The following is a 115,343-nucleotide window of genomic DNA, read 5'->3' on the forward strand; positions in this document are numbered from 1 at the left end:
AACCTGCTGCTGAACCGACAGACGATTCAACCATAGAACCGATCTGGCACAACATGCCAGCCGCTTCAGCTGCTTTCGCCATTTGAATGGCATGAAAAATACCGGCGCATTTCATAAGTTTGATGTTAAGTACGTCAGCTGCTTCTAAACGAATAATCTCAAGTAAATCTTCCATTGATTGAATGCTTTCGTCCGCCATAATCGGAACAGCAGTTTTTGAGCGAATTTCCGCTAAGCCACGAATATCTCCCATGCGAATTGGTTGTTCGATCCAAGTGATGTTGGCTCCTTCGAGCTGCTTAATCGCTGCAACGGCAATACCTGGTGATTTCCATCCTTGGTTAACATCAACGCGAATCGGCATATCTTTTCCTACTGCTTCGCGGACAGCTAAAATTCGGTCTACATCTTCTTGTGCCTGTCCTTTTCCAACTTTAAGTTTTAACGATGCATAACCCATTTCAACCGCTTTTTTTGCTTTTTCCGCCATAATCTCAGGCGCTTCAATGCTCAACACTTTCGGATAATCCAAGTGAGCCGTTGCTTGTCCACCAATCAAATTGTAAACGGGTTGTCCAACTGCTTTCCCCATCAAGTCATAACAAGCAATGTCGACCGCTGCTTTAGATGCTGGATTTCGTGACATTAACGCATTCATTTTTGAATGAATAGCTTCAATATCAAAAGGACTCATCCCGATAATTGCCGGCAAAAATTGTTCTTTTAAAATTTCATAGGCAGCAGTGAAATATTCTCCTGTGACATGCTCATCAGGCACTGCCTCTCCATACCCAACAAGCCCAGTATCCGTTTCCAACGCGATAATTAAAGCAGGCATATCTGGATAAGTCGCGTAAGAAATGATGAACGGTTCGTTGAGTGGAAATCTCACAGCGTGCAAAGTTGCTTTAGTGATTTTCATTTGAGTGCCTCCAATGGATTTATCTTATTGTATACTTATACTATAGTGAATTTTTAGACAGATTGGTAACTTAATTTCATCCTAAGGAGTTTTGTATATGACCCGAACAAAGCAGCTTGATTTATTGTTTGAAGAGATGATTGAGATCAGAAGATATTTACATATGAATCCTGAACTATCACATCAAGAAATTGCGACTCCTGCTTTTATTGCAGACCGCTTGGAAGAAATGGGTGTGGAAGTTCGGCGCGATGTAGGTGGACGTGGTGTGGTAGGAACGATACGTGGCGGCAAACCCGGCAAAACGATTGCATTTCGCGCTGATTTTGATGCCTTGCCGATTGATGACCAAAAAGAAGTTGTTTATAAATCGACTGTTCCAGGTGTTATGCATGCGTGTGGACATGACGGTCATACAGCAGCGTTGCTTGGCTTTGCGAAAGCGATGGTCGCTATGCAAGATGACTTGCCAGGAACGATTGTGCTGATTCACCAGTTTGGCGAGGAAGTATCGCCTGGTGGTGCACAGGCCATGATTGCCGATGGTTGTTTAAATGGTGTAGATGAAGTGTATGGCGCGCATTTGCAGAGCACGATGGACATAGGTAGCGTTTATTTACGCGACGGATTTTTACAAGCTTCTGAAGATGTCGTTAAAATTGTTGTGCACGGTTCAGGAACCCATGGGGCCGAACCGCATCACGGCGTTGATCCGATTTTAGCAGCGAGCCACATTATGGTAGCTTTGCAATCGATCGTCAGCCGGAATGCAAATCCGTTAAAAGAACTTGTTGTAACGATCGGTAAGTTTCATGCAGGAGATGCGGATAACGTTATTTCGAGTAAAGCAGTGCTCGAAGGAACCATTCGTGTATTCGATCCTGAAATTCGAAAATTAGCGAGTCAGCGGCTGCGGACAATTGTGGAAAATGTGGCAATTGCCTTGGGAGCTACTGCAGAAGTTAGCATCGAAGCGGGATACGACTCGCTTTGGAATCACCCAGCCGAAACGAACATTGTTCGAGCAGCTGCAGCGAGCGTGTTAGGCGCAGATCATGTTGTGGAAATCGATCCGGTGATGCCAGTTGAAGATTTTACGTATTATACGCAAGCTAAGCCTGGTGCTTACTTTTTTGTAGGTGCGAAAATGGAAAATGATTCATTAGTTTATCCACATCACCATGAAAACTTTGATTTTAATGAGCATGCCATGTTGATAACAGCAAAAGTGTTTGCGGAGATTTATTTTAAAGCGCAAGAATCTGCCGTGGACAGTATTTCTGGTGATTTGGACAGTATTTGAGAAATTCGGACAGTATTCTACACAAATCGGACAGTATTTCGTCCAATCTCGACAGTATCGCCTTTATTTGGAAATAAAAACAAGCCAAGCGGCATGATAGTGACCGCTTGGCTTGTTTTTTTGTTTTATTAGTTGATAACGCCTAATTCTTTACCGACTTTTTCGTAAGTCGCGATGGCTTCATCTAACATTTCTTTCGTGTGAGCCGCTGTTGGCATGTTGCGTACGCGGCCAGTGCCTTTTGGAACCGTTGGGAAGACGATTGATTTTGCATATACGCCTTCTTCAAACAAACGTTTCGAGAATTCTTGTGTCAGCTTCTCATCGCCGATGATGCAAGGTGTGATTGGCGTTTCTGAATGACCAATGTCAAAGCCTAAAGCGTCTAGACCTTTTTTCAAGTAGTCGCCATTGTCCCATAACTTGTCATGCAATTCTGTTGAATCAATAATCATTTGAACAGCTGCTGTAATCGCTGCAACGTCTCCCGGAGTTACCGCTGTTGAGAATAAGAATGGACGTGAACGAACTTTCAACCAGTCGATCAAGTTTTTCTTGCCGGCTACATAACCGCCAACAACCCCGACTGCTTTAGACAACGTGCCCATTTGCATATCGATTTCTTTTTCAAGACCGAAATGTTTTACAGTTCCTTTCCCTTTCCCTGTTACGCCTGATCCGTGTGCATCATCCACATACGTAATCAAGTCAAACTCTTTTGCGATTTCAACGATTTCTGGAAGTTTGGCAATATCGCCATCCATCGAGAAGACGCCATCTGTAATGACCATTACTTTATTGTAAAGTCCTGATTCTGTTGCTTCTTTTGCTTTCATGCGAAGATCTTCCATGTCCGAATGTTTAAAAGCGATAATTTTCGCTTTTGACAAGCGGCAGCCATCAATGATTGATGCATGATTTAACTGATCCGAAAGAATCGCGTCGTTTTTATCCATTACCGCTGAAATGGCGGCCATGTTGCAGTTAAAACCTGATTGGTAAGATAATGCCGCTTCTGTTCCTTTAAATTCCGCAAGCTTTTCTTCTAACTTCACGTGTAAGTCAAGTGTACCGTTAATTGTACGAACGGCACCTGCTCCAACACCGTATTGATCGATTGCGTCTTTCGCAATTTGTTTCAAGTCTGCGTTTGTTGCTAGACCTAAATAGTTATTTGAAGAAAGGTTGATTAAGTCTTTGCCGCGCACTTTGATGATCGCGCCGTTTGGTCCTTCCACTGGGTCGATTTCGTTATAAAGACCTTGCTCTTTTAATTCTGTTAAGTTTTCATCTAAAAATGCATCTAATTTTTTTGACAATGTCCTCTTCCTTTCAAAACAAAATTCTGTCTCTATCTTACCATACGGCCATTTTTTCCAAAAGAAAAAGCGGACCGAGGTCCGCTTTCGACTTATTTTTCTGCTTTTGGATTTTTTGTTTTGTACTGCACTTCATATGTGAATTCTTTCGCTTCTCGTTGCCCTTCTTCTGCAGCATATGATGTAATCATTTTCACATTGCCTTCGCGCAGAACTTGTTGTAAATCGAGTGCTTGTTTATCTGTCACGTTATATGGATCTACATGGAAAACACGTTCTTTGCCATTTTTCTTTGTTTGGATAAATGTTGTTGTAAAGTTTACGTACTCTCCTTTTAATTGGCCCAGTGATTGGAACGGATCTGTTGATGTGCCATCCGCTGAGAAATTGCCTAGTTGAATATCTTTCAGGAACCAGCCTGTCTCATTATAACCCCAGTCCGTTAAGTTACGGAATGAAACTAAAACATCTTGCCCTGCATATGTTGATAAATCAAAGGTTTCAGTTGTCCAATCACCATTCGTGCCTGTAAATCCAGGAACGTTTTCTTTGATGGTCGGGTAACCTTCTTCAACTACGTCACTGCGTGTGTTTTCATTTTCAAGAGAAGTCCACGTATCGCCATTGTCTGTTGATACTTGAACCATCCCGTAATCCCACTGTTCTTCAATATCGTAGAAGTGATCAAACGTTAATGTTGCGTTAGTATCAGGAACCGTGGCACCAAAGATTAATGCTTGATCTGCTTCATCACCATTATTAGCATGCAAGACTTGTTCTCCAGAACCTTTAGGATCTGCTATTGTTTTCCACTGCAATGGCAGGAAGTCAACGCCGTCAAATTCTAATCCACGAACGTCTTTGCCAAAGTTAAACTCTTTAAAGTCCCCACCCCATGCCGGAACGCCTTCTTTTTCAAACGTTTTTGCTTTTTCAAAGTCTACTGTCTTTCCTCTTACTGCTCCCTCTTTGCCGACTGGTAGTTCTCTCAAGTTAATGCTATCAAAGTTGTAATCGCTGCTGACATTTGAATTATCTAATGTCAAAGCTGTCATAAAGTTTTGATACACTTCCGTAAATGTTTTGCCGGTAGCGTTATCTCTCAATACTTTTTCAACACTAACGATTCCTTGGCTGGTACCGTCTGTTGCCAATTCACGAACAAACTCTTTGCCGAACTTATCGTACATATAAAGCATAAACAAGTAGACTTGACCATAGTCTGCAATTGTTTCTGGTCCTGTTGCCGCTGTACCGTGCTCATCCCAATTTACTAGTGAATTTTCTGGGTGATCTAAATAAAAATTGATTGATCCTTCCCCGTGACCATAACCGCCAAGGTATTCAGAGAAAGTCGACATGCCTTCATTTAGCCAACTTTCTTCTGCACCGTCATTATCCGCTTGGATTAAATGTTGCAACTCATGAATCGTTGTCCCGAAGAACGTGCTTTCTAAACGTGTGTCCCACGAATTTGTATCGATTGTAACAATGTTGCGATCGATGTAGTTTTCAATGGTTTGCCAAAAGAAGCCGGCAACGAAAAATGGATAACTTGGATTATCCCAACCTTCATCTTGCACATTGTCAACAAGCATAATAATTTTGTCAGAACCCTCGTAATAATCATCAGGCAGACCAACCAGACCAGGAAGTGGCGAATTTGATCCGTCCAGTGACTCAGGTGTCCCAAAAAACTCAGTTGCTGTCGGATAAATATTGCTGTCGAATTCGTCGCGCAGTTTATCTACTTGTGCTTGTGTAACGACGTCAGCCGGTTTTGGATTGTTTGGACCGTATGACAAGTCATTCGCTACCCAAATTTCTACATTGTCCCCAATACTTCTAAGTGTGAAATCTTTAAAAGATAAGTTGCGATTCAAAAACTTTTTCGTGCCGCCATCGTATGTAAATGTACCATCGGCCTCGGCATCTGCTTCTCCGTTTCCTACTTCATCGGCTTGCGCTTTTATCTTTTTCTCCGCTTCTTTTTGGAAGTCGGCATCTTGTGACAGTTTATTCAGGTTGCCATCAATATCAATTCGTTCTCCGTACCTTTCGCTGTTCCAATCATTTATGGATGGTACGGTCTCGCTTGGTGCCGCTATTGCTGCTGGTGCCATTAAAGATAAGGTTAAAGCACTAGCTGATAAAATTGATACCCATTTGCTGTTTTTCATTGTGGTTCCCCTCTCTAAATGTCAGAATATTATTACTATTGAAATCATAACATGAGAGTTTAACCAGAAAAATGGGAAGTAAGATATATTTCGTGTAACGAAATTACTTATAGTGTAATTACATTTTTATCCATATGATTGTTTTTAATAGTTTAAATTTATTAAAAAAATAAAAAACCGCCACTTCGGCGGTTTCAACTTATTTCAATGCATGTTCAAGATCTTCAATTAAATCTTCTACATCTTCAATACCCACTGAAATACGAACTAATCCTTCTACGATTCCTAGCTCTGCGCGTCGTTCAATCGGAATAGATGCATGTGTCATTTGTGCAGGGACAGAAATCAAGCTCTCCACTGCACCTAAGCTTTCAGCTAAGGTAAAGTATTTTAGTTTGGCTAGTAATTCTCCAGCTTTTTCTTTGCTGCCCACATCAAATGAAATCATGCCGCCAAAACCAGTTGCTTGTTTTTGCATCAATTCGCGGCCCGGATGACTTTCGAGTCCTGGGTAAATAACTTTCCCAACAGCATCGTGCCCTTCGAGAAATTCCGCAATTTTTTGTGCATTGGAATTGGCTTCTTCCATGCGCAACCCCAAGGTTTTCAATCCACGAATCAGTAGCCAAGAATCTTGCGGTCCTAAAATTGCGCCAATCGAATTTTGTACAAAGTGAACTTCTTCTGCAAGCTCCGCTGAATTAACAACAACCAGTCCCGCCACAACATCACTATGTCCACCAATGTATTTTGTCGCACTATGCAAGACAATATCTGCCCCTAACTTAATTGGGTTTTGCAAATAAGGCGTCATGAATGTGTTATCTACAATCGTTAGCAAGTTTTTCGATTTCGCGAAAGCTGCAACGGCTTCGATATCTGTTACTTTTAGCAAAGGATTGGTCGGCGTTTCAATGAAAATCGCTTTTGTGTTTTCTTTTACAGCTGCTTCTACTTCCGCTAAGTTTCCAGTATCCACAAAAGTAAATTCTAAGCCAAAGCGGTTTAATACTTTGTTGATCACACGATAAGTTCCACCGTACACATCATCTGTTAACACGATATGGTCCCCTGCTGAAAACAGCATCATCACAGATGAAATGGCAGCCATTCCTGAGCCAAATGCAAATCCAGCATGCCCGAATTCCACATCTGCAATCAATTCTTCCAGTGCATGACGTGTTGGGTTTCCAGTGCGCGAATATTCGTAGCCTTTAAATTTCCCAACCGCTTCTTGCTTATACGTGCTCACTTGATAAATCGGTGTCGACACGGCTCCTGTTGCTTCGTCTCCGAATATGCCACCGTGTATTAATCTAGTTTTTGGTTTCATTGGTGTTCCTCCTCAAAACTTCTTTCGTAAATTTGTTGACTCATATAGCGTTCACTTGAATCTGCGAATACCGTTACAATATGACTGCCGGGTTTCGCCGTCTCGGCTTCACGTACCGCCGCTACAAACGCTGCTCCTGACGAACTGCCGACTAACAAGCCTTCTGTTTTCGCTAGTTCCCGAACCGCCATAAATGCTTCTTTATCGGTAATCGTATGGATCGCTTCAAAATAGCTTTTATCCATGTACTCCGGCAAAAATTCCATGCCGATGCCTTCGGTCAAATGAGGTCCTGAGGGTCCGCCGTTTAATATCGAGCCTTCAGGTTCCACAATGACCGTTTTAATTTCTTTTTGTTGAGACTTTAAATAGCGAGCGGTGCCCATGAAAGTTCCACCTGATCCTGCCCCCGCAACAAAGACGTCAATTTTTCCGTCTAATGCATTCCATAGTTCAGGGCCAAGTGTCCGGACATACGTTTCCGGATTGGCCGGGTTGGAAAATTGAGAAGGAGAAAATGCATTTTGTTCTTTCACCAATTGTTCGGCTTTTTTAATCGCGCCTTTAATCCCTTCTTCTGTCGGGGTATTAATAACTTCTGCACCTAACGCACGCATCAAACCTTGTTTTTCTTGGCTGAACTTTTCTGGTACGACAAATTTCACACGATAGCCTTTGCCGATTGCTGCGATTGCTAAACCAATGCCGGTATTGCCGGCAGTTGGTTCGATTATGGTGCCACCTGGTTTGAGGACGCCCCGTTTCTCGGCATCTTCTATAAGCGAAACGCCTAAACGGTCTTTCACACTCCCCCCAGGATTAAAATATTCAAGCTTGGCGAAGATACGGCAGCCGTTTGGAATTTCACTATGTGTTAATTCCATTAAAGGTGTATCCCCAATCAATTGTTGAATGTTCGTTACGTAATCCATCGATATTCTCCTTAGTTTGCTGTTTCCGCGAATACTTGAGTCCATTGATCTTTTTTCGCTAACATTTCACGTGCCAACTCTTTCGCGCCCTCTAAGCTATGACTCGCAGCCCAACCGCATTGCACTTCATTACACGCTGGCACTTCGTCCGCTTCGATGACGTCTTTTAATGTATTTTCTAAAATACGTAGGATTTCATCGTAATCATCAAGATTTATAACAGACAAGTAAAATCCTGTTTGGCACCCCATTGGCCCGATATCGACAATATCATCTGAATGATTGCGACTATGTTCAGCCATCATGTGTTCAAGAGAATGAAGACCTGGCATGTCCATATGCTCTTTGTTTGGTTGCTTGAATCGGATATCGTATTTGCGGATAGTATCGCCTTTAACTCCTGTTTTTTCTCCCGCTAAACGGACATACGGTGCTGCCACTTTTGTGTGATCTAAGTTAAAGCTTTCAACATTCATTTTTTTCATCTCTATCGCTCCTTATATTTTAGTTGCTTCTATCAAAAAGACGTAGTTGTTCATCTTCGACAAGTTTACGGTAAACCCTGCTTTTATGATTAACTCTTTTAATTTCGGAATCGTCGTATAGTATTCGCGGTTCAAATCTTCCACTAAATTAAAATGTCCTCTTGCTTGTTCAAAAGCAATCATTTCTTGTTTGCTTTGTTCTGTATCAAACACGGTATCCGCAAAAATCACTTTACCGCCAGATGGCAATTTTTCGGCGTAAATTTGAAACGCACGCGCTTTTTCTGCATCGGTTAGATGATGAAACGCATATGAACTTACAAAACTTTGCGCCGAAATTGGTGTTTCAAATTCCAAAAAATCTCCGTCTATGACTGTTAAATTCGGCATTTTTTGTGCAGTGACTTGTCGCATTGCTTGATTTGGTTCGATACCAACTACTTGGAAACCCTGTTCTAGTAGTTTTTCAGCTAGATTGCCAGTACCCACGCCAAATTCGATCACAGGCCCAATCGCTGCCTCTGCTACTGCTTGTAAGATTTCATTATATTTTAAGAAAACGTCTCTATACTCTTCATCATTGCCATTCACTGATTCATCATAGGTGTGGACCCACTCATCAAATATCTCTACAAATTCACGCCCCATAAAAATGCCTCCTCAGGTTTTTTATACAAAACCAATAGACTTACTAGGTTTTATTAAATCATATTGCTTTAAAGGTTTCAAGTATTGTGGGATAAGTTCCCCTTTTTCCCACAAAAAAAGCCAGGCATCTATGCCTAGCTTTACTTTTAAACTTTGAGAACGTGGGGCTGGTTTTCTTTATCGCCTATTAAAATTACGAGCAGTTTTTCAAATTGAGGTAACGACTGCTGAACGATTCGGCCAGTCAACAATGCCACAGCGATCGTCCCAATTCCAACTGGTCCTCCGAGTAACCAACCGAGCAATGCGACGCCTACTTCAATCCCTGCACGAACCACACTTATACTCAATCCCGTTTTATGAACGAGCAACATCATCAAGCTATCTCGCGGTCCCGCACCGATTTTGGGCGATACATACAGACCTACACCATACCCTGAAATGACAATACCCGCTGATAGGATTATTATTTGCCCAACTAACGTGTGAATGTCTGGAATTAAAAAATTAAAAATATCGATAAAGACCCCAACCAATAACATGTTTAAAAAAGTGCCGACTTGCGGAATTTGCCGCGTAAAGAAAGCTGTAATCGCAATGATCGTGAACCCAGCAATAACTGACCACGTACCAATCGTCAGTCCGAAATTCAGATACAAACCAACATGCAAAACATCCCATGGACCAATGCCTAGTTTGCTCCCTTTAATCGTCATCGTAAACCCAAGAGCAAGAACGATCAATCCAACAATAAAAAACAACCAGCGATAAAATAACGAACGCTTCATTCAAATCCTTCTTTCTATATGTTGATATGAAAAATCCATCCATTCACGAAAGAATGGATGGAGGCTTTATTGAATTGATGTGGTCAACTCAGCAAAATAACCTTTTGTTACAGACACAAGTTCCGTTGGGGACAATTTTAGTTGCATGCCGATTTTACCCGCAGAAACGATCAGCTGAGACAATTGCTCTGCTTCTGTAGAAACAAATGTTGGAAATGGTTTTTTCATTCCGACAGGTGAACAACCGCCACGGACATAACCTGTTAAAGACAAAATATCTTTTACAGGAATCATATCGATTTTCTTTTCACCGGCGGCTTTTGCTGCTTTTTTTAAGTCTAGTTCTTCTGCAACAGGAATCACGAAGACATAGATTTGTTTTGATACACCTGATGCGACAAGTGTTTTATAGACAAGTTCTGGTGAATAACCGATTTTGTCAGCTACAGAGACACCATCTACTTTGCCATCTTCTACTGAATAATGGAGTAGCTCATACGGAATTTTTTCCTTGTCGAGCATACGAGCCGCGTTCGTTTTTGCGATTTTTTTTGCCATGACATCTTCCCCTTGCTTTGAAAAGATTCGTTAGTCACAGCATACCATTATCTGTAAAGGGATTCTATTCGCTTTGACCTAGTAATTTTTTTAATGCCTCGGCCATTGCTGTATTTTGCGGTGCTTCGTCTTGTTGCTTCAAGTATTTATTGACGTCTTTTTTATTGGCTTTGGATTGGCCAGACTTTTTACGTTTTTCAAATGCTGACAGTTTTTCACGGTGACCGCATTTGCAAACAAAAATTTTGCCGTCTCCTTCACCTTGCAATTCCAACTTTTTATGGCAATTTGGACAGCGCGCATTGGTTTGCATTGCTACTTGCTTTTTATAACCACATTCACGGTCCTGGCAGACATTCATCTTGCCACGCTTGCCGTTGACTTCAAGAAGCGGTTTGCCGCAGTCGGGGCACATTTTGCCGGTGATGTTATCGTGTTTAAACTTCTTATCGCTCTTTTTAATATCGGAAACCGATTTTTCAGCGAATGCGATCATTTCTGTAATAAACTGTTCTTTTTTCAATTGGCCTTTCGCAATTTTCGTTAACTGCTGCTCCCAATCGGCCGTAAGTTTTGGTGATTTCAAGTCTTCTGGAACGAGTTCAAGCAATTGACGACCTTTTGACGTAATCGTTAAGTCTTTGCCTTTTTTCTCGATCAAGAACGTATTGAATAATTTATCGATAACGTCAGCTCGTGTGGCAACTGTTCCCAGTCCACCAGCTTCACCTAGTGTTTGAATGACTTCTTTTGTTTCACCGCTCATAAACTGTGCTGGATTCTCCATAGCACCCAGCAGCGTTCCTTCATTGAAAAACGCAGGTGGCTTGGTTTTGCCGTCTGTTAATGCAATGCCTTTAAGCGTCAGCTTTTGATCTTTTTCAAAAGCTGGCAACGTCGTGTCGTTGTCATCGCCTTCGTCTTTGTAAATGCGTTTCCAACCTTCGTTGCGAACGGTATTGCCTCTCGCTTGGAATATTTCTCCGCCAGCCGTTAACTTGACCGTCGTTTGGTCAAATTCGTATTGCGGATAAAATACCGCGAGGAAACGTTTAACAATCATGTCGTATAATTTATGCTCTTTGTCCGATAAATCGTGTAAAGGCGGCGTTTCTTCTGTCGGGATAATCGCGTGGTGATCGGAAACTTTCGCATCATCGATTACGCCTTTTTGCGGTGCTACTGGGTTTTTCAAAATCATCGAAGCTGCACTACGGTATGGTCCCATTTGTACGGCTTTGATGCGGTCTTTTAACGTATCCCGCATATCGCTCGTTAAATGCTTCGAATCAGTACGCGGGTATGTCACGATTTTATAGCGCTCGTACAAGTTTTGTAGCGTATTCAGCGTTTCTTTTGCTGACCAGCTATAGCGCTTGTATGCTTCTTTTTGCAGTTCCGTCAAATCGAATAAAGGCGGTGCAGGCTGACGTTTCGGCGTAATCTTAATATCCGTTACAGTACCTTCATGCGTGTTTTCGAGTTTAGCGAACAGCTTATCGATATTTTCTTTATCGAATGATTGTGTCGAGTTGCCATCTGTCCATGTAAATGTCGCTTGGTCGGTAATGGCTTGCATGCCGTAATACGCTTTCGGCTGGAAATTGCGAATTTGTTTTTCCCGTTCGGCAATCATGGCGAGCGTCGGCGTTTGCACGCGTCCTGTTGATAGTTGCGCGTTGTATTTGACCGTTAGCGCGCGTGTAGCATTAATGCCGACAACCCAATCCGCTTCTGCACGTGCTACGGCTGCTGCATATAAATTTTCGTAAGCGCGACCGTCTTTTAAGTTATTAAACCCGTCCTTGATGGCTTTGTCGGTAACCGACGAAATCCATAAACGCTTTACCGGTTTACGTGTATTGGTTTTTTCTAAAATCCACCGTGCGACAAGTTCGCCTTCGCGGCCAGCGTCTGTTGCGATGATGATATCTTTGACATCGCCTCGCTGCAATTGCGATTTTACCGCATTGAATTGTTTCATCGATTGTTTGATTGGCACTAATTTGAATGGTTTTGGAATGATTGGCAACGTGTCCATTTTCCATTCTTTAAAGTCATTATTGTATTGCTCTGGCTGCGCATGCGTCACTAAATGGCCAAGTGCCCACGTGACGATATACTGCTTGCCTTCTAAATAGCCGTTTCCTTTTTGGTCACATCCTAATACACGCGCAATGTCACGCGCAACGGATGGCTTTTCTGCTAAAACGATTGATTTCATTTATATTCACCCTCATTTCTACTGTGGTTATTGTAACATTTTCTGTTGGGACTGGCTTTTGAGAGGTGTTTTGAGCGTTCCGACAGTATTTTGGTGATTTGGACAGTATTTGACGGAATTCGGACAGTATTCTAGCTAATTTGGACAGTATTTCACCCAATCCCGACAGTACTTCCATTAACTTCAAATTCCTCTTGCACCTGACGCACATTCTAGCTATATTTAAAGTAATTTCACATAAAGGAGAGGATCGATTGATCATTAAAACACGCAACAAGCCTCCGGAAATTTTCCAACTCGAAAGTTTGCTTCAACGAATGCCCACCGTCCATCCCCAATATCCCCACTGGACTGAAAAACTTCGTCGCATCACCGCCGGTTACCACGGCGAATTGCGCGTCGACTCTTTTTGGCACGAAATCGACCTCTCGTTACCGCATTATTTTATCCACGACTTGTTCATCCAAAAAGAGAAGTCTTCCCATCAAATCGATAGCGTCCTCGTTACCAGTCGTTTTGTATTGGCATTAGAAATCAAAAGCATTTCCGGCTTGCTCCATTTTGATCCTGCTTTAAGGCAATTTTCCCGAACCAACAAAGACGGCAGCATCGATGGCATGAACAATCCCGACGATCAATTGCGCCGCCATGAAAAGTGGTTGGAGCAGTTTTTATTCAAGCAATGCATCCAGCTGCCAGTACTCGGTGCCATCGTTTTCACGTACCCATCATCTGTGGTCCAATCTCGCGCAGGCAACCGCATCATAATTCAGTCATCCGGATTGCCGCATCTCATGGAGCAATTGTTGATTCGTCACCCACGCGATGTCTTATCTAAGAAAAAAACTGAAGCACTGGCGCAAAACCTACTTATACTTCATTCAATAAAACCATTTACGTCACTTGGACTTACGGATTCACTTTCGTCTGGCGTGATATGTCCTAGCTGTCCGTACTGCTTGCTGCATTATCGCGGTGGAAAATGGCGTTGCACCGTTTGCCAGCACGTTGATCCTCTCGCGCATCTTGATGCGCTCAGGCAATACCGCAGTTTGGTCAAAACGACGATCAACAATCGAGAGTTCCGCGACTTTACAGGAATCTCTTCTCCGTCGATCGCTTCCAAGCTATTAGCGAGTACAAAAATGCCTTATCACGGCAGTTTTAAAGATCGACATTATGTGATTCCAGAGACGTTTTAGCGCTCCGACAGTATTTTGGCGATTTGGACAGTATTTGCCGGAATTCGGACAGTATTTCACCCAATTCCGACAGTATTTCACCTCATCTCGACAGTAAGTCCTATTTATGGAATAAAACCCACATCCATTTCAAATAAAAGCCAAAAAGAAGAAACCTCCCACAACCGGGAGGTTTCTTTCACTACTTAATCAATGATTATCTAATGTTTCTTTCGACAAATGCTTGCTCATTTCAGCGTATTGCACGAAAACACGCGCCAATTCGCGTAAGCGGTTGTGAACATCTTCGCTTACAATCGTATTAGTTTCGTCAAAATGACTCGTATGTGTGTACACATAGTTTGGCGTTACGAGACAACGGAAGTAATCAAGAATCGGTTTCAACTGATTTTCGATGACTAAGTGATGCTGATACGTTCCACCATTTGCCACAATCGATACTGGTTTGTAACGCATCGTGCGTGGATGAAGCATATCAAATGTATTTTTTAACACGCCAGGAATTGATCCTTGGAAAATCGGTGTTGCAATGATGTAGCCATCTGCTTCTTCAAAGCGTCGAACGATTTCTTGCATGCTGTCATTGTATTCACCAAGCGGTCGCCCATCAACAAACTGATGGTCATAATCAGCTAGCTTCAACAATTTCAATTCAATTTCCGGGTTTGTCTCATTAATATAAACTTGGATTTGTTCTAAAATGGCACCGGTTTTTCTGCCGATGATCGTGCCGTCTACTAATAAAACTTTCATACTCTCTTGTCCTCCTCAAAATACGTTCTTGCTATTAACTGCATTATTACAAGCAGCGTGTTTGTCTTCATCATAACAAACCCTGTTTAACAATACGTACCAAAATTACTTTTGAGAGAAAGATTTCATTCTTTAGTCTGAGAGCCGTTTTTCGAGCGTTTGCTTTCTAGACGTTGCTGAGTCCGTTCAGATTCAGGAGACGCTGCAGTAAAGCTGACGATGGTATCTCCAGCTTTTGGCTCGAGTTTGTTGTTTTCTGCAAAAAACTCAATTCTCCCTTGCGCAAAGTGAACAAATAACGGAATGGTATCTTCCGTCCATTTTGCTTTGAAATCTTCGTAGCTAAATTGTTCAGTGAGCTGAGTTTTCCGCATCGTGTAGCCTTCTTCTGCTTTCCACTCTAGTTCATGAATATTCCACATTTCGCCGAACAAAGTTCGTCCGCTTAACGAAGAATGAAAATCTCCGGGATCTCCTTCGTGAATCGCAGTTTGATAAAGGTTTGCACGTCCCATTTCAGGAACAAAGTTATTGACGACAAGGGCGTTATACGAATCGGTACCAGTCGCGACAACCATCGTTTCATATGGTGTTAAGTCTACTTCGTAATCTGTATGCTCAGATAAAATATCTCCCGCATATGTTTTTAATCCATTTTGACGGGCTCCTTGTAATCGTCCCCAAGAAGAATCGATGATTAAGACACCCTTGTCAAATTCTGTTAAAACTTTCCCGAGTTTTGTTGCAAATCGGCTTGCCCCAATAATGATGACCCCTGGATCTTCAGCTGCTACAAGACCGAGTTTCTTACCTACCCATCCAATGGTGAAGCCATGAACGACTACGGTAGAAAACACGAGGGCAAATGTTAAGGCTGTCAGCAGTTCTGCATCTTCAAATCCTGCTTCAAGCAAGACCCCTGCAAAATAACCTGAAACGGTTAATGCCACAATCCCACGTGGTGCTATCCAACTAACTAAGGTTTTTTCTTGTATCGTCAAATCTGTACCGATGGTAGAGAGCCAAATCGATAAGGGACGCACAATAAACAACATCGCCAATACGAATGAAATGATCTCCCAATTAAAAATCCCGATTAATACATCAAGATTTAAAGAAGCCGTCAACATAACGAAAATACTCGAAATTAGCAAAACCGAAATGTTTTCTTTGAAATGGCGCATGTCATTAATCGAAGCGATTTTCATGTTCGCCATGACCATACCCATAGCTGTTACGGCTAATAAGCCTGTTTCGTGCATGACAATATCGGAGATAACAAAAATTAGCAAAACGACACCAAAAACCATTGGTGCTTTTAGAAATTCAGGCACTTGTCCCTTTTCGAACATCATCCCCATCAAAATTCCTGCTCCTGCACCAAGAGCTACAGCAAACAAAGAAGCTAAGAAGAACAAGCCAAATGCAGCGGCCGTTACATCTCCGATGGCAAAAAGAACAAATTGGAAGGCAAACAATGCAAGCAATGCACCAAATGGGTCGACTACAATGCCTTCCCATTTCAAAATAGCGGCTGGACGTGATTTTAATTTTGCCTGACGCAGCATTGGCAAAATCACGGTCGGTCCCGTTACAATAAACAAACCACCAATAACAAAGGCAACACCTAGCGATAATCCAGCAATGTAATGTGCCGCAAACGAACCGGTAATCCACGCAATAAATGCACCAAAAGTGACGATTCGTAAAATTGGTTTTCCAAACGTGCGGATTTCCTTAAAGTTCAAATTTAAACTACCTTCAAATAAAATGATGGCAACTGCCAATGAAATAAAAGGATTAAATAATTCGCCGAAGCTGTCAGCGGGATGGATCACTTCAAAAATCGGACCGACAAGAAGTCCGGCAATCGACATTAGAACAATGGCTGGCAGCTGAAGGCGCCAGGCAATCCATTGGGAGAGTACTCCTAGAAAAATTATTAGCATTAAGTCGAACAGTAAGCTGTCGATAGCGCATCACTTCCTTTAGTTTCTTTTATGGAATTATACAGGTATTATATACTGAATGAAAATCGTAAAGCATTCAATTTTTACGTTATTGTGTTACAATGATAGAAAAATAAGGGTGATTTTGTGAACAAACAAGAATTGGAGTATGCGATTGCTGAACTGAAGATGGATTACGTGCGCCATCAAGGTGATATCGAGAAGCTAGAAACGACTGGACACGCCGGTATGGTGGAGAAAGCCGAATTGCGTTTGGAAAAAATGGAACTACAACTTGCGGAACTAAACAAAAAACTCGCGGATCTGTAACCGCGGTTTTTTTTATGATAATGGAGGAATTTATTAAATGAGTTTATTAACAGTAGAAAATTTAAGTCACACTTTCGGGGATCGGACACTTTTTAACGATGTCTCGTTCCGTTTAGTCGAAGGGGAACATGTTGGATTAGTTGGAGCTAACGGTGTCGGAAAATCGACGATGATGAATATTATCACAGGCAAAATCATTCACGATGATGGACGCGTAGAATGGCAGCCACGGACACATTATGGTTATTTAGATCAGCACACGCAGCTGCAGCCAGGACGCACCATCCGCGAGACTCTTCAAGATGCCTTCTTACCACTATATAAAAAAGAAGCCGAATTGAATGATATCGCAATGCAAATGGGCGATGCAGATCCTGATCGCTTGGAAGAATTACTAGAGCAAATGGCTGAAGCACAAGATGCTTTAGACGCTGGAGATTTTTACACATTAGACGGCAAAGTTGAAGAAATTGCGCGCGGCTTAGGTCTTGATGCAATTGGACTTGAACGTAATGTAGAAGCTCTTTCGGGTGGACAACGTACGAAGCTCTTACTAGCGAAGTTACTTTTGGAAAAACCAAAAGTTTTACTACTAGATGAGCCGACCAACTATCTTGATGAAGAGCATATTCAATGGCTCGTCAATTACTTGAAAAACTATCCACACGCGTTCTTATTGATTTCGCATGATACAGAATTTATGAGCAGTGTCACTGACGTTATTTTCCACTTGGAATTTTCACGTCTCACACGCTATACAGCAACGTATGAAAAATTCATCGAACTTGCTGAATTGAGCAAAAAGCAACATTTAGAAGCTTATGAAAAACAAGAAGACATGATTAAAAAAACTGAAACGTTTATCGCGAAAAACAAAGCGCGTGCTTCTACTACTGGCCGTGCTAAGTCTCGCCAAAAACAATTAGACCGTATGGATCGCATTGAAAAACCGGAAATTGCAGCAAAACCGCAATTTGCTTTTAAAGAAACACGTAGCCCGAGCCGTTATGTTGTAGAAGCAGAAGCTCTTTCAATTGGTTACGACAAGCCTCTTTTACCTCCATTAACGTTTATGATTGAACGTGGTGAAAAAATTGCGCTTGTGGGCATGAACGGTGTTGGTAAATCGACACTTCTTAAAACCATGCTTGGCAAAATCAAACCACTAGATGGCGATGTTCTTCGCGGAGAATATTTGACGCCTAGCTATTTCGAACAAGAAGTAAAAGCACCAACGCATACACCACTTGATGAAATTTGGTCCGCTTACCCGAGTATGGACCAAGGACAAGTTCGCGGAGCACTGGCTCGCACAGGGTTGAAAAACGAGCATATTTCTCGTCCAATGACACACTTAAGTGGTGGCGAACAAGCGAAAGTTCGTCTTTGCAAATTGATGATGGAAGAAAGCAATTGGTTGATTTTTGATGAGCCGACAAACCACTTGGACATCAATGCAAAAGCTGAACTTAAACGCGCAATGCAAGCTTACAAAGGTACCATTGTTTTAGTAAGTCACGAACCTGATTTTTACGAAGGACTGGCAACAAAAGTCTGGAATGTAGAAGAATGGATTGCAGCTGGAAAGCCAGAAGAAGCTTAAAAGCAAAAAAGGGCTATTCCCGAAGGTCATGAAAATGACGTTCGGGAATAGCCCTTTCTCTTTTTAGTATGTCGTCAATTTGAATAGTTTTTGGAAGCCATAAATTCCGCGCTGCCAAAATGTGAAGTCATCTTGGTATTCTTCCACATCTAATGTGTAAAGCGCATCTTCATTATTCCACAGTCGATCAAAATAAGTCGTCATCTCTCCCGTCAATTCACTATCGTTCGGAGCTAAAATACGAATCGTACTTTCCATATTGTAATCATTAAATGCTCGTTCTGTATAGTTCGTGGATCCACCCATAATCACCGTTTCATCTGATGTTTGAATCGTGATTGATTTGGTGTGGAACTGTCCAACGATTGCGTTATACCAACGAACCTGAATACGATTTTCTGACTCTGCTAACATCTCATGAACGACTGGACGATTCGGTAATCCCGTTTTCTCCGTACCAAACGCGTTTTCATTGGCATCAAGTATTAGGCGAACCTCTACTCCACGATTGGCTGCATCCGTCAAAGCACGAACAACACTGCTTTCTGCAATATAGAACATCGCAAGATGAATGGAATCCCCTTCTGCTGTTTTTTCAATATCGGAAAGCAACGCGTCTAACACTTTGCGCTCTGTTAAGTATTGCACTTGATAGTCGCCTTGTTGCTTTGCAACGTCAATTCTGGGAAAATCCGGTCCATCCGAATAGCGAGATACCGCTTCTTCTGCTTCAAGAATATCATTGATCACAGGGCCACTCACTTTAAATGCCATATTGCCATGCAAACCGCTAGCATCGTGAGGATTGGCCGAACTGATGATGGCTTCTTTTTCGGTAATGACTACTTTTCGGTGATTGGCTTTTATGTTCATCATTTTAAGATACGAAGACAAAGTTAAATCAGGTGCATCACTCGACATGCCATTTGGTATCCACCCTTTACCTCCTGCATCAAACCACTGGAAAATCACTCGATAAAGACCAGAGTAAAGAGGTGTAGAATCACGCAACTTGTCCAAATCGGTAATGATTATCTCGATGCCTGCTTCTTCTAATGTATCTAAAAACTGACTTTCATAAGAGCCATAACCAATATTTATTGGGTCTGTAATAAAGTAAATCGGCATATTTGGATTTTCTGCTTTTTTGTCGAGCAAATGACTTGTCAACATTTCTGCTACCGCAGGAAAATCCGTATCCAAATCATTGTAGTTATCAAAAAGAAAAAGATCAATGACGATAAATTCTTCAGCTTGGTCGATCATGTCATAAATTTCATTGAATATCCGCAATTCACTTTCAGTTTCTGTACCTTCTTTGTCTTGTGCATAAGACAGATCGTAAATCATGTCTACTTGTTCAACGTTATGAAGGTCACCTTTACTTGAAACCCCTTCAGGCAAAGGCTTAAAGGTTTGCCAAACGATAACTAAGATATAAAGGAATGCAAGAATCCCAATACTTCCCATAATAACCCGCTTTTTCTTACTCCAATTTTGAAATCTTTTCTTTTTCATGATCCTGCCCCCTTCAGTTCATTATAACCAGTAGAAGAACAAAACCGTCATAAAACTTTTCACACACAAAAAAGAAAGAGGTATTGGAAAAACTCATTCCACCACCTCTTTTATCTAAGTTTTAAACCAGCCGAAAATCGTTGGCTTTTTTTACATTGCTACTACATATTCACGTGTGCGATCATCGTCCATTAGCATATCTTTTAATCGTTGTTTTCCTCGGAACAAACGGGATTTCACTGTGCCAATTGAGACTTTCATAACATCTGCAATTTCAATTAATGAATATTGATGAACATAAAAATACAAAATTGTCGTCCGGTAAATCGAGTCTAGTTCTGCAATTTTGTGGCGAATCATAACGGAGACATCTTGTGTTTCTAGTATTTCAGATACTCCCGCTGAATCAGAAGGAATTAAGTCAAGCAACGAAACATCCAAGCCTTCTGGCTGTTGAACCAAGTGCTTGCTGCGCCTTACATTTTTGCGGTAACGATCACGGAATGTATTCATACAGATTGTTGTTAACCACGCTTTAACATGATCTACTTCCGCAATAGAAGATTCATAACGTACAACTTTCAACCAGACTTCTTGCATCAAATCTTCAGCTTCTGCTTTATTGCGCGTCAGTTTCAAACATAAATGGTAGATATAGCGATTGTATTCTGTATATAAAGTTTCCATGATCGTGCCCCCGTCTAGTATATTTATCGAGCGAAGCCAATGTCGCTTCCGCTTTCTCTTATAACCTAATATTGACGGAGTTTTTCCTTTCACTCTATCGCTTCTACTTTCATTCCCCTTACAATTGTGTAATAAAGGGAACTTTTTAATATTTACCAAAAAGATGCCTGTCCGGAGACAGGCATCTTACTAAGCTAATACTTCTTCTTCTTTTTCATCTTTTTTGGTGATGGTTAAACGGACAATTCGGTTACGGTCCATTTCGTTGATTTCTACGTGAAGGTTTTCGTATGTGAACTCTTCACCTTCGTCTGGCACATGTCCTAGCTGCTGCATGACAAAGCCCGCGATGGTATCGTGGTCATTTGGTACTTCTACGTTGAACATATCATTTACATCTTCGATTTCTAGACGACCATGACAAGACAATACTTCGTCCGTCATTTCAAAAACTAGTTCATCATCTTCTTCATCTGTTTCATCTTCGATATCTTGACCAATCATTTCTTCAATAATGTCTTCATGGGTGACAATTCCGAGCGTTCCGCCATATTCGTCGAGAATAACAGCCATATGTTTTTTCTTCGCCATCATCATTTTAAAGACTTTTTCAACACTTACAGATTGCACGACGAACAATGGATTGTCATCCATTAATTCTTCTAATGTTAAGTTTGGATTCATCGACCATTCAATCAATTTCTTCGAATAAAATAACCCAACCACATTGTCCATGCTTTCTTCGTAAACAGGATAACGTGTATAAGAAGAATCCAAAATCAAGTCGCGAACTTCTTCATATGTTGAGTCGATGGCAATCCCTACTGTATCTGTACGGTGAGTGGACATAACGTCTGATACGTCTTTATGAGGGAAATCCAGAACCCCTTTAATGCGTTCAGATTCTTCTTCTTCAAACGTACCTTCTGTAGAGGCAATATCAACCATCGTCCGCAATTCTTCTTTTGTCATGGTCGCTTCTTTCACGGTACCTTTTGAAATGATGCGAATAAACACATTGGTGAATTGCGCCAATAGCCACGTTAATGGCAGTAAAATCACCACTAAAAAGCTGATGACGGGGAAAACGATATAAGCTACTTTGTCGGCAAACGTCGCAGAAATTGTTTTCGGTAACACTTCGCCAAAAATAATAAGCACCAAGGTTAATATGGCAGTAGCCACACCAACTTCCCATCCTCTCGAAATGGCAATCATCGTTACCAATGTCGGTAGCATGATGTTAGCAATATTGTTTCCGATTAAAATTGTCGTGATCATTCGGTCCGGCTTCGCAATTAACTTCTGCAGTTTCTGCGCCTTGGCATCACCCTGCTCTGCGCGAAGATGGACCTTCATCCTATTTACCGCAGTTAATGCCGTTTCGCTTCCCGATAAGAAAAACGACATGATCAAAAATATTCCTAATGCTATAAACAATTTTATTTCCTCCAGTGTCATAAACACATAATTTTACGAACTCTTTCCGTAATAAACACTATACCATAGCCAATTTCCCCTTGTCGAAAACCAAAACTTGGTATGTTATAATTTTCCCAAACATAAATATACTGAATCGAGGGATCTTGATGAACGCTCAAGCAATAGATCAATATTTTAAAAATCATCGTGAAACACATCTAGAAGAACTAAAAGCATTTTTACGCATTCCTTCAGTTAGTTCGTTATCCGAACATAAAGAAGATATGCAAAAAGGAGCAGAATGGTTAGTTACTGCTTTAGAAAATGCAGGTCTTGAAAATGCAAAAATTGATGAAACTGAAGGACACCCTGTTGTTTATGCGGACTGGCTTCATGCGGAAGGCAAACCAACCGTACTCGTGTATGGTCATTATGACGTGCAACCCGTAGATCCTCTTCACTTATGGGAGTCCGCTCCTTTTGAGCCACAAGTTCGCGACAATAAATTGTTTGCACGTGGCGCGAGTGATGATAAAGGGCAAGTCTATATGCATGTTAAAGCGATTGAAGCGTTATTGCAGGTAAATGGTGAATTGCCAGTTAACGTTAAGTTCATCATTGAAGGCGAAGAAGAGATTGGTAGTCCAAGCCTTCCAAAATATGTAGAAGAAAATCAGGAATTATTGAAAGCTGATGTCATCGTTATTTCGGATACGGGTATGCAAGGACCTGGACGACCTGCTGTATGTTATGGTTTGCGTGGCCTTGCTGGCATTCAAATTGATGTTAACGGACCAAAAGGCGATTTGCATTCTGGTTTATATGGTGGTGCCGTTCAAAATCCGTTGCACGCAATTGTAGAAATTTTGCAATCGTTCCGCGATCAAGAAGGCACCATTCAAGTAGAAGGATTTTATGACGATGTGCTTGAAGTATCCGATAAAGAGCGTAAAGAATTTGCAGCGCTTGAGTTTGACTTAGAACACGAGAAAAAAGAAATTGGGATTTCTGAAGACTTTGGCGAAAAAGGCTATTCTTTTGTCGAGCGCACGTGGATTCGTCCAACACTTGAAGTGAACGGCATTACTGGTGGTTTCTCAGGAGAAGGCATAAAAACGGTGTTACCTGCAGAAGCTAGCACCAAAATCACTTGTCGTTTAGTACCAAACCAAGACCCAGACGATATCATCGCAAAACTAAAAGCACATGTAGAATCTCATACACCAGTAGGCGTATCTGTTGAGATTACTGAGTTTGATAAAGGCAAACCTTTTTTAACTCCTTTTGATCATCCTGCGATTCAAGCAGCTGGTCGCTCTTACGAAAAAGTATACGGCGTGCCAACTGCATTTACTCGAATGGGTGGTTCAATTCCGATTGTTGCTGCATTTGATGAAATTTTAGGCTTACCTGTTGTCTTAATGGGCTTCGGATTAGCATCTGAAAACTTCCATGCGCCAAATGAACATTTTCACCTGGAGAATTTCGATAAAGGACTACGCGTCATTAGCGACTACCTTTTCGAGGTAGCCGAGTTAGACTAATTTTTTCTAAATAAGGCCTTCCCGTTATGTAGGGAAGGCCTTACCTTTGCTGTTATTTTAAAATTGGAGGCGCTTTATGATTGTTTACTGGTTAGTATCCTATTTTATCGGCAATTTATTGACAGCTTGGTGGATCGGCAAATGGAAAGGCGTCGATTTGCGCCAACAACGGAGTGGTAACCTTGGTGCACGAAATGCAGGAGCCATTCTTGGGAAATCCGCTTTTCTTTTAACGTTTCTGGGTGATGCAGGTAAAGGGGCATTCGTTGTCTGGCTTGGCTTCTTTTTTAATTTCTCTATATGGACCATTGCCGTAGCCGGTTTAGCTGTTGTTGCCGGTCATTTGTTTCCATTTTGGCTCAAATACCGTGGTGGCAAAGGAATCGCAACTTTTATTGGGGTTAGTTTTTGGTTAACACCTGACTTGTTTTTAGCCATGTTTATTTTATTTTTCGCCTTTTATCCCTGGTTAAAAAGCGCAACTTTATCGATGTTAGCAAGTTTTACTGGGTTTATCCTCATGGCGTTTATCCTTCAAGTTTGGATTGTTGTTTGGCCGCTAGTTATGGCTATTATTATTATTGTTATTAAACACAAATCAGATATCCAAGAATCATTTAATAGCCGATTTCGTTGACTTTCCAAATAAGGCGAGCCGGTCATTAAGCTCACACTACCGCTCGAATATTATCCATGGTATAGTTTTTGTATTCGAATTATTCTAACAGATAGGGGTATTTTTATGAAAAAACCAATTGCTTGGATTATTGATACGACGGGATTTGTTACAGAAGAATTTAAAGTGCATCCGGATGTGTATGTTGTTCCTTTGAACATTCATTTTGGGACAGAAGAGTTTATAGACGATGGTGTGGATTTAACAAACGAAGACCTATATAAGCGGATTAAAGCATCCACGACCTTTCCTAAAACCTCTCAGCCCTCTGCTGGGAAATTTGCCGAGCTGTATGACCAACTAAAAGAAGAGTATGAATGTGCGATTGCTGTCCATGCTTCTGCAAAACTTAGTGGCACCATAGCTTCATCTACTGCTGGTGCTGAAATGAGCGAATTCAAAGTGTATACGATCGATTCGCTAGCTTTATCTTACGGCCTGTCTGGTTTGATCGAACGTGGTCTTAAGCTTCAAGAACAAGGGCACTCTGCAGAAGAAATCGCAGAAAAACTTGCAAAAGAAACGGAAAATTTCCGAAATTATATTTTAATCGGTAATTTGACTCAACTTTACAAAGGCGGTCGTATGAGCGGTGCTCAATATTATTTAGGTAGCTTGCTTCAGATTAAGCCTATTGTTCAAATTACTTCTGAAGGCGAGCTACAGCCTATTGATAAAGTTCGTTCACATAAAAAAGCTATTCAGTATTTAATCAATCACGCAAAAAAAGATCACGTGGATTTTGGCGTAAAGCGCTTTCAAATCATGCATGGTAATGTCCTAAAAGAAGCTGAAAACCTGAAACAAGAAGTATTAAAAGAAATTCCAGAAGCAGATATTTTAATTGGTGATTTAAGTTCTTCTCTTGCCGTGCATGCCGGAGAAGGTACAATCGCATTTCTTTGGAGAAAAGAAAATTTCTAACACATACTAGAAATCAATAATATATCACTTATTTTATTTTTCAGAATTTCAGCATGAATCCAATGATCCCAACGGATATTCTCGTTTTGTTCTGATACAATAAGAAGAGAAGATTAACCGTGAGGTGGATTTAATGCAACATGTTGAACGAGAACTTACTGAATTTGTAAAACTTTGTGATGCAAAAGGCCAATTAAATCCGAATGCTATTGGATATGCAAAGCAACCATTGGTGGAAAGTAATTTGCGCGGAAACTTTATGCGGAAAAAAAAGTGGAATTATTGGTGCGTATTTGGAGATGAAATTTTGTTTTCGGCAACCATTTCCCACTTAGACTATGCCACTGTCTGTTTTGTTTATTTCTTAAATTATGAGACGCAACGTTTTTATGAAAAAACCGTTGTGCTTCCATTTGCGAGACATGTAAAACTATCCGAAAACGTATTGGATTCTTGTTACTTCCGGAGCGATACGATGACGATCGAGTCTGTCTATAACCAAGATGCGACACATTTGACTGTCAGTGTAAAAGAGTTTGATGGTGAGGACTTAGAAGCATTACTGGTTATTTCCCATCCTAAAGAATACGAATCCTTAAATGTGGTCGTTCCTTGGAATCGTCAAACCTTCCAATTTTCCGGAAAACATTCATCTCTTCCTGTTAGCGGAATGGTCAAAATCGGTAACCAGCGTTTTGAATTTGAGAAAGTCGATAGTTTTGCCGTACTAGACTATGGACGAGGTGTTTTGCCAAGAGAGACCCATTGGAATTGGGCTATGGCTTCGCAACGTTCTCTCGGGAAAGTGATTGGCTTGAACCTAGGTGGCAAATGGACTGACGGCACGGGTATGACTGAAAACGCTTTTTTTGTTAATGGCAAAATGACAAAAATTCATGAAGATGTTTTGTTTCACTACGACGCGGAAAATTATAAAAAACCGTGGTTGATTCATAGCAAATTCTCTGATGATGTCCGACTGACATTTTCTCCGTTTTTTGAACGTACATCTAAAACCGACATTCGCCTCATCAAATCAGAAGTTCATCAATTGATCGGCTACTATAATGGCTATGTTCGCTACCCAGATGGAAGAAAGCTGAAGATTACACAACTTCTTGGTTCCATCGATGATTACTATGCAAAATGGTAACAGAAAAAGACGCGTCGGAAACTATCCGACGCGTCTTTTTCATGCAAAATGTGCCAGCATTTTTTCCGGGTAATCTGTAAAGATTCCATGAACCCCTATTCTTTGTAGCTCTTCTGCATAACTTACATCATTAACCGTGTAAACATACACAATGGCGCCTTTTCGCAAAGCGTCCGTAGTCATTTTTCTGAAAGCCGAAGGTAAAGATACATGAATCCGTTTTGTTCCAATGACTCGTGCATAATCATAAACGTCGACTAACACTTCAAAAGTTAAAATCGCACTTTCTACTTGTTTGCCCTGGACGACGGATTGAATATCTTCATGATTAAAAGAGGATAGCAGTACACGGTTCCTAAAACCACGCTTTGCAGCCAAATCAATCACCTTATCAGCTAATCCATCGTATGGAAAAACATCTGATTTTATTTCGATATTTAGCCGATGATTGGTGTTTTCAAAAATATCGAATACTTCATCTAGCGTAGGAATTTTTTCCGCGCTCCATTCTTCAGAATACCAAGAACCGCAATCTAGTTGTTTTAACTCTTTTAATGTTAATTCTTTCACATAGCCTTTGCCATTGGTTGTACGGTTGACTTTTTCATCATGAATCACGACAATTTCACCATCTTTTGTTAAGTGAACGTCAATTTCTACACCTGTAATTGGCAATTCGGCCGCTGCACGAAAGGCCGCTAAAGTATTTTCAGGATATGAACCCGAGCAACCTCTATGAGCAAAAATCTTCACAAAACCCCTCCTAAATATCCGTTCGTATTTCCCACAGTTCTGGGAAGAAATATTGATCCAGCACTTTCTTCAAGTAATTCACGCCAGAAGAGCCACCTGTTCCTTGCTTAAATCCGATAATCCGTTCTACTGTTTTCATGTGACGGAAACGCCATTGCTGAAGCCAATCTTCAATGTCGACTAGCTTTTCCGCTAGCTGATATAACTCCCAATGCGTATCTACATCCCGGTAAACGATTTTCCAAGCTTCACGTACACTTTCATTAGATTCGTAAACCATGCTGACGTTTCGCTCTAAAACTTCTTTATCAATGGCAAATCCACTTCTCGCTAGTTTTTGAATCGCCGCATCATACAGTCCAGGTGCATTAAATGCTTTCTCTAATTCAGCATGAAGCGGTGCATCTTTTTCATAGATTTTCAATACATGCTTTGTTTTGTAGCCAAGTGCAAATTCAATCATTCGGTATTGATAAGACTGAAATCCACTAGCATTGCCTAAATCATCACGGAATTCCATATACTCTGCAGGTGTTAATGTCGACAACACATCCCAGCCTTGAATAATTTGTGACTGAATGCGGGATACTCTTGCCAATTGCTTGAACGCAGGTTGTAAATCGTCTTTTCCAATATGATCGATGGCCGATTGCAGCTCATGCAAAATCAATTTCATCCACAGTTCTGACACTTGGTGAATAATGATGAATAAGGTTTCATCGTGATGTCCACTAACGCCATCTTGTGCAGTTAACAGTTTATCTAGATGAAGATAATCCCCATACGTCATGCTTTCTTTAAAATCCGTCCGAATGTTTTTTTCAGATGCTGCAGCGATATTTTGACCATTTTCATAGTTGTTCATCAATGTCACTCCGTTTAGTCTCGGCTTTGCCTCTGCTAGTCTCACTTTTACCTATTCTGCATATGATTTATTTTATTTAATTATTCCTAGTTGGGTTTGATAAATCCCCTTTAGACTTCCAATAAGAAACGGTTTGCATTCGGACAAATCCAGATTTTTCGTATACGTGCAATGCTTGGTTGTCGGTTTCAACATCAAGATAAACCGAATTTAGTTTCCGTTCATACGCCAACTCTCGGCACCACTTTAGTAGTTGCTTGCCATATCCTTTACCTTGATGATTTGGATGAACTGCAAATGCTGTAATCCACAAAACCTGCTCTTCTACAACAAGCGTGGCCGTTGCAAGCACTTGTTGATCTTTTTGAAGCAGCCAAATTTCTCTTTCGGGATCGACCATATTATGTTCTAAAATCGGTAAAATCGTGTCATCAAATGAGGATGTTAATAGCTCCGATAATTCTTCAGCTTGATCTTCGAAAGGTGCGATTGTTAAATCATTTGGTCGTTCGCTTTTTGGTATTGGCGTTGCTGACAAGAGGATTTCATGAAAATCAAGCTCGTACGCTAAACTCTCCATGAAGCCTGCAATTTCCACATCATTTACAAATGCGACTAATTCACTTTCTGCCTGACGTTGTGCTAAGCCATGCGAAATGCCATCGGCTAAAGCCGTACCAAGTGACAGGCGTCTGTACTCTGGGTGAACATAAAGTGACCATTCGTAATGATGCAACCCAACCATGTCTGCCGCTGCTGCAAAACCGATTAATTCTTCTTGTTCTGTATAAGCCAGTACCACAAAACCTCGTGCATCCGCCGCTCTCCAAAGCGATGGGTGAAGCACTGTTTTACATTCAGCGGATAGCCCTTCTAGCAATGTTGCCATATCGCTAGCTGTTTGCTCATCTACTGGAAATGAACTGATTGATAAAGATAATTCCATTTCGACACCTCCTACTAATTTGATCTTGTTTAAATGTGTTGTAGCTGTTTTTTAAAATCATGCGGTATTTTTATCCTATCACACCGAACGAAAGAGTGGCGCTAGGAAAAGAAAGAAAAAGGCCTGCTCCGTGTAAGCTGGAACAGGCCACATTTTATAATTTAGCTTCAGATAACATGGTCGCGTAAATCCCATTTGCATTTAGTAATTGTTGTTGCGTACCCGATTCTACTAATTTCCCCATCTCCATCACAAGCACCAAATCAGCTTTTCGAATGGTATTCAGTCGATGCGCAATGACAAAACTCGTCCGCCCCGCCATAAGTCGTTCTAACGCTTCTTGGATTTTTAACTCTGTAACCGTGTCGATGCTACTGGTTGCTTCGTCTAACAATAAAATAACCGGATCAGCAATAAGTGCACGGGCAATCGACAGCAATTGCTTCTGACCTTGACTAATCATTGACCCATCGCCTGTTAAAATCGTCTCGTAGCCATTCGGTAGCTTTTCGATAAATTCGTGTGCATTGGCCCCTTTAGCAGCTTTGATGACTTCTTCATCTGTGGCATCTAGTTTGCCGTACCGAATATTTTCACTAACAGTCGCTTCGAATAAGAATGGATCTTGCAATACAAAAGCAATTTGTTTACGCAATGTTTCACGTGGCATAGAAGCGATTGGCAATCCATCCAACCGAATCTCCCCTTCGTTGGCGTCGTAAAAACGGGCTAATAATTGCATGATGGTTGTTTTTCCCGCTCCGGTCGCTCCGACTAATGCCGTTGTTTGACCAATGCCCACCTTGAAACTAACATCCTGAATGGTCCAGTCTTCTTCTGCCCCTTCGTATTTAAATGAAACTTGGTCGAAGACTACTTCACCCTTCAGTTCTTTTTCCACATTCAATACTAAATCATCTTTTTCTTCAGATTCGTCCATAATGGCAAAAACACGTTCGGCTCCTGCAATGGCTGACAACACCGTATTAAATTGGTTTGCCAAATCATTTAAAGGACGTGTAAACTGTCTAGAATACTCCGTAAAAATAACAATAACCCCAATAGATACAGAGCCATTCAAAGCGAGAACCCCACCAACCCCAGCAACAATTGCAAAACTTCCGTTGTTTAAAAAGTTCATGACTTTTGGAATAAATCCAGCATAGGTCCATGCCCAAAATCCAGCTTGTCGAAGGTTTTCACTTTTTTCGCGAAACTCTTCCATCACACGCGGTTCTTGTGAAAAAGCTTTGACGATTTTTTGGCCAGAAATGGTTTCTTCAACCATGCCATTCAATTCCCCAATCGCTTTTTGCTGTTCTTTATACAATTTGCTTGTACGTTTTGTAATCCATTGAATGGATACGTACATAAGCGGAATGATGATTAATGTTAATAAGGTCAATAACGGACTCAGCATCACCATGACGATGGCGGTACCTGTTAAGGTTAATATGCTTGAAAACACTTGAATAAACGAGGTATTCAACGTAGATGAGACGTTTTCAATATCATTGGTCATGCGACTCATTAACTCTCCGTGCTGCCGTTTATCGAAAAATGTCACAGGCAAACGTTGAAGATGTGAAAAAAGCCGTGTCCGCAAGCGGTAAATCACTTGTTGAGCAATTCCAACCATCCAAAAATTTTGCAAATACAAAGATACCGAATGGGCAATGTAAACCACAATCAACCAAAGGACGACTGTGCCCATGCCATTAAAGCTTTGTGGAACAATATATTCGTCAATGATAAAACCGATTAAATAAGGTCCGAGCAATGCCATTGCGGAACTGACAAATACCAATGCCAAAACCACAATCAGTAACAAGCGCTGTTCATCAACTAGCTTCCAAATTTTAAGTAGTGTCGATTTCCAATTTTGCGCACGTTCGTCTTTTTTGTCTTTCTTTTTCGTTAAATCTTCTTTAGTCAAAATGGGTTCATATCCAAATGGTCGGCGGATGGCATCAAACATATTCATCAACCTCCTCTTCTTGTTGAGACATTGCAATTTGACGATACAGTTCTGATTCATGCACGAGTTGTTCATGCGTACCATACGCAGAAATCTCACCATTTTCTAACAACAATATTCGATCGGCTCTCATCGCTGTACGAATTTTTTGGGTAACTACGAGCATGGTTGCATGTTCTTGTTCAAGTTCTTCCCACAATGCGCCTTCTGTTTTAACATCTAATGCACTGGTGCTATCATCTAAAATCAAAATAGACGGATTGCGAACTAAAGCTCGCGCAATGGATAAGCGTTGCTTTTGTCCGCCTGATAAATTCACACCTTTTTGCCCAACGCGTGTGTAATAGCCTTTCGGAAAACGTTCGACGGTTTCGTGAATTTGTGCTTTAATCGCGGCATCTGCTAGTTCGTCTTGAACGACTTCATCTTTTCCCCAAGAAAGATTATTGGAAATGGTTCCTGTGAAAAGAAGCGATTGTTGAGGAACTATACCAATCGTTTTCCGCAACTCCCGTATCGACCATTCGGTAACATCACGACCATGTAGAGATACAACGCCATCTGTCGCATCATAAAAACGCGGCAGCAATTGCAGTAAAGTCGACTTTCCGGACCCTGTGGCTCCCATAATTGCTAGTTTTTCATTTGGTTTTAGTTCGAAGGAAATGTTTTTTAAAACCGGTTTGTTTGTTTCAGGATAAATGAAGGAGACATTGTCAAAGCAGACTGCTCCTGGACGTGTTCCTTCTTTTTCTCCAACGTCTTCTTGTTCATGTCCATCTTCTGCAAGAAGCACTTCTTCTATGCGTTCAGAAGATGCTTTTGCTCGTGCAAAAATCATAATGATAAATGAAAACATCGAAAAAGCACCTGTCATGCGCATCGCGTAGTTAACGATTGCGACCAATTCACCAATTTGTGCGCCCCCTGCTCGAATTTCAAAAGCCCCGAACCACAAAACAGCAAGCAACGAAACGTTCATTCCGAATAATAAAATTGGCAAAATAATTTCCATGATGCGAAATGCCTTAACGGTATCTACTTTCAAGTCTCCAGCGACTTCTGAAAACCGATTCGCTTCATATTTCCCTCGTAAATATGCTTTGATCAAGCGTACTGCCTGAAGGTTTTCTTGAACAATTCGGTTTACACGATCGAGTCTTTTTTGAACAAATCCAAAATACGATACACCTTTTTTCACCATAATGTACAGAAATGCGAGTAAAAAAGGAAAAACAACCACTAAATACAAAGCCAATTTCGGATTGACTACAAATGCCATAATCATACTTCCCACAACAAGTAGCGGTGCACGTAACATTATCCGTAAACCCATATATAACACTTGTTGAACCAATGTGACATCACTTGTAAGGCGTGTAATTAACCCTGACGCTGGGAATTTATTGAACATTGCCAATGAAAAAGACTGGATTTTTCCATAAACAGCTTGCCGCAAATCAAAAGAAAAACTTTGAGAAGCATGAGCGGCAAAGTACGAATTGACGATTCCCGAGACAAAAGCAATTACCGATAGAGCCATCAGGACAATTCCCAATTGGATGATGACATCTTGGTCTTTTGCGACAATTCCTTTGTCGATGATATTGGCAATAACTAACGGTTGCATCAATTCTACAGTTAGCTCTAACAGCATTAAAATAAGTGCAATGACAATATAAAACTTATATGGTTTTGCATAAGAAAAAACTGTTTTCATACCCGTTCCTCCTAAATGTTTCGAAACCCGAACCTTTGTACTAAATAGTATGCCATAATTTTCAGATATCGAATAGCATTTTTACCCAATTCAAAAAACGACACCGTAATAAGATGTCGTTTTTCTTTGACTCTCTATTTTTTTAGTTGATAACCTGAGGCACTCGACTCTTTTTTTTCTTCTTTTTCGGATTTCCAGCAAGAGATAACCATGCGACAAATACTAACATTGCCAGTGCGCCTCCTAATTGAATAGGAGACAAGATGTGACCAAACCAAAACATGGAGATAACCATTGCCGTTAATGGTTCAAAAGAGGACAAAATACTTGTTTCCACAGGTGTAATAAAACGCATGCTACTAAGGAATAATACAAATGCGGCAGTTCCAAATATAATAATTCCTAAAATCGAACCACTGACTGCAGGTACTGCTAAAATCGCGAATTCATTAATAAATGTGATTGGATTGACCAACCCTATAAAAATTCCGCCAAAAAGCATGGACCATGCAACAATGAGTAACACACCCCATTCCTGCATAAGGCGTGCGGGATAGAGCGTATAAAAAGTAAAAGCTAGACCTACCAAAACTCCCCAAAACAAAGCTTCAGCGCTAATAATCAGTTGATCTGGTTTTCCATTTGTGAGTAACAAAAACAAACCAGCCAAAGTTCCCACCATCCCAATCACTTGATAGAGAGGGGGAAATTTTTTATGAGTTATGGAGACAAAAAAAATAATATAAACCGGCGCTAAAAATTGCATGAGCGTGGCTACTACAGCATTACTTGCCTCGATTGCTGCAACAAAGCTGTATTGGGCACCCAACATGCCAAACAAAGAAAAAATTAGTAATGGCCGAATCCAAAATTTATTGCGGAAAATAGCTGTAATGCGAACACCTTTCAATTTCAAGAACAAGAGTAGGAACGTGCCTGCTACCGTTAGACGCAACGTTATGATAAATGGCACTGAAACAACGTAATTATTCATTACCCATTCCATTAATGGGCCAGTGGCTCCCCACATGATAGCTCCAATCAATATCATAGAAACTCCTTTTAGACGTTCCATTTCCATACTCCTCCCTATAGAAAAACCAACCTTAAAAGATTGGTTTAGTTCTTTATTAAAATGATAGATTCATCATCAAGCCGATATAAAAGCAACAAATAAAGCCAATACTGAAAACGAGAGACAACCACGCATTTGCTTTTTTAAAAAAAGCTACTAACATGACGATCAGTAGTGAAAAACTTACGATCAATAGTAAAGTACCATTTAATGTCGCATCTAACTCAGCAGTAATAGGGATGTAAAGAGGCCCTGATAGCTTATCAACAAGCCACCCACTGCCTTCACTCCGTAGTGTATCATTCACATCATGAGGTGGGGCTTGTTTGCTCATAAAGGCCGTGAAAACAAAAACAAAAAGTAATAGCAAACTTTCAACTTTTAACCAAACTCGTTGAAATTCTTTTTGCTTGTTAAGAAATCCATTAATCATCGCCGCCAGAAGAACTGGAATAATACTAATATGCTTTAGTAGAAGTAACTGACCATAAGGCAACGCCCACGAATCTGTATAATCTGCAGGTGCCACGAAAAAAAACATAATGACAATTCCGCTAGCAATTACTCCTGCAACACAGATTATTGCAAAAGGCGTGAACCATGCTAAAAAAGGACGCCAATTTGCGCCATTTTTTGCAAACCATGCGACATGTAACAGCACGCCTGTCCACATTGACATTAAAAGAAAGTGACTCGAATGTAGAGCAAAACCAACCCATAGATCAATCGTCGAAATGTGACTATAAAATCCAACAGTCAAAAAGAGTAGTAGCACATATAGTGCTTGTATGTATCGATTTCCATTTAAGTAAATCGCAATCGCTAAAATAACACTCAGCAATAATGTAATTATCCATCCTTGGCCTATACGAAACTCTGTAATCGCTGTTCGAAAAGCTTCAATCGAACTTTGACTGTTTTGCAAAAGTATAGCCAGTTCATAAACAGGAGCAAATGATAAAAGGACTATACCAGCAATGCTCATTAATAACAAAACTTTAGAGCTTGATAACAAGGGTTTACGGTTTTCTGGAACAAATTGTAACAAAATAGAACCTGCTAAATAAGAAAAAGCAATATATAAAAGAACGTCTGCAAATGCCGTTAAGAAAATCATGTCTTCTTCACCCTCAGTTTATAAATTCCGTAAACTACTAGAACTGCAGCGAGTACTAATAGAATCGTTACTCGTACATCATTGTTTTTTTCAGTTTTGGATTCTACTAATTTTTTCTCAGTTGCGCTTGCTGTTTCACTTACCATAGGAGTATTTGCCAACTCTATTTTTTTTTCGACTTCGACTGACAAGCCGAACGCAACGTCTCCTTCAATCGGATGGCCGTCTTGTCCAATAATGTTCCATACAATACGATAAGAACCGTTTGGCAAGGTTGTACTAAAGTTCCCGGTCATCACATTTTTTTAATCACAATATCTTCAAATTCAAAAGATCCTGTTTCTCCTTCAATGCTCATCGTACTACCTTCTTGAATATTTGTATCAAAAACCAACTCTGCTTTTGTTAACTCTTCTGCAATATTTTGACCTTCACTCAGTGTAGAAAAAAGTAGAGCTGTATGAGCTTGCACCGAAAAAGGAAAAATGATCATTAAAAAAAGAAGCCGAAAATTTTTTATTCATCTATTTACCTCAATTTTCATATGATTTATGCCTATTCTCTCACGATTACTAAGGAAAGGACAGAAAAATTCCACAAATCTGAGTAGAGATTATTTTGAAAAGGATGACGATAGACCTTTTCTTCTCTATAATGAAAGTAAACTACGGTTAAGGAGCGTCAATGAATGAGCGAAATAAAAGAAAACCTAACTGACACCCTTGTTTTCAACCACATTCCCTTCCCAATTATCATACTCGATAAAGACGGCTTAGTTACATGGTGCAATCAGCACGCTGAGCACGTTTTCCAAATAGAAGCCGAATCGGTTATAGGTCAACTTTCTTCATATATGAATCCCGAAAAAGCTGCATTAAACAAGCACTCATGGGACAAGCTATTACATACTGAAGAATCTGTCAGATTTGAAAACATTGAAATAGAATTAGGTGGCGGAGTTACAACTTATACGACTGTAGTAGCTAAATCCTACACATTCGATGGTCAACAATATGTGATGACCATTTACGAAATGAACGAAGCAGATAAAGATGGCTCTTCTTCTATTGAGTTAAACCATTTACGTAATGGTTTAGATGACTCTTTTATGCTGCTATATTTTGATCAAGAATTTTTAATTACGTATGCCAACCCACTATTTTTAAAATTGAGTAAATGGACACCTAAACGAATTTTAGGAAAACCTGTATGGCATATGTTCGGAGACAGCACTGAAGACGTTCAATTTGTCGACTCAATCTTATCTACCTTACGACAAGGAGAAGTTTGGAACGGCGAAGCGAAAAAAGTCAAAAAAGATGGAGGAATTTATTGGGTCGAGTTAACGGCTATTCCGATGCAATTATCGAGTGAAGATACATATTACATTTTCCTTGAAAAAGACATCACAGCTAATAAACAAGCCCAAAAACACCTTGAAGAAATTGCATTTATCGACCCTGTAACTGGTCTAGAAAATCGACATAGATTGGAACAAATCGTCAACGAATACATAGAAGAAGGTCGTCATTTCTCCTTTGTTTTCATGGATATTGATCGTTTCTATACATTGCGCGATGTCTCAGATACAGATGTTGAAAATGAATTACTTATTGAATTTACGAAACGTCTTCGCATGTACTTTTCCGACTCGATTATTACGCGTGCCGGTTTGCATGAGTTCGCTTTAGTCACGCCATTAAGCAATTGGTTTATTGAAGGTTTCCTTCATTATTTGCAGCAGCATCCTATTTACTTACAAGGAACAGCCGTACCATTGACGGTTAGCGGAGCTATTACCAAGTATCCTGAAGATCAACATAGCTTTATGCATCTAATCAAAGCTTCCTACGCCACCATTAAAAAGGTAAAAGAACGTGGAGGTAGCGAGATATCCGCGTTGACTCCTGATGATCATGAACGATTAAGCCGGAAAGCTGCTATTGAAAAACACTTAATCTACGCTTTAGACCGCAAAAACTTACAGCTTTTATACCAGCCAATTGTTAACTTAGCAAATGGTAAAGTTGAACGTGTAGAAGCATTTGTCCGTTGGACCGATTCAGAAATTGGCGTTGTTACTCCTGATGAACTAATTCCAATTGCAGAAGAAAACGGCTTGATCAACAAAATTGGTAGTTTTGTTGTTGAAACGGCTTGTCGTCAATTAAGTGATTGGAAAGCCAAAAATATCGACCTTCAAATTAGCATTAACTCGTCAATTCATGAATTTAGAGATAAAGATATGGCGAAGATGTTACTTGAAAATTTAAAGCTGAATGACTGTCACCCAAGTTCCCTAATGATTGAAATCACCGAAAAATTTGCATTAGAAGCTGAAGCCGAACGTTCAATTATGGCTCAAATGAAGAACCTCCATCAAGAAGGAATCACGTTTGCATTGGATGACTTCGGAACTGGATATGCTTCGTTCCGCTACATGCTCTTATTGCCAATATCTTCAATAAAAATAGATCAAATGATTATCCAGTCTATTACCAAGCAAGAAAGAATACAAAAACTAATCAACGGTATGATTCAATTTGGTAAATCACTTGATTTCCAAGTAACTGCCGAAGGTGTCGAAACAAATGAACAATTTGAACTTCTACGCGCTATGGGATGCGACAGCCTACAAGGCTACATCATCGGGCACCCGATGACAGCCACAGACCTAGAAAAATGGCTGGGGTAACAAGAAAAGCGCAAGCTGCCGTGTAGATTCGACGGGCATAAGACGCTCAGGCGATGTGGCATGTTTTCAGCCACACAGCCGGAGTGGCTTATGACCCTAGAATCTGGCAGCTGGAGCTAGACAACTTAGAAAAGCGCAAGCTGCCATGTAGTCCCGACAAGCGCTGGAAGCCTTGCCGTTAATGGCGTTCTTCAGCCATTGGCGGGAAAGGCTGAAGCGACTCGAGGGACTGGCAGCTGGAGCTAGACAACTTAGAAAAGCGCAAGCTGCCGTGTAGTCCCGACAAGCGCTGGAAGCCTTGCAGTTAATGGCGTTCTTCAGCCATTGGCGGAAAGGCTGAAGCGACTCGAGGGACTGGCAGCTGAAGCTAGACATCAAGAAAAGCGCAAGCTGCCGTGGAGATTCGACGGGCATAAGACGCTCAGGCGACGTGGCATGTTTTCAACCACACAGCCGGAGTGGCTTATGACCCTAGAATCTGGCAGCTGAAGCTAGACAACTTAGAAAAGCGCAAGCTGCCTACACCCAAAACTTCAAAAAATCCTAAAAAAATGGGCCTGACAAACAAGAATTATTCTTGTGTCAGACCCATTTTTTTCTGTATTCTTTTAGCTTGCCGCTTAAAAAACAGCTGCATGATTACTTCTGCAAATACCAACCCCATCGCAACAGCTCCAGAAATCATCATTGCTTCTGAGGCAAACGCAATAGCCTCTAAATAATCATTTTCTACAATTTTGCGCATAGCGTTATATGCTTTACTTCCGGGTACTAAAGGAATAATCCCTGCAATACTAAAAATAATCATTGGCATACGAAACTTTTTAGCTAACAAATGGGCCACAATTGAAACAACAAACGCACCTGCAAAAGAAGCTTGCACCGGATCTTCGAAAGTCAGGAAAAATATGCGGTAAATAAGCCAACCACTCATACCTACTAGACCACAACTGATTAATGTACGACGTGGCGTATTAAAGATGACGCCAAATGCGCCTGCAGCCATAAAGCTGAGAAATGCTTCTAATGGCCAGTTCATCTGATCTCCTCCTTAAAATGATAAAACGACCGCAATACCTGCTCCGATTGCAAACGCTGTTAAAAATGCTTCTGCTCCTTTAGATAAACCGGACATAAAATGACCTGCCATCAAGTCGCGTACCGCGTTTGTTATAAGTAACCCGGGCACAAGCGGCATAATTGATCCAATGATCAAAGTATCTAAATCTGTTGCAAACCCTGTATAAACTACAAGCGATGCCAAAATCCCAATCACAAAAGAGCCGATAAACTCTGCAAATATCTTCACTCGCGTTTCTATTAAAATGGTTTCTACAATGATAAAGCCAGTCCCACCAAATAGAAATGCGAATGGGAGGTCTTTCCAATTTCCACCTAACAAAATAAAGAAACAGCCACTCGCTACCGCAGCAGCCAAAATTTGAATCCATATATGAAATCGATAATTGGTTTGATCGATAATTAACATTTCATCGTAAGCCTGTCGTAATGTATATTCTCCTGCTACCAATTTCCGAGAAACCGAATTAATAAGAGCCACCCGCTCAAGGTCCGTACTTCGATTATTAATACGTACAAATCGTGTAGCTAGCTCTTCACTTGGAGAAAACATGATACCTGATGGTGTCACGAAACAATGGGAATTCACCATATTTTGCGACACTGCCATTCGAATCATTGTATCTTCAACACGATACGTTTCTGCGCCACTTTCCATCATGATTCTACCAGCTAGTAGAAAACAATCCAAGGCAAGTTCACGGCTCGTTTCTCCTATTTGCGCCACTTGTTCCTCTCCTTTCACAGTCGATTTCTTTTCTTATCATAACGCAATTAAACAAAAAACTAAACGCCCCAATAAATCGGAGCGTTTGAAAGGGCTTGTTATAGGCATGTTAATAACTACGGCTTTAATACAACTTTTGTACAGTTATCTTGATGGTCATTAAAAATTTGGTAAGCATCACTTGCACTTTCCAAAGGCATAACGTGCGAAATGATTTCTCGTGGATCAAATTCGCCATTTTCAATTTTTTTGTAAAGCATAGGCATCAAGTGGATAACTGGGGCTTGTCCCATTTTCAAGGTAACATTCCGCTCAAACATATTTCCAAGTGGAAACTGATTATAAGTCAATCCATAAACACCGGTCAATTGAATGGTTCCAAATTTACTAACAGCATCTTTTGCGATGTTAATAGCACCGAGCGTACCACCTTGTAACATCAGTTTTTGCTGGACAGCCTCTGCCGGGGATTTTTTTCCGTCCATTCCTACACAATCAATTACAATACGGGCTCCTCCTTGCGTGATTTCATGAATTAAAGCCCCAGTATTATCATGCTGGCTGAAGTCAACAATCTCTACATTGTTTATTTTTTTAGCAAGTTCCATCCGATAAGGAATTTCATCCACTGCAATAACGCGGCTCGCACCTTGCATCCATGCAAATTTTTGAGCCATCAGACCAATTGGACCGCATCCGAGAACAACAACTGTATCGCCTTTTTTCACGCCTGCATGTTCTACACTCCACCACGCAGTAGGTAAAACATCCGACAAAAATAACAACGATTCATCTTCTAGTTCTGAGGACTCTGGAATTACTAAAGGAGTAAAATTCCCATAAGGTACACGCAAGTACTCTGCCTGGCCACCAGAATAATCCCCGTAACGTTCTGTTAATCCAAAATATGCGCCCGTATCAAAATGAGGGTTGCTATTTGAATTATCACATTGACTCTCCATTTCATTGCTACAATAGAAACACTGACCACAACTAATGTTAAAAGGCAGTACAATGCGATCTCCTTTTTTTACTTTAGTAACCTCTGGTCCGACTTCTTCTACAATTCCCATTGGCTCATGTCCGATGACCGTGTCTTTTGTAGTCGGCAATGCTCCTTGATAAATATGTAGATCTGTACCACAAATAGCTGTTGATGTTATTTTGACAATAATATCGTCTTTTTTCTGGATTTCAGGATCTTTCACTTCTTTCACCCTCATATCTTTTGTGCCTTGAAATGTAACTGCCTTCATTATTATCCCTCCAGTATTATTCAGAATATTCCTCATCTTCCCTTTTCCGATTATTTAAAACCTAAAAAAAGAAGCGAAATGTATTCGCTTCTTTCTTATTTATCAAATTCCAACGTAGCAATCGGTTCAAAACTTTCTAATTCATAGCTCTTTATTTCACCATTTGCTACGGTATACAGTTCGTCATCAATATAAAGAAGGCGTTGAACAAAAGTATTCCAATCTCCATACTGATTATTGGCTTGTTCGATTAAGCTTGCTGCTTGTGAAATACCGTCAGTCGTAATTGTGTAAATCAATGCTCCTTCACCTTGAAACTCTATATACTCATCAGAAGCTTCATCGTATAAGCTTACGGGGAAGCCAAAGAGATTTTTCTTTTGATGAGTAAACAAAGCTTTGTGATCGTATTGTAGCGCAGAGTAAGTTCCTGGTCCCCCGATAATCTCAGTGTCTTTTTCTAGAGGGTTTTCAAAGTCACTGACATCAAACAATGAAATCTTCATGCCCCCCGTCACAACACGCGGTTCTCCATTTTTTACAGGTACTAGCTTCGTATCATAACCAAAACCGATTAAATGATTGTCATCCAATGGGTGTAAGTAATTTGAGAAACCTGGTATTTTCAATTCACCAAGTACTTTTGGAGAAGATGGCGTCGAGACATCGATAACAAACAACGGATCTGTTTCTTTAAAAGTTACCATGTAAGCTTTATCTTTAATGAACCGTGCCGAATAAATTCGCTCACCTTTTGCCAAATCTTCTACCGATCCTACTTGATTCATCTGTTGGTCTAAAACAAATAAATGATTTTTTGAAGGAGTAGTTAAATCCCAGGCAATTCCTTCTGTCGTTACCGCTCGGAAATGGCCATCGAATTCATCCATCGAAAATTGGTTGAGCAACGCGCCTGTTATTTCTGCAGAAGCGATAAATTCAACAGTTGCGCCCGTTAACCCAAATTTAAAAACTTCCGTATTGGCTTGTTGCGGAAACCAAATATCCATTCTTCGACCATCCCGCATTTCTTCATCGTCTAAAGGCACGTATGCAGGCGCTGTTAAATACAAATGGTCTTCGTTCATATAAAGCTGTTCACTACCGCCTAAAAAACCATCTGTTGAGATATCATTGGTTTCGGGAGCCGTTAAATCCATTGCTGTAATTACGCTATAACTGCCTTCCATCGTTCCGGGCAGAATCGCAATGCTGTCATAAGGAACAGGCTGAAGTTCTCCGCCTTTTTTCGAATCGTACTGATGAGGACGAAGTTCCGGCTCATCTTGTTCTTCCAACATCCAATAGTCTGGGTAAACGTTTGTTACAAAATAAAGGATATTGTTCGTCAGCCTAGCACCATTCAAATACCCTTCGGTTCCAAACTCTCGAATCAATTGAGGAGATTGAGGGTTGCTAACATCATACAAATACACAGAAGTAACACCAATTTGTGGTGTCCAGCTATGCGGCATCCGAGCAGTCATGTTCGGATAGGCCGAATAACGGCTCCCCATAACTACAAGTGTATCTTCTGTTAAGAAAAGCTGCTCCGGGTACATGTTTTCTGTAAATGGAAGTTCCGCCGCGATTGTCATTTCCTGCGGATTTCGAACATCTGAAATCACAACTCGTGATTCGCTGATCGAATAAATGTAAGAGCCATCGGTTTTCACCAAATCTGCTTCATCTACCCCTTCCACTTGGTTGTTAGTAGTTGAATAATCACCTTCTGCTCCGCCACCATCGCTTTGACTAGCACTTGAGTCTGAGGACTCTGCTGTTTCTTCTATACCAACATCGTACCGTTGATTATTTTGATACATCTCCATCAATCGGCTAAAATAATCTCGCAATTGTTCTTCACCTGATAGTTTTTCTAATTGTTCCTGCACAACAAATGAAATTTCCGTATCCGTTAAATTTTTAAAAAATCGATTTTTTAATGCAGCTCGTTTAATATGCAAACGGTATTCTCCAGTGTTGATGCCTACTACTTCGAGTGTCTTGCCATTATCCTGGATGTACATTTCGGCTTCTACACGGTTGTTCTGTGCATCCGTAATATACACGTCACCTTTCTCCACAGCTTCTTGCTGGAGAGATGAAGAGAAATTGGCTTTCCATCCTTGTTCCGTTAAAGCGATTGGAGAAGCACTTACTGATACTTTGTTATTGATCACAACAAATACTAATCCAACTGCTAAAACGGCCATGATTGCAATAATCCAAAACTTTTTCTTCTTCATGACGCTCACGCCCTTTCAGACATCTCTTTTTCTATTAGACAGGAGAGCACTGGAAAAGTTACACATTTCACATAATTTTTTTTAATGCCGTCTGAAATGTAGATAAGAATGTTGCTGGAGATTTTGTCGTTTTGCCTCCACCTTGAGCAAATTGGACATTTCCGCCCCCTTTGCCATCGGTCAATGCAAGAAGCTGTTTTAATACTTCTCGCATATCTCCAGGTGCATCCTCACCTTTAGCACAAACAAAACGCGTGTCGCCATCTGTACTACTGATAAACAGCGCTATTGCCGATGGATGCTGGCCGATGACAAGTCGAGCAAGCTGTTGCAATTCTTTTATCGACCGGTTTTCGAATACTTCTTGTATAAGATGATTTTCTGGGATAATCGTTTTTGCTTCTAAGTTTAACAATTGCTCTTGAAGGTTTTTTATCGTTTTACTCATAGTAGCCTTATCTGCCAGCAAAGTGTCTGTCGCTTGCTTCAATTCAACAGCAGGCGCATTTAGCTGAACCACCAATTGATCGGTAGTTTCCAATAAGAAATCAAAATACTGTAATGCTCGATCGCCACACAAAAAATAAACCCTCATGCCGCCTTTGTTTTTTTCAGTTGAAATGATTTTTAGTAACCCGATTTCTGCCGTACTTTTTGGATGTGTGCCTCCACAGGCATTCAAATCAATCCCCTCAATTTCAACTAAGCGAATGTCCCCTTCTACTGCAGGTGGCTTTCTCAAATTTAATGTTTGAGCTTTTTCCGAACTTACCCAATTCGTAGAAATTGGAAGAGCTTGACCAATAAGTTCGTTAGCTCTTTTTTCAATATCAAGAAGTTGCTCTTTTGTTGCTGTATCCAAATCCAAATCGATTGTCACGCGTTCTTTTCCTAAGTGAAAACTTTGTGTTTTTAAGCCTAGCGTATCTTCAAACAAAGCGCTCAACAAATGTTGACCTGCATGCTGTTGCATATGATCCCGTCTTCTTTGTCTATCCAATTGAGCAGAAAAACGTTCTTTTGGTACCTCCATATCGGTATAATGACGAATTTCACCATTGTTCGATTGTACATCCAACACTTTTGCGGGCCCTATCTCGCCTGTATCTGCAGGCTGGCCGCCTCCTTCTGGATAAAAAAAACTTTGATCTAAAATAGCATAATAGCCAGTTTCGTCTTTTCCATTATCGATTACTTGAACTACTGCTGAAGAAATCTCTGAATCTTGATAATACAATTTCGTTGTCATATCGAACCTTCTTTCTTAACTTAATACAGTTACTTTCATACTATTGTTTACTAAATTTCTTTTAGTGGAATTACAGGAGTAAATAGACTTACAGGAGGACAGATGACATGCCTAAGTTCAATCGTTCCGTATTATTGTATAACGGCAATGCAGGACAGTCTACGGTAGACTCTGTTCTGAGACTGGCCGTTCCACACATTGCGCAAGCATCACACTCGCTTGAAATTATTCAAACGGCTTCACCAGAAGAATTTGAAAATGCTTGTCAGACTGCTGCAACAGATGCAGACATTCTTTTTATCGCAGGCGGCGATGGCACTGTCCACTCCGCAGTGCGTGCATTAGCTGACATTTCTAATCCTGCGCCAATGGCCATATTGCCGAGTGGTACAGCCAACGACTTTGCCCGCACTTTGAATATACCGTTAGACTTAGATTTAGCAGCGACAGAACTGATCAACGGTGATATTAAAGAAATTGATACCGGAAAAATTAATGGGGGATCATTTCTGAATTTCGCAGGAATTGGGGTCATTACCGATGCCTCCTCCAATATTGATCCTACATTAAAAGAACGTTACGGAAAAATTAGTTACTTTATGAGTGCTCTGCAATCGATGCGACAAGCCACTCCCTTTTCAGTCGAGTTGAAAATTGATGGCATTAGTTATACAGAAGAAGGTGTACTCGTCTTAGTCATGAACGGAAAGTCGATTGGTACACACAATTTCCCAATGGCAACTATTGATCCCACAGATGGCTTGCTCGATTTATTTGTTATTCAAACTTCCTCTTTATCAGCGATTCGTGAATGGTTTTCACTTGCTCAACCAGAAGTTGTGACAGAAGAGTTGGAACATATTACGCATTACCAAGGTCAATCCATTTCCATTACCACCGAAGAAAAGTTGGACGTTGATACAGATGGCGAAATTTATTTGAAAACACCGCTCAATATCGAAGTTCAACCTGGAAGCTTAAAGATGTTAGTCCCCAAACAACTTGAAGATATCATTTGAACAAAAAAGGGCGGCTCCTAAAGGAAGCCCCCTTTTCAATTAATATATTTCGTCAATTCTTTTATTTTTGAAAAGCTGAGCGATGAATGGTTTCTTTAATTTCGACACCACGCTTCGCCATTTCAGCGATATATTCTTCCCCCGGAACAATCATTTCGGGAGGATAGGCACCACGCTTATTAATGATTCCATTCCCGATCATTTGCGCTACTACAGAAATGGTATAAGCTGTTGCACGTGCCATCGCTGTAACCCCTGTTTCTTGGTCTTTTACCGTTACCATATTGTATTCATACGTAACTTCTTCTCCAGCCTTAACACCTGACACCGTCACTCGTAAAACGACAGCGTCTTGTTTGTCTCCTAGTTCTGTTATCGGCTCCAGTACAGCTTTTAAGACTGCCCGAAGATTGACTTCACGGTTATCAATCGTGACTGTTTTTGTTCGATCCGTTAGCCCCAACTCTACCAATAATTTAAATTTCTCCGCGTGCCCTTTATAGCGCAACGTTTTATATTCCAATGAATTAACATCGCTAAACGTCTCCGTTAAAGTGGATGTCCCTCCTGAAGTATGGAAAGCTTCTAATTCGCCAAAACCTTCAAACTGCACATGTTCAACTTCAGATAAAGATTCAACTTCGAGTAACTTCCCATCACGAATAACGTGCGACTTATCGGTGTAATGATCAAACACTCCTTCTAACGAAAAGACATGATTGTATTCTAATGGAGGTTCAGGATGAACTGGAATGCCCCCAACAAACAAGCGAATACCTGACACTTGGTCAAGTTTACTTGCACCATATCCAGTCAAAATGTTAATCATTCCGGGAGCAACACCTAAATCGGGGATGAGTGTCACACCTTTTTTCTGCGCTTCTTCGTGCATTTCAAGTACTGCATCTGTAGCGCCACCTATGTGGCCACCTAAATCGACCGAATGCACGCCACATGAAAGTGCAGTAGCCGCCACTTTTTCATTAAATGTATAAAATAATGCATTAATAACAATATCTCCTTTAGAAATTGCCGCCACCAATTCCTCATCATTACTAGCGTCCAACTCTAATACTTCTAATTTGCTATTGCCAAGTTTTTCTTTGAAAAGCAGCGCTTGATCTTTATTGCGATCGGCTAAATAAACCTTTTTCACAGCTTCATTAGAAACCAAATCTCTAGCCGCTTGTTTCCCCATTAAGCCTGCCCCTAATACGACAACTTTCATCTCCCCATCCCCTTTCTTTTATGCTTCGTTATCAATTTGCGCGCGCTGCAATTTTCCACTGTAATCAACATAAACACTCTTCCATTCAGTAAATACATCTAATGCCGCCACTCCTGAATCACGGTGACCGTTACCGGTACCTTTTGTGCCACCAAACGGCAAATGAATTTCTGCACCTGTTGTACCGGCATTAATATAGACAATCCCTGTGTCTAAATCGCGTTGCGCTTTAAATGCCCGGTTTACATCTGCTGTATAAATTGAACTGGATAATCCGTAAATCACGCCATTATTCACCTCAATCGCCTCATCTAAACTTGCTACTTCAATAATGGAAACGACTGGACCAAAAATCTCTTCCTGCGCTATGCGCATATCTGGTGTTACATCTGTGAACAGTGTCGGAGCGTAATAGTTTCCTTTATCGTATATACCACCTGTCAATATTTCTCCACCTACCAGCAGCGTCGCTCCTTCTTGCTGACCGATTTCAATATAAGAATGAATTTTTTCAATCGCTTTTCGATTGATGACTGGACCAATTTTAATGTTTTCATCGGTGCCATCTCCAATTGTCAGTAATTCCATTTTTGATAATAATCGTTTTTGAAGCTCTTCTTTAACGTCTTTATGCACAATGACTCGGCTGCAAGCTGTACAGCGTTGACCTGCTGTCCCAAATGCACTCCAAAGAATTCCTTCTACAGCTAAATCCAAATCAGCATCTTCCATAACGATCACGGCATTTTTGCCGCCCATTTCAAGTGACACTTTTTTCAAATTACGACCGCCTGCTTCTGCTACTTTGCGACCGGTTTCTGTCGATCCAGTAAACGAAATCACTCGCACGTCTTTGTGTTCTAGAAGTGCAGTTCCAACTTCTGAACCGGCTCCAAACACAATATTAGCTACACCTTCAGGGAGGCCTACTTCTTCAAAGATTTTCGCCATTTCATAGGCCATCATGGGTGTTTCCGTTGCAGGCTTCCAAATAAATGTATTCCCCCCCACAATGGCAGGGAATGATTTCCAGGTCGCAATTGCTACCGGGAAATTCCATGGGGTGATTAATCCCACTACCCCAATAGGGGAGCGAATACTCATAGCAAACTTGTCTCCCAATTCTGATGGAGTCGTTTCCCCAAACATCCGTCTTCCTTCACCAGCCATATAATAAGCCATGTCGATTCCTTCTTGAACTTCTCCACGACCTTCTTCGATAACTTTGCCCATTTCTTTCGTTAGCACTTGAGCCAATTGTTCTTTACGCTCTTTCATTAAGCGACCTATTTCATATAAATAATCTGCCCGTTTAGGCGCCGGTACTTTGGCCCATTTTTTCTGTGCGATTACTGCAGCTTTCACAGCCGAATCAACATCTTGCGCTGTAGACATTCGGACCTGTGCTAACTCTTCTCCATTAGCAGGATTCAAAACAGGTCTAAATTCCGCCTGTTCTGTTTGTTGCCATTTGCCATTCACAAAATTTGTTAATTTCATCGTCATTGCCCCTTTCATTTACCAGCTTTTGATAGCGCTTTCAACTTCATTATTTCATAGTTTTCTAGAAAATAGTAGGAGATATCTGAAATTTCTGTTTTTTACTAGTGTGACACTTTGTTTTTATAGAAAAATAACTTTTTTAAACTGATTTACAAATTTAAAATAAGACAAAAACAATACATTTTGACATCTTTTTTATTAAACTATTGACACTAACGGTGCGTTATAGTGTATTTTAAAGAGAGAGGTGATTAGATTGTACAAAGTACAAGAAGTAGCAAAAATAGCGGGCGTCAGTGTTCGGACTCTCCACCACTATGACAGCATTGGTTTATTAAAACCTTCAAATATTGGAACTAACCGATATCGTTATTACAACGGAGAAGACTTGAAATTGCTTCAACAAATTTTATTCCTGAAAGAATTGAATTTCTCATTAAAGAAAATTCAAGAACTAGTAGCGGATGGCTTTAATCGTGAATATGCATTATCGCAGCATATTGACTTATTGGAACAAAAAAAGCAGCGCATTGAGAAGTTGATCCAAAATGCTGAGCGCACTCAGCAAGAGTTACAAGGCTTGGAAAGTTTGACTGACCAAGAACGTTTTTCAGCTTTCGCCAGTAGTAAAGCTGAAGATTTGATGGAGAAGTATCAAAAACCTGCCGCAAATTCTATTACAGAATCGTTTGAAACTCATGAAGAACATTCCTTTGCAGATGTTGAAACTCATGAAGAATCAGCCGTCGCAGTTGCTGTTGCCCCCGTTGAAACAGCTGTACCTGAAGAGGCGGTATCCGCAACAAGCGAACCAGTGATTGAAAAAGAAGAGGAAGATTTAGAAGAAATCAATCGTGAAGGAAACCGCATTTACAATACGGTCGCCAGCTTGATGCATTTGCCTCCGCAGACTGAAGCAGTTCAAAAAGAAATGAAAGCTTATTATACATTGTTAAATCGTTTTTACGAATGTTCACCAAAAATGTTTCGCGGTCTAGGTGATTTGTATGCATCAGACAGCCGCTTTGCAAGCAATATCGATCAGCATGGTCACGGTTTAGCTAAATACTTGAAAGACGCCATGTACGTCTATGCAGAAGGTTTACAGGATGCTTGAACTGATTGGACCGTGCAGTAATTGTGGTAAAGACGTTTATTGCCGTGATGGTTTTTTAGAGGGAGTTTATATGGACGGTGAACTAGTCTGTTTTGAGTGCCAGGAAGAGATTGAAAAATAAGTAAAAAAAGGTGTTGGAAGAAATCTCTTCCAACACCTTTTTCATCTTATACTTCCGTTGTTTCTTTTAGTGCATCGAGACGCGACTGTACTTGCTCTCCCGTTAAACCGTGTTCAAATGCATAACGGTTACGTGGATGTTCACGACACTCGTCCGAACATGAACGCATGTATTTATGCTCATTTTCTTCAGATGTTAAGATTTTCGCATTACAGTCAGGGTTTGCGCAGTTTACATAACGTTCACAAGGTTCGCCTGTAAAATGATCTTTTCCAACAACGACGTGCTCTACTTGGTTTACTGGTACGGCAATACGCTCATCAAAAACGTATAATTGGCCATCCCATAGTTCGCCTTTCACTTCAGGATCTTTCCCGTAAGTCACGATCCCTCCGTGAAGTTGTGAAACATCTTCAAATCCTTCTTTTTTCAACCAACCTGAGAATTTTTCACAGCGGATTCCGCCTGTGCAATACGTCAAAATCTTCTTACCTTCAAATTGTTCTTTGTTTTCACGAATCCATTCTGGAAGATCGCGGAAGTTTTCAATATCAGGACGAACTGCATTACGGAAATGGCCAAGATCATATTCGTAATCGTTTCGCGCATCCAATACGATTGTATCTTGCTCTTGCATTTGTTTATAAAATTCTTTTGGTTCTAAATAAGTACCTGTTAGTTCGTTTGGATTGATATCGTCTTCAAGTCCAAGGTGAACAATTTCCTTTTTCGCACGAACGTGCATTTTTTTAAACGCATGTCCTTCAGCAGCATCTATTTTAAAAGCGATGTCTGAGAACCGCGAATCGTTTTTCAGCATTTCCATATAAGCTTCTGTTTGTTCGATTGTGCCTGAACATGTACCGTTGATGCCTTCTTCTGAAACAAGGATTCGGCCTTTCAACTCTAACTTTTTGCATGCTGCTAAATGTTCAACTGCAAAAGCTTCTGGATCTTCAATCGGTGTATATAGATAGTAAAGTAAAACATTGTGTGTATGATTTTGCATGAATCATACCTCCTATTTTCTCTATTTGGTTCTGTTACAAAAAAGCAGTAAAAACCTCAATCATTTTATAACAAATAGCTGCAAACTTCAACTCCTGCAAGATATGCATGCTATACAGGAATGCTCTTCAGCATATAAAAGAACAGCTAGACAACTGCTGCTCTTTGGTCTCTATTTAACAAACTCTGTTTTTCACTGATTTGTTTTCAAAACATGCTTTAATAGCTTCTGCATTTAACGCCATCATTTCAAGACGCGTTTGGACAGTAGCACTGCCGATATGCGGCAATACCGTAACATTGGGTAATGTCAGTAGTGGATGGTCTGTTGGCACCGGTTCTTGTTCAAACACATCCAAACCTGCACCCCAAATTTGTTTTTCTTTTAACGCTTCATATAAAGCCATTTCATCAACGATACCACCTCTAGCTACGTTGATTAAACAAGCACTCTCTTTCATCATTGCCAATTCTTTTGCACCAATCATGCCTTTTGTTTCTGGCGTTAACGGCGTTAAAATCACAACGTAATCGGAGATTTTCAACAGTTCCTCAAATTCGGCATAACGAACGTCTTCTAAATTTCTCCGTGTCCGATTATGATATAAAATGTCCATCCCGAATCCTTTGGCACGCTGAGCCACAGCTTCACCAATGCGGCCCATCCCAATAATCCCGAGGGTAGCACCGCCTACATTTTGTCCAGTCATTCCCATCGGCGTCCATGACCGCCATTCTCCTGAGCGAACTGTTTTTTCTGCCTCTATTACTCTTCGAGCAGTGGCCAACAATAACGCAAAGGTCAAATCTGCTGTTGATTCGGTTAACACATCTGGTGTATTTGTCACCGTGACACCATGTTTATGTGCAGCTTCTAAGTCGATATTATTGTAGCCAACAGCTAAATTACTAACAATTTTCAAGTTGGGAGCAGCTTCAAAAACCTCGCTATCCACTCGATCAGACAACATCGTCCATAGCGCATGCGCCTCTTTTGCTTCTTCAAGCAATTTCTCACGCGGAGCAGGTGTATTTTCTTCCGGCCACATTCGAACTTCATATTGTTCTTTTAATTCGGCTACTGCTTGGTCTGGCAACTTTTGCGTAATGAATACAATTGGCTTCATAACCATCCTCCGTCCCTTATTGTTACACAATTATAACAATTAAAAAAACTCCCGGCAATTGCCAGCAGTTTTCTAGTTTTGTTTAGTCTTTTTTTCTAATATAATACCAAACAGCTGCTATGACACCTAATGCAATCAAGACATAAACTACATTCGAATAAAGCGATAATAGGCGCATTATTTGTTGACGATTTTCTCCAACCGCTTCGCCTACAAACACCAAGATCGTGTTCCACAGCAAAGTGCCAAGTGTACTAAAAACAAGAAACAGCCATACTTTCATATTCGACATTCCCGCAGGAAGTGAAATCAAACTACGGACTAACGGAACTAATCGTCCGAAAAACACGGTCCAAACGCCAAAACGGTCAAACCAGCTATCAACCCTATATATATCTTCTTTTTTCACGCGTAGCCAATTGCCATACTTGTCGACGATTTTTTCAAGACGCTCTACATCTAAGAGCAATCCGACACCATATAACATTATCGCGCCACTAACAGAACCCGCAGTTGAAGCCGCTATTACTCCAGGTATGGTCATGGTCGTAGTCGTTGTCATAAATCCGCCGACCGTCAAAACAACTTCTGATGGAATCGGCGGAAAAATGTTTTCTAACAAAATAAGAAGAAAGATGCCAAAATAGCCGTAATCGGACATAACCGATGTAATCCAGTCTTCCATCAAAACACTCCTTTTTAAGAAGTTGATCGAAATTTCATTGTTACCGACCAGAGCTCTGAACGACTCCCAATACGTAACGGTGGCCCCCAAAAGCCAAATCCAGAAGAAACAAGAAAATGCGTGCCTCTTATTAAACGATACCCATAATCGAGTTCAAAAATTCGCTTTGTTAACAAATGATTTGGCCACATCTGGCCTTTATGTGTATGACCGGATAGATGAAGGTCCGCTCCCAATTCGCTTGGCGTCTTTAAATCTCCAGGAGTATGGTCCATCACAATCCATGGCAATTTATTTTCTTCTGGTTTTAACTCCGCTAACGATAGTCGTTTACTATTTGTACGGTCTTCACGCCCTGTTAAATAAAAACGATCTGCAACCAATATTGTTTCGTCTTTTAATACTTTCACACCCGAATTTTTCATTAATTTCACCAATAACGGAATTTTTTTGCCATAATACTCATGGTTTCCTAAAACACCATACATACCAAGAGACGGTTTTAGTTGTTCCATCACTTCAGACATGCCATAACGCGCATACCATACCGGGTCATCATCCACCAAATCACCTGCTAACAGGACAATATCTGGATTGAGCGCATTAGTCTTATCAACAAAACGCTGTAAGTGCCGTTTTCCTGATAAAAATCCTAAGTGAAAATCCGAACCAACCACTAGATGAAGTGGTTCAGTATTTTCTCCTTCTACTGTGAGTTCTAACTCACGGACAACTGGACTGTATGCAAAATAAGTACCTATAACGAATAATACTAGTAAAATGAGAGCTGTTCCCAAACCTATAAAAAACACATCATTTTTTACTTCTATAAGCAATACAAGGACATTCGCCAAAGGAATCAACAAAATGGCATACTGTAAAAATGCAAACCAATAAGAACCGAGCACCGTAAATCCGAGCCATTGATGTCCGATTCTGCCGATAACATAGCTATATGCAATCACAAACCATAAAGATGCAAATAACCAAGGATTCATATTTCCTATAAAACTTGCGAACCAAATGTATGTAGCCCAACCCAAATAAGCACTAATTGCTGTATAGATAAATAAAGCACCGCTAATGCTAGCAATTATTTTCATAAAAACGCCTCTTTCTCTTTTCTAAAATGAATCTATAAACGAAAGATGCATTTTTAATGTGGTAAAAATTAGTATAGCATTCCCTCTCGTTTCCCTCGCAACTTTCTACTCGCAATTTCCCATAAACTATACAAAGTGATTTATTAACTATTTCTCAGCACATTCTTTTACTAATAAAGATCAAAAAAATGCCGAACAGTATCTAGACTGTTCAGCATTTTTAAATTATGCGTTTAGTTTTCGTAACTCAACACGGCGAATTTTACCCGAAGCCGTTTTTGGCAGTTCTTCTAGAAATTCAATGACCCGTGGATACTTATAAGGGGCAGTGATTTCTTTTACATGGTCTTGTAATTGCTTAATTAAAGTATCTTTATCAGAAAAATCTTGAGCATTACGCAACACAACATATGCTTTGACGATATTGCCACGAATTTCATCAGGTGCAGCAACAACAGCACATTCCTGAATTGCTTCATGCTTCATCAATGCATCTTCAACTTCAAATGGTCCAATGGTATATCCTGAACTGATGATAATATCATCGCTTCTTCCTTCAAACCAGAAGTAGCCATCGTCATCGCGCGATGCTTGGTCTCCTGTTAAATACCAATCTCCCCGGAACGCAGCTTTAGTTCTTTCAGGATCACGATAATATTCACGGAATAGCGCTGGGCAATCACGATGAACAGCAATATCTCCTACTTCGCCTACCCCTGTCGGATAACCTTCATCGTTGATAATATCAACAGGATTACCTGGTGTGGGTTTACCCATCGACCCTGCTTTTACTTCCATGTCTTGTAAAGTTCCAACAAGTAAGGTGTTTTCTGTTTGTCCATAGCCATCCCGAACATTTAAATTAAATGCTTGTTGGAACGCTTCAATAACTTGTCGGTTTAAAGGCTCTCCAGCAGAAACTGCAGATCTTAACTCTGGCAATTTATAAGAATTGAGATTTTCAACTTTCGCCATAATCCGGTATTCTGTTGGTGTACAGCAAAGAACATTGATTTTCTCATCTTTCAACAAGTCTAAGTACTTTAACGCATCAAATGGTCCGTTGTAAACAAAAGCTGTAGCGCCTAATGTAATAGAGGATAAGAATGGACTCCAAATCCACTTTTGCCAACCCGGAGCTGCCGTTGCCCAAACCATATCGCCGCTTTTTACACCTAGCCACTCTGTGGCAGCTGTCCGGACATGGGCATAACCCCAACCGTGAACATGAACTACGCCTTTTGGGTTGCCCGTTGTCCCGGATGTATAAGACAAGAATGCCATGTCTTCACGACTTGTGTCGACAGCATCGAAATCAACAGATTCCTTTTCTGCTAACTCCTCAAAAGATTGCCAGCCTTCTTCTTTGCCACCGATTATCAATTTATTGTTTAATGCTTCAAGTTCTTCATCAATAGAGTTGGTCTCAGCAGTCGTTTTATAATGAGCCACAATTCCCTTTGCTCCAGAATGGTGCATGCGGTAAACTAAATCTTTTTTGCGAAGCATTTCAGAACATGGAATCGCTACAATCCCCGCCCGTAAGCAAGCCAAATACGTCATATAGGCTTCCGGTATACGCGGAAGAATGATTAGCATGCGATCTCCTTTTTTAATCCCTAGTTTTAGCAAAGCTTGAGCGTATTGATTCATTTTACCGATGAGCTCTTTATACGAAAGGTCTTCCCGATTGCCTTCGCTATCTAACCATCTAATAGCCAAACGCTCGGTATCTTCTTTGTATTTTTCCAATTCCAAAGTAATATTGTATTGTTCCGGTGCAATTAAATCGTTGAATTCCATAAAATAGCCTCCATTCTAATTTTTCACGCTGGCGGTAAGATTAAATAGTAGACACTCGCTAAAAATGCAAAGGCCGCCAATGCTGCTAAATAAGCTTTAGCTGATGTGAAATTTTGAGTCGTTTTAATAATTTTCACAGACACGAGATACATCCAAATAATCCCTATTGTTAGTAACATATAAACTACTGGATGACCATTTCCTGCTTCTACTAAATAAGGAGCCCCAAGAAGACCCGGTAGTAAAGCGACGGGGGCCGATTGGTTAATGTCCCGTAATAGCCCTTTTCCACCAAAAGCTTTTGATCCTGCCCATAATAGCAGCGCCAAACCTATTTTCGTGATAAAAGCCATCAACAATCCAAACAAAAGAAAAATTGACGGTACGATAATGTTTTGTAATATAGGTGAATCGAAACTTGCTATGTATGAGGCATTTGACGCGATTGAAATCGCGCCATAGCCCAAACCAACAATGAACAACAATAGATTGCTTACCCATTGTGTTTTCGGTAATGCTAAAAATGACCGAAAAGATGAATCATTTAATGTAACCATTTTCCCGACCATTCTACTCACCTTCTCTTTCATCTACTACATTCCCCACGGCATTAATGCCCATATTGCGATAACGGCTGAAACCACTACTGTTACTCCAGCACCAACCGTACTGTTATAACGATACGATTTAATATCTTTCCAACCGTGAATGCGTTCAATCAACTCGATATCGGATTGTTTTGTTAGTTTTCCTTGTAACCCTGGCATACGGTTTGTAACATAAGAAACTAAAATTAATAAAATAAAACTGATTGGTACAGCAAGCATGGCACCTGATAATCCCATACCGTCTGTTACCCCATGACCAGTCAAGACGATACTTGGGAAAACAAATGGTGACACGATGATATAAACTGCTCCACCAACGACCGATGCGGCAATAGCTCCAAATTTATTGGCTTCTTTCCACCAAACTCCAACAATAATTAGCGGAGCATTTGTAACTCCCGCTAATCCAAATGCCCATAAGATACTCACTACTAAAAAGGCTGGTGGTTCGATTGCTAGCAAAATACTAACCAAGCCACCTGCAAAAATCGCAATAAAGCCAATTCGTAGACTTAGGCGTTGAGGAATATTAGGCTTTAACGTAGCGATAATATCTTGTGAGATCAAGGCACCAATCGCTAGCAAGTTACCACTTAATGTAGAAAGACCTGCTGAAATGGCTCCTGCAATTACTAGTGCTGTTACCCATTCCGGGTTATAAACCAAGTTTAAGATAATCGTTAATTTATCGGCATCGCCTTCTGAAATGACTAACCCTTCAGTAGTTGTAGCAAAGACGCCTACAAAGCCCATTGCATACGTTGCCGAGAACACCAATCCAAGGATAAAGGCGAACCAGACCATCGCAGAACGCGCACTTTTCAAACTAGATGCAGTGTAAACACGCATCGCTAAGTGGGGTAATCCTAAAGCTCCAATGGTTAAAGCTGGAATAATAGAGAAATACCATTTAGGTGAAAATTGATAATCAAAGAAAGTAGGTAAAGAATCTAACATTGCTGGAACCATGTCCGCATAAAATAGTGGCGGGAAATACCATCCGGATGCTCCAATTGCTTTCATAATGGCGCCAAGCGGGATGATAAACATTAACGCGATAATAACCATTTGAATCGCAGCATTGTTTGTTGCGCCAGCCATACCACCAATTGTGATATATCCCACGATAAGTAGCCCAAAAACAAAAAGTCCAGTTAAATAAGGAATTCCCAGTAAAGTTTCAAATGTAATCGCGATTCCAATCATTTGTCCTAACGCATACATAACAGAAACTAAAATCATGAAGAGCGCCGCGATAATAGAAGCTGTCACGCCGTACCGATCACGGATAAAATGGGTCGGTGAGAAAGCACCCATTCGACGAAGGCTAGTTCCATAAATAATCGTGATTAACGGAATCGCCAAAATCAATTGAATCCATAGCATGATAAAAGGCACCTGTAACTTAAGAATTAGTGCTGTAATCCCAAGAAATGTGGCCAAACTCATGTAAGTCGATGCCATCGCTAAGCCATTGGTAAAAGCTCCAACGTTCCCGCCGCCTATGTATAGATCTTTAGCTGACGCACTTTTCCGGTTGGATATGAATCCGACGATATAAAACAATAAAAATGTTGCCCCTACAACTGCTAAACCAAGAATCGGGTTGGATAATTGCCAGTTTTGTGCTTCCATCATCTACACATCCTTTACTTCGCCGGAAACTTCAAGCGCATCGTTCTCGTTATCGATTTCATCATCAATACGGTTGCCAATTTTCCCTGCCACGATGGTTAAAATGAAAACACCAAACCACCCCATTAAAATAGGCACAATATACATGACTGGAAAACCAAATAGCATAGCATCGACAGGAAATACCGAGAATATTAATCCTACATTACCGACTACTATAAAGGCCGCTGTCATCCAAATCGTAAACTGAACTTCTTTTTTATACGCTTTCATCTTATTCCCCATTTCAATTAATTTCTCATTTCCTTACTACCCAACTGAGCGTTCGCTCAGTTTTCAAAAGCACTGTCCCCCTTTTTTTACTATTTATTGAATAACTATATTAATTGTAACCGTTCTCACAAAATCAAGTCAACTGAATTTTTTAATTATTTAAACTACTATATCAGGAGCATTTATACACTAAATATGCCTATTTTCCCTTTTTGGCTATATAACGCTCTTTACTAACGAGATATAAATTACGTATTTTATTTTAAATCACCTAATTTATTCTTTATTTTAATATAATATTATTCCAAATTTTCATTCGTTTTCAAACTGTTATATAACAATCATTCGTTTTCTATCCAACAAAAAACCCTTTAAGCGAGGATCCACTTAAAGGGCAAGAAAATAAACTTAAAGGTCAGGTTTATCGTTTTCTTTTTCCATTTTTGTTTCAAACTTTTCAAGTTGACGCTTCGCAAAGTCACGTCCACCTATACCGAAGGAAATTGCAAATGCTACTGCAAGTCCAGCGATAATGAATAGGAAGGCTAGGTTAACAATGTTTGTTGCAAAGTTCAACTGGTCAAGTGTCATGAATACAGCAATGATGATAATTACGTATTTCACGACAGCTCCCATAAGTCGATTACCAGAAGCTTGTTGAACGTAGTTTCCAAGCAAGCTACCACCAATCAACCCTAATCCTAGAATAATTAATGAACTAATGAGCAGTGGCAAGTATGCAATTACTGCTTCACCAATTCCATTTAATACGTCTAGTTGCAGTACGTTCATCGCTTCTACTGTAAAGAAGATGATGATAATCGCTTGTACGACTTTTCCGATGATGTTGGCAATATCAAAACTTGGTGTTTTTGTTTTATCCGTATTCAAATATGTTGAGAAGCGGTTAATTCCTGTTCCATTTAAGAGGCTAATCAACAAATCTCCAACGAATTTAGCGATCAAGACACCTACTAGAATTAAGATAATCGCTACAAAGATATTTGGAATCATGTTCAGAACTTGATTGAGCATGTTTACAATTGGTTCAGAAATAGAGCGGATATTCAATGTTTCTAACGCGATGGTCAAGATTGGAATTAAGACAATAACAAATACGATATTAGCTAGAACGTTTGCTAATGTCGCCTTGTCACCAGCGTCCATTCTTGTAGTCCCTGTTGTGCCGGCAGGTTTGTTAGTAAATTTATTAAACCACTTATCAATGTTGATAGCTGTTAAAAGGCTAAACACCAGATTTTTCACAAACTTAGCAACAAAGTAACCAATCACTAGGATAATAATAGCCATGAAGAGGTTTGGCAAGAATGCCAATAGCTTATCCATCATGTTTGAAATTGGCTGTGCTACATTGTTCATATCCAATGCTTGCAAAACGCTCGGAATAAACAAAATGAAGATTAGGTAATAAAGAATTTTCCCTATAGAATCCAGTATGCTGTCTGCGTCTTCTTTTGTTTTCGCCATATGTCCTTTGACCATGGCCCGATCTGCACCTGCTTTTTTCAAACCTTTAGTGAAAATAGCCCGTACAACCGTTGCTACAATCCATGCGACAAGTAATAATAATAATGCCCCTAAAACGTTTGGAATGTAGTCGATAATCGTGTTTCCAACTCCTCTAAAAGAGTTGCCAATATCATTCATAAACTCGTCCTCCTTTTGTTTTTGTACACATTCTATTATTATTATCCCCTTCCTTATATGAAACTAAACTCCCCCTAACTAAATTGCATATAATTAGTTGAAAAATCAGATAAAAAAATGTATTGTCTCTCTGCTTAATTTTCTACTAAAGAAAATAGAATACTAATGGTTTGAGATAGCTGTCTCCTTCTATTATAATAAAAGAAAAGAGGAGGCGATCCTATGTATATGACAGTCCAGGAAACTGCTGCCTTTTTGTCTATGCCTGAAGAACAAGTCAATCGTTACGTATTAGAAGGTCGTATTCGCGCAGTTCATGACGGAGAGCAATACATGATCAACACTTCTCAATTCGGTACGCACTTTCAGCAGTTGGAACAGGCTAAGTTAGCGTTAGAAGAATGGCGCGCTACCCCGATTCCAGATGATGTGGATATTAAAGATGAAGACTAACCAATAAAAGCATCTAGGACTAACTAGTCCTAGATGCTTTTATATGACATGTTTCTATAGTCGCTTCTACAAAATTTGTTTACCGAATAAGCTCCGGCACTAAAAGGCTTTTTAACTTTTCTTCTATAAAGCCTCCCCATTTTTCGAACTCTACTAAAAATCCGTCATGACCAAAATCCGTTTCAATGATTTCCCAAGCTGCATTTGTTTGCTTTTCAAGCCACGGAACCATCTGTTCATGTGGATAAAGTAAATCATAGGTAAACGATAACGAATAGACTGGAACTTCTAAAACAGCATCTTTAATATCATGTGTATTCATCGCTTTTAACAACACCAGATAACTATTCGCATCAAAACGACCTGCTAATTTTTCCCCTTGATAGTTTAAGTAGGACTGTACATGAAATTCACTATCATTCCCACTTCGCCCAAAGCGCTGATTGAACATTTTAGCGCTTCGGTAAGTGACCATGCCGGCCATTCTTGCTATTTCAAACCCTTTTAGCAAACCAGTCTCTTCGTAGTTCCCACCATTAAAATCTTTATCATTTTCGATAGCTATTATCCCAATATGGTTAAATGCTACTCCATAATCACTATAATATGGCGTAACAGCCAATGGGAAAATTGCTCCGATAAATTCGGGGTAAGTTCTTCCCCACTCTAAGGTTTTCATGCCTCCAAGTGATCCCCCAATTACTGCGGCCAATTTCTTGATCCCAAGCTTTTTTAACGCCAAATATTCTGCCCGTACCATGTCACGTATCGTTAGTGTTGGGAAATCAGCTTTGTAAGGTACTCCACTTATAGGATTTACTGATAAAGGTCCGGTTGATCCATGGCAACCGCCCAATACATTAAATGTAATTACTTGGAAAGCAGTCGTATCCACTGACATCCCTGGACCAATTAATCCTGCCCACCATCCTGGATGTTGCGCTGTGCCAACTGCACGTTGATCGCCAGTTAGCGCATGACAAATCAGAATTACGGGGGCATTTTCATCTCCGAGACGTTCATATGCAAGTTCTACATTGTCTAGCGTCTTAGTTGAGTCCAAGGTTAATGAGCCAATGGATACTGTTTTCATGCTGATTCCTCCTTATACATTTTCCAACACGGTGACTTGAATTGCTTGTTCTAAGTCAGCAATTAAATCTTCTGCATTTTCTAATCCTACAGATAGTCGGATTAACTCTTCTGTTACACCTGATGATTTTAGTTCTTCGCTGTTTAATTGTTGATGAGTAGTAGACGCAGGGTGAATAATAAGTGATTTTGCATCGCCAACATTAGCAACATGAGACCAAAGCTTAATGCTATCAATTACTTTTCTTCCAGCTTCTCTTCCCCCTTTAATACCAAAGTTGACGATCGATCCGTAACCATCATTTTTCAAGTATTTCTTCGCAATTTTGTGAGAAGGATGGTCTTCAAACCCTAAGTAATTAACCCATTCAATTTGCGGATGTTGTTTTAAGTATTCTGCGATAATTTGAGCATTGCTATTGTGTTTTGGAATACGCAAATGCAAAGTTTCTAACCCTTGCAACAAAGCATGTGCACTATCAGGACTTAATGATGGACCAAAGTCACGCAGTAATTGAACGCGTAATTTTGTGGCAAAAGCTGCCTCTGGTACATCAATGCCGTAACGTAGCCCATGGTAAGTTTCATCTGGTTCTGTGTAGTTCGGGAAACGTGGATTGTCCCAATTGAATTTTCCAGCATCTACTGCTACTCCACCAATTGTTGTGCCATGTCCGCCAATCCATTTTGTTGCCGAATGAATGACAACATCTGCACCAAACTCAATTGGATTACTGCCATATGGAGAAGCAAATGTATTATCAATCAATAACGGTAATCCGTGTTCATGGGCAATGTTTGCTACTTTTTCTACATCAAAGACATTCAAACTTGGATTGCCGATAATTTCCCCAAAAATGACTTTTGTTTTGTCTGTAATTGCGGCTTTAAAATTCTCCGGGTTTGTCGCATCTACAAACTTCGTTGTAATGCCGTAACGCGGCAATGTATTAGCAAACAAATTATATGTTCCCCCATAAAGACTGCTATCCGCTATGATTTCATCTCCAGCTTCTGCAATGTTCAAAATAGAAAAAGCAATTGCTGCCATTCCAGAAGAAAGCGCAACAGCTGCCGTGCCACCTTCTAATAGCGCAACTCGCTGTTCAAATACATCAACTGTTGGATTCATAATACGCGAATAAATATTCCCAACATCTTTCAAACCAAATAAATCTTGTGCATGCTGCGTATCTCTAAAAACATAAGAAGTCGTTTTATAAACCGGTACCCCTCTCGATCCTGTTGTTGGATCTACTTGTTGCCCACCGTGTAATAATAATGTTTCTGGTTTTAAGTTTGTCATTTTTTATTCCCCCTATTTTTTGTTTTGTTGCTTCGAAGAGGACGAAAAAAGCCCCCTTCGCTAAGAAGAGGGCCGCATATACGGAGTTTTCCTCCTCTTATCTGTCAGAACCTATAACTCCGGTTCTGTAGGAATTAGCACCTTTCCAGACAAAATCATCTGTTGGTTGCTGGGCATCACAGGGCCTATCCCTCCGCCACTCTTGATAAGAGTATTAAATTTAAATTTTATCTTGTTCTGAAGTATAGAAACTTTTTTTTCATTTGTCAACCCTATTAGTCAAAAAATTTTGAAACTTTCAGCTTTTTCAAACGTTATCTTTTAGTAGGAAGGAGGAAATGACTGTGTTTATTTGGATTGTGCTATTATTTATCGTTAGTTATGGAATTGGTTGTTGTCACGGCTCTTTAGCAGCACAACGGTTGTCGGGGGTTAACATCAAAACTTCTGGTGTAAAAAATGCCGGTGCCTCTAATGCTGCCATTGTTTTAGGTTGGAAATACGGATTACTCGTTGCTATTATTGATATTTTTAAGGGGTTTGCGGCAGTTGCAGGGCTAGCTTTCTTATTAAGTCTAGGTGATTTTTCTCCGGAACTCACATGGGCAATGCTGTTTATAGCAGGTGCCGGAGTTATTTTCGGTCATAATTTCCCGTTCTTTATGAAGTTTAACGGAGGAAAAGGAACTGCTTCTGTGATTGGGGTTATGCTAGCGCTTGATTGGAAACTTGGCTTACTAGGATTATTATTATTGATTGCTGTCTCACTCACAACAAACTACCTCGTTATAGGAGTACTTGTCCTTTATACAACGTTCTTTGTGATAGCATTGGTTCCCGCAAATGGATTTTGGCCCCTGCTGATTTCCATCTTACTTTTTGCAATGGCTATTTGGAAGCATCGTGAAAATATTATCCGAATAAAGAATGGTACCGAAACAAAAGTAGCTACAGTATTTAAAAAGAAATCTTCTACCCCAATTTAATTGGGAACATAAGCATATTTTAAAAGTAATAAAATAAAAAACTAATCTTCTTCTTGACTTTTTTGTTATTCCACCATAAAGTAGGAATCACGAATCGAATAGCATACATCACTTTCTTATCCAGAGAAACCGAGGGACAGGCCCTATGACGTTTCGGCAGCAGATTTGTTTAACCACAAAAACTGTGCCAACTCCTGCAAATGCACCCGTGCATTTGGAAGATGAGAATTAGATGGTTTCTACAGGAACCCTCTTTTTTCTTATGGTTTAAGAAAAAAGAGGGTTTTTTTGTCTAGTTTCTCAACGGATTGTGAGCATGAGCGATTTGAAACAATACAGCATGAGGAGGTCAAGTCAACATGATTCAATTCGAAGGCGTCGCCAAAACTTACCAATCAGGTAACCAGCAAATCCATGCATTAAATGGCATTGATTTAACTGTCGAAACTGGCGAAATCTACGGAGTGATCGGCTTTAGTGGAGCTGGTAAAAGCTCATTGATCCGTACAGTAAATTTGCTCGAACGCCCTTCTAAAGGACGCGTATTAGTTCATGGAAAAGATATTTCGACTTTGTCTGGCAAAGAAATTCGTACCATCCGAAAAGATATCGGTATGATTTTTCAACACTTCAACTTACTAAATTCTAAAACCGTTTATCACAACGTTGCGATGCCACTACTCTTAGCAAAGACACCTAAAGAAGATATTGAAAAACAAGTTAAAGACTTACTCGACTTTGTGGGGCTTGCAGACCAAGCACAAAAATATCCAGATCAATTGTCAGGTGGACAAAAGCAACGGATTGGTATTGCTCGCGCTTTAGCTACCAACCCTTCTGTATTATTATGCGATGAAGCAACGTCAGCACTTGATCCTCAAACGACTAAGTCAATTTTAGATTTACTTAAAAAAATCAACAAAGAATACAACATAACTATCTTGCTTATTACACATGAAATGGGCGTTATTCGAGAAATTTGCAACAAAGTAGCGGTCCTAGAAGACGGAAAAGTTATTGAGCAAGGGACAGTTTTCGAAGTTTTTTCAAACCCACAACAAGCTACAACAAAACGCTTTGTCCGCTCTGTTATGAACGATGAATTACCTGAATCCTTGTTAGCCCAAATTCATGATACCCATAGCGATCACGCAATTTACCGGTTGCAATTTACAGGGAATTCCGTCGGTACACCCGTTATGTCCCAGGTATCACGAGATTTTAATGTTAATTTAAATGTATTATTTGGAAATATTACCGAATTACAAGGAGTTCCCTACGGCAATTTAATTGTGGAATTTTCAGGTGAACTAAATAAGGTCGAACGTGCAATCACTTCTATTCGAGACAGCAATATTCACATAGAGGAGGTTACTCATTATGTCAGTTAACTACTACCAAATTTTAGAAGCTTTGTGGGAAACCATTTATATGACCGGCGCAGCATTCGGATTTTCTTTATTGATTGGCTTTCCACTCGGCATTCTTCTTGTGATTACAAGAAAAGGACATTTAATTGAAAACGAGTCGATTTCCAAAGTGCTAAACATCATCATTAATATTTTCCGCTCAGTTCCTTTTATCATTTTGATGGTTGCCATCATTCCATTAACACGCCTTATTGTTGGGACGTCTATCGGAACTGCAGCAGCCATTGTTCCTTTAGTTTTTTATGCTGGTCCTTATATTGCTCGATTAATCGAAAACTCGCTTCTTGAAGTCGACAAAGGCGTGATCGAAGCCGCTCAAGCAATGGGTGCATCACCCGTACAAATTATTTTTCGCTTCTTAATCCCTGAAGCTCTCAGCTCACTTGTTCTTGCATTAACAATAGCTGTAGTCGGGCTAATCGGTGCATCTGCTATGGCCGGAGCTATTGGCGGTGGTGGTCTTGGGGACTTAGCCATTACATACGGATATCAGAGATTCGATACCTTTATCATGTTTGTCACTGTAGCGATTCTTGTCGTACTCGTGCAAGGTGTTCAATCTTTCGGAAATATTCTATCAAGACGAGTAAGACGTAGTTAACACAAAGTAAACCCTAAAAAAAATCGGAGGAATTATTCATGAAAAAAATTATTGCAACAGCATTACTGACATTATCGGTATTAACCTTAGCGGCGTGCGGAGATGATAGTAGCGCAGAAGACACAACAAAAGTAACACTTGGCATAAGCGGTTCGGATACGACCATATGGGATTACATTGCTGAAAAAGCTGAAAAAGAAGGCATTGATTTAGAAATTCAAACATTTTCTGATTATGTAGCACCCAACTTAGCTCTTGCAGAAGGTGAATTGGATTTGAACGCTTTCCAAACAATTTCGTATTTTGATGAGTTTGTTGCCGAACACAATATTGATATCGTGCCAATTGGCTCCACAGTCATCGCACCAATGGGCTTGTATTCCGATAAATACGAATCTATCGAGGAACTTCCACAAGACTCACAAATCGCTGTCCCTAACGAAGCCACTAACATGGGCCGAGCACTTTTACTTCTGGATGAAGCTGGCTTAATTACACTTTCTGAAGATGCCGGTCTGACAGGAACCGCTGAAGACATTACCGAAAATCCGAAAAACCTTGAAATTGTGCCAATGGTATCCGGTCATACACCGCGCGCTATGCCCGATGTTGCAGCTTCGATTATTAATAATGGTGTTGCAGTAGACGCTGGATTGAATCCCACAGAAGACCCTATCGCTCGCGAAAGTGATACAGCAAAACCTTATATTAACTTGATTGCAGCAAATGCTGAAGATGCAGAAAACGAAGCTTATTTAAAAATCGTTGAATTGTACCAACAAGAAGACACGACTGAATTTATCATTGAACATACAAAAGGAGCTCAAATTCCAACGAACGTTACTGTAGAAGAATTAGTGGACTACCAATAACAAGCATGTAAGGAGGAAATTGAATGACGCTTATCGAAGAAGCAGCTCAGACCATCTCTCAGTCTATCGATTCAAAACGTTCGACATACATTAAAGCAAGTCATGAAATTCATGACCGACCTGAAATTGGCAACCAAGAATTTTTCGCCAGTACGTTATTAATCAGCTTGCTCGAAGAAGCTGGGTTTGCTGTGGAAAAAGGCGTTGCTGGACATGAAACTGCGTTTTTTGCTCGTAAGAAAAGTGAACTTTCTGGCCCCACTATCGCTTATCTCGCTGAATACGATGCACTTCCTGGAATTGGACATGCTTGTGGACACAATATAATTGGCACGACGAGCGTAGCCGCCGCGATTGCCTTGTCTGAAACTCTCGACGCTGTGGGTGGTGAAGTGGTGGTTCTTGGCACACCTGCCGAAGAAGGTGGACCAAATGGGAGTGCAAAAGGCAGTTTTGTCAAACACGGTTTACTTGAAGAAATTGATGCAGCGCTAATGCTCCATCCTTCTGGAAACTCAGCGATCACAGGTCCATCTCTTGCAGTGGATCCACTAGAATTTCACTTTTACGGTAAACCTGCTCATGCAGCCGGTTCTCCTGAAAAAGGCATTAATGCATTAGACGCTGTACTTCAACTGTTTAATAGCATTAAACGCATTGCGTCAGCAATTGCCGTCAGATGCGCGTGTTCATGGTATTATTACGCACGGTGGAGACGCCCCCAATATTATTCCAGAGTATGCGGCTGCGCGATTTTACATTCGCGGAGACTCATGGAAGAAAACGGCGGAAACCGCTCGTAAAGTTCGCGCAATTGCTGAAGGTGCAGCTTTAGCTACTGGTGCTACTGTGAAAATCGAACGATTTCAAAATGAAGTTCGGGATTTAGTGTTAACTTCTCCTTTGGACGATGTAATCCGCAGCGAACTCGAAGCGCAAGGTGAAACCGTAGCCGATTCACGAATTTCTGGACTTGGTTCTACCGACGCTGGCAATATCAGCTATGAAGTTCCAACCGCCCATGGTTATATCAAAATTGGACCTGAAATATTAATTGCACATACCGAAGAGTTTCGTGAAGCAGCAAAATCTAATCAAGGCGATAGAGCATTAATCCGAGGTGCTAAAGCTTTAGCTAACACGGGATATCGTTTGTTGACAGACAAAAATCTATTAGAACAAATCAAAGATGCCCATCAAGCATCTCTTCAACTTAAGCAACAAAACTAATGAAACGATGTCCTCTATGGGCATCGTTTTTCTTTTGCGACAGAATTTTCTTGCTTCGTGGTAAAATGGAAACAAGACTGATTTTAGGGGGATTTATACATGCTTGAAGCGTTAATTGAACGATTAGTACGTTATGCAAAAATTGATACACAATCTGATTTCACGAGTGAGTCAACACCTTCTACGGCCGGGCAATGGGACTTACTCTATGAATTAGAAAAAGAAATGAAGAGCATTGGACTCACAGAAGTTGGAATGGACAATGCTGGATATCTTTTCGGGACCTTGCCTGCCAACACCGATAAAGAAATTCCTGTGATTGGCTTTTTAGCACATGTCGATACAGCGACTGATTTTACTGGCAAAAATGTCAATCCAAAACGCATTGACAATTATGACGGTCAAGACATTCCATTAAGTGACAGTGTCCAGATGACCGTATCAGATTTTCCAGATTTAAAAAATTATGTCGGTCATACATTAATTACAACTGATGGGACGACACTTCTTGGGGCAGATAACAAAGCGGGAATTGCTGAAATCATGACAGCAATGGACTATCTAGCTCAGCACCCAGAAGTCGAACACGGAAAAATTCGCGTTGCGTTTACACCTGACGAAGAAATTGGTCGTGGTCCTCACAAATTTGATGTCGAACGCTTTGGTGCGGAATATGCTTATACGATGGATGGTGGTCCACTTGGCGAACTTCAATACGAAAGTTTTAATGCAGCGAGTGGTAAATTAACGGTTCAAGGGAAAAGTGTTCATCCAGGATCTGCAAAAGATAAAATGGTCAATGCTCAAACTGTCGCGATTCAGTTCCAACAAGAAATGCCAAAAAACGAAGTTCCTGAATTAACGGAGAACTACGAAGGATTTATTCATTTGAATAATTTTGAAGGCACGGTGGAATCTGCTGAATTAAGCTATATTATCCGCGATTTTTATAAAGAAAAGTTCGAAAGCAAAAAACGTCATATGCAAGCTGTCGCTGAAAAACTTCAGCAACAATATGGCGAAAAAGCAATTCAATTAGAAATTGAAGACCAATATTACAATATGCGTGAAAAAATTGAGCCGGTGATGGAAATTGTCGACAACGCCGAGCGTGCAATGATTGCTTTAGGTATTGAACCGAATATTGTACCTGTTCGTGGTGGTACAGATGGTTCCCAATTGTCTTATATGGGACTTCCCACACCAAATATTTTTACGGGCGGCGAAAATTATCATGGGAAATATGAATTTATTTCTGCTGAGAACATGGAAAAGGCTACACAAGTCATTATTGAAATCGTCAAATCAGCTAAATAACAATCAAAAAAGACGTATTGGATGGATTCCAATACGTCTTTTCTTCTTATATAATGCTTCTGCCATTTTGCGCTAAGGCATAATGAATGCCGTGTTGTAAAGTTTGGAAACATTCAAATTTGGATAAATTGATAGCTGCCTCTGTAATGGTCTGGCTCATCTTCGCTGAAATACCAACCAAAATGGTTTGTGTGCCAATTAATGAAGCAGTCGATCCAAGTTTTTCAATCAACATAGCCGCATGTTGTGTGAAGTTAGTATTTAATCCTGTCAGGTCTAAAATTAAATACTTTGCTTTGTGTTTCGGCATATTTTGCAAGGTTTTAACTAATAGTTCTTCTGCACGTGCCTCATCATAAGTTCCAAGTAATGGTACGACAACAATACCTTCTAGCACCGGAATAAGTGGCGATGAGATTTCTTTAATCATTTCACTAAGTTCTCGCGTTTTTTCATCTACTAATCGTTCCAGTTCATTGATTTTTTCCGCTTCTTTTACACGAGATAAGCGATGAATATTTTTTTCAATGGTTTCTTCCGAAGGGAAATACTGAATTATACTTTCTTCATAGCCGTCTAATTGATGATGCACGACCTTGTACCAAATGTTTTCATTGAATAGCGATGAAAATATCCCTGCGTAATGGGCAGGCAAAAAGCTTCCGCCCTCTTTTTTCTCTTGTGCTACGTTAATCGAATGTTCCCAGCTGTTTTTCAAATGCACTTCTAGCGTACGCGCTTCTATATTTAGTTCTTTTATTTCTGCTAATCCCCATCCTGCGGAAGCATAGGTATTGGTTATAAGCCCCGCCGCTTTCTCTACAGAAACATCTTCCATGCCGTGGAAATACTCTCCTACTACTAGTCCTTGACGATAACCTGTGGATTCCAATACAACATTTGCTGCATCTTCCCCAGAGATTTCTTCTATCGAATCAAAAAACATTTTCATAGCTGTTGATGTCCAAAAAAGAACGGATTCCTGTCCTTCAAACAAAAAACGTCCTTTTTCCAACTCCCATTCGAAACTTAAGCCACCTATTGTGATTGCTGATTTAGCGTTCATTGTAAAGCTCCTCCCGTACATTAATTTTATCTTATCATATTTGCTATTTCTTAATAAGAAACTTCATGTTTTAAAAATTGCATTTAAGGAATATAAAGAATAATACAGAAAGGAAGAGGTGCACACTATGTCAGAAAAAGAACAAGAACGTAAAACAAGTGACCATGCTTCTATGGACAATCCTGAACAGTATAAAACGGATGAAAAAACTCTGACCGAAATGCATAAAGAAGAAATGAATGTCGATCCTATCCCAATGGAAGACTTAAAACAAGAAAAGCGAGAAGAAAAAGACAAGCGTGGTTCGAAAGACAGTTCTTCAAGCGAAGAAAAATTTCCTGAGTAAATAAGATGAATTTTCGTAAAAGTGAATCCTTTTGGAAAAGACCGCAGAGACCTATTCTCTGTGGTCTTTTTATGCTATGATTCTCATTTGAACAGGAGTGAGAAGAAATGAAAAACTGGATTTATCCACTGATGGTCGTCGTGGCAGCAAGCTGTTATGGAGTCCTTTCAACTATTATAAAAGTCGCCATGAAAAATGGTTTTACCGCTGCAGAAGCAGTTACTAGCCAATACTTTATCGGGTTCGCATTAGCGGCTCTTTTATTTTTTGTCACACAGCGTAAAATGCCTAAAATTATGGGATGGAAGATTTTAGTGCTTTCCGGCAGCTTCACTGCTGTTACAGGATCAGTTTATGCACATTCACTTAATTATTTACCAGCTTCATTGGCGGTAGTCTTGCTCTTCCAATTCACATGGATTGGCATGTTCTTAGATTGTATTGTTAATCGTAGATGGCTCAAAAGAACAGAGGTTTTTTCATTGCTTATCTTGTTTGCAGGTACTTTACTGGCGGCTGGTATTATCGGAACCGATTTGAGTGGAATTCCTTGGCAAGGTTGGGCTTGGGGAATAGGAGCTGCTTTTTGTTTTTCAGCATTTATGTTTGTTAATGGCAAGGAAATCCATGGCATGGATACTTCCGCACGCCTATTTTATGTATCGTTTTTTGCAGCTATTGTGGTGGGGATTTTCCAAACACCTGAAATTGTTTGGAACGGACAATTGTTCAACGAAGGATTATGGATTTACGGCGTATTATTAGGCTTTTTCGGCATTATTATGCCCATCTATTTCTTTTCGGTTGCCGTGCCACGCGTTGGCTCTGGTCTCTCTTCTATTTTAAGTGCTATGGAATTACCGGTAGCCGTAATTGCATCTGTTCTTATCCTTCATGAAACGTTATCCCTTCTTCAAATTCTAGGGATTTTCATCATTTTAATTGGGATGATTCTTCCGAGTGTCTTTGATCGAACGCCTAAAATCGTCCAACAGATTTAACGACCTGCTAGCGTAGCAGGTCGTTTTATGTTTAGTTCGAATCAAAAAAGGAATAGATAACTACAAAGACAAAAGGAGTGGTATTGGATGAATCAAGAAGAAGTGAAAAAAGAGGCATTAAAAATACTAGAGAATAGTTATGTGGGTACACTCGCAACTATTAAAGGCGACAAACCCCATTCGCGCTATATGACTTTTTTTAACGATGATTTCACACTCTATACAGCTACAAGTAAAAAAACGCAAAAAGTTGATGAGTTGGAAGCCAATCCTCATGCCCATATTCTTTTAGGTTATGACGGGGAAGGTGTCGGGGATTCATTCCTAGAGATTGAAGGAAGCATGTCGCTAAATGATGATCGTGAAATGATTGATAAAGTATGGAACGAACATTTAGAAGGCTGGTTCGAAGGTCCAGATGATCCGAATTTGACCATTCTTGCCATTAAACCTACTCGCGTACGGTTAATGAATAAAAAAGGACAAGAACCTCAATCATTGGAATTGTAAATGCAAAAACGGCTCAGAATTTTGAGCCGTTTTTTTATGTCTTCAATATTTCTCGAAGTCCTTCTTTATTAAACATAAGATCTTCAAGTGTGTATTCATCGAGTACCGTCAAATAAGCATGTAACGCTTTCCCTAAAACACCTCGAAGCCCGCAAACCGGTGAAATCGGGCAACGGTTCGTAGCCGGATCAAAACATTCAACCAAGTGAAAGTCGTCTTCCATTTTTCTAACGACGGTTCCCACATTAATGTTCTGGGGAAGTTCTGCGAGACGAATCCCGCCACCTCGCCCTCTCACCGTGTGAATAAAACCTGCTTTTCCAAGCTCAAATGTCACTTTTGTTAAATGATTTTTTGATATATTGTATGCTTCTGAAATTTCTTGTATCGTTGTCAGTTTATCTGGTTCTTTTGTGCCTAAATAAATCAACACACGTAATGAGAAATCTGTATACATGGTCAACCTCATTTTTCTCACCTCTTCTGACTGTTTATTATAGCGATTTTAGCGTTTGTTCGAAAGCAAATGAACCTCGCTGTCTTCGTTGTAGTGAATTTGAGTATAAATCACGAATAATTAAGTGAGTCGCCCAGAATTTGGTGGGCTTTTTTTGCGTTTGGACAGTATTTTGTTGATTCGGACAGTATTTGTGGTCATTTGGACAGTATTCTGGAGATTTGGACAGTATTTAGAAGGAAGTCGACAGTATCGCCATTTACTGGAAATACCTTAATGGTTGTGACACCTTTGTGAAGCTAAATGTGTCGGAAATTTAAAGATGTATTTTAAATATATCTTTAAAAGGATTAAAGGCGTATAGTCAACTTATAGAAAACAAAAGGAGAGATTGACTATGTTATCAGTAGAAACAAGAACAATCATTAAATCCACAGTACCGGTATTAGAACAGCACGGAGCAGCGATCACAACTGTGTTTTACAAAAACCTGTTTGAAGCGCACCCAGAACTTTTAAATATATTTAATCACGCAAATCAAAAAAAGGGTCGTCAACAAGCAGCTTTGGCAAACACGGTTTATGCCGCAGCGGTTCACATCGACAACCTAGAAGCCATTCTCCCAGCAGTTGTTCAAATCGCGAATAAGCACGTGAGCTTAGGCGTGAAACCAGAACATTATCCGATTGTTGGCGACTTCTTATTAAAAGCAATCAAAGAAGTATTGGGCGATGCAGCGACTGAGGACATTATGAATGCGTGGGAAGAAGCTTATGGCGTCATCGCCGATGCCTTTATCGGTGTTGAAAAAGACATGTATGCAAATATGGAAACTCAAGAAAATGGTTGGAGTGTCTTTAAGGAATTCACCATTATCCGCAAAGAAAAAGAAAGTGAAAACATCACTTCTTTCTACTTAAAACCAGTAGATGGCAAAAACGTTCCTTCTTATAAGCCTGGTCAATACATTTCTGTTCGCATGGCCATTCCTGGTGAAAAGTATTTGTTTAATCGCCAATACAGCCTGTCTCAAGCAGCAGGCGAAGATGAGTTCCGTATTTCCGTTAAACGAGATGCAGACAACGACCCGAACGGACGCGTCTCTGTTTACTTGCACGATGATATGAATGTGGGCGATCGTTTTGAAGTTAGTGCTCCTGCTGGTGAATTTGTTCTTGATCCTACAAAAAATACACCTGTAGCATTTGTCAGTGGAGGTGTTGGCATTACCCCAATGATGAGTATGTTTGAAACAGTCGCAACATCAACACCAGAACGTCCAACTGCTTTTCTTCACGCTACGCGTAATGAATCAATGCATGCTTTTGATAAAGCTATTCAAAAGCACATCGACTCTATGGAAAATGCCAGCTATAAAACACTTTACTCGGATCAACCTGAAGGCTATATCACTCGCAATGTATTAGAAAAATACGTCGATACTACAGGTGATGTTTATGTATGTGGTCCTGTTCCTTTTATGGAAGCAATGATCAAAGAATTACGCACACTGGGCATGAAAGAAGAACAAATTCACTTTGAATTTTTTGGCCCAGCTGTCGCTCTTCAAACTGTATAAATTTTCAAGGCTATCTATTTAGACATTTTTTAAATACAAAAATCGCTCTGCAAAAAAGCAGAGCGATTTTATTTATTTTAAAAACTCTAGACGATTTCCAAACGGGTCGAAAACAAAAAAACGTTCAACGCCTTGAATACTGTCATCTTCTGTTATTTCGATATTGTTCGCTCGTAAATGTGTTTTCATTTCCTCGTAACCCGCCACGCGAAATGCCGGATGCGCTTTTTTCGCTGGTGAGAAAGGATCTTCAACTCCTACATGCAATTGCTGATTGCCAAATCCAAACCAAGCTCCTCCCTTTCCTTTTAACGCTTCGGGCTTTTCAATTGGATTCATTCCTAAAACATCCGCATAAAACGCACTTGCCACTTCCTCTTGTCCTGCAGGTGCCGCTACTTGAACGTGATCAATATGTAAAATAGAAAATGTCATAACCTCACTCCTTTTCTTCAGTTTAGCCATGCGTTTAAAAAAATTTCAACTCTCGCTTTGCAAACCTTTCCTATTTGCCGTAGCATATTTAACAAGAGGTGAACCGTAATGACATTTCCGCAACAAGCCAAATATGGATTAAGTGCTCAATCTGTAGTAGTCGACCGCCTGCCACACCATGCACTTAGTCGAGATATTCCTACCATGATAGAAGAATTGAAAATGTGGTGTGACACCGATAACGCGGGTGTCGCAGTGTCTTATTTTTTTCGACAATATGCGCTCTATATAACGGCTCAATTTAGTTTACTCCATCAACAAAATGGTTATTTTGATGTAGATTGGCGCGAATTACAATTTGACCGTGTTCATAATTACGGATTGCCCCTATTGCAAACGCATGTAAAGGCAACAACATTCAAACTTGTCCCGCCGGATAAACGATATCAAGCATTTCATGATATTCTTTATAAGCAAACTGATGAATTGGTACATGAGTTCAAAAAATACATAAAAGTTTCGTCCATCACTTGTTGGGAAAATATTTTAGGATCTGTGTTATGGTATTATGCCAGTTTAGAGCCACGAAATCCCCGACTCGTTGCAGAAGATTTAGAGTGGCTGCTACAGCACGAAAACTGGAACCCTATTAAAACCTCTTATCTAGCTAGATTGCTCGGAAATACTTCGCTACAACAAGCTGTTTCAAAACCGCTACGAAAAACTTGTTGTCTTTATAAAGAAATGCCCGCTTTTGCGACTTGCACGTTTTGTCCAAATCCAAATTAAAACACCTCAGCATTTTGCTGAGGTGTTTGTTTATACTTCAAATACTTCGTGTAAAATTTTGCCCGGATCGTTGTTCATTAAGTTTTTGTACACGCAGCTTTTAGGTTTCTCATGAAGTGTTTTCGCAAATGACTTGGCGTGATCTGCTTCTCCAACTACATGAATCTCTTCCCATTTGCGTTCTTTTTTCAACTTCTCCATTTTACTACCCATGTCTTTATAGAAACGCTCTAAGTTTTCTTTCAGTCGGTGGTCTAATTCATCAGAAGGACTACCTCCACCACCACCGGTAACTGTGCTACCTGCACCAACACCTACTCGCCCCGAACTACGCGCGCCTTTTTGTTCAGTCCATACCTCTAATCCTGAGTCAAACTCATAAAAGAATTCTTCATTGATAATTCCCATAGATGTATCAATGACACGAATGCCTTTAAAGCCAGGTAAAACGATTCCAGCGTATGGATAAGCTTTATACATATAGCGAAGCTCTTCTAGCTCCGGTTTGTTTTCCCAGTGGAAACTCGTTTTTACTGGTACTTGCACATAATGCACGGACCAAAGATCATTATGCTCGGATGCAAAAATAACGACACCTTTATGAAGTTCGTTTTGATTGTCTAAAATTTCTTTTTCCACTTTTTTTCGTAAGTTTTTATAGGCTTCCATTTCTTTTTCATTATTTGAAGCTTTTAAATATTCGTCTAATCGTTTTAAACCATTTTTAAGATGGATCTTCCATGCCCCATTTTGGGCATTCAAATCAGCTGGATTGGTATTCAAATATACACTTAACACGCAACGGTCTGGACATTCAAAACTTTTCAATTCCTGAATCTTGTCGTATAAGGTCATTTAATCATCCTCCTCTTTGTATTCCATCATCACTATCTGATTACCCTCAAGGAGTTAATTTAAACGAATTTTCCGAACCTTTATTATGAATCTGATGTTTAAACCCTCGCATCAGTGGTAAATAAACATTGTATAGAAAAATCACAAGGGAGTTGGCGAAGAAATGGAAAACATCAATAAACAAGTTGAAGAAAAGCTATCAAACACAGATGAGCAGAAAAAAGAACAGATTTTAGCGGATTTTTCCGTATTCATTAATTACTTAAGTGAAAAAGTAGAGTTAGGCGAAAAAATGGGATTAAGCGAAGAGCGCATAGCGCAATTAGCAGAAAAAGTTGCATCTCATCTTGCGAAAAAAGAAGAGCCTAAAAACAGTGAAGAATACTTGCTACAGCGTTTATGGCAGGTTGGCGATAAAGACCAACAACACATGTTAGCGCATATGTTAGTAAAATTAGCTAAAGACCAAAACTAAATCCAAACAAAAGAGGTTGTGGAATGAATTCATTCCACAACCTCTTTTATTTATTTTGCTAGAAATGGGTCTTCGAAAAGCACCAAAGTTAACTCCATTCGGTAAAAATTCCTATACAATAAAGACGATACCAATTGCAGTAATTATCTAGCTAATAAAGGAGCGTTTAAAAATGAAAAGGCAACTCATGTTTGGGTCGATTGTCGGTGTGTTGTTGGTAATAGTTCTTCAATCAATTGATTTTATCAACATCCCAGCTTTGCAGCATTATCAATTTTCACGGTTTATTTTCTTAGCTGTTTTCGGCATACTGGTGTGGTCGATTGTCGGTGTCTTCAAAAAAATCTTCGTCCCTATAATCATTCTAGTGGTCGGCATCGGCCTGGTGAATCTTGCATTCCATGTATTTGAAGTCGAATTAAACTACTATGTGTTCCAGGACGAACGCAATGAAATGATCGATCAGCTATTGTCTGGAGAAATCCAGAAAGAAGATTCGACTCAGTCAGGATTTGCTTTTTATTACACACCTCCAGAATATACATTAGCCAATAGAGATTCCTTTATTGACGCGCGCATGTACTCAGAAGAAAAGCATTTCATTTTTTTCCAAACAGCTACGCCACGCTTTCTAGACTTTATCGGCTTAACGGAAGGCTTTGTCTACTCTTCTACAGGAACATATCCGACCATGTCCGAGTTGGACACTTCTTATACCTACCGGAAAATCAATGACCATTGGTATTTTGTTTCGAGTGATAGCAAACGCTTTAAAAATTCTTGCTACATAATATGCGAACCACCCGAAACTGCTTATTAATGAAAACTTTCAACCAACTGACACGCAACGTTAACATTGTTCGCCAATTCTACGTGAGCATGTCATGCATTCTGTCTAAAAAAGATGTTTTGTAGACAAGCAAAAAGACCTTCCTCAATAGGAAGGTCTTTTTTCGTATAGTTTAAACATTAGCAAATACACAAATCCACTCGCAATCGCAAGAATACCAAGTATGCCAAATGTCCACGAAAAACCAAACCAAGCAGTCATGGGAATGGAGATTGGCGCAATCATACGACCGATGGTATACCGCATACTTGCAGCAGCAAAATATTGGCCGCGCATATCTTCAGGTGCTAGTTTCGAGATGAAACTTTGCTGAAGACCTACAACCATCAACTCTGCAAACGTGAAGATCGCCATCGCTACAACAAATAGCCAAAACCATGAAGTTAATGGGAATAACCACATCGCCAGTCCGTAGAAAGCAGCTGAAGCAAAGAAAACCCATTTCTCTGGAAATTTCGTCATCCATCTCGTCACAACTACAGTTAGTAATGCTACAAACAATCCATTTTCAGCAAGCAAAAGTCCAAAAGACGTTTCACCAGTAACAAACCATTCCTTATCAAATAACGTCGCGATGGTTTGACTATCAATTGTTTCTTTTAAGTAAATCGGGATTAACAAATCCAACTGCATAAAGGTTTGAGCACCCATAATCCCCGCAATGATGAATAGCAAAAATAGACGATCTTTAAAGATTAAACCATACTCTTTAAATTGCTTTGAAATTGCGCCAACCCAGCCTACCGTTGTTTGGGACTGCCATTTATCAACCATGACTTGTGATAAAGTTTCTTTGGTCAACAGTTTTAACACTAAACCAAGCAACATTGAAATAACCGTCACGACAAGCAATAATTCAAATCGGTATGAAAAGAAAAGTACCGCACCAAAAAGTGGTCCTACTACGACGGCAATGTTTAATGTTGTGTAAAAAATAGCAAACACATCACTGCGGTATTTTTCTGGTACGACATCTGCAATCATTGCCTGACTGGCCGGCCAGTATAATGAGCCACACATTCCGGCAAGTGTAAACGCCACAAACCCTAGTTCCGGAGATTGCATCCACGGTGAATTAGCAAAAGCAAATAGGAGAAACGCAAATCCTTGTGCAACAGAAGCGACGACAAGCATACGCTTTCGGCCAAACCGATCTGCGCAGTATCCACCGACCAAATTCGCTGCGACAGAAAAAACTTGTGAAATTACAAGTAACAGTCCTGCAGTTCCTTTGCCGAACTCTTCAGCAAAATAAATCGCTAAAAACGGGAACACCATCCAATAACTTGTATTCATGAAAAATTCGCCTACTAAACGAACTTGTAAACTTCGATCCCAATCCCTCAATCTCATTTCTAGTTCCCCGCGTTCTTCTCTATGTCATATCTGGTTTTTACAGAGGTGCTATTCCATCATTTCTAATAATTTATAGCTTATGCAAATATCGATCATTAAGTCTTTTCTTTCTTTTGCAAATTGAATAGAAATCCGGTCTTTGTCTCGTTCGACAATTTTTCCTGCCCCAAAAACGCGGTGACGAACGTGAACACCTTCACGCAAAGCCTCTTCAGTGTGAATCGCATTTGGGTTATCCGGAACCTTTACTTTAATAGGCGTTTTAGCCACATGACTTTGCGTTGTAGCTAGTCTTTTTTCGGGAACAATCAACTTTCTTACTTCTCCGACAAAGCGTGATTCATTGCCATGACTAATGAGTTCTAAATGCATTTTTGCTCTAGTCATACCTACATAAAACAAACGACGTGCTTCTTCTAATAAATCGGGAGTTTCTGCGTCTTCTTCCGTAGGAATTACGCCTTCTACCAAATCAATCATATACACTCGTTCAAATTCCAAGCCTTTTGAGCTGTGGAAAGTAGACAAAGTCAACATATCGTCCGTTTTTTCTTTTTTAGCTTGCTGTGTGACTTGCTCTAATTGCTTAAGGCGTTTTGCGAATGCCATCATTGAGTCAAGCGGTTCCGCGATTTGCTCTAAAGTAGTGAGGATTTGTGCCAAGTACGTCATTTTCATACCAAATTTTTCAGCACGACTAGCGAGCATTTGGTCATAACCCATTTCCCCACGAATGGTTCGAATCACTTTTAATGGTTTCATGCCATTTAATGCATCAAACCATTTTTTTTGCTCAGCCAAAATTTTAAGTTGGTAGTCTTTTAACGTGATGGTTAAGTTGATGTCATCAAAGGCATGCTCGCCTGTTGGTTTCATCCGACTTAACATTTTTAGCTGGCTGCCTGACCAATACGCATTGGTTTTAGAAGCCACTTTCGAATAAATATCAATGCGTTCCGGCTTTAAACTAAAACGCATAAAGTTCAGTATATCTTCTACAATCCAATGCGAAAAAAAGCGATTATCGGAATCCTTCATATAAAACGGAATGCCTAGACGTTCAAGTTCACTCATTAACAAAGTTGATGACGAGTTATTGCGATACAAAATAGCCACATCGCCGTACTCTGTCAATTCTTTGAGTTCTTTTAATACGTATTTAAATTGCGCGTCTTCTGAACTTAAGCGTTTCAAGACAATCGGATCGCCTTCACTTTGTTTCGTGAACATGTTTTTATCGTGACGTTTTTTGTTGGTTTTAATAAACGCATTCGCAGTCTGAACAATGTTCTGAGAGGAACGATAATTACGCTCCATTTTCATAATATAGGCATCGGGATAAACTGTTCTAAACTTCAATAAATACGTAGGTTCAGCTGCTCTCCACGTATAAATTGATTGATCATCATCTGCTACAACACACAAGTTTTTATGGCGTGCGACTAACTTTTCCACAATGGCATGTTGAATTTGTGAAGTATCCTGACTTTCATCTGTCATGACGTAATCCCAACGTCCTTGGTATTTCACTAATAAGCTTTTGTCTTTTTCTAATGCTTCGTAGGCGAGTGACAGCATATCATCAAAGTCCACTAACCTTACGTCATAGTTTTCTTTAAAAGCTTCATACGTTTTTAATATTTCGATTCCACCAGGAAAAGGCTCTTTTAGTTTGGCCCACTGCTTTCTTGGCAACATTTTATTCTTTACGTAACTAATGAACGATATCAACTCTTCTAATTGATCGTCTGTAATTGGCTCATCGTTTTCCGTACGGTACATTTCCCGAAGCAACTTTTTCTTATGAAGACCATTTGCTTCATTGCCTTCAATCATGATGTAACGTGAGCCCGAAAAATAATCGCGAGTAATTTGAAAAGCTAGACTATGAATCGTTGAGAAATCAATTGGTTGTAGTGAAGGAAAAAAACGTTTGTAACGCTCTAGCATGTCGTTAGCTGAAGCTTTGCTAAACGTAATCGCTTTGATGCGTGACGGCGATACTCCTTTTTCCTCGATTAAATATCCAATTCTCATGATCATCGTGGTTGTTTTTCCAGATCCAGGGCATGCGAGTAGTAATAGTGGTCCTTCTGTACGCTCAACCGCTTTTCGTTGAATTTTATTTAATTGAACTCCAAGTTCCTGTTTTTTGCGTTCAAAGAATTGGCTCATAATAAGAGACTCCTTCATTTTTTCAATACTTCTATATTAACACAAAACCGGACCCTTCTTACGGGTCCGGTTTTAGTGAATTTGTCTTTACTGATTGTTGTTCATCTTGCTAACTTTATGTCTCGAACTTACTTTCCAGACAGAATCTCACAAACTCGTCCTACTTGTCCATCTTCTAAACGCACTTTAATGCCATGCGGATGAGTGGCGGAGTTTGTCAGTAAATCTTTTACAATCCCTTGTGTTTTCTTACCCGAACGTTGATCTTGCTTTAAAATTACATTTACTTCTATACCAGGTTTCACGTCACTTCTCTTTTTGCCGTCCATGCTTAATCCCTCCTAGCTTTCTTCTACTATACGCTATTCTTTCAAGACCGACAAAAAGACGGGGAAGCATCCCCGCCTTTCACATTATTTTATATTAGAAGCGATCACGATCTGTATGGTTTTCACGGTTCAATTTGTTATCTGTTACATTGGAATTATCGTCGATATCGGCTTCCTCATGGCGAACCGTCTCATTGATTGTTTCTGTGTCTTGTACTTTACGTTTACCAACGACAATTTCTTCAGCTACGACATCTTTTTTCGTAACTTCTACATGTTCTTCTGATACGGGAATATGAATATTTTCTCCTTCTTGATAAGCATCCCCTGATAACGTAGATTCTTTATCAAAAGAATTCCCAACTGTTTCTTCATTTACTGGGCGACGTTCAATATAAACTTCTTCACGTTCTACTGGTACTTCCATTGTTTGGTTTTCTTCGACCACGTGTTTTCCAACATTCACTTCACCCGTTTGTACACGTTCTTTGTCAACGCTTAAGCGCTCTTCATGCAATTGCATTTTCTCTTCTTCGGTATGATGGTCGCTATCTTTATTTTCAAAACGGTTTGTATCCGTAAAATTGTCTTCTGTCCGATCAGAGCCAAGGCCAAATCCTGTTCCTGATTCGTTTCCAGCATTTGTTGTTTCAGTAGTATCGCGACTGAACGTATCGTTTTTTGTATTATAGTAAACATCGTTTTCATCGTTCGTATCTACTGTTAAGCCATCTCTGCCTACAGCTTCATTGTCCATGTGACTTCTACCTAAGCCTGCACCTGTTAGACCGGACGCACCCATTGTGCCTGCTTCTGTGCTTGTCGAAGTGTTATCGTAAGGCGCTTTGCCTTCGTAGTTCGCACCGTATTCGCGATCGACAAACAATAAAATTTTCCCATTTTGCACTTCATTGTAATAGCGATCGGCTTCGTCTTTGTCTACTCCCATTCCTGAAAATGCTTCACGTGTTGAATCATCTCCTGATAAGAAGCCCATAAATTTGTCCATCCAATTTCCTTCAGCTGATTTATAATCTACATCTGTGCGTCCCCGTAACATTGAGATCTGGTCTTCATCTCGTGACATGACATACATATCGTCTTCACGAGAACCTTGCGCTTTTAATTCTTCAATTTTGTTTAATACTTCTGTTTCACTGTCGAATGTACCCATAAATTTATTGTTAGTCATTTCCTATTCCTCCATTTTTTTGTTTTTGTTTGATTGCTTAGTTTAGAAAATACCCACTGCATATTTTCTTAAACCTTTTCGGAAAAGACGTGTATTTTATTAATTTTTATTCGACTGTTCGGTCCCAATGACGATGTGCGGCAATGGCTTCGATAAATATACTTGCAAAGTTGGCCACATCATCTGCTGCTATAACTCCTGGTTGTTCTTGCATTCCGGCAACTTGTATCCATTTTTGTCCTTCATGAGTAGCGCCGATTGGCTTGTAATGATCAAATGCTTCTCCGATATATCGGGCGGCTTCTTTAGCAAATTTCTTACTTACATCAGGTCCACCTACTGCATAAATCGCATCGTAGAGAACGGGATCGGTCGTTGTAAATGTATGATCAACTTCGAGTTCTTTACCACCTGAACCGTTTAGTTTACTTTGCGTTTCACTGACGATTTCGTAGTTCACCCCTTTGCTTTCAAACTCTTTAAGAACTTTCAGTACTTCTGCATCATTAAAACCTTGGTCAACCAACACACCCACTTTACGAGTCGCTGCTGATTTCACAGTGTTTTCCATGCTTAATGCAGGGGAAGTTTTGGTTACATCAGAACCGCCACTCGTCGGAGGTGTCACGCCAATATTTTTAGCAATAGCCTGTGCCATTTCCAAGTTCACATTGGCAAACATTTTAACAGCGCCTTCACGAATCCACATTTCTTGGCATTTTCCAAGTTCAAAACTAAATGCCTCGATAATATGGTCTCGCTCTGGTTTCATCATGCTATTCCAAAACATTGTGGCTTGTGAAAAATGGTCTTTAAAGCTTTCACTACGAGCACGAACTTTACGCCCTTCCATTTTTTCTTGGTAATGTGCATAACCACCTTCCGCTTCACTTACAGGAGCCGGAGTGCTATTCGTAAATGAGCTCTTTTGGTACGAAACGCGTCCTTTATTGATTGTTTGACGACCAAACCCGTCTCGCTGATTGTTATGGAATGGACATACAGGTCGATTAATCGGCAACTCATGGAAATTAGGGCCATTCAAGCGAAGTAATTGTGTATCTGTATAAGAAAACAAACGTCCTTGGAGCAATGGATCGTTTGAAAAATCAATTCCAGGCACGACATGCCCCGGATGGAAGGCCACTTGCTCTGTTTCAGCAAATACATTGTCGACATTGCGATTCAATGTCATTTTGCCGACGATTTGAATCGGAATTTCTTCTTGTGGCCATAATTTGGTGGCATCTAATAAGTCAAAATCAAATTTATGTTCGTCTTCTTCCGCAACAATTTGAACGCCGAGTTCCCACTCAGGGAAATCTCCTTGTTCGATGGATTCGTATAAATCGCGGCGATTAAAGTCAGCGTCTTTACCGGCAATCTTTTGTGCTTCGTCCCAGACAAGTGAATGAGTACCAAGTGTCGATTTCCAGTTGAATTTCACAAAATGTGATTTACCTTCTGCATTCACGAAACGGAAAGCATGTACGCCAAAGCCATCCATCATCCGGAAACTACGCGGAATTGCTCGATCGGACATTAACCACATGATGGTATGGGCAGTTTCTTGGTTATTAATGACAAAATCCCATAAAGTATCATGGGCACTTGCAGCTTGTGGCATTTCGTTATGTGGTTCTGGTTTTACCGCATGGACAAAGTCCGGAAACTTTATCGCATCCTGGATAAAAAAGACCGGTACATTGTTACCGACTAAATCATAATTTCCTTCTTCTGTATAAAATTTCGTCGCAAATCCCCGAATATCTCGTACTGTTTCAGCAGATCCTTTGGATCCCGCAACTGTAGAAAATCGTACAAACACTGGTGTCTTTTTACCTTTTTCTGATAAAAATTTTGCTTTTGTTAAATGCTCTAACGATTCATAAGTCTCAAACACACCATGTGCAGCATATCCCCTTGCATGTACAATACGTTCTGGAATTCGTTCGTGGTCAAAATGCGTCATTTTTTCCCGAAAATGAAAATCCTCCATCAAAGTAGGACCGCGTTCACCAGCTTTTAATGAGAACTCGTCTTCAGCCATTTTGAGTCCTTGATTGGTAGTCAAACTTTTACCTGAATCATCTACACGATACTGTTGCAACTGTTCGTCTTTGCTGTTTTCATTCACTTTAGGTTCTTTTGCCATTTTGCCACTCCTTCTGCTTTTATATTCATTCTCTTATTACCCTGTCTTCTTTTAAAAAACACCTTTCTTTATTTTTTTCAAAAAAAAAAACGTAGACGAATTAACGTCTACGGATTCATATTAAAAGATACTTAAATCCCACTCTTTCGAAATTTGTCTTAACATCATTGTGCCTGCCGCACTGTTTCCTTGCACGTCAATTGCGGGTCCGTATACACCAATTCCCGCTCCTGCACGAAACTCGTATGTTTGCGAATGGAGCTTTGGAGGCACTGCCGCCATGATTCCACCTGATACTCCACTTTTTGCTGGAATGCCGACATGCGCTGCAAAATTCCCTGAAGAATTGTACATGCCACAAGTTACCATCAATACTTTCGCAACTTGAGCAATTTCATCGGAGAAATGCTTAACTTTTGTAATCGGATTGTATCCGTCATACGCAATGATCAACCCAATTAACGCCAAATCTTTTGTGCTCACTTTAATGGCACATTGGCGAATATAAATATCAAGTGCTTCTTCCACTTCAATTTCTAGAAACTTCGCTTCTTTCAAGTAATATGCTAAAGCACGGTTACGGTGTGAAGATGCCCATTCAGAATCGTATACTTCTTTATCCAGTTCAAGCGGATGACCTACTAAACTTTCTAAGAAACGCAAAAGAAATTCATATTTTTTTTGGCTCGTTTGTCCGGGCAATAACGCGGAAATGGTGATAGCTCCTGCATTGATAAAGGGGTTAAATGGTTTGTTGGGGCGGTGAATTTCGAATGGCACAATTGAATTGAACGCTTCACCAGTTGGCTCTACATCAACACGTTCTAACACAAAATCTAAACCATAATTACAACTCAACGCGATAAACGTCAAGGCTTTTGAAATACTTTGTAGCGTAAACTCTTTATCTGTATCCCCTGCACAATAATAATTCCCATTGTCATCAATCATACAAATGCCAAGCTGACTTGGATCTTCTTTACCCAGTGCAGGTATATATTGGGCGGTAGTCCCTAATATGGCATGTCCTCTATTTTCTTCCACCCAAGCTTCTAGCTGTTCTTGAATATGTGGGTTAGTTTGCATAACATCCCTCCTAAGTTTTCTTTTCTATATCATGAAGGAAACAAGCGCTCCTTGTCAAAAACTCGTGTGTACCTCAATAAAACCTTCCCCAATAGTTAGGGAAGGTGTCTTTTATAACTCGTCGTACCATTTTTTTGCTGCTTCTACTTCTGGCATGGTTAATTGGTGACCAAAATCTTCCCAGTGCAATTGAACTTTAGCACCTGCATCTGTTAGTAGTTTTTCAAGATCGGTTGATTCTTTTGCAGGACATATCGGGTCGTTTGTGCCAGCTGCAATAAATACCGGGACGTCTGTTAAATCAGGTAAATCCGTGTCTCGATTGGGAACCATTGGATGATGCAAAATAGCTCCTTTTAAGGAATTTGAATACGTGAACAATAAATTAGCCGCGATATTCGCACCGTTTGAATAGCCAATCGCAATCACGTTATTACGATCAAAATTGTATTCTTTCGCGGCTTGTCCAATGTATTCATGTAGCTCTTCTGTACGCAGCTTTAAATCTTCCATATCAAACACACCTTCTGATAATCGTTTGAAAAAGCGCGGCATGCCATTTTCTGATACATTGCCACGGACACTGAGCACAGTAGCCTCAGGATCAATATGAGAGGCGATCGCTAACAAATCTGTTTCGTTTCCACCTGTTCCATGCAACATTAGAAAAGTAGGTTTTGTTGGGTTCGTTCCTTTTTGAAAAAGATGTTTCATTCTTCGATTACCTCCAAAATTCGTTTCTTTTTTATTTCCCTATTTAACTTCTCATAAACTTATCTTTAATTCAAGATAATTACTCAATAGCTCTTTTCTTTGCCAATAAAAAGGGTCATGACATATACGCCATGACCCTTTTTTATTATGCTTCTGTTTTCAACATATCTTGTAGATTTTCTTTCGAAAACACGTAATTTTCATTACAAAAGTGACATTGGGCTTCTGCTTTGCCATCTGTCACGATCATGTCTTCGATTTCAGCTGTCCCAAGTCCTTGAATGGCGTTCGAAATACGATCTCGTGAACATTGGCATTGAAACTTCACAGGCATTTCGTCTAATACTTTCACATTCCCAGCACCTAAAACTTCCGTTAAAATATCTTCGGGTGTTAACCCTTGGCGCACCATATTCGAAATTGTTGGAATTACTTTTAGCCGAGCCTCAATGTCTTCAATAATACTTTCTTCTGTACCAGGCAATAATTGAATGATAAATCCACCTGAAGCTTGAATCGTATTATCCGGATTCACGATAACGCCAACACCGACAGAAGATGGAATTTGTTCAGACGTCGTAATATAATGCGTAAAATCATCGCCCAATTCACCGGATACTAAAGGAACTTGTCCAACAAACGGTTGAAGCAATCCAATGTCTTTAGAAACGGCCAAAGTTCCTTCTGTGCCAACTGCTCTTTTAACATCTAACTTGCCTTGCTCATTTAAATCAAAGTGAGTTAACGGATTGCTGACATATCCTCGAACTTCCCCTTTAGCATTTGCATCTACTAAAATAGTGCCAATAGGACCGCCTCCGTTAATACGAATGGTTAATTTTTCTTCACCTTTCATCATTGCACCTAGCATAACGCTAGCTGTCATTGATCGACCGAGTGCTGCAGATGCAGTGGGCCACGTATAATGGCGTCGTTGTGCTTCCGACACTGTTTCTGTCGTGCGCGCAGCGTAAGCACGTACTTGCCCTTCATAAGCTAAAGCTCTTACTAAATAATCGTTCATAATGTTCTTCCTCTCTATGTGAGCTTCCTATGCTTAGATTGCTTGTTTTTTCAATCTTACTTTATCAGGCGTGACGTCATCCCCAAGTGGGTCAATAACTTTCATGCTCGTTACAGTTGATTCGACTTGTCCACGAATTGCACGCAAATAATCTTCGCGCAATACTTGACGCTCTACTTTTTCAGCATTGGTCAAGCCTTCTTGACGTGCTTTTTGTGCTAACTGGTTAATGCGCGGTAAAATCTCAATCATTGTAATTCCTCTTTTCTTTTACCTAACTAGCTTTTCAGCTAGCCAGTCCGTTAATTCTGTTGTTTTCTTCTGAAATCGCTCTTCTTGCATTTTCAATGAAAGCGAGAAAATCGTTTCAAGCTCCATCCGCGAACGCCAAGCATCTTCTGCTTCTACCATTAAATCAGTCAGTAAACAGCAACGTTCAGGTTCATCAAGCTCTAACAAATCGCCCAACACTCCACTCGACGAATAAAGCGATTGTTGACCTTCGATGGCTACATATATGTCAAATACACTAATATCTTCTGGTTTCTTTTTAAGTTTAAATCCGCCTTTGACGCCTGGTACTGATGTGATCAAGCCTGCACTGACCAGTTTTCTTAAAAGCTTCTGAAAATATGTTGGAGAAGTTCCCAGTTGTTGACTTATAGCTTCACCTGGAAGAACTGCTTTTTCCGGAAGCATATTCAATAACAATACTGCATATACCGATTGTTCTACACCTGGTTTCATATGCACCCAAATCACCCTCTTTCAATTACGGATAATAAATATCCTTGATATCTACAATATACCATCTCGAATTAAAAGTAAATACTTTTGCTTACACCGTGAATGAAATGAAAAAGCCACCCATAATCGGATGGCTTTCACTAATACGCTATTTATTTGCTAAACAGGGTTATATTATACCCGCCAGTGCACCGTAAACGAGTGCCATTAAAATGACGAGTGCCGGATGCACTTTTCTAATTTCCAACAACCAATAACTAAGAACAACTAATATTACCGTCTCTATCGTCCCGGAACTGTCGACAGAAGTCATGAAAAATTGAAGTGTCATTGCCCCGAGCAATACGGCAATCACCGGACGAACTAACTTCGTGATATTTTTAACTTTCGGAGAATCTTTGTATTTTAAAAGTGTCACCATTAATAACACCATTAAAATAAGCGATGGTGCGACGGAGGCGAATAAAGCAACAGTTGCGCCGAGTACGCCCCCTTCTGCATAACCGATATAGCCTGCCATTTTTGTCGCAATGGGTCCTGGCAAAGCATTTCCTAACGCCAGAACTTCTCCAAACTCTTGCGTAGTCATCCAACCATAACGATCCACCACTTCTTTTTCCACAAGCGGAATCGAAGCCGGTCCACCGCCATATCCTAATATTCCTGGAATAAAAAAGGCTAAAAAGAGGTACCAATAAATCATTTTGGATCTCCTCCTTTTTTAAAGGAGGTTAAAGAAATAATTAATATACCTAAAATGACAAACGCTGGGTGAATGTTCAATATCTCTAACAGCACAATAGCGATTACTGTAAACAAAATGGCGCGCCCAATTCCCAGAGCTTTGCCCGACTTTTGAAAAAAGTCCCACGTCATAATGGCAAGCATAACCCCCACAACGGGAACTACCGCAGCCGACATGCTATTGACCCAATCAAGCCCTTTGTATTTTTGTAAAATGCCCAATAAGATAATCATCAAAATCGCCGTTGGAACGACTGTAGCAACAAGAGCTACAATGCAGCCAATTACGCCGTTAACGCGATAGCCAATGTAACCCGCCATTTTGGTAGCAATGGGCCCTGGCATTGTATTCCCTAAAGCTAATGTGTCCCCAAATTCATCTTCTGTCATCCATTTGTAATTGACTACAGCTTCCCGGTGGAAAAGTGGAATTGCAGCAGGTCCTCCGCCAAAGCCAAGAAGACCTACACGGAAAAAAGCTAAAAAAAGATCAATATTCATTTTCAGCTTGGAAATTTCCATTTTCTTTTCCTCCACTTTTTTATCGACTACCAAACAGCTACCGCTCCATCCGTACGTGATTCGGTGCCCCCGGCTAATACCCCTGTCTCAGAATCGCGCCAAATAATTTGCCCTCTTCCAAAACTTCCACCGTCTGTCGCTACTTGAATGTGATGACCTTTACGAGATAATGCTTGCGCTAAATAATTTGGGAAATTGGGCTCGACTAAAATAGTCTTTCCTTCAATCCACTGCCACCTTGGCGCATCAAGTGCTGCTTGCGGATTCATTAAATAATCGATGGTGTTAGTAACCACTTGGAAATGTCCTTGGGGCTGCATATAACCACCCATAACACCAAATGGTCCAACAGCCTTATCGTCTTTTGTCAAAAATCCTGGAATGATTGTATGGAAGGTTCGTTTTCCTCCAGCCAATACATTCGGGTGCTCTGGATCTAACGAGAAGTCCGCTCCACGGTTTTGAAGACCAATCCCTGTTCCGGGAATGACTATTCCTGAACCAAAGCCCATATAATTGCTTTGGATATATGAAATCATATTGCCTTCTTCATCTGCCGCAGATAAATAAACGGTTCCGCCTTTTGGTAATTCATATGGTTTTGGATCAGATGCGTTTTCACCAATGGTTTTGGCGCGCGATGCTGCATATTCTTCTGACAGAAGATGCTCCGTGCTGACCGGCATATTCTCTGGTTCGGTAATAAACGCTTTGCCATCTGTGAATGCGAGTTTCATCGCTTCGATTTGTTCGTGATACGTTTCCGCAGATTGCCATTTAGGTTGATCGAGTTTTTTGAAAATGTTTAAGGCCATTAACGCAACCATGCCTTGTCCATTCGGTGGAATCTCCCACACTTTATAGCCGCGGTAATCGGTGGAAACCGGCTCTACCCATTGCGGTTCAAACGCCTGTAAATCTTCTTTGGCTAAAAAGCCTTCATGTTTTTTCATAAAGCGATCAATTTTTTCGGCAATGGCACCTTTATAAAAAGAACGCGCATCCGTTTGTCCAATTTCAATTAGCGTTTTAGCATGGCCCGGAGAAGACCACATTTCGCCAATTTCAGGGGCGCGACCGTTTGGTGCAAATGTATCAAACCACCCTTGATATTCTTTACTAGTGAACGAATCTTTGTATTTGGCATAAGCTGCTTGCCAATACTTACCGAGAATTGGTGTTAACGGATAGCCTTCTTCCGCATACCGAATCGCAGGTTTCAAAGCTTCTGCCAATGATAGCTTGCCGAATTTTTTTGATAGTTCAGCCCAAGCAGCTGGCACCCCTGGAACTGTCACTGGTACTAAACCATGCGTCGGCATTTTTTCAAATCCAAGTGCTTTTACTGCTTCTGGCGAGATGCTTTTTGGTGCAGGGCCGGAACTGTTCAATCCGTGTAACTTGTCTTTAACCCATACTAAAGCAAATGCATCTCCCCCAATTCCATTTGAAGTAGGTTCAACTACAGTTAACGCAGCGGCAGTGGCAATTGCCGCATCTATGGCGTTGCCGCCATTTTGCATGATTTCAATCCCAGCTTGTGCTGCTAATGGTTGCGATGTGGCCACCATTCCTTTTTTAGAAAACACGGTTTGTCTTTGTGCTGCAAACGGGTTATGTAAATAATCCACGACAACTCTCCCTTTCTTGTTAAGTAATATTTCGCATAAATAAATCCTGTTTTCCATTGAACGTTCGTTTGTGTGTAACTATAGTAAAACGCGAATACTTTCGATTATAGAGTATCCACTTTTTTATTTCTATTCACACCGCTAAAATAACAGAAAATTCCCATAAAAAACAAGGTTTTGTAGTTTATTGAAACTACAAAACCTTCTATTTGCTCTCTATTTTCTAACTTCCTCACAACTTATTTAATTACGTAAGCGGAATTGAGTACAATATATGCCAGGAGCTACTTGAATAACGCCCACCTCCTGAAAACCGAACATCTGATAAAGCGCAATTGCAGGTTTATTAGCGGTTCCTGTGCTGACTGTAAATTCGTACCCTCGATAGTTTTTCAACAAATAACTCACCAATTTTTTACCAATTCCTTTTCGGAAATAAGTGGGACCTACCACTAACCGATTGATATCGACGGTTTCTCCCTTTACTCGATAAGAAATTACTCCTTGCACCTGTCCTTCGCCATAACCGATAAAAAGTTCGTCACTCTTTTGAAGTTCTTGTAATGTTTCCTGAAGTTGGGGAATATCATAAAAACCCATCATTTCGGCTTCTATCCGATAGGCAGCTTGTTGAATGTGATGAATCTGTTTCGCTATTTGTTCATCTTGTTGATTTAGTTTGCTAATCACTATCCATCACCCTCTACTAACTTTTCAATTTACCTATTCGTCGATTACTTTTGAAGAAAATCGAGTAATTCCCCAAATTTTGCGGTAGCCTCTTGATAGCCTTGGTTATAAAGAGTTTCTAATTTAACTGGATTTCGCTCTAGCCCTTTTATTCTGTACAAATCTTCTGGTCGAATCACCATGGCCAAGCTTTCTCTTTCCAGTTGCTCAATAAAATCCATCGTTTCATTGTAATATAAATATCGATTTTCCATTGCCTTTGCGATAGCCGGGTATTGTCGAACAAATGCTGGCATCATTCCTGCAAATCGACTCTTTTTTTTCCGATAACCTTTTTCTCTCGTCAAAATGATGATCGGCTTGGTCACACCGTCGGATAATGCTTTGCGGATCGGCAGCGGATCGGCAATGCTGCCATCCATTAAAAATCGACCGTTAAATTCTACTGGTTGCGCCATAAGTGGCAGTGAACTCGAAGCTCGTACAATAGTTAGCACATCTTCCGGACGTTTTTGCTTCCCAAAATACACCGCTTCACCCGTTAAACAGTCTGTCACTCCTACTACAAACTCTTCTGTAGCATTATGAAAACGGTCATAATCGAAAGGTACTAAGCTATTCGGAATTCTATCAAAAATCAAATCCATTCCAAACAGTTCTCGTTTTGTCAGTAGATTCTTCACTGAAAGGTATTCTGGATGATTAACATAGCCAATGGTGACTTCTCGATTTCGACCATTTTGCCTCGAAATGTAGGAAGAGGCGTGACAGGCTCCTGCTGAGACACCGATTACGTAGTCTACAAAAATACTTTCTTCTAATAGTTTTTCGAGAACACCACCCGTATAGACCCCTCTCATGCCACCACCTTCTAACACCAATCCACTCTTCATCTCCATCCCTCCTTCAGCACGTACGATATACAGCCCCTTTGCTTTAGCCGACTTTTTCGATCAATTCCGGCTTGTTGTTTTTTGGAGAATTTACCTCTTGAGAAACGCGATACGCTTCCATGTCTTTTGCTTGATATGGTTTTAATAAAGCTTTCAATGTCTCCACATCTTCTATCCGTGGGTCTAGCCAGGTCTTTTCATCTGCTTTAGATAATATAACCGGCATTCTATCGTGAATAGACTCCATCAACGCATTGGGCGCCGTCGTCAAAATCGAGCAACTATTGACGATTTGGCCATCTGGGGATTTCCACGATTCCCAAAGTGCCGCAAAAGCAAAAGGCTCTCCAGTCTTTAATTTGATGCGCATTGGAATTTTCTCTCCGTCTTTATGTTGCCATTCGTAAAAAGAGTCTGCCACCACTAAGCAGCGCTTTTTTTTAAATGCGTTACGGAAACTAGGCTTTTCCGCTACTGTTTCTGATCGTGCATTGATCATTTTGTAGCCAATTTTCATATCTTTTGCCCATGGTGGGATTAAGCCCCACCGTAATTCACCTAATCGATTTTTGTCTCCATCATTAACAACCGCTACTACCTGTTGAGAAGGAGCAACATTATAACTTGCGGAGTATTCGTCTTTGTCAAGCGCTGCTTCTTCGATGTTAAAGCGCTCAATCAACACTGTGTAATCAGTGAACAATGAGTATCTTCCACACACCTTTATCGCACCCTTCCTTAATTTGTTGTTACTATTAATATAACAGAAAATTCATTTTATTCCTTTCTGGTTGGCTTTATGATTGAAACACTAAACTAACATTCATTTTGTAAAACTCCTCCTGTCTTTGTCTTTAAAGTGCCATGATTTATTGCACTATTGCTCATTTTCTGTCTTTATCGAGTTGTATTTACAGCGTTAAGCTTTTATATTCTCCAGACTCTAAAACTATGGAAAATTCGTTAAGGTCCCTTAAATAGCGAAATAGTGTTATAATAGAAGAACTACGATTTATATTAGGAGGAATCACATGGCTACTGCACGCGAAATGAGTCTCGTCAACAAGGATTTTCTGGTTGAAGAATTAGGGCTGAAACAACAAGGAAACTCAACAATTTTTACGAATGAAGATTGTTTTGTGTTATCTCCATCTGTTCAGCGATATGAAAAGGGATTTGACGTCAGTGAATTTAATTTGGCAAAGTTCGATCCAGAACGCCAACAAGGCTTTTTGATTGTACGGTACATGGATACCTTTTTAATGGCAAAATTGGAAAGCTTCACGTCTAAAATGATGCTTCCTGAACTACAAATTAAAAAGAAAAATACAAAACCACATTGGAAATTCACTGTTGCTGAAAATCCTGCTTATCATATTGTTAACACACAAAACAAAGAACTACGTTATCGTTTGCAAGAACCTACTAAAAAACAAATTCTTTCTTTTTTCAATAAGTTATAAGAAAAACCCGCTGCCTCTGCATGCGGGTTTTCTGTTGCTCTTTTTCGAACAACTGGATGATTAATGGTAAAATAGCAAGTATTATAGACCTCTTCACTCATTAGTGATTGTCGATCGGATGTGATTTATGGAATCTCCTCGTTATACCGTTAAAGATCGTCAGTTCTGGAAAATCATCCTCAGTCTTCTATTTGCATCGTTATTTACGTTTGCCAATATGTATGCTGTTCAGCCATTGTTGCCGGTTTTTGTAGAAGAATTTCAAGTTCCAGTTTCCACAGCTAGCTTATCTTTATCACTAACCATTATCGGTTTAATACTTGGACTAATTGTTCTCGGATTTTTTTCGGATCGCAACGGCAGAAAATCGTATATTATTTATTCTTTACTCGGTTCTGCCATTCCTTTTTTCATCATTCCCTTGACCGATTCATTTTCTATCTTATTATTTCTTCGTTTTATTCAAGGCTTTGCACTAGCAGGTGTTCCTGCTGCTGCTCTTGCGTACATAAGTGAGGAAATCGATCGAAAAAACATCGCTTATGCGACTGCACTTTATATTTCTAGCAATGTCCTCGGTGGGATGATGGGTCGAATTTCAACAGGCTTTTTAACTGACCATTTCTCTTGGCAAATTTCCTTTTATGCTTTTGCGGTGACAGGACTCTTCATATTCGTTATTGTCCTTTATTTACTACCACCATCACAGAATTTCAACTCTAGCCAAGTAAGCTTTGCAAAAGATATAGAAGGCTTCTTGTTTCACTTAAAAAACCCTGCTCTACTGGTGGTTTTTGGTCTTGGTACAGTTTTGCAAACTTCTTTTACTGGCATTTGGACGTATTTGCCTTTTTATCTAGAAGCCTCTCCATTTTCTATGTCGTTGCAGGCGATATCGTATTTGTTTTTCGCTTATGGTATTGGTGTCATCGGCTCGCCAATGGCTGGTCGTGTTGCTGAAAAATTCAGCATACGTAATGTCCGTCTAGCAGGTGTATTTATTTTATCTGCTGGCATTTTCATGACACTTAGTCCTTATCTTTGGATGATTGTTGTTGGTCTTTGTGTCACTTGCCTCGGCTTTTTCACTGCTCACGCCCTAACTGCTGCTTCTGTCAGCCAGCAAGCAACTCATCATAAAGGCAGTGCTTCTAGCCTTTATTTGGTATCGTACTATATAGGCGTCGCAGCAGGAAGTTCTGTGTTAAGTCCTTTATGGACCTCTGGTGGTTGGACTGGCCTAGTTCTATTCAGTGCTATTTTGCCACTTCTTTACATAATGGCCATTACTCTTTACCGAAAAAAAGCAGGCTCTACCCGGAGGTGAGCCTGCTTTTTGCTATCAGTTAAATCTTATTTAAGAAAATCCGCTGGGATCGACATAAGGTCTATCCCCCAAACAAGCGGTAAGAAGTAGAATACCGCAAGTCCAACAAAGAAAATACCAAAGATATTAAGCGCAAATCCCGCTTTGGCCATATCTGAAATCCTCAAATATCCAGAGCCGAACACGACCGCATTCGGAGGTGTTGCAACTGGCAACATAAATGCACAAGACGCTGCGACGGCTGCCGTCACCATCAGTGCATAAGGATGAATGCTAAGAGCAACTGCAAGTGATGCCATAATCGGGAACATCATCGAAGCAGTAGCTGTGTTTGAAGTAATTTCGGTCAAGAACAACACGAGCGCAGCTACTACCAAAATTATGGTTAGAACATTCACGCCTTGTAGCCCAATCAACTGATTGCCGATCCATTCAGACAACCCGGAACTTGTAAATCCCGCAGCAATAGCCAGTCCCCCACCAAACAGCAGCAAAATACCCCAAGGCAACTTGACAGCGGTGGCCCAGTCTAGCAAGCGATCGCCCTTTTTGTTTTTAGAAGGAATAATGAATAATACCATCGCAGCAATTAACCCGACCGTTGCGTCAGTCATTTCGAGGTTGGGCGCAAAAGCATCCAAGACAAATGAGCGGCTGATCCAAGCAAGTGCTACTGCTAAGAAGACTACAAAGACTGCTTTTTCTTCGTAAGAAGCTCCACCTAAGTCAGTTTTTTGCTGACGTATTACTTCGCTACCTCCTGGTAAATGCTTCAATTTTTGTGGATAAGCAACTTTTACTAGGTAAACCCAAGCAACTAATATAAAAATCCATGCTAATGGTACACCAAACAACATCCACTGGGCAAAAGTGATTTCAATACCATAAATTTCATTGACTGCACCTGCAAGTAACGTATTCGGAGGTGTTCCGATCAATGTTGCAATTCCCCCAAGAGATGCAGAATACGCAATCCCTAGCATCAAAGCTTTACCAAAGCTGAAATTCTCTTTTGAAGTATCGATTGAAGAATTATATTTTAAAGCTTCCGATACTTGATAAATAATGGCTAAGCCAATTGGTACCATCATCATCGCCGTAGCAGTATTGGAAATCCACATTGACAGAAATCCTGTCGCAACCATGAAACCAAGAATGATGCGTTCCGTGTTCGTTCCAATTACAGAAATAATAGTTAAGGCGATTCGCTTATGCAAATCCCATTTCTCCATTGTCAGGGCAATCATAAAACCACCCATAAACAAAAAGATTGTATCACTGCCATACGCTGAAGTTGTAGCGCTGACATCGAGCCCCTTAGTCATTGGAAAAAGAATGATTGGCAAGAGAGATGTTGCTGGAATTGGACTGGCTTCTGTAATCCACCAAGTGGCAATCCAGATTGTACTCGCGAGTATCGCTTTTGCTTCAGGCGGTAGTCCGTCTGGATTAAAGAATAGCAAAGTTAAAATAAACAGCAACGGACCTAGGATTAACCCAATGAGTTGCGGCGCATTATAACTCCGCTTTTTTTTGCGTTCATCATAAGACCCAGCGTCTTCAGCCCGATCTCGATTGTCAGGCATACCTGCTTCAGGATTTGTAAATAATCGAAATGTCTCTTTTGCTTGATCGTGTTTTTCCCACATCCAATTCCATGTTGCAGAAATCATGCTACCCCTCCATCTCTTTAATGTATTATCCAATAATTACCTTTCTAATTGTATCCGTTTACACTTTTACAAACAAGTTGCTGAAAGGCTTATTTATTTCCTTATAATTATCTCTATAAAAAGGCAGAGACTTTAAGCCCCTGCCTTAATACTCGTTATTTCTCAATACTTTTAGCGCTCTTGCGATTCACCAATTGGATTGTTTTCATCGCCAATGCCTTTATTGCTATGAGCTCCTTTTTCCCTCATCTTTTCCCCGCGGTCTTTTGCCTGTTCGTCAATGCTTTTAAATTCTTCCCCTTGTCGCTGGCTTTGGCTACTTTTTGGATTTGCGTGTTCTGAAAAATCATTCTTTGCCATAAAACGTTCCTCCTTCAAGTATTTATATTTTCATTTCCCTAAGAAATAAAAACAAAACCCTTATTGTGGAAGAAAAACACCGTAGCCGAAGTATACAGTCAGAAGTGAAAGGAGTGAGAAAACCAAATATTCGGAAGCGCCTCCAGTAGTCGCAGTTACTGGAAAGCGAATTGTCCATTTGAATGGAAAAAACAATTTAACACCTCTTTTGGTCGCCATATCCAAGACGATATGACTGAGCATCCCTACTAGCAACCCTGCCGATAAGGCTTCTACTGTCACGAAACTCTCCAATATGAAAGCTGTCAGCGCTAGAAATAGCAGACTATGTGTAAATGTTCGGTGTCCAAAAAGACGACTAATTATTTCTGATAATGCCGGTAACGTTCTCCCAATTTTACTGCCACTATGACAAATATCCGGAATTACTGCCCCCACTACTCCTGCTCCTGTTAAAAGAATGGGATCATAATTTGTAATTTGTGCAAAAGCAAGACTTGCTGTTATACCGCCAATAATGTGTGTTTTCCCTGTCATGCTTTTTCTCCTTTGTCGTACTTGATTTGAGCTCATTTTTATTATACTAAAAATCGTGTATGCTGAAGATAGGGAAATTGGCGGTGTATATAGAACTCTATTAAGCACTGGGTTCTATTTTACAGTGAATATTCCACACAGAACTATAAAAGGAGGCGTCATTATGGGAATTCATCGCTTTTTTACTTCATTAAATGATTTAGAACGTATTATTCGTGCACCTGGAATGTTCAAATTTGAAGAACATAATGTTGCAGCCCATTCGTGGAAAGTCAGTCAGTACGCAATGTTTTTTGCAACCATTGAAGAACGTGCCGGCCGAGAAATCGATTGGAAATCTTTGTATGAAAAAACCATCAATCATGATTTTGCAGAAGTATTTATCGGCGATATTAAAACACCGGTCAAATATGCCTCTCCTGAACTAAAGGAAATGATCGCTCAAGTAGAAGAAGGCATGATGGAAAAGTTTATCCTCCGAGAAATTCCTAAAGAATTTCATGATGTTTTTTTTGAACGCATGAAAGAAGGAAAGGACGATACTGTAGAAGGTCGTTTACTAGAGTTAGCCGATAAGCTAGACCAGTTTTATGAAGCTTTTGCAGAGTTAAAGCGAGGCAATACGGATAAAGAATTCGTCGTGATGTACCGGATTGCGTTAACTAAATTATTGGGTCTTCCATTGCCCGCAAGTGTTGAGTATTTCAAAAACGTTATGCTTGATGATGTTATTAACGAAGACACTGCCATCGATGTAAAAGAGCTGACACGTAAGATCATGGCCGAGCATTGAGCTTCACTCTATATTTCGAGGTAAAATTATGGTAAATTTAACATCAACAACTACTTTCGGAGGTGAATCCCTTAACAAGGGAATTTATTGGACCCCATACTTATATTGAATTTAGCTTTACTCGTCTTATTAATCGCGTTAACGGCTGTTTTCGTCGGATCGGAATTTGCCGTCGTTAAAGTCCGGATGTCGCGCATCGACCAATTAATCGATGAAGGAAACAAAAGAGCTGTACTGGTCAAAAAAATTACTAATGATCTTGATTATTACTTGTCTGCATGCCAGCTAGGGATCACGGTAACTGCTCTCGGCTTAGGCTGGTTAGGAAAACCGACAGTTGAACGCCTTTTTTATCCTTTATTTGAAATGCTCGATGTTCCTTCTTCCGCCTCAACCATCATTTCATTTGTTTTAGCTTTCTCATTAGTGACGTTCTTACACGTGGTCCTAGGGGAAATGGCACCAAAATCATTGGCACTTCAATTTACTGAGCGGATGACTCTTTTTCTATCTCCTTTCTTGTATTGGTTTGGCAAAATTATGTATCCGTTTATCTTTATATTAAATGGTTCTGCTCGCGTTCTTTTGCGGATTTTCGGCATCGAACCTGCGAAAGAAGACCAAGCCCATTCAGAAGAAGAACTGAAAATCATTATGGCCCAAAGTTTTCAAAGTGGCGAAATCAACCAAACCGAATTGTCCTACATGCAGAACATTTTCGCTTTTGATGAGCGCAGTGCAAAAGATGTCATGATACCACGAACTCAAATGATTGCCTTTTCCGATGATTTAACAAACGAAGAACTTCTTTCAGAAATCCGAGATCATCGTTTTACACGTTACCCTATTGCAAGAGATGGAGATAAAGATGATCTTATTGGATTTATCAATGCGAAAGAAGTATTGACGCATTACGCTGTTAATGGCCAATTTGAGATGTCAGAACTTATACATGCCTTGCCTTATTTTCATGAGACGACTCCTCTTCAAAATGCATTAGTCAGAATGCAAAAAGATCGTACGCATATCGCGCTCGTAATCGATGAATACGGTGGAACGTCGGGCTTAATCACCATGGAAGATATATTAGAGGAAATCGTTGGAGAAATTCGTGATGAATTTGATGAAGACGAAGACGAAGAAATTATTAAGGAAAGTGACACACGCTATCTTCTAAATGGTCGTGTCCTGTTAAAAGATCTGGAAGAACGTTTTGGTTTTAACTTTGAAGACAGCGACGATATTGATACCATTGCTGGTTGGATTCAGCATCAGCTAATTGAAGCTGAAACGGGTGATCGCTTTGTAAAAGAAGGATGCCAATGGTCTATCGTTGAAATGGAAAATCACCACATTTTAAAAGTTGCTTGTGATATCTTACCAAAAACACTTTAAAAGAATGTCCCTTTAGCGGACATTCTTTTTTTTATCTAAAAGCATTCAGTTAACTCACTGTAATTTTTCTACTAATTTCATGGTTAAATCACTCTACAACAGGGCATATACAAATAGACAAAGTATTTTTTAATGGAGGTTATCAGATGAGTAAAGCGATGGGATTCGTTAAAGAACTTGGTGGTGAGTTCAAAAAAGATAATGCTACCACCCTTGCTGCAGCACAAGCTTATTATTATTTATTAGCTATTGTTCCTTTATTGATTTTGTTGCTGTCTATTTTGCCTTATCTTCAAATTGATCCGGCCAAAGCAATCGAGTTTATCCGCAGCATTCTCCCTGGAGAAGTAGCAAACACGTTCGAAGACACTATTGTTAGTGTTGTCACTACGCCATCAGGTGGCTTATTGACATTTGGTATACTAGGTACACTTTGGTCTGCTTCGAATGCTTTAACAGCATTTATCAACGCTACCAATCAAGCTTACGATATTGAAGAAACCCGTTCTTTTTTCAAATTAAAAGCAACAGCAATTGGCTTAACACTTGGTATGCTTGTGGCTGTTATTATTGCACTTGTTTTACCAATCTTCGGCGGTACAATTATTAGCATCATTAAATCAACGTTAAATTTACCAGAGCAAACTGAAATTATTTTCCAAGTTCTTCGTTGGGTGATTTCGGTTGCAGTCATGAGTTTAGTATTGGCATTGATGTATAAATTTGCACCAAACAAACACTTTCCATTTAAAGAGGTACTTATCGGAGCAGTAATCGCCACAGTATTATGGCAAGTAGTTTCATTTGGCTTCTCGATTTACGTTTCTAACTTTGGTAGTTATTCTGCTACCTATGGTAGTTTAGGGGGACTCATCGTCTTGATGTTGTGGTTCTTCTTAACAGGATTAATTTTGGTTATTGGTGCCGAAATAAATGCAATTTTAGATAGACGCAGAACTGCGAAAAAGAATGCGTCTTCCGATGCACTCGCTAATAGCCATGTTAAAGGAAAAAATACAGAATCCTCAATGAATAAGTATTAAGCAAAAGGCCATTCATCACGTTGATGAATGGCCTTTTTAGTTTTACTATTTGTTGTGGGGTTCACATTCCTGGTCGATGCTCCAAAAAGTTGCGATATGCAAAGCCTTCAACTTCTGTTTCTGAGTAATGCTTCTGCAATTCATTGATCAAATTTGGAAATTCCGATGCATTGTTGAGATCTGTAATGTATGAAGAAATCCCATCAAAATCTGATCCGATGCCAATATTTTTTACACCGCCAAGCGCACAAAAATGATCTACATGACGGATCAAATCCGATATGGTCGCTTGTTCACTATCTTTATTGATGAAATCTGGACAAAACACTACATCAATCATTCCATTTTTTTCGAACATGGCTGTTATTTGCTGGTCATTCAGATTGCGTGGATGATCGCAAAGTGCACGCGCATTAGAATGGCTAGCGATTGGGTATTTTGCCAACGCCATTACATCCCAAAATCCGTTTAACGACAAATGGGAAACGTCTGTGAAGATATGATGCTCGTTATTGAGACGAACCACTTCTTTGCCGAGCAGGGTTAATCCTGCTCCTCTTGGATCCCCAACACCATCTGCACAAAGGTTGGCATTATTCCACGTTAATCCAATTGACAGCACCCCTAAGCGATAAAGCTGATGCAGCTTCATCAAGTCATTACCGAATGCATCTGCACCTTCTAGCGTTAATACGGCGCCAATTTCATTGGACTTTAGCGAATCAATGTCTTTCCAATTTTTAATATGCTTCATCAATGGATTTTTTCCGATTATCTCACTATAGAACAAGTCCACCTGCTCAAGAGCGTGCTGCCATTTTTCATCAGAAGGAAATTCAGGGTGAATAAAAATAGCGAAAAATTGCACTTTCACGCCTCCAGCTTGCAAGCGTTCAAAATTGGTATCCAATTCGTTTGAGCGCTGGAAATCTAATAATTCTCCATGAAACAAAGCATTACGCTTGGCCATTTGCAACTTCAGTAACGCATCACAATGGGTATCAAAAATTTTCATCTACTCATCTCCCTCTTCTCTGCAAGCATCCACAAAACCGGCAAATAGTTTGACCGAGGCTATATCTTTTGCTCTTGCCATATTTTCGGGATGCCATTGCACACCAAGTACGAAATGATGTTGCGTACTTTCAACTGCTTCTATAGTGCCATCACTCGCTTGGCCACTTACGACAAATGGAGCAGGGACTAAACGATTGGCTTGGTGGTGGCGACTATTCACTTTTATGCGCATTTGTCCTGTCAATCGGTTGAGTAAGGACCCTTCAGTTATCTCCACAAAATGAGAGCCATGAAATTTCGGTGCTTTTTGTTGATGTTGTAACAAGTCCGCTTTTACTTGTGTTGTAATATCTTGATACATGTCTCCACCTACGGCAATATTCAATATCTGCGCTCCACGACATACGCCGAAGATAGGCTTATTCATAGCTAATACTTTTTTAGTTAAAGTTAATTCAAATGCATCCCGGGATGGAATAATTACTCCAAGGTTTGGATGAGGTTCCTCGCCAAATAAAGTCGGATCAATATCATAACCCCCTGCTAAAAATAACCCGTCAATATGCTCGGCAATTTCATCCAAATCTGCTTCTTCAACCAAATGCGGAAGCATAACCGGTAAACCTCCTGCTGCAAGTATTGCTTCTGTGTCCGCAAGTTCAATGCCGTATTCGTCCCGCCCCAACTCTAAAGAGGCGGTAACTCCAATAATCGGTTTCATCTATGTATACCTCCTGGTTATAAAAACTGAATATAATAAACATACAGACTTTTCTGGTGGAATACTAGCAAATACAAGAACTTTATCAAATATGAATTGTATAAAAACGGAATATAGGGGCAAGAAACTTATTTTCAAATCAAGTATAGGGTCTATTTAAAATCACATTAATCTATCGTTTAATTCTATTAGTAGATCCATCCACCTACTCTTTCCAACTAAAAAATCAGTAGAAACAGAAAGTTTCTACTGATTTTCAATTGCAGCTTATGATTTAACTCATCCGCTCATTTGCTGCTTTGTTGTATAAATTAACCGATCTCCTACAAAAATACGGCATTCTATTTTACATAAAAAAGAGCCAATCGATACTTTAATCTCTTCATATTCACCATCTTTGTTTTTCACTTTTCCAAACAAACGGGAAGTCAAATGCAAGCCTACTTGTTCATCTTGTAAAACGCCGTCCACAAATAACTTTTCATTGGTCCATGTATTAACAACACGAATTGTGTGATCGCCATACTTTATCACCCAGACATCCTTCATCATACTGGCCCCCTACACTAAGTTTTGAACATAGTATACCAGATATTCACCAAATAGCCGCTACAGTGAAAAGTAACAAGAAACTTCTACGTTCTATTCTACATAAAAAGCTGTAGATCCACTCAACTATTCGAGCGAATCTACAGCCTGTAATATCCATAACCTTAATTTTATTTGATCAATTCCAACTCAACTGGAATAGATGCTTCAACTTCTTCACCACCAAGTGATTGAACAGCTGCTTCTACTGCCATTTCACCAATCATCGCCGGTTTTTGTGCGACTGTACCATCAAGACGGCCATCTTCTACCGCTTTTACTGCATCGTCTGTTGCGTCAAATCCAACTACAGCAATGTCTTTTCCTGAAGCTTCGATTGCTTCAAGTGCACCTAACGCCATTTCATCGTTATGAGCAAATACTCCCGTAATGTCAGGGTTTGCTTGAAGAAGGTTTTCCATAACCGATAAGCCTTCTGCACGGTTGAAGTTTGCTGTTTGTTTTGCAACAACATCCAACGTTCCACCTGCTACATTGTTAAAGCCTTCGCCACGTTCACGTGCTGCTGAAGATCCCGGAACGCCTTCAAGTTCTGCCACTTTAGCGCCATCACCAACTAGTGAAATTAAGTGCTCTCCTGCCATCTCTCCACCTGCAACATTATCTGAAGCGATATGAGATACAACTTCGCCACCTGCAGCACTACGGTCAACCGTAATAACTGGAATGTTTGCTGCATTAGCGGACTCTACTGCTGCCGCAACTGCTTCTGAGTCTACTGGGTTAATCATAATCAAATCTACACCTTGCTGGATTAAATCTTCTACATCACTTGCTTGTTTTGAAGCGTTGTCTTGTGCATCAACAACTGTTAAAGTTGCGCCTAATTCTTTTGCTTTTGCTTCAGCGCCTTCATTTAATGTAACGAAGAACGGATTATTCAACGTCGAGATTGAAAACCCAATTGTGTAATCGCCGTTTGTTTCGCCGCCGTCGCCACTTTCTTCTTCAGAACTTGATCCTGGAGCATCCATTGAACAAGCCGCCAAAATCATCATGACCAGTAACATGAACCCCAATTGTAATTTTTTCATTTTCCTGCACCCCTTATGTTGTTTTTTTACGGTCCAGAAGAACCGCTAATAATATGACTGCACCCTTCACCACTTGTTGGAAGAAGGAGGTAACCCCGATTAAATTTAATCCGTTATTCAGTACCCCAATAATTAAAGCACCAATCAATGTTCCAACTATCCACCCTCGACCACCTGTTAAGCTAGTGCCGCCAAGTACAACAGCGGCAATTGCATCCAGTTCAAACATCTCTCCAGCCGTTGGTTGTGCTGAATTCAAACGCGATGTCAAAATCAATGAAGCGACCGCTGCCAATAAACCAAGCAACGAGTAGACATAAATTTTGATACGGTCTGCATTGATTCCCGACAAGATCGACGCTTCTTCATTGCCACCTACTGCGTAAACACGGCGGCCAAAAGTCGTTTTTTTCAAAATGAAGTACAAAATCGCAAAACTAATAATCATGGTCACGACTGGAATCGGAACTCCAAGAAAATAACCTTTACCGAGCATTTGGAAAGTTAAGCTATCACCCAATCCAGAAATTGGCCGACCGTCTGTATACACGAGTGTTAGCCCACGGTAAATGGTCATTGTCGCTAATGTTGCGATAAATGGCGCCACTTTTCCTTTTGCGATAATAATCCCGTTAATTGCACCAAGAATCGCTCCTAGCAGCAAGCCTAGTAACATCGCAAAAATTGGATCTACGCCACTAGCCATGAGTCCTGCCGTTACAGCACCCGTTAACGCTAAGGTTGAACCCACCGATAAGTCGATACCGCCCGTCAAAATAACGAACGTCATTCCGAAAGCAATCAAGGCGTTAATGGACACTTGCCGAAGTACATTCATTAAGTTTGAAACAGATAAAAAGTCAGGATTTAAAATCGTGATAATTGTCATAATAAGAAATAAACCGATAAATGGAGCTATTTTTTGAAGTACGGATTGATTACTGGTCTTCAACTGCAAGTTTTCCACCTCCTGTAGCAAAATGCATAATTCGTTCCTGTGTCATTTCATGTTTTGGTATATCTGCTGTTATTTTTCCTTCGTGCATTACCAACACGCGATCGGCCATGCCAAGAACTTCTGGCAGTTCTGATGAAATCATCAAAATAGCAACGCCTCTTTCAGCGAGCTCATTAATAATCGAATAAATTTCTTTTTTCGCTCCCACATCGACACCGCGTGTGGGTTCATCTAAAATGAGTAATTCCGGCTCAATACCGAGCCATTTCGCGATAACCACTTTTTGCTGATTCCCACCACTCAAAGATTTTGCGGCTTGATCGGGTCCTGATGTGCGAATACAGAGACGTTGAACCATCGAATCGTAAAGCTTTCGTTCTTTATCTTTAGAAATCAGTCCATTTTTAGAAATGGCTTCATAGTTTGTCATGCTAACGTTTTCTTCTACTGAAAAATCGACTACGAGCCCTTCTGATTTACGGTCTTCTGTTACATAACCGATGCCCATTTCTTTCGCTTTTTTTGGCGTATCGATTTTGACTTTTTTACCATCAAATTCAATGGTTCCACCATCAAGCTTTTTGTATCCGAAAAGTGACTGAGCGACTTCCGTGCGTCCTGCTCCCATTAATCCGGCAATCGACAACACCTCACCTTTTCGAAGCTCAAATGAAACGTTTTCAAAACAACCCGTTCGTTTCAAGCCTTTAACAGACAGTTTGATGTCCCCGATTGTAGAGTTACGTTCAGGATAACGTTCACCAAGTTCACGACCAACCATTAGTTGAACCACTTCATCAAACGAAGTTTCACTAATTTTTCGCTCCCCTACAAATTCTCCATCACGTAAAATTGTAATACGGTCACATAACGAGAAAATCTCTTCCATTCGGTGAGAGATGTAGATAAAGGAAACTCCCCGTTTTTGGAGTTCGCGAATAGTTTTAAACAAACTATCAATTTCACGATCTGTCAGCGCTGCAGTAGGCTCATCCATAATGATGACTTCTGCATCTACCGATAAGGCTTTAGCGATTTCGACAATTTGTTGTTTACCGACGGACAAGGAGCTCGCGGGATCTGTTGGATTAATGTCCAATCCCAAATCGAGTAAGATTTGGCGCGTCTTTTTTTCCATTTGTTTGTTTTTCAATATGCCTGTTCGACCAAACGTTTCTTCACGCCCTAAAAATAGGTTGTCTGAAATCGATAGATGAGGCAGGATATTTAGTTCCTGATGAATGACTGCAATGCCTGCTTTTTCCGCTTGTTTAGGAGAAGTGAAATTGACTTTTTCTCCCTTTACTTCCACTGTGCCTGAATCCCGTGTATAAATTCCGGACATGATTTTCATCAATGTCGATTTACCTGCACCATTCTCGCCCATCAAGGCGTGAATTTCGCCTTTTTCCAATGTAAAATGAACATTTTTTAAGACTTGATTGCCACTAAACGATTTGGAGATATCCGTCATTTTAATCATTAAACTCACCTGCCTTTTTTAAAAAATAACACCAGAACGAAGAACGATATTAGCGTATGGTGTCGCTTCCCCTGTACGGATGATTAATTTCGCTTGTTTGCTCCAGTCTTTTAATTGTTCATGTGTAATGAATTCCGCTTTTTTTCTGTTCATAACTTCTTGTTCTACATGAGGATTATGACTTGTTATTTCCTGGGCAATATACGCCGCTTCTGCCTCAAAGTCAGCAAGAACTGCGTCTAATATGGTTAAAAAAGCAGGTTCACCCACTTGATAAGACAAGTCAACACAAGGGATGTCTTTTGGAATTGGCAAACCACAATCTGCAATAACAAGTAAATCGGTGTGACCAAACTGCGCTAGAGCTGCTGCAATGTCACGATTGATCATGCCATGCTTTTTCATATGCGATCACCTGCCATTCTCTCTAAAACCGCTGTACGCTCGGGCATACCGCCTTGTGCACCAAACTTCTCAACAGACAATGAAGCAGCCGCATTCGCAAAACGCACAGCCCATTCAAATTCTTTCTCCTCTACTAAAGCTGTTGCTAATGCTCCGTTAAATGTATCTCCTGCCCCAGTTGTATCTACTACGTTTGCTGGAAATCCCTCAACCAGTACGTGCTTTTCTCCGTCATAAAATTGCGCACCTTTTTGACCAAGCGTTACGACCAGTCGATTTGAAAATTCTTCTAAAGCTTTTTCCCAATTCTCGCCAAATATTTCTTCTGCTTCCGTCTCGTTAGGTGTTAAATATGTACAAAATGGCAACATCTCTGTAGTGAATCCACTTGCAGGAGCCGGATTTAAAATGCTTGGCACTCCATTTTGATGACAAATTTCCAACGTTCGTTGAACTACAGAAATCGGCATTTCCAATTGCATAATGACTAACTCACTTTTAACTAGTTGATCAGCTAACGCGTCAATTTCTTCTGTCGTCACGCTATGGTTTGCGCCTGGCACTACAATAATCCGGTTGTCACCTTCCGATAAAAGAATGTTGGCAATTCCACTTGTACCATCTGTACGCTTGACCTGATCGATTAATACGCCTTCATTTTTTAAGCCTGCTAAAAGTTCGGTTCCAAAAGCGTCTTGTCCAACTGCTCCAATCATTTGAACAGCACTTCCTAATCTCGCTGCTGCAACTGCTTGGTTAGCTCCTTTACCGCCTGGCACTGTTGTATATAGCGTACCTAAAGTGGTTTCACCTTGTTTTGGAAAGTTATCGGTTTTAACGACTAAATCCATATTAATGCTGCCAACTACTGTAATCATTCACCCACGCTCCTTGTTGTTCCACGAATGATTAACTTTACGGGAACTTCATAAAAGTTTTGTTCGACCATTTCATTTTCAATGCGCTTGATTAAAACACGCGTTGCAATTGCACCCATTTTATACACATCCTGTGCAACAGTAGTTAATCCAGGCGATAACATCTCACCCATTGCTACACCGTCAAAGCCAATAATCTGCAATTCGTTTGGGACGTGTCTCCCAACTAAACTTGCTGCTTTTAATGCACCAGCTGCCGAAACGTCACTACTTGCAAAAATACCATCGATTTGTGGATTTTCTTTTAATACTTGCTCCACAATTTTTTGTGAATCGGTGAAATGGAATGGACAAGTTACCACTAAGTATTTCGCATTTGACTGTTGAATGGCTTCCATAAATCCTTCCCAACGATCATTCGCGGGATTCAATTCTGCTGGCCCTCTTAAGAAAAGAATGTTTTGGCAACCTCGGTCTAATAACGCATTCGTTCCCATAATAGCCCCTTCTTTATTGTTAGAAGAAACAGTTGGGATTTTCTCGTTAATCGCTCGGTCAAGTGCCACAATCGGCACATTAGCATTGGCGTAATGTGGAGCATCCAATTGGTTGGACGTGACGATAAAGCCGGCAATGTATTTTTTCTTTAATGTTTCGATATAATTTTTCTCTTTTTCTGGATTTTCATCGGAGTTACATAACACAACCGTGTATCCATATGTTAAAGCAACATCTTCGACGGCTCGTGCAAGTTCCGGAAAAAAAGGATTGGTGATGTCTGGTAAGATCAAGCCAATTAAATTAGATTTTTTCGTATTTAACGAACGTGCAATCGGATTTAGCTCGTATTTTAGTTCTTCTACTGCAGCAGTTACTGCTTTTGCCGCTTCTGCACTAACATATCCGCTGTCATTTAAAAATCTAGAAACTGTAGCTACTGAAACTCCTGCTTTTTTTGCTACATCTTTAATAGTGGTCATGTAAAACGTCTCCGTTTCTGTCTCGGTATGTAACCGGTTACACATAATATATAATGCAACTTTCTTTTTGTCAATGTGAACATTTTCCAATCATACAAAAAAGGTTTCCGCTAATTTGCGGAAACCTTTTTCTTAAGCATTCATATTTTTCAAGCGTAGCTCTCTAATTTTCTCTGTCTCTGCTATATACACGGCACATGCAGCATCACCAGAAATATTGACCGCTGTTCGAGTCATATCCAATAGACGATCGATTCCGATAACAAGACCAATGCCAGCTGCCGGAAGACCTACACTACTTAATACCATCGCTAGCATGATTAATCCAACACCCGGAACACCTGCAGTCCCAATACTCGCTAAGACTGCTGTTAAAACGACGGTCATCAAATCCATCGTCGACAATTCTATGCCATACGCTTGGGCGATGAACATTGTAGCTACTCCCTGCATAATTGCGGTACCGTCCATATTGATGGTTGCCCCAAGAGGTTGCACAAATGAACTCACCGACTTCGGCACATTCAATTCATCCTGGGCTACTTCCATTGAAATTGGCAATGTAGCCGTACTGCTCGATGTACTGAAACCTACACTCATTGCAGGCGCAAACTTCTTGAAAAACCACACTGGGCTCTTTCCTGCTAAAAACTTGATCGTGCCTCCATATGTAAAAACCGCATGGATTAACAGTGCCGCTACAATTACTAGCATATACGAGCCCATTGCTTTCATGGCTGAAAATCCTTGTGACCCCACAGCTGTAGCAATCAAACCAAACGTTCCGTAAGGAGCAAATTTCATGACAATTCCTACTAAATACATCATGACGTCATTGCCTTGTTCGATAAATGCAACAAGTCCCTTTGTTTTTTCTCCAAGAGCCGTTAATGCTAATCCCACAAAAACTGCAAATACAATAATTTGTAGCATATTACCTTCTACTAAAGAGGCAATTGGATTTGTTGGAATCATGTTCAATAACGTGTCCCCTACAGATGGCGCTTCTGTTGTTTCAAACTCTGCTGATGACAAATCAAAATCACCTGCAAGTCCAGGTTGAATGACAGCTGCTAATGATAACCCAATTGTTATTGCAATTGTGGTTGTCACTAGAAAATACGTTACTGTTTTAATACCAATTCTTCCTAACTTAGCAGGGTCTCCAAGACCCGCAGTTCCAAGAATGATAGAAAACAAAACAAGTGGCACAACTAGCATTTTTATTAAGCCTAAAAATATTTGGCCGAGCGGCACAAATAAATATGTATTTATTACTTCAAATGATCCTGATGCGAATAGGTTTATTAACAAACCCACGACAGCGCCAAGAACGAGTCCCGTTAGTACTTTTGCAGTTAATCCAGGTTTTTTCATTCATTTCCCTCTTTCATTTCTAGACGTAAAACTATTTTATAGGAAAGCAGACCTTTTTTACAACTTTTAATCCATTGTCAGAATCCATCTATTTTAAAAAAATAATATCATTTTAACATACAAAAAACCTGTGTAAATGAGGGTACATTTACACAGGTTTCTATTTAACAACAGGCCGTTTGCATCTTGCTATTTCCCATTAAACTATAGCTCACGACTTTAAATCCTTTTTGATGTAACAGTCGAGTTGCCAAGTTTTTTTCAACTTGATTTTCTGCGATTAAGTGAATCGGTTTTTGCGGTATTTCCTTATAACCTCTTGTGAAATAGGAAATTGGTAGATTAAAGGCATCAGAAACTACCTCATTGTTAGAGACATTATAAGCTCGAACATCGAGTAACGCATACGAATTACCATCAATTTCATTAAGCTGTGCCTGTTTTACGCCAGAGACTGGGATATGTCTTTTATAAACGCTGTAGACTGCCATAGAAACTGGCAGTCCAATTAGCATTGTGCTTGCTATCATTTCATTTCTCCTTTTATACCATAAGCAAAGCTTATCGCATTACGTAATACATACTTGGCTACTTATTTAGTCGCCTTGATTAAACCGATAATACTTCTTGCCATTTTGCATAACCGCCTGAAAGGTTGACCAAATCGTCAAATCCATTTGCTTTAAGAAGACTAGTTGCAATCGCTGAACGTGCTCCAGACTGACATTGAACAATGATTGTTTTATCTGTTGGCACTTCATCTAATCGTTTTTTTAGTGTACCGATCATAATATGATTGGCTTGGTCGATATGCCCTTCATCATATTCAGATTGATTTCGAACATCAAGCACATTGGCTTTGCCATCTTTAATCATTTTCTTCGCTTCTTCAGGAGACACACTCTTATACGATTCTAATTCTCCTGCTTCTTCAATTAGCTTCGAAGCATCTCCGTAGCCAATTTCCCCGTCAATGCCGACAGAGCGTAACACTTCTACTACTTTGTCTAAAGATTCTGGATCGAGTAGCAAGTATAGTGGTTTTTTGTAATCGACAATCCATCCAGCCCAGTTGGCAAATGATTTATTGAATGGAATGTTAATTGTGCCAGGGATATACCCATTAGCAAATGAAGCAGAAGCACGTGTATCAATAACTTGCTCTCCATCTGCAATTAGTTTCTTCAACTCATCTGCAGATTGGATCGCTTGTGGTTTTGGTAAATTCTTCACTAACTCTACACCTGTTTTATTCACTGATTTCATCACAGCGAAATAAGACGGTGGTTCAGGTTGACCATCCAATAATTCTTTTTGGAATGCTTCAAGTTCATCGTATTGCAATGCCCAGTTAAACATTTTCTCATAACCTACAGTAGTAGATGGTACTGCGCCAAGCGCTTTACCACATGCACTTCCTGCACCATGAGCTGGCCATACTTGAAGATAATCTGGTAGTTTTTTAAAGCGTTCAAGTGATTCGAACATATCTTTAGCACCTGCTTTAGAAGTTCCTTCGGCACCTGCAGCTTTTTCAAGTAAATCAGGTCGACCAACGTCTCCTACAAAAACAAAATCTCCAGTGAAAATACCCATTGCTTTATCTGCCGAACCACCGCGGTCCGTTAATAAGAATGAAATACTTTCTGGTGTGTGTCCTGGTGTGTGCATCACTTCAAAAATCAGATTCCCGATTTTAAACTGATCGCCGTCTTTTACTAATTGGTGATTTAAATGATCGATATTTTGATATTTCCAATCTGCATCACCTTCGTCAGATAGATATAATTTTGCGCCAAAACGATTTTCAAGTTCGCGTGAACCTGAAACAAAGTCAGCGTGAATATGCGTTTCAAGAGCTCCGACAATATTCAAGTTTTCTTTTGCTGCAAGTTCTTCGTAAGCAGTGATATCACGCATTGGGTCTACAACTATAGCTTCTCCCGATGCTTGGCAACCTACTACATATGAAGCGTGCGCTAAATTTTCATCATAGAAATATCTTAATAACATATCATCAATTCCCTTCAATAATTTAATTACCCTTAATATACCACCGGGGGTATACAATGTAAAATGTTCTGCTTATAGTAAAACTTTAATAACTTATTTGAAATGATAAACGAACTTCTTCTTCTTCTTGTTTAGACAAAAAAGAGAGAGACTAAACGTTTTGGCGTAACGTTTAGTCTCTCAGATCAATTGCATTAACTTCTTCACTTCATTTTAAAAAACTGGGCAATTCACTAGCTTTCATCGGAAACTCCGCTTGTCTTTTATCAACAAATGACTGAATACCTTCAGTAGCATCTGCATTTTGTCCAGCCCAATGGAGAAATTTAGATTCCACTAGATGCGACGCTAATGGATGGTCTTGCCCCATCATCTTCCAAAGTAATTGGCGTGTGAAACTATTTGAAGTTGCGGCAGTGTTCTCTACAATGTCCTGAGCAATTTCATAGGCTTTTGCAAGTGGATCTTCCGATTCGTATTGCATCAATCCTGCTTCTACAGCTTCAGTAGTTGGTATGTAGCGGCCAGTCAATGTCCAGTCAAGGGCTTTACCGATCCCTACAATTTTCGGCAAAAACCACCCCGATGCAGCTTCTGGTCCGATACCCCGTCGACCAAACACAAAACCGATTTTTGTATCTTTTTTAACAATCCGAATATCCATCGGCAATGTCATTGTCATGCCGATCCCAACAGCCGGTCCGTTAATCGCTGCAATGATTGGCTTATTGACTTCATATACTTGAAGACTGACTTGACCACCAAGGTCTCGGTAGTCTTCTGAAGATTGCTCTGATAAAAAAGTAGAACCTCCTTCAGACAAGTCCATTCCAGCGCAAAAAGCTCGTCCACTTCCGGTTACGATAATAACACGCACGTCATCATCTTCATTGACGTTTTTATAAAAGTGCAAAAGCTCTTCGCTCATTTTTTCCGTATAGGCGTTCATATGATCTGGACGATTTAACGTCAAAGTCATAACCCCATCTTGAAGTTCTGTTTTAATCGTTTCGTACAAGCATAGCCACTCCTTCCTCATATTCAGCTAGCAGTTGGTCGACTATTTCTTTCGTATTCTGCCGTTTTGTAATAGTTGTCACACCTTGACCTGCCGACCAAATGTCTCGCCAAGCTTTTGCATTAACCAAATGAGACAAATCAACTTCTTCTTTCGGTTTTAACGTTTTCGGATCGATCCCTTGTTTCACTAAACTTGGGATTAATATATTTGCCGGTACTCCACTAAATGAATTGGTATAAAGAATGTCTTCAACTGAAGAATCGATGACCATTTGTTTGTATTCTTCGGGTGTATTACTTTCTTCCGCCGCTAAAAAACGTGTGCCCATATAGGCATAATCTGCTCCCATTAACTTAGCTGCAGCAACGTCTGCTCCAGTTGACAATGACCCGGCTAAAATAATGGTACCACTGTAAAACTCTTTAACTGCTGCGATGAAAGCAAATGGGTTAATCGTACCTCCGTGGCCACCTGCTCCAGAACAAACAAGAATTAGTCCATCTACTCCTGCGGATGCTGCTTTTTTTGCATGCTTTACATTAGCCACATCCGAATAAACTAATCCTCCATAAGCATGAACAACTTCAATCATATCTTCTGGGGAACCAAGTGACGTAATAACAATTGGCGGCTCATATTGACGGATCAATTCAAAATCCTCTTCATAGCGCTTATTCGAACCGCGGTGAGAAATAAAGTTTACTGCCCAAGGCTTTTCGCCAAGCGCTTTTTTTATGTCTTTTAACCAAGAAGCGCAAGTTTCTACCGGCCGAGCATTAAGTAGAGGAAAGCTTCCAATAACACCTGCATTTGATGCTTCGACCACCATGTTAGGAGTTGATACTAAAAACATTGGTGCCACAATAACCGGTAGCTTAAGCACTTTCAATCACCACCGCAATTCCTTGTCCTCCCCCAATACATAAACTCGCTACTCCATATTTTCCGCCACGATGTTTCAACTCATAAGCTAGTGACAATAATATACGTGCACCACTTGCTCCAACTGGATGTCCTAATGCAATTGCACCGCCGTTGACATTAACTTTTTCTCGGTCTAACCCAAGTTCTTTTTCCACTGCCAAATATTGTGCCGCGAATGCTTCATTCACTTCAAATAAATCAATATCGTCAACAGTCAACTCAGCACGTTCTAACGCTTGTTTAATCGCCGGCACTGGTCCAATGCCCATAATCGTCGGATCTACTCCTACTACTCCCCAAGAGACAATACGCGCCATTGGTTTTAAGCCGTGCTTGTCTACAGCAGCTTCGCTCGCTATAACGAGTGAAGCTGCTCCGTCGTTAATACCTGAAGCGTTCCCAGCCGTCACCGTACCTTCTTTTTTGAACGAAGGACGAAGTTTTGCCAAAGCTTCTTCATTTGCGTCTGGTTTAATATGTTCATCTTTGTCTACTATTAAAACACCTTTACGCGTTTTCACCTCGACCGCTACAATCTCTTCTGCAAATCTACCAGATTCGACTGCTTGTGCTGCTCGCTGATTAGACTGCACAGAGAAAGCATCTTGTTCTTCACGCGAGATATTGTATTGCTCTGCTAGCTTTTCTGCTGTCATACCCATACCGCTTCCGGTATATTGATCCGTCAATGTGGCAGTTAACATATCTTCAAATTGTATATTACCCATTTTCGATTTACTAAAGCGTTGATCAAAACTAGCATATGGAGACATCGACATGTTCTCTGCCCCTCCTGCCAACACCAAATCCGCCTCTTCTAATAATATGTGCTGCGCGGCTGTCACGACCGCTTGAGCACCCGATCCACATAAACGATTTAACGTGAGCGCTGGAACTTCTTTTGGCACACCCGCTTTTAACCCAATATGCCGGGCAACATAAGCGCCATTCACGCTAGATTGAATAACATTCCCATAAAAAATATGATTAATATCTTCTGCTTTGACATTTGACCGCTTTAACGCCTCAACTGCCGTGGCCGCTCCAAGTTCAGTCGCATCCGTATTGACGAATGCTCCTCCAAATCCGCCAAAAGCGGTTCTTGCTCCATCTATTAAGTAAATATTATTCATACTGTTATTTCCCCTTTCTTTTCTTTCTTTTCTTTCTTCATCTTATTTTCTATCATAACTTTAGAAAATGAGCATAGCAGCTCCAATAACTAAGCCTCCATAAATTAATGCAATCATTGTATATCCCATGATGTCCCGAATCTTTAGACCTGCAATTGCTAACAGTGGAATCGCCCAGAAAGGCTGAATCATGTTAGTCCAGCTATCGCCCCATGCCACAGCCATAACAA

Annotated in this window: 110 protein-coding genes, 1 pseudogene and 2 riboswitches (2 of these 113 only partly in view); of the genes and pseudogenes, 30 read left to right on the plus strand and 81 right to left on the minus strand. The window is 40.2% G+C overall.

Features of this window, described 5'->3' with window-relative positions:
- Positions 1–922, minus strand: the 5' portion of a protein-coding gene (locus BCM40_RS13350; protein WP_065525467.1) for a mandelate racemase/muconate lactonizing enzyme family protein. 191 nt of this gene lie to the left of the window's left edge; only the first 922 of its 1,113 coding nucleotides appear in the window; it begins with the start codon at positions 920–922; the stop codon falls past the left edge of the window.
- 97 nt (positions 923–1,019) lie between these two features.
- Here BCM40_RS13350 and BCM40_RS13355 point away from each other — a divergent pair, with 97 nt between their 5' ends.
- Positions 1,020–2,225, plus strand: coding sequence for a M20 metallopeptidase family protein (locus BCM40_RS13355; protein WP_065525466.1), 1,206 nt, complete (start codon positions 1,020–1,022; stop codon positions 2,223–2,225).
- A 128-nt stretch (positions 2,226–2,353) separates the two neighbouring features.
- On the opposite strand, the gene BCM40_RS13360 is transcribed toward BCM40_RS13355, so the two are convergent.
- The 9 genes from BCM40_RS13360 to BCM40_RS13400 form a co-directional block, all read right to left on the minus strand.
- Complete coding sequence (locus BCM40_RS13360) at positions 2,354–3,544, minus strand: glycine C-acetyltransferase (protein ID WP_065525465.1); 1,191 nt, start codon at positions 3,542–3,544, stop codon at positions 2,354–2,356.
- A gap of 92 nt (positions 3,545–3,636) precedes the next feature.
- Positions 3,637–5,724, minus strand: coding sequence for an immune inhibitor A domain-containing protein (locus BCM40_RS13365; RefSeq protein WP_065525464.1), 2,088 nt, complete (start codon positions 5,722–5,724; stop codon positions 3,637–3,639).
- 199 nt (positions 5,725–5,923) lie between these two features.
- On the minus strand, positions 5,924–7,057 hold the full coding sequence (locus BCM40_RS13370) for a bifunctional cystathionine gamma-lyase/homocysteine desulfhydrase (RefSeq protein WP_065525463.1): 1,134 nt from the start codon (positions 7,055–7,057) through the stop codon (positions 5,924–5,926).
- Positions 7,054–7,989: a PLP-dependent cysteine synthase family protein gene (locus BCM40_RS13375; protein WP_065525462.1), complete on the minus strand. Its 936-nt coding sequence runs from the start codon at positions 7,987–7,989 to the stop codon at positions 7,054–7,056. Before BCM40_RS13375 ends, BCM40_RS13370 begins: the two co-directional genes overlap by 4 nt.
- Positions 7,990–8,000: 11 nt before the next feature.
- Positions 8,001–8,474 carry an S-ribosylhomocysteine lyase gene (locus BCM40_RS13380; RefSeq protein ID WP_065525461.1) on the minus strand — a complete coding sequence of 158 codons (474 nt, stop codon included), beginning with the start codon at positions 8,472–8,474 and terminating at the stop codon, positions 8,001–8,003.
- Positions 8,475–8,486: 12 nt separating this feature from the next.
- Positions 8,487–9,122, minus strand: a complete 636-nt coding sequence (locus BCM40_RS13385; protein ID WP_065525460.1) for a class I SAM-dependent DNA methyltransferase — start codon at positions 9,120–9,122, stop codon at positions 8,487–8,489.
- A 146-nt stretch (positions 9,123–9,268) separates the two neighbouring features.
- Complete coding sequence (locus tag BCM40_RS13390) at positions 9,269–9,910, minus strand: YczE/YyaS/YitT family protein (protein WP_065525459.1); 642 nt, start codon at positions 9,908–9,910, stop codon at positions 9,269–9,271.
- 66 nt (positions 9,911–9,976) lie between these two features.
- On the minus strand, positions 9,977–10,468 hold the full coding sequence (gene ybaK / locus BCM40_RS13395; RefSeq protein ID WP_065525458.1) for a Cys-tRNA(Pro) deacylase: 492 nt from the start codon (positions 10,466–10,468) through the stop codon (positions 9,977–9,979).
- Between the two features lie 64 nt (positions 10,469–10,532).
- Entirely contained in the window at positions 10,533–12,692 is a 2,160-nt protein-coding gene (locus BCM40_RS13400) for a DNA topoisomerase III (protein WP_065525457.1), read from the minus strand.
- 254 nt (positions 12,693–12,946) lie between these two features.
- Between BCM40_RS13400 and BCM40_RS13405 the strand changes: the two genes are divergently transcribed.
- The gene (locus BCM40_RS13405) at positions 12,947–13,894 is read left to right on the plus strand and encodes a nuclease-related domain-containing protein (RefSeq protein ID WP_065525456.1); all 948 of its coding nucleotides are present in this window, start codon (positions 12,947–12,949) and stop codon (positions 13,892–13,894) included.
- 189 nt (positions 13,895–14,083) lie between these two features.
- Here BCM40_RS13405 and BCM40_RS13410 read toward each other — a convergent pair whose 3' ends face one another.
- A complete protein-coding gene (locus BCM40_RS13410; RefSeq protein WP_008430413.1) occupies positions 14,084–14,647 on the minus strand; it encodes an NADPH-dependent FMN reductase in 564 nt (187 codons plus the stop codon).
- A 125-nt stretch (positions 14,648–14,772) separates the two neighbouring features.
- Entirely contained in the window at positions 14,773–16,596 is a 1,824-nt protein-coding gene (locus BCM40_RS13415; RefSeq protein ID WP_065525455.1) for a cation:proton antiporter, read from the minus strand.
- Positions 16,597–16,743: 147 nt separating this feature from the next.
- Here BCM40_RS13415 and BCM40_RS13420 point away from each other — a divergent pair, with 147 nt between their 5' ends.
- Both BCM40_RS13420 and BCM40_RS13425 read left to right on the plus strand, forming a co-directional pair.
- Entirely contained in the window at positions 16,744–16,926 is a 183-nt protein-coding gene (locus tag BCM40_RS13420; RefSeq protein WP_008430410.1) for an SE1832 family protein, read from the plus strand.
- Positions 16,927–16,963: 37 nt separating this feature from the next.
- Entirely contained in the window at positions 16,964–18,529 is a 1,566-nt protein-coding gene (locus BCM40_RS13425) for an ABC-F family ATP-binding cassette domain-containing protein (RefSeq protein WP_008430408.1), read from the plus strand.
- 63 nt (positions 18,530–18,592) lie between these two features.
- On the opposite strand, the gene BCM40_RS13430 is transcribed toward BCM40_RS13425, so the two are convergent.
- From BCM40_RS13430 to BCM40_RS13440, 3 genes are all read right to left on the minus strand, one after another.
- Positions 18,593–20,047, minus strand: coding sequence for a phospholipase D family protein (locus tag BCM40_RS13430; protein ID WP_065525454.1), 1,455 nt, complete (start codon positions 20,045–20,047; stop codon positions 18,593–18,595).
- 150 nt (positions 20,048–20,197) lie between these two features.
- Entirely contained in the window at positions 20,198–20,734 is a 537-nt protein-coding gene (locus BCM40_RS13435; protein ID WP_065525453.1) for an RNA polymerase sigma factor, read from the minus strand.
- 189 nt (positions 20,735–20,923) lie between these two features.
- Positions 20,924–22,174, minus strand: a complete 1,251-nt coding sequence (locus tag BCM40_RS13440; RefSeq protein ID WP_065525452.1) for a CNNM domain-containing protein — start codon at positions 22,172–22,174, stop codon at positions 20,924–20,926.
- A 149-nt stretch (positions 22,175–22,323) separates the two neighbouring features.
- On the opposite strand from BCM40_RS13440, the gene BCM40_RS13445 reads away from it, so the two are divergent.
- The 4 genes from BCM40_RS13445 to BCM40_RS13460 all read left to right on the plus strand — a co-directional run bounded on the left by BCM40_RS13445 (position 22,324) and on the right by BCM40_RS13460 (position 26,453).
- Positions 22,324–23,700, plus strand: coding sequence for a dipeptidase (locus BCM40_RS13445; RefSeq protein ID WP_065525451.1), 1,377 nt, complete (start codon positions 22,324–22,326; stop codon positions 23,698–23,700).
- Positions 23,701–23,776: 76 nt separating this feature from the next.
- Entirely contained in the window at positions 23,777–24,337 is a 561-nt protein-coding gene (locus tag BCM40_RS13450; RefSeq protein ID WP_065525450.1) for a glycerol-3-phosphate acyltransferase, read from the plus strand.
- 105 nt (positions 24,338–24,442) lie between these two features.
- The gene (locus BCM40_RS13455; RefSeq protein WP_065525449.1) at positions 24,443–25,300 is read left to right on the plus strand and encodes a DegV family protein; all 858 of its coding nucleotides are present in this window, start codon (positions 24,443–24,445) and stop codon (positions 25,298–25,300) included.
- Positions 25,301–25,433: 133 nt separating this feature from the next.
- The gene (locus BCM40_RS13460; protein WP_065525448.1) at positions 25,434–26,453 is read left to right on the plus strand and encodes a DUF2804 domain-containing protein; all 1,020 of its coding nucleotides are present in this window, start codon (positions 25,434–25,436) and stop codon (positions 26,451–26,453) included.
- Between the two features lie 39 nt (positions 26,454–26,492).
- Here BCM40_RS13460 and BCM40_RS13465 read toward each other — a convergent pair whose 3' ends face one another.
- The 9 genes from BCM40_RS13465 to BCM40_RS16595 all read right to left on the minus strand — a co-directional run bounded on the left by BCM40_RS13465 (position 26,493) and on the right by BCM40_RS16595 (position 35,400).
- On the minus strand, positions 26,493–27,206 hold the full coding sequence (locus tag BCM40_RS13465; RefSeq protein ID WP_065525447.1) for a glycerophosphodiester phosphodiesterase: 714 nt from the start codon (positions 27,204–27,206) through the stop codon (positions 26,493–26,495).
- A gap of 10 nt (positions 27,207–27,216) precedes the next feature.
- Positions 27,217–28,071: a tryptophan 2,3-dioxygenase gene (gene kynA / locus BCM40_RS13470; RefSeq protein ID WP_065525446.1), complete on the minus strand. Its 855-nt coding sequence runs from the start codon at positions 28,069–28,071 to the stop codon at positions 27,217–27,219.
- Between the two features lie 76 nt (positions 28,072–28,147).
- The gene (locus BCM40_RS13475) at positions 28,148–29,017 is read right to left on the minus strand and encodes a GNAT family N-acetyltransferase (protein WP_065525445.1); all 870 of its coding nucleotides are present in this window, start codon (positions 29,015–29,017) and stop codon (positions 28,148–28,150) included.
- Positions 29,018–29,171: 154 nt separating this feature from the next.
- Entirely contained in the window at positions 29,172–30,995 is a 1,824-nt protein-coding gene (locus BCM40_RS13480) for an ABC transporter ATP-binding protein (protein ID WP_156851298.1), read from the minus strand.
- Positions 30,988–32,715, minus strand: a complete 1,728-nt coding sequence (locus BCM40_RS13485; RefSeq protein WP_065525443.1) for an ABC transporter ATP-binding protein — start codon at positions 32,713–32,715, stop codon at positions 30,988–30,990. The genes BCM40_RS13480 and BCM40_RS13485 overlap by 8 nt, the downstream gene beginning before the upstream one ends.
- A 142-nt stretch (positions 32,716–32,857) precedes the next feature.
- A complete protein-coding gene (locus BCM40_RS13490; protein ID WP_065525442.1) occupies positions 32,858–33,790 on the minus strand; it encodes a DMT family transporter in 933 nt (310 codons plus the stop codon).
- A gap of 55 nt (positions 33,791–33,845) precedes the next feature.
- A complete protein-coding gene (locus BCM40_RS13495; RefSeq protein WP_065525441.1) occupies positions 33,846–34,907 on the minus strand; it encodes a copper resistance D family protein in 1,062 nt (353 codons plus the stop codon).
- On the minus strand, positions 34,904–35,203 hold the full coding sequence (locus tag BCM40_RS16590) for a copper resistance protein CopC (RefSeq protein ID WP_238323786.1): 300 nt from the start codon (positions 35,201–35,203) through the stop codon (positions 34,904–34,906). Before BCM40_RS16590 ends, BCM40_RS13495 begins: the two co-directional genes overlap by 4 nt.
- Entirely contained in the window at positions 35,203–35,400 is a 198-nt protein-coding gene (locus tag BCM40_RS16595; protein ID WP_238323728.1) for a hypothetical protein, read from the minus strand. The genes BCM40_RS16590 and BCM40_RS16595 overlap by 1 nt, the downstream gene beginning before the upstream one ends.
- Before the next feature lie 195 nt (positions 35,401–35,595).
- On the opposite strand from BCM40_RS16595, the gene BCM40_RS13505 reads away from it, so the two are divergent.
- Positions 35,596–37,602, plus strand: a complete 2,007-nt coding sequence (locus tag BCM40_RS13505) for a sensor domain-containing protein (protein WP_065525440.1) — start codon at positions 35,596–35,598, stop codon at positions 37,600–37,602.
- Positions 37,603–38,173: 571 nt separating this feature from the next.
- On the opposite strand, the gene BCM40_RS13510 is transcribed toward BCM40_RS13505, so the two are convergent.
- From BCM40_RS13510 to BCM40_RS13530, 5 genes are all read right to left on the minus strand, one after another.
- Positions 38,174–38,641, minus strand: a complete 468-nt coding sequence (locus BCM40_RS13510; RefSeq protein WP_065525439.1) for a threonine/serine exporter family protein — start codon at positions 38,639–38,641, stop codon at positions 38,174–38,176.
- A 12-nt stretch (positions 38,642–38,653) separates the two neighbouring features.
- Positions 38,654–39,409, minus strand: coding sequence for a threonine/serine exporter family protein (locus BCM40_RS13515; protein ID WP_065525438.1), 756 nt, complete (start codon positions 39,407–39,409; stop codon positions 38,654–38,656).
- 116 nt (positions 39,410–39,525) lie between these two features.
- Positions 39,526–40,665 (minus strand): zinc-dependent alcohol dehydrogenase, encoded by a 1,140-nt coding sequence (locus BCM40_RS13520; protein WP_065525437.1) that lies wholly within the window; start codon positions 40,663–40,665, stop codon positions 39,526–39,528.
- A 95-nt stretch (positions 40,666–40,760) separates the two neighbouring features.
- Positions 40,761–42,914: a beta-propeller domain-containing protein gene (locus BCM40_RS13525; RefSeq protein ID WP_065525436.1), complete on the minus strand. Its 2,154-nt coding sequence runs from the start codon at positions 42,912–42,914 to the stop codon at positions 40,761–40,763.
- Between the two features lie 67 nt (positions 42,915–42,981).
- Complete coding sequence (locus BCM40_RS13530) at positions 42,982–44,163, minus strand: alanyl-tRNA editing protein (RefSeq protein WP_065525435.1); 1,182 nt, start codon at positions 44,161–44,163, stop codon at positions 42,982–42,984.
- A 107-nt stretch (positions 44,164–44,270) separates the two neighbouring features.
- Between BCM40_RS13530 and BCM40_RS13535 the strand changes: the two genes are divergently transcribed.
- Positions 44,271–45,182 carry a diacylglycerol/lipid kinase family protein gene (locus BCM40_RS13535; protein ID WP_065525434.1) on the plus strand — a complete coding sequence of 304 codons (912 nt, stop codon included), beginning with the start codon at positions 44,271–44,273 and terminating at the stop codon, positions 45,180–45,182.
- A 61-nt stretch (positions 45,183–45,243) separates the two neighbouring features.
- Here the strand turns inward: BCM40_RS13535 and BCM40_RS13540 are convergent, their stop codons facing one another.
- A complete protein-coding gene (locus BCM40_RS13540; RefSeq protein ID WP_065525433.1) occupies positions 45,244–46,410 on the minus strand; it encodes a saccharopine dehydrogenase family protein in 1,167 nt (388 codons plus the stop codon).
- 18 nt (positions 46,411–46,428) lie between these two features.
- Positions 46,429–47,910, minus strand: coding sequence for an aldehyde dehydrogenase family protein (locus BCM40_RS13545; protein ID WP_065525432.1), 1,482 nt, complete (start codon positions 47,908–47,910; stop codon positions 46,429–46,431).
- A gap of 250 nt (positions 47,911–48,160) precedes the next feature.
- Here BCM40_RS13545 and BCM40_RS13550 point away from each other — a divergent pair, with 250 nt between their 5' ends.
- Positions 48,161–49,030, plus strand: a complete 870-nt coding sequence (locus BCM40_RS13550) for a MerR family transcriptional regulator (RefSeq protein ID WP_238323729.1) — start codon at positions 48,161–48,163, stop codon at positions 49,028–49,030.
- A 167-nt stretch (positions 49,031–49,197) separates the two neighbouring features.
- Here BCM40_RS13550 and trhO read toward each other — a convergent pair whose 3' ends face one another.
- The 9 genes from trhO to BCM40_RS13595 all read right to left on the minus strand — a co-directional run bounded on the left by trhO (position 49,198) and on the right by BCM40_RS13595 (position 59,061).
- A complete protein-coding gene (gene trhO / locus BCM40_RS13555; RefSeq protein ID WP_065525430.1) occupies positions 49,198–50,160 on the minus strand; it encodes an oxygen-dependent tRNA uridine(34) hydroxylase TrhO in 963 nt (320 codons plus the stop codon).
- A 175-nt stretch (positions 50,161–50,335) separates the two neighbouring features.
- Positions 50,336–51,286, minus strand: a complete 951-nt coding sequence (locus BCM40_RS13560; protein ID WP_065525429.1) for a 2-hydroxyacid dehydrogenase — start codon at positions 51,284–51,286, stop codon at positions 50,336–50,338.
- An 82-nt stretch (positions 51,287–51,368) separates the two neighbouring features.
- Positions 51,369–51,971, minus strand: coding sequence for a DedA family protein (locus BCM40_RS13565; protein WP_065525428.1), 603 nt, complete (start codon positions 51,969–51,971; stop codon positions 51,369–51,371).
- A 14-nt stretch (positions 51,972–51,985) separates the two neighbouring features.
- Positions 51,986–53,074, minus strand: a complete 1,089-nt coding sequence (locus BCM40_RS13570) for a metallophosphoesterase (protein WP_065525427.1) — start codon at positions 53,072–53,074, stop codon at positions 51,986–51,988.
- Between the two features lie 225 nt (positions 53,075–53,299).
- Positions 53,300–54,877 (minus strand): acyl-CoA synthetase MbcS, encoded by a 1,578-nt coding sequence (gene mbcS, locus BCM40_RS13575; RefSeq protein WP_065525426.1) that lies wholly within the window; start codon positions 54,875–54,877, stop codon positions 53,300–53,302.
- 23 nt (positions 54,878–54,900) lie between these two features.
- On the minus strand, positions 54,901–55,467 hold the full coding sequence (locus BCM40_RS13580) for a hypothetical protein (RefSeq protein ID WP_065525425.1): 567 nt from the start codon (positions 55,465–55,467) through the stop codon (positions 54,901–54,903).
- Positions 55,468–55,470: 3 nt separating this feature from the next.
- Positions 55,471–57,120, minus strand: a complete 1,650-nt coding sequence (locus BCM40_RS13585; RefSeq protein WP_065527662.1) for a sodium:solute symporter family transporter — start codon at positions 57,118–57,120, stop codon at positions 55,471–55,473.
- A gap of 3 nt (positions 57,121–57,123) precedes the next feature.
- The gene (locus BCM40_RS13590) at positions 57,124–57,393 is read right to left on the minus strand and encodes a hypothetical protein (protein WP_065525424.1); all 270 of its coding nucleotides are present in this window, start codon (positions 57,391–57,393) and stop codon (positions 57,124–57,126) included.
- Between the two features lie 408 nt (positions 57,394–57,801).
- Complete coding sequence (locus BCM40_RS13595; RefSeq protein WP_065525423.1) at positions 57,802–59,061, minus strand: mechanosensitive ion channel; 1,260 nt, start codon at positions 59,059–59,061, stop codon at positions 57,802–57,804.
- A gap of 222 nt (positions 59,062–59,283) precedes the next feature.
- Here BCM40_RS13595 and BCM40_RS13600 point away from each other — a divergent pair, with 222 nt between their 5' ends.
- Positions 59,284–59,514: a helix-turn-helix domain-containing protein gene (locus BCM40_RS13600; RefSeq protein WP_008430350.1), complete on the plus strand. Its 231-nt coding sequence runs from the start codon at positions 59,284–59,286 to the stop codon at positions 59,512–59,514.
- Positions 59,515–59,593: 79 nt separating this feature from the next.
- On the opposite strand, the gene metX is transcribed toward BCM40_RS13600, so the two are convergent.
- Both metX and BCM40_RS13610 read right to left on the minus strand, forming a co-directional pair.
- Complete coding sequence (metX, locus tag BCM40_RS13605) at positions 59,594–60,607, minus strand: homoserine O-acetyltransferase MetX (RefSeq protein WP_065525422.1); 1,014 nt, start codon at positions 60,605–60,607, stop codon at positions 59,594–59,596.
- A gap of 12 nt (positions 60,608–60,619) precedes the next feature.
- Positions 60,620–61,912 (minus strand): O-acetylhomoserine aminocarboxypropyltransferase/cysteine synthase family protein, encoded by a 1,293-nt coding sequence (locus BCM40_RS13610; RefSeq protein ID WP_065525421.1) that lies wholly within the window; start codon positions 61,910–61,912, stop codon positions 60,620–60,622.
- A gap of 94 nt (positions 61,913–62,006) precedes the next feature.
- A riboswitch (SAM riboswitch) is annotated at positions 62,007–62,124 on the minus strand.
- A gap of 132 nt (positions 62,125–62,256) precedes the next feature.
- Here BCM40_RS13610 and BCM40_RS13615 point away from each other — a divergent pair.
- The 6 genes and pseudogenes from BCM40_RS13615 to pepT all read left to right on the plus strand — a co-directional run bounded on the left by BCM40_RS13615 (position 62,257) and on the right by pepT (position 68,348).
- A complete protein-coding gene (locus tag BCM40_RS13615; protein ID WP_083394526.1) occupies positions 62,257–62,898 on the plus strand; it encodes a glycerol-3-phosphate acyltransferase in 642 nt (213 codons plus the stop codon).
- A 113-nt stretch (positions 62,899–63,011) separates the two neighbouring features.
- Positions 63,012–63,126, plus strand: a riboswitch (SAM riboswitch).
- 131 nt (positions 63,127–63,257) lie between these two features.
- Positions 63,258–64,289, plus strand: coding sequence for a methionine ABC transporter ATP-binding protein (locus tag BCM40_RS13620; RefSeq protein WP_065525419.1), 1,032 nt, complete (start codon positions 63,258–63,260; stop codon positions 64,287–64,289).
- A complete protein-coding gene (locus BCM40_RS13625) occupies positions 64,279–64,929 on the plus strand; it encodes a methionine ABC transporter permease (protein WP_065525418.1) in 651 nt (216 codons plus the stop codon). The genes BCM40_RS13620 and BCM40_RS13625 overlap by 11 nt, the downstream gene beginning before the upstream one ends.
- A gap of 38 nt (positions 64,930–64,967) precedes the next feature.
- On the plus strand, positions 64,968–65,801 hold the full coding sequence (locus tag BCM40_RS13630; RefSeq protein ID WP_065525417.1) for a MetQ/NlpA family ABC transporter substrate-binding protein: 834 nt from the start codon (positions 64,968–64,970) through the stop codon (positions 65,799–65,801).
- Between the two features lie 23 nt (positions 65,802–65,824).
- Positions 65,825–67,031 (plus strand): annotated as a pseudogene (locus BCM40_RS16620) (M20 family metallopeptidase).
- Between the two features lie 99 nt (positions 67,032–67,130).
- Positions 67,131–68,348, plus strand: coding sequence for a peptidase T (gene pepT / locus BCM40_RS13640; RefSeq protein ID WP_065525416.1), 1,218 nt, complete (start codon positions 67,131–67,133; stop codon positions 68,346–68,348).
- A 46-nt stretch (positions 68,349–68,394) separates the two neighbouring features.
- Here pepT and BCM40_RS13645 read toward each other — a convergent pair whose 3' ends face one another.
- Positions 68,395–69,414 (minus strand): STAS domain-containing protein, encoded by a 1,020-nt coding sequence (locus BCM40_RS13645; RefSeq protein ID WP_065525415.1) that lies wholly within the window; start codon positions 69,412–69,414, stop codon positions 68,395–68,397.
- A 127-nt stretch (positions 69,415–69,541) separates the two neighbouring features.
- Here BCM40_RS13645 and BCM40_RS13650 point away from each other — a divergent pair, with 127 nt between their 5' ends.
- The 3 genes from BCM40_RS13650 (at position 69,542) to BCM40_RS13660 (ending at position 71,271) form a co-directional block, all read left to right on the plus strand.
- Positions 69,542–69,760, plus strand: coding sequence for a hypothetical protein (locus tag BCM40_RS13650; protein WP_065525414.1), 219 nt, complete (start codon positions 69,542–69,544; stop codon positions 69,758–69,760).
- A gap of 107 nt (positions 69,761–69,867) precedes the next feature.
- Positions 69,868–70,761 carry an EamA family transporter gene (locus BCM40_RS13655; protein WP_065525413.1) on the plus strand — a complete coding sequence of 298 codons (894 nt, stop codon included), beginning with the start codon at positions 69,868–69,870 and terminating at the stop codon, positions 70,759–70,761.
- Positions 70,762–70,848: 87 nt separating this feature from the next.
- Entirely contained in the window at positions 70,849–71,271 is a 423-nt protein-coding gene (locus tag BCM40_RS13660; protein WP_008430333.1) for a pyridoxamine 5'-phosphate oxidase family protein, read from the plus strand.
- A gap of 34 nt (positions 71,272–71,305) precedes the next feature.
- On the opposite strand, the gene BCM40_RS13665 is transcribed toward BCM40_RS13660, so the two are convergent.
- The gene (locus BCM40_RS13665) at positions 71,306–71,740 is read right to left on the minus strand and encodes an RrF2 family transcriptional regulator (protein WP_065525412.1); all 435 of its coding nucleotides are present in this window, start codon (positions 71,738–71,740) and stop codon (positions 71,306–71,308) included.
- 385 nt (positions 71,741–72,125) lie between these two features.
- On the opposite strand from BCM40_RS13665, the gene hmpA reads away from it, so the two are divergent.
- Complete coding sequence (gene hmpA / locus BCM40_RS13670) at positions 72,126–73,307, plus strand: NO-inducible flavohemoprotein (RefSeq protein WP_065525411.1); 1,182 nt, start codon at positions 72,126–72,128, stop codon at positions 73,305–73,307.
- Positions 73,308–73,379: 72 nt separating this feature from the next.
- On the opposite strand, the gene BCM40_RS13675 is transcribed toward hmpA, so the two are convergent.
- Positions 73,380–73,742 carry a VOC family protein gene (locus BCM40_RS13675; protein WP_065525410.1) on the minus strand — a complete coding sequence of 121 codons (363 nt, stop codon included), beginning with the start codon at positions 73,740–73,742 and terminating at the stop codon, positions 73,380–73,382.
- 108 nt (positions 73,743–73,850) lie between these two features.
- Here BCM40_RS13675 and BCM40_RS13680 point away from each other — a divergent pair, with 108 nt between their 5' ends.
- Complete coding sequence (locus BCM40_RS13680) at positions 73,851–74,531, plus strand: hypothetical protein (protein ID WP_065525409.1); 681 nt, start codon at positions 73,851–73,853, stop codon at positions 74,529–74,531.
- Between the two features lie 30 nt (positions 74,532–74,561).
- Here the strand turns inward: BCM40_RS13680 and BCM40_RS13685 are convergent, their stop codons facing one another.
- Entirely contained in the window at positions 74,562–75,386 is an 825-nt protein-coding gene (locus BCM40_RS13685; RefSeq protein ID WP_065525408.1) for a VLRF1 family aeRF1-type release factor, read from the minus strand.
- Between the two features lie 163 nt (positions 75,387–75,549).
- Between BCM40_RS13685 and BCM40_RS13690 the strand changes: the two genes are divergently transcribed.
- On the plus strand, positions 75,550–75,861 hold the full coding sequence (locus tag BCM40_RS13690) for a DUF3243 domain-containing protein (protein WP_065525407.1): 312 nt from the start codon (positions 75,550–75,552) through the stop codon (positions 75,859–75,861).
- 172 nt (positions 75,862–76,033) lie between these two features.
- Positions 76,034–76,681 (plus strand): hypothetical protein, encoded by a 648-nt coding sequence (locus BCM40_RS13695; RefSeq protein WP_065525406.1) that lies wholly within the window; start codon positions 76,034–76,036, stop codon positions 76,679–76,681.
- A 114-nt stretch (positions 76,682–76,795) separates the two neighbouring features.
- On the opposite strand, the gene BCM40_RS13700 is transcribed toward BCM40_RS13695, so the two are convergent.
- From BCM40_RS13700 to BCM40_RS13775, 16 genes are all read right to left on the minus strand, one after another.
- Positions 76,796–78,064, minus strand: coding sequence for an MDR family MFS transporter (locus tag BCM40_RS13700; RefSeq protein WP_065525405.1), 1,269 nt, complete (start codon positions 78,062–78,064; stop codon positions 76,796–76,798).
- A 51-nt stretch (positions 78,065–78,115) separates the two neighbouring features.
- Positions 78,116–80,242: an ATP-dependent helicase gene (locus BCM40_RS13705; RefSeq protein WP_065525404.1), complete on the minus strand. Its 2,127-nt coding sequence runs from the start codon at positions 80,240–80,242 to the stop codon at positions 78,116–78,118.
- 128 nt (positions 80,243–80,370) lie between these two features.
- Positions 80,371–80,571: a YwbE family protein gene (locus tag BCM40_RS13710; RefSeq protein WP_065525403.1), complete on the minus strand. Its 201-nt coding sequence runs from the start codon at positions 80,569–80,571 to the stop codon at positions 80,371–80,373.
- Positions 80,572–80,665: 94 nt separating this feature from the next.
- The gene (locus BCM40_RS13715; protein ID WP_065525402.1) at positions 80,666–81,763 is read right to left on the minus strand and encodes a YsnF/AvaK domain-containing protein; all 1,098 of its coding nucleotides are present in this window, start codon (positions 81,761–81,763) and stop codon (positions 80,666–80,668) included.
- Positions 81,764–81,869: 106 nt separating this feature from the next.
- Entirely contained in the window at positions 81,870–83,918 is a 2,049-nt protein-coding gene (locus BCM40_RS13720) for a catalase (RefSeq protein ID WP_065525401.1), read from the minus strand.
- Between the two features lie 120 nt (positions 83,919–84,038).
- A complete protein-coding gene (locus BCM40_RS13725) occupies positions 84,039–85,004 on the minus strand; it encodes a glutaminase (RefSeq protein ID WP_065525400.1) in 966 nt (321 codons plus the stop codon).
- A gap of 111 nt (positions 85,005–85,115) precedes the next feature.
- Positions 85,116–85,718 carry an alpha/beta hydrolase gene (locus BCM40_RS13730; protein ID WP_065525399.1) on the minus strand — a complete coding sequence of 201 codons (603 nt, stop codon included), beginning with the start codon at positions 85,716–85,718 and terminating at the stop codon, positions 85,116–85,118.
- Positions 85,719–85,863: 145 nt separating this feature from the next.
- The gene (gene hslO, locus BCM40_RS13735) at positions 85,864–86,742 is read right to left on the minus strand and encodes an Hsp33 family molecular chaperone HslO (RefSeq protein ID WP_065525398.1); all 879 of its coding nucleotides are present in this window, start codon (positions 86,740–86,742) and stop codon (positions 85,864–85,866) included.
- A 33-nt stretch (positions 86,743–86,775) separates the two neighbouring features.
- Positions 86,776–86,994, minus strand: coding sequence for a DUF896 domain-containing protein (locus BCM40_RS13740; protein WP_065525397.1), 219 nt, complete (start codon positions 86,992–86,994; stop codon positions 86,776–86,778).
- Between the two features lie 18 nt (positions 86,995–87,012).
- On the minus strand, positions 87,013–87,495 hold the full coding sequence (locus BCM40_RS13745; protein ID WP_065525396.1) for an Rrf2 family transcriptional regulator: 483 nt from the start codon (positions 87,493–87,495) through the stop codon (positions 87,013–87,015).
- A gap of 163 nt (positions 87,496–87,658) precedes the next feature.
- Complete coding sequence (locus BCM40_RS13750) at positions 87,659–88,192, minus strand: chromate transporter (RefSeq protein ID WP_065525395.1); 534 nt, start codon at positions 88,190–88,192, stop codon at positions 87,659–87,661.
- Positions 88,189–88,755: a chromate transporter gene (locus BCM40_RS13755; RefSeq protein WP_065525394.1), complete on the minus strand. Its 567-nt coding sequence runs from the start codon at positions 88,753–88,755 to the stop codon at positions 88,189–88,191. The genes BCM40_RS13750 and BCM40_RS13755 overlap by 4 nt, the downstream gene beginning before the upstream one ends.
- Positions 88,756–88,781: 26 nt before the next feature.
- Positions 88,782–90,386 (minus strand): gamma-glutamyltransferase family protein, encoded by a 1,605-nt coding sequence (locus tag BCM40_RS13760; RefSeq protein WP_065525393.1) that lies wholly within the window; start codon positions 90,384–90,386, stop codon positions 88,782–88,784.
- A 243-nt stretch (positions 90,387–90,629) separates the two neighbouring features.
- Positions 90,630–91,076: a GNAT family N-acetyltransferase gene (locus tag BCM40_RS13765; RefSeq protein WP_065525392.1), complete on the minus strand. Its 447-nt coding sequence runs from the start codon at positions 91,074–91,076 to the stop codon at positions 90,630–90,632.
- Between the two features lie 44 nt (positions 91,077–91,120).
- A complete protein-coding gene (locus BCM40_RS13770) occupies positions 91,121–91,975 on the minus strand; it encodes a patatin-like phospholipase family protein (RefSeq protein ID WP_065525391.1) in 855 nt (284 codons plus the stop codon).
- A 37-nt stretch (positions 91,976–92,012) separates the two neighbouring features.
- Positions 92,013–92,690: an SOS response-associated peptidase gene (locus BCM40_RS13775; RefSeq protein ID WP_065525390.1), complete on the minus strand. Its 678-nt coding sequence runs from the start codon at positions 92,688–92,690 to the stop codon at positions 92,013–92,015.
- Positions 92,691–93,000: 310 nt separating this feature from the next.
- On the opposite strand from BCM40_RS13775, the gene BCM40_RS13780 reads away from it, so the two are divergent.
- Entirely contained in the window at positions 93,001–93,432 is a 432-nt protein-coding gene (locus BCM40_RS13780; RefSeq protein WP_008430292.1) for a hypothetical protein, read from the plus strand.
- 127 nt (positions 93,433–93,559) lie between these two features.
- Positions 93,560–94,759, plus strand: coding sequence for an MFS transporter (locus BCM40_RS13785; protein WP_065525389.1), 1,200 nt, complete (start codon positions 93,560–93,562; stop codon positions 94,757–94,759).
- A 26-nt stretch (positions 94,760–94,785) separates the two neighbouring features.
- On the opposite strand, the gene BCM40_RS13790 is transcribed toward BCM40_RS13785, so the two are convergent.
- From BCM40_RS13790 to BCM40_RS13800, 3 genes are all read right to left on the minus strand, one after another.
- Entirely contained in the window at positions 94,786–96,432 is a 1,647-nt protein-coding gene (locus tag BCM40_RS13790) for an SLC13 family permease (RefSeq protein ID WP_065525388.1), read from the minus strand.
- Between the two features lie 171 nt (positions 96,433–96,603).
- Complete coding sequence (locus BCM40_RS13795) at positions 96,604–96,792, minus strand: hypothetical protein (RefSeq protein ID WP_065525387.1); 189 nt, start codon at positions 96,790–96,792, stop codon at positions 96,604–96,606.
- A 60-nt stretch (positions 96,793–96,852) separates the two neighbouring features.
- Positions 96,853–97,329, minus strand: a complete 477-nt coding sequence (locus tag BCM40_RS13800) for a metal-dependent hydrolase (RefSeq protein ID WP_065525386.1) — start codon at positions 97,327–97,329, stop codon at positions 96,853–96,855.
- 163 nt (positions 97,330–97,492) lie between these two features.
- Here BCM40_RS13800 and BCM40_RS13805 point away from each other — a divergent pair, with 163 nt between their 5' ends.
- From BCM40_RS13805 to BCM40_RS13815, 3 genes are all read left to right on the plus strand, one after another.
- Positions 97,493–98,122 carry an HD domain-containing protein gene (locus BCM40_RS13805; RefSeq protein ID WP_065525385.1) on the plus strand — a complete coding sequence of 210 codons (630 nt, stop codon included), beginning with the start codon at positions 97,493–97,495 and terminating at the stop codon, positions 98,120–98,122.
- 87 nt (positions 98,123–98,209) lie between these two features.
- The gene (locus tag BCM40_RS13810; protein WP_065525384.1) at positions 98,210–99,517 is read left to right on the plus strand and encodes a hemolysin family protein; all 1,308 of its coding nucleotides are present in this window, start codon (positions 98,210–98,212) and stop codon (positions 99,515–99,517) included.
- A gap of 146 nt (positions 99,518–99,663) precedes the next feature.
- Complete coding sequence (locus tag BCM40_RS13815; protein ID WP_065525383.1) at positions 99,664–100,560, plus strand: YihY/virulence factor BrkB family protein; 897 nt, start codon at positions 99,664–99,666, stop codon at positions 100,558–100,560.
- Between the two features lie 61 nt (positions 100,561–100,621).
- Here BCM40_RS13815 and BCM40_RS13820 read toward each other — a convergent pair whose 3' ends face one another.
- The 16 genes from BCM40_RS13820 to BCM40_RS13895 all read right to left on the minus strand — a co-directional run.
- Positions 100,622–101,575 (minus strand): dipeptidase, encoded by a 954-nt coding sequence (locus BCM40_RS13820; RefSeq protein ID WP_065525382.1) that lies wholly within the window; start codon positions 101,573–101,575, stop codon positions 100,622–100,624.
- The gene (locus BCM40_RS13825; RefSeq protein WP_065525381.1) at positions 101,576–102,298 is read right to left on the minus strand and encodes a gamma-glutamyl-gamma-aminobutyrate hydrolase family protein; all 723 of its coding nucleotides are present in this window, start codon (positions 102,296–102,298) and stop codon (positions 101,576–101,578) included.
- Positions 102,299–102,577: 279 nt separating this feature from the next.
- Positions 102,578–102,847, minus strand: coding sequence for a hypothetical protein (locus BCM40_RS13830; protein WP_065525380.1), 270 nt, complete (start codon positions 102,845–102,847; stop codon positions 102,578–102,580).
- 170 nt (positions 102,848–103,017) lie between these two features.
- Positions 103,018–103,941: a ribose ABC transporter substrate-binding protein RbsB gene (gene rbsB / locus BCM40_RS13835; protein ID WP_065525379.1), complete on the minus strand. Its 924-nt coding sequence runs from the start codon at positions 103,939–103,941 to the stop codon at positions 103,018–103,020.
- A gap of 13 nt (positions 103,942–103,954) precedes the next feature.
- Positions 103,955–104,899 carry an ABC transporter permease subunit gene (locus tag BCM40_RS13840; protein WP_008430277.1) on the minus strand — a complete coding sequence of 315 codons (945 nt, stop codon included), beginning with the start codon at positions 104,897–104,899 and terminating at the stop codon, positions 103,955–103,957.
- On the minus strand, positions 104,880–106,382 hold the full coding sequence (locus tag BCM40_RS13845) for a sugar ABC transporter ATP-binding protein (protein WP_065525378.1): 1,503 nt from the start codon (positions 106,380–106,382) through the stop codon (positions 104,880–104,882). The genes BCM40_RS13840 and BCM40_RS13845 overlap by 20 nt, the downstream gene beginning before the upstream one ends.
- 18 nt (positions 106,383–106,400) lie before the next feature.
- The gene (gene rbsD, locus BCM40_RS13850; RefSeq protein ID WP_065525377.1) at positions 106,401–106,787 is read right to left on the minus strand and encodes a D-ribose pyranase; all 387 of its coding nucleotides are present in this window, start codon (positions 106,785–106,787) and stop codon (positions 106,401–106,403) included.
- A complete protein-coding gene (gene rbsK, locus BCM40_RS13855; protein ID WP_065525376.1) occupies positions 106,784–107,665 on the minus strand; it encodes a ribokinase in 882 nt (293 codons plus the stop codon). The genes rbsD and rbsK overlap by 4 nt, the downstream gene beginning before the upstream one ends.
- Positions 107,662–108,645 carry a LacI family DNA-binding transcriptional regulator gene (locus tag BCM40_RS13860; protein ID WP_065525375.1) on the minus strand — a complete coding sequence of 328 codons (984 nt, stop codon included), beginning with the start codon at positions 108,643–108,645 and terminating at the stop codon, positions 107,662–107,664. Before BCM40_RS13860 ends, rbsK begins: the two co-directional genes overlap by 4 nt.
- A 132-nt stretch (positions 108,646–108,777) precedes the next feature.
- The gene (locus BCM40_RS13865; protein ID WP_065525374.1) at positions 108,778–110,022 is read right to left on the minus strand and encodes a dicarboxylate/amino acid:cation symporter; all 1,245 of its coding nucleotides are present in this window, start codon (positions 110,020–110,022) and stop codon (positions 108,778–108,780) included.
- 164 nt (positions 110,023–110,186) lie between these two features.
- The gene (locus tag BCM40_RS13870) at positions 110,187–110,552 is read right to left on the minus strand and encodes a rhodanese-like domain-containing protein (protein WP_065525373.1); all 366 of its coding nucleotides are present in this window, start codon (positions 110,550–110,552) and stop codon (positions 110,187–110,189) included.
- Positions 110,553–110,631: 79 nt separating this feature from the next.
- Entirely contained in the window at positions 110,632–112,035 is a 1,404-nt protein-coding gene (locus tag BCM40_RS13875) for an MBL fold metallo-hydrolase (protein ID WP_065525372.1), read from the minus strand.
- Positions 112,036–112,243: 208 nt separating this feature from the next.
- Positions 112,244–113,053: an enoyl-CoA hydratase-related protein gene (locus BCM40_RS13880; protein ID WP_083394530.1), complete on the minus strand. Its 810-nt coding sequence runs from the start codon at positions 113,051–113,053 to the stop codon at positions 112,244–112,246.
- Positions 113,037–113,939 carry an NAD(P)H-dependent flavin oxidoreductase gene (locus BCM40_RS13885; protein WP_065527661.1) on the minus strand — a complete coding sequence of 301 codons (903 nt, stop codon included), beginning with the start codon at positions 113,937–113,939 and terminating at the stop codon, positions 113,037–113,039. The genes BCM40_RS13880 and BCM40_RS13885 overlap by 17 nt, the downstream gene beginning before the upstream one ends.
- Positions 113,932–115,113: an acetyl-CoA C-acetyltransferase gene (locus tag BCM40_RS13890; RefSeq protein WP_065525370.1), complete on the minus strand. Its 1,182-nt coding sequence runs from the start codon at positions 115,111–115,113 to the stop codon at positions 113,932–113,934. Before BCM40_RS13890 ends, BCM40_RS13885 begins: the two co-directional genes overlap by 8 nt.
- 60 nt (positions 115,114–115,173) lie before the next feature.
- On the minus strand, positions 115,174–115,343 hold the final stretch of the coding sequence (locus tag BCM40_RS13895; protein ID WP_238323730.1) for a short-chain fatty acid transporter. The gene runs 1,222 nt beyond the window's last position; 170 of the gene's 1,392 nt are visible here — the last part of the coding sequence; its start codon lies off the right edge, out of view; the stop codon is at positions 115,174–115,176.

It is taken from the genome of Planococcus donghaensis (assembly GCF_001687665.2).
GTDB lineage: Bacteria > Bacillota > Bacilli > Bacillales_A > Planococcaceae > Planococcus > Planococcus donghaensis.

What these genes read in the sequence shown, in the direction of transcription:
- BCM40_RS13355 (WP_065525466.1), top strand. Translation starts at nt 1,020, where the DNA reads ATGACCCGAACAAAGCAGCTTGATTTATTGTTTGAAGAGATGATTGAG.
- BCM40_RS13365 (WP_065525464.1), bottom strand. Translation starts at nt 5,724, where the DNA reads ATGAAAAACAGCAAATGGGTATCAATTTTATCAGCTAGTGCTTTAACC.
- BCM40_RS13370 (WP_065525463.1), bottom strand. Translation starts at nt 7,057, where the DNA reads ATGAAACCAAAAACTAGATTAATACACGGTGGCATATTCGGAGACGAA.
- BCM40_RS13375 (WP_065525462.1), bottom strand. Translation starts at nt 7,989, where the DNA reads ATGGATTACGTAACGAACATTCAACAATTGATTGGGGATACACCTTTA.
- BCM40_RS13380 (WP_065525461.1), bottom strand. Translation starts at nt 8,474, where the DNA reads ATGAAAAAAATGAATGTTGAAAGCTTTAACTTAGATCACACAAAAGTG.
- BCM40_RS13385 (WP_065525460.1), bottom strand. Translation starts at nt 9,122, where the DNA reads ATGGGGCGTGAATTTGTAGAGATATTTGATGAGTGGGTCCACACCTAT.
- BCM40_RS13390 (WP_065525459.1), bottom strand. Translation starts at nt 9,910, where the DNA reads ATGAAGCGTTCGTTATTTTATCGCTGGTTGTTTTTTATTGTTGGATTG.
- ybaK (WP_065525458.1), bottom strand. Translation starts at nt 10,468, where the DNA reads ATGGCAAAAAAAATCGCAAAAACGAACGCGGCTCGTATGCTCGACAAG.
- BCM40_RS13400 (WP_065525457.1), bottom strand. Translation starts at nt 12,692, where the DNA reads ATGAAATCAATCGTTTTAGCAGAAAAGCCATCCGTTGCGCGTGACATT.
- BCM40_RS13410 (WP_008430413.1), bottom strand. Translation starts at nt 14,647, where the DNA reads ATGAAAGTTTTATTAGTAGACGGCACGATCATCGGCAGAAAAACCGGT.
- BCM40_RS13415 (WP_065525455.1), bottom strand. Translation starts at nt 16,596, where the DNA reads ATGCTAATAATTTTTCTAGGAGTACTCTCCCAATGGATTGCCTGGCGC.
- BCM40_RS13425 (WP_008430408.1), top strand. Translation starts at nt 16,964, where the DNA reads ATGAGTTTATTAACAGTAGAAAATTTAAGTCACACTTTCGGGGATCGG.
- BCM40_RS13430 (WP_065525454.1), bottom strand. Translation starts at nt 20,047, where the DNA reads ATGAAAAAGAAAAGATTTCAAAATTGGAGTAAGAAAAAGCGGGTTATT.
- BCM40_RS13435 (WP_065525453.1), bottom strand. Translation starts at nt 20,734, where the DNA reads ATGGAAACTTTATATACAGAATACAATCGCTATATCTACCATTTATGT.
- BCM40_RS13445 (WP_065525451.1), top strand. Translation starts at nt 22,324, where the DNA reads ATGAACGCTCAAGCAATAGATCAATATTTTAAAAATCATCGTGAAACA.
- BCM40_RS13450 (WP_065525450.1), top strand. Translation starts at nt 23,777, where the DNA reads ATGATTGTTTACTGGTTAGTATCCTATTTTATCGGCAATTTATTGACA.
- BCM40_RS13455 (WP_065525449.1), top strand. Translation starts at nt 24,443, where the DNA reads ATGAAAAAACCAATTGCTTGGATTATTGATACGACGGGATTTGTTACA.
- BCM40_RS13460 (WP_065525448.1), top strand. Translation starts at nt 25,434, where the DNA reads ATGCAACATGTTGAACGAGAACTTACTGAATTTGTAAAACTTTGTGAT.
- kynA (WP_065525446.1), bottom strand. Translation starts at nt 28,071, where the DNA reads ATGAACAACTATGAAAATGGTCAAAATATCGCTGCAGCATCTGAAAAA.
- BCM40_RS13475 (WP_065525445.1), bottom strand. Translation starts at nt 29,017, where the DNA reads ATGGAATTATCTTTATCAATCAGTTCATTTCCAGTAGATGAGCAAACA.
- BCM40_RS13480 (WP_156851298.1), bottom strand. Translation starts at nt 30,995, where the DNA reads ATGTTTGATGCCATCCGCCGACCATTTGGATATGAACCCATTTTGACT.
- BCM40_RS13485 (WP_065525443.1), bottom strand. Translation starts at nt 32,715, where the DNA reads ATGAAAACAGTTTTTTCTTATGCAAAACCATATAAGTTTTATATTGTC.
- BCM40_RS13490 (WP_065525442.1), bottom strand. Translation starts at nt 33,790, where the DNA reads ATGGAACGTCTAAAAGGAGTTTCTATGATATTGATTGGAGCTATCATG.
- BCM40_RS13495 (WP_065525441.1), bottom strand. Translation starts at nt 34,907, where the DNA reads ATGATTTTCTTAACGGCATTTGCAGACGTTCTTTTATATATTGCTTTT.
- BCM40_RS16590 (WP_238323786.1), bottom strand. Translation starts at nt 35,203, where the DNA reads ATGACCGGGAACTTTAGTACAACCTTGCCAAACGGTTCTTATCGTATT.
- BCM40_RS16595 (WP_238323728.1), bottom strand. Translation starts at nt 35,400, where the DNA reads ATGATCATTTTTCCTTTTTCGGTGCAAGCTCATACAGCTCTACTTTTT.
- BCM40_RS13505 (WP_065525440.1), top strand. Translation starts at nt 35,596, where the DNA reads ATGAGCGAAATAAAAGAAAACCTAACTGACACCCTTGTTTTCAACCAC.
- BCM40_RS13510 (WP_065525439.1), bottom strand. Translation starts at nt 38,641, where the DNA reads ATGAACTGGCCATTAGAAGCATTTCTCAGCTTTATGGCTGCAGGCGCA.
- BCM40_RS13520 (WP_065525437.1), bottom strand. Translation starts at nt 40,665, where the DNA reads ATGAAGGCAGTTACATTTCAAGGCACAAAAGATATGAGGGTGAAAGAA.
- BCM40_RS13525 (WP_065525436.1), bottom strand. Translation starts at nt 42,914, where the DNA reads ATGAAGAAGAAAAAGTTTTGGATTATTGCAATCATGGCCGTTTTAGCA.
- BCM40_RS13530 (WP_065525435.1), bottom strand. Translation starts at nt 44,163, where the DNA reads ATGACAACGAAATTGTATTATCAAGATTCAGAGATTTCTTCAGCAGTA.
- BCM40_RS13535 (WP_065525434.1), top strand. Translation starts at nt 44,271, where the DNA reads ATGCCTAAGTTCAATCGTTCCGTATTATTGTATAACGGCAATGCAGGA.
- BCM40_RS13540 (WP_065525433.1), bottom strand. Translation starts at nt 46,410, where the DNA reads ATGAAAGTTGTCGTATTAGGGGCAGGCTTAATGGGGAAACAAGCGGCT.
- BCM40_RS13545 (WP_065525432.1), bottom strand. Translation starts at nt 47,910, where the DNA reads ATGAAATTAACAAATTTTGTGAATGGCAAATGGCAACAAACAGAACAG.
- trhO (WP_065525430.1), bottom strand. Translation starts at nt 50,160, where the DNA reads ATGCAAAATCATACACACAATGTTTTACTTTACTATCTATATACACCG.
- BCM40_RS13560 (WP_065525429.1), bottom strand. Translation starts at nt 51,286, where the DNA reads ATGAAGCCAATTGTATTCATTACGCAAAAGTTGCCAGACCAAGCAGTA.
- BCM40_RS13565 (WP_065525428.1), bottom strand. Translation starts at nt 51,971, where the DNA reads ATGGAAGACTGGATTACATCGGTTATGTCCGATTACGGCTATTTTGGC.
- BCM40_RS13570 (WP_065525427.1), bottom strand. Translation starts at nt 53,074, where the DNA reads ATGAAAATAATTGCTAGCATTAGCGGTGCTTTATTTATCTATACAGCA.
- mbcS (WP_065525426.1), bottom strand. Translation starts at nt 54,877, where the DNA reads ATGGAATTCAACGATTTAATTGCACCGGAACAATACAATATTACTTTG.
- BCM40_RS13580 (WP_065525425.1), bottom strand. Translation starts at nt 55,467, where the DNA reads ATGAAAGAGAAGGTGAGTAGAATGGTCGGGAAAATGGTTACATTAAAT.
- BCM40_RS13585 (WP_065527662.1), bottom strand. Translation starts at nt 57,120, where the DNA reads ATGGAAGCACAAAACTGGCAATTATCCAACCCGATTCTTGGTTTAGCA.
- BCM40_RS13590 (WP_065525424.1), bottom strand. Translation starts at nt 57,393, where the DNA reads ATGAAAGCGTATAAAAAAGAAGTTCAGTTTACGATTTGGATGACAGCG.
- BCM40_RS13595 (WP_065525423.1), bottom strand. Translation starts at nt 59,061, where the DNA reads ATGAATGATATTGGCAACTCTTTTAGAGGAGTTGGAAACACGATTATC.
- BCM40_RS13600 (WP_008430350.1), top strand. Translation starts at nt 59,284, where the DNA reads ATGTATATGACAGTCCAGGAAACTGCTGCCTTTTTGTCTATGCCTGAA.
- metX (WP_065525422.1), bottom strand. Translation starts at nt 60,607, where the DNA reads ATGAAAACAGTATCCATTGGCTCATTAACCTTGGACTCAACTAAGACG.
- BCM40_RS13610 (WP_065525421.1), bottom strand. Translation starts at nt 61,912, where the DNA reads ATGACAAACTTAAAACCAGAAACATTATTATTACACGGTGGGCAACAA.
- BCM40_RS13620 (WP_065525419.1), top strand. Translation starts at nt 63,258, where the DNA reads ATGATTCAATTCGAAGGCGTCGCCAAAACTTACCAATCAGGTAACCAG.
- BCM40_RS13625 (WP_065525418.1), top strand. Translation starts at nt 64,279, where the DNA reads ATGTCAGTTAACTACTACCAAATTTTAGAAGCTTTGTGGGAAACCATT.
- BCM40_RS13630 (WP_065525417.1), top strand. Translation starts at nt 64,968, where the DNA reads ATGAAAAAAATTATTGCAACAGCATTACTGACATTATCGGTATTAACC.
- pepT (WP_065525416.1), top strand. Translation starts at nt 67,131, where the DNA reads ATGCTTGAAGCGTTAATTGAACGATTAGTACGTTATGCAAAAATTGAT.
- BCM40_RS13645 (WP_065525415.1), bottom strand. Translation starts at nt 69,414, where the DNA reads ATGAACGCTAAATCAGCAATCACAATAGGTGGCTTAAGTTTCGAATGG.
- BCM40_RS13650 (WP_065525414.1), top strand. Translation starts at nt 69,542, where the DNA reads ATGTCAGAAAAAGAACAAGAACGTAAAACAAGTGACCATGCTTCTATG.
- BCM40_RS13655 (WP_065525413.1), top strand. Translation starts at nt 69,868, where the DNA reads ATGAAAAACTGGATTTATCCACTGATGGTCGTCGTGGCAGCAAGCTGT.
- BCM40_RS13660 (WP_008430333.1), top strand. Translation starts at nt 70,849, where the DNA reads ATGAATCAAGAAGAAGTGAAAAAAGAGGCATTAAAAATACTAGAGAAT.
- BCM40_RS13665 (WP_065525412.1), bottom strand. Translation starts at nt 71,740, where the DNA reads ATGAGGTTGACCATGTATACAGATTTCTCATTACGTGTGTTGATTTAT.
- hmpA (WP_065525411.1), top strand. Translation starts at nt 72,126, where the DNA reads ATGTTATCAGTAGAAACAAGAACAATCATTAAATCCACAGTACCGGTA.
- BCM40_RS13675 (WP_065525410.1), bottom strand. Translation starts at nt 73,742, where the DNA reads ATGACATTTTCTATTTTACATATTGATCACGTTCAAGTAGCGGCACCT.
- BCM40_RS13680 (WP_065525409.1), top strand. Translation starts at nt 73,851, where the DNA reads ATGACATTTCCGCAACAAGCCAAATATGGATTAAGTGCTCAATCTGTA.
- BCM40_RS13685 (WP_065525408.1), bottom strand. Translation starts at nt 75,386, where the DNA reads ATGACCTTATACGACAAGATTCAGGAATTGAAAAGTTTTGAATGTCCA.
- BCM40_RS13690 (WP_065525407.1), top strand. Translation starts at nt 75,550, where the DNA reads ATGGAAAACATCAATAAACAAGTTGAAGAAAAGCTATCAAACACAGAT.
- BCM40_RS13695 (WP_065525406.1), top strand. Translation starts at nt 76,034, where the DNA reads ATGAAAAGGCAACTCATGTTTGGGTCGATTGTCGGTGTGTTGTTGGTA.
- BCM40_RS13700 (WP_065525405.1), bottom strand. Translation starts at nt 78,064, where the DNA reads ATGAGATTGAGGGATTGGGATCGAAGTTTACAAGTTCGTTTAGTAGGC.
- BCM40_RS13705 (WP_065525404.1), bottom strand. Translation starts at nt 80,242, where the DNA reads ATGAGCCAATTCTTTGAACGCAAAAAACAGGAACTTGGAGTTCAATTA.
- BCM40_RS13710 (WP_065525403.1), bottom strand. Translation starts at nt 80,571, where the DNA reads ATGGACGGCAAAAAGAGAAGTGACGTGAAACCTGGTATAGAAGTAAAT.
- BCM40_RS13715 (WP_065525402.1), bottom strand. Translation starts at nt 81,763, where the DNA reads ATGACTAACAATAAATTTATGGGTACATTCGACAGTGAAACAGAAGTA.
- BCM40_RS13720 (WP_065525401.1), bottom strand. Translation starts at nt 83,918, where the DNA reads ATGGCAAAAGAACCTAAAGTGAATGAAAACAGCAAAGACGAACAGTTG.
- BCM40_RS13725 (WP_065525400.1), bottom strand. Translation starts at nt 85,004, where the DNA reads ATGCAAACTAACCCACATATTCAAGAACAGCTAGAAGCTTGGGTGGAA.
- BCM40_RS13730 (WP_065525399.1), bottom strand. Translation starts at nt 85,718, where the DNA reads ATGAAACATCTTTTTCAAAAAGGAACGAACCCAACAAAACCTACTTTT.
- hslO (WP_065525398.1), bottom strand. Translation starts at nt 86,742, where the DNA reads ATGAACGATTATTTAGTAAGAGCTTTAGCTTATGAAGGGCAAGTACGT.
- BCM40_RS13740 (WP_065525397.1), bottom strand. Translation starts at nt 86,994, where the DNA reads ATGATTGAGATTTTACCGCGCATTAACCAGTTAGCACAAAAAGCACGT.
- BCM40_RS13750 (WP_065525395.1), bottom strand. Translation starts at nt 88,192, where the DNA reads ATGATTTATTGGTACCTCTTTTTAGCCTTTTTTATTCCAGGAATATTA.
- BCM40_RS13755 (WP_065525394.1), bottom strand. Translation starts at nt 88,755, where the DNA reads ATGGAAATTTCCAAGCTGAAAATGAATATTGATCTTTTTTTAGCTTTT.
- BCM40_RS13770 (WP_065525391.1), bottom strand. Translation starts at nt 91,975, where the DNA reads ATGGAGATGAAGAGTGGATTGGTGTTAGAAGGTGGTGGCATGAGAGGG.
- BCM40_RS13780 (WP_008430292.1), top strand. Translation starts at nt 93,001, where the DNA reads ATGGCTACTGCACGCGAAATGAGTCTCGTCAACAAGGATTTTCTGGTT.
- BCM40_RS13785 (WP_065525389.1), top strand. Translation starts at nt 93,560, where the DNA reads ATGGAATCTCCTCGTTATACCGTTAAAGATCGTCAGTTCTGGAAAATC.
- BCM40_RS13790 (WP_065525388.1), bottom strand. Translation starts at nt 96,432, where the DNA reads ATGATTTCTGCAACATGGAATTGGATGTGGGAAAAACACGATCAAGCA.
- BCM40_RS13795 (WP_065525387.1), bottom strand. Translation starts at nt 96,792, where the DNA reads ATGGCAAAGAATGATTTTTCAGAACACGCAAATCCAAAAAGTAGCCAA.
- BCM40_RS13800 (WP_065525386.1), bottom strand. Translation starts at nt 97,329, where the DNA reads ATGACAGGGAAAACACACATTATTGGCGGTATAACAGCAAGTCTTGCT.
- BCM40_RS13805 (WP_065525385.1), top strand. Translation starts at nt 97,493, where the DNA reads ATGGGAATTCATCGCTTTTTTACTTCATTAAATGATTTAGAACGTATT.
- BCM40_RS13815 (WP_065525383.1), top strand. Translation starts at nt 99,664, where the DNA reads ATGAGTAAAGCGATGGGATTCGTTAAAGAACTTGGTGGTGAGTTCAAA.
- BCM40_RS13820 (WP_065525382.1), bottom strand. Translation starts at nt 101,575, where the DNA reads ATGAAAATTTTTGATACCCATTGTGATGCGTTACTGAAGTTGCAAATG.
- BCM40_RS13825 (WP_065525381.1), bottom strand. Translation starts at nt 102,298, where the DNA reads ATGAAACCGATTATTGGAGTTACCGCCTCTTTAGAGTTGGGGCGGGAC.
- BCM40_RS13830 (WP_065525380.1), bottom strand. Translation starts at nt 102,847, where the DNA reads ATGAAGGATGTCTGGGTGATAAAGTATGGCGATCACACAATTCGTGTT.
- rbsB (WP_065525379.1), bottom strand. Translation starts at nt 103,941, where the DNA reads ATGAAAAAATTACAATTGGGGTTCATGTTACTGGTCATGATGATTTTG.
- BCM40_RS13845 (WP_065525378.1), bottom strand. Translation starts at nt 106,382, where the DNA reads ATGATTAAAATGACGGATATCTCCAAATCGTTTAGTGGCAATCAAGTC.
- rbsD (WP_065525377.1), bottom strand. Translation starts at nt 106,787, where the DNA reads ATGAAAAAGCATGGCATGATCAATCGTGACATTGCAGCAGCTCTAGCG.
- rbsK (WP_065525376.1), bottom strand. Translation starts at nt 107,665, where the DNA reads ATGATTACAGTAGTTGGCAGCATTAATATGGATTTAGTCGTTAAAACC.
- BCM40_RS13860 (WP_065525375.1), bottom strand. Translation starts at nt 108,645, where the DNA reads ATGACCACTATTAAAGATGTAGCAAAAAAAGCAGGAGTTTCAGTAGCT.
- BCM40_RS13865 (WP_065525374.1), bottom strand. Translation starts at nt 110,022, where the DNA reads ATGAAAAAACCTGGATTAACTGCAAAAGTACTAACGGGACTCGTTCTT.
- BCM40_RS13870 (WP_065525373.1), bottom strand. Translation starts at nt 110,552, where the DNA reads ATGATAGCAAGCACAATGCTAATTGGACTGCCAGTTTCTATGGCAGTC.
- BCM40_RS13875 (WP_065525372.1), bottom strand. Translation starts at nt 112,035, where the DNA reads ATGTTATTAAGATATTTCTATGATGAAAATTTAGCGCACGCTTCATAT.
- BCM40_RS13890 (WP_065525370.1), bottom strand. Translation starts at nt 115,113, where the DNA reads ATGAATAATATTTACTTAATAGATGGAGCAAGAACCGCTTTTGGCGGA.